Source organism: Paenibacillus sp. FSL R5-0623 (assembly GCF_037974265.1).
Lineage (GTDB): Bacteria > Bacillota > Bacilli > Paenibacillales > Paenibacillaceae > Paenibacillus.
On the sequence record NZ_CP150233.1, the window covers coordinates 6,342,915 to 6,458,257 of the forward strand.

Below are 115,343 nucleotides of genomic sequence, written 5' to 3' on the forward strand. Positions count from 1 at the left end.
ATAACCGGAATAACAGATGTAGATCGTGGGATCGGCGGGCATTTTACGATCACGGAAAATATGGTCGAACTCCGGTTCATACCGTTCCGGGAAAAAGACCGTATGGTGCAGCAGCGCATCATATTGTCTTCGCACACCCGCCAGCGTCACAAATCCCGAAATGGATGGCTCATACTTCCGTATGCGTGCATCGCTCATCTCTTTCCGATGTTCCGGTGCGAGCAGCAATCGATTCACGCTAAGTACATCTCCATTGGCAACCACCTGATCGGCTTCCCGGAAGCCTTGATCCGTATCCACGCCTGCCACTTTGCCATTCCGAACAACAATCTGCCGGACCTCTGTACCGGTAATGATCTGCACACCTTTTTCCCGAGCCAGCCGGGTCATTCCTTCGATCAGTTGATAGGTTCCGCCTTTGACCCCATAGATGCCGACTTCTGCTTCCACATGACCCATCATGGCAAAGATAGAAGGTGATTGATACGGCGATGAGCCCACATAGGTTGCGTACCGTCCGAACATAGCGAGCGTATGCGGATGCTGGAAATACGACCGCAGCAGCTTATCCAGCTTCACCGTTGGCCGTACGCGGAGCAGGCTGCGCAGCATTTGGAGATTGTATTTGTCAGAAGGAGACAGCAGCAACTTACCCAGAAAATGACGATTGGCTTCCGCATACAGTGCAGCAGACTCATCCATAAATGCATCATACCGAGCCGCATCCTCCGGACTGTACGCCGCGATCTGCTCCTTCATCCACCCGCGATTGCCTGATAAATCTACCACTGTGCCATCTGCGAATATATTACGCGTGCGCGGCTCTAACTCATATAGCTGTACGTAATCTTCCATTGCTACTCCCGAATGGTCGAAGACTGAACGAAAGGTCGATGGCATCGTGATTGTGCTCGGTCCACGGTCAAAATGATACCCGTCCCGCTCAATCTGCTGCAGCTTGCCACCTACGTGTTGCTGCCGTTCCAGAATGGTCACCTGCACACCTTGTGAAGCCAGTCGTATCGCACACGACAGACCTCCGAATCCTGCACCGATTATAATGACGTTACCTCTCAACTGTACCGCCTACCTTTCCATACATACCCCTTGCCGGAGCGGCCTGCCTGCCAGGAAGCAAGTCCGATGGCAATGACACAGGCCATGCTGACCGGTTGCAGAAGGGCGAGCCACCAGGGTTGTCCGCCAGCATGATCCGCTACTCTTTTCACAGCCATACCAAGTAATGTTCCTACCAATCCATACAGAATGGACACCGAACTACCCGTCATGAGTCCAATAATCAAGCCCAGTGGAGGCACAATATACATTAGTGTATATATCAACATCGTACCAAGCAGCAGTACGTCTTTGCGGCCCATACCTTCATACATGTTTTTCTTGTACCCATTCCATACTTCTGCCCCGTTCTGATACATGCGTGTATTCGTTACGTCATGCACGTCTGTCAGCATCACCGGATGACCTGCACGCTTAACTGCTTTGGCGAGACTCATGTCATCCACCAGATGTGCCTGAATGGCAGCATGACCGCCGGATGCTTCGTAACTGGAGCGATGAATCAGCAAAAAAGCCCCCGTAGCGGCCACAAACATCGGACTGGATGATCTGCGTATCATGAAAATGGGTAGATGACTGATGATGGTGAAAACCATCATCGGTACAACAAGCTTTTCCATCCACGTCTTTGTTACCTGATAAGGAAAACCGGTTACCAGCCCCCCGCTCTGCTCACACCCCGCCGCAAGCGTCTGCCGAATAGCACTTGGCTCGAGACGTACATCCGCATCCACGAACATATACCATTCTCCCTTGGCCTCCTGAACCAGCCTGTGACACGCATGAGATTTCCCCATCCAGCCTTCGGGAAGATCGACACCATGCAGCAAACGCACACGTGCATCGCGATCCGCAATCGCTTGTACCATGGCCGCTGTCTCATCTTCGGAGCGATCATCCAGCACCAATACTTCCATCCGGAATCCCGACGTATCGCTAGCGAGCACACTTTCCAGACATCCTTCAATATGTAGTCTTTCATTTCTGGCTGGAATCAGTACCGAGACCAGAAGGTCTGGTGGTTGTATCTTGTCTGCCCGGAATGACCGTACTTTGGGCAGACAGGAGACATTCCATATAGCGAACAGCAACTGTATACCCAATACGCCTGTAAGCACAGTCCAGAAGATCTCAGATGCATTCATGCTAACGGTTCACCCGCTTTCGTGCCGCATCGTATTTTTCACTTGTTGAACGTACATGACGAATCAACGGAAGCGCATCTGGCAAACTTCCCTGACCCACCCGTATAAGCTCTGATCTGTGATCGTCTAACTGCCGTTCCAACACATGACCGAGTCTGGAGGCAATCTCTTCACTCTTCCACGCTTTCCAGTCTTCCATCACAGGCGGGCCTGCCTGCATTGATATTTCAGGTAGATCATGCTGGACCATCCCATGGCACAAGGTTACCGGTACAGCGATGGCATTCGGGGAGCGACGAAGCAACAATCCGATGCCTGGACGGAACTGAATTGGTCTAGCCTCCTGATGCAATATTTCTCCTTGCGGAAAAACCCAGACCCTTTTACCCGAATTCAAAAGCTCACTGGTGTACTGTAGAGAGGTCCGAATACCGGACGCACTCTCCTTATTGATCGAATACGCACCCAATTTACGAAAAAAAGCATACTGCTGAAGCTGTTGCTCCTCCATCATCACATAATGATCTCCCCTTGACGTCTGCCTGGACGCATGATAGAGCAGCAGACCATCCCACCAGGAGCTGTGGTTCATGAAGTAGATCACCGGTCGATTTGGCTCAATCGGGGAGTTGTCCCTGATGTCCACCTGCGGGTCCAGTGACCCCGTGAGCGTGAAGGAGCGGAAGCGCCGACGCAGCAGATAATAGTGATTGTATAAGGCGAAAATATGATTAAACGGTTTTGATTTTACGGCGCGAATCATAGAGCCAGCTCCCTTCGGCAAGAAGCATCCCAGCAATGGCGATGATAAAGCTGCCCGTAATTCCTTCCTTTAGAGCAAGTAGGCCGAACAAAAGAATAAACAGCTGATACAACCATTTTGCACGCAGCAATGAGCTACGGTCACCAGGCATGGCTGGAAGGAAGAGGGACAGGAATGCACCCATGATAAACCAGCTTATGTAATTGGTCCACGGAACACCGTAGAATCCACCTGGGGCTTGCCACTCCCAGAATCCTCTTGCATGCGCAACAGGGTCGAGTACCAGATCAAGAACAATCGCCCAGAACCCGGTCTTCACTGCTCGAAGCAATTTGCCAGTCCAGGTTGAACCGCCGCCACTTAACAGTGCCGAGTTACCGACCACTGCGATCCAGGCAAAACCAAGTGTAACTGGCACACTGAACAGATGAATCCCGAAGAAGTCTGAGTAGGTATACTCGCCAAAAGGCCAATGCGTATGAACGCCTACCCACTCTACGCCCATACCTCCAAGCCAGATAATCACAGAGGATATCCAGAGTCCGGGTTTCAGCCAGATGACTGACTGGTCGGACAGGCCTGTCCGATTACGCCCCTGATAGATCAGATCTAGCACATACAATGCGTAGAAGATTAGAAATAAACCATTTGAAAAAGATAATACGTCAGGCACACCGATCGTTAGCATCAAGGTTGCTCCAATGACATACCACGCCCAGTAAAGCCACTGGATCATCAGGATACCGCCGTTCGGGAGGCTTGATAGGCCAGCATCGGGTAACGTTTCACAATTGCACCCAACATCTCCAGTTTCAATTCATCGCTAACATATGCACGTTTGGTATATACGTCATAGTCGTTGCGTTCAACCGCGTGTAGAATGGTGGAGTAAAAGGCTGCTGCCAGCTCGATGGAAAACGCACTTTCTGTTGGGTACGTATCCAGACGATCCATGCCAATACGGAACCAGTTCAATGCTGCAGCTTTTAATTCATGAACAATGGCAATAAAGCGTTCGTCCACGATCCCTTCTTCGAAGTCCTGCTCGGTGTAACCATGCTTCTCCATAATCTCCAGCGGAACATACCGGCGCACTCTGGCCCGATCTTCACCAACATCCCGGATAATATTAACGATCTGCATCCCTTTACCCAAAGCAATCCCGTTCATGGCTACTTCTGCGCCGTTATCATCCCGCAATACAGGCAACAACATCTCACCTACGGTTCCGGCCACCAGATAACAATAACGCTCCAGTTCCTGCATCGTTGTATAATGCGTTACTTTAAGATCTGTGAGCTGCCCTTCCATCTGACGGAAAAATGGCCCCTTATCCAGATGAGGGAAACTGCTGAACAACCATCTCAGTGCTGGCCAGATAAAGTGTCCTTCCGCATCGTCTAGCCGATCAAACAAATCATGGATCTCGTGTATCGTATAGGGCGAATGTTCCGGCTCGTCTACACTGTCATCAATCATGCGGCAGAAGGCATAAATGACATATACCGCTTCCCGACGTGGACTTGGCAACCCTCTAAAGGCCTGATAAAAAGAGGAAGAACCCTTTTGCATCAACTCTTCACACCTGCTCAAAATCGCTTCATTCATGTTCCCATCTCCTTCATGAGTTGATTGACGGCCATCCGTGCACTCTGCATTACAATCGGCACTCCGCCACCTGGATGTACAGATGCTCCTGCGGCATATAATCCCTTTATATTAGGGAATGGTTTGGGTTGCGGTCGGTATACACCGGACTGGAACAATACAGGTGCTATACCAAAGCTTCCGCCCCCATAGAGCCCGTCTCGCTCTGCGTCAGCGGGTGTACGTACCTTTTTCCACTTGATCGCTGCACGAAGTCCCGGGAACCCTCGTTGCTCCGCTTCTTCCAGTACACGTTCTGCCAATGCTTCACTCTCCTGATCCCAGTCGATACCTTCGGCATCTGGTACCGGAATGAGGAAATACAATACACTCTGTCCTTGAGGCGCTGCAGTTTCATCCAATGCGACCGGATTAAATACGTAAAATGAGGACTTTGCCGGAATGCGTCGCTGATTGAACACTTCCTGTAAGCTACCTTCTAGACTCGGTGGCAGGAAGAACTGGTGCGTTGTTGCATCTTCCCAGGTTTTGTCCACGCCGACATAGAGCAATACACATCCGGAAGAGGGACGATACGGTTTTCTTTTCCGCGCTACCTGTGGTGATTGTCCAAGCAAACCTGATAGATGGGGGAAATCACCATTGTAGATAACTGCATCCACATGTTCTGCGCCTGCTGCCGTTTCTATACCTTCACACACACCATTTTTAATCTTGAGCCCGGTAACTTCCGAATTCAGCACGACACGTCCACCACGTGATATCAGTTCCTGTTCCAGCATGGCCGGCAATGCTGCATATCCACCTTTGACCATCCAGATGCCATATTCATGCTCTGCGTAAGGCAAAAGGGAATAGATTCCTGGCGTTCCAAACGGTGATCCACCGATGTATAGACTTTGCAGAGAGTACGCATCAAGCAATTCCTCATGCTGAAAATAATCGCCTACCGCTTTCCGGACACTTTTGTGTGCACGCAATCTGCCCATGAGTGACATGAGCGAAGGGGTGAAGAAATCCCTTTTGCGCGGAAAAGCCCTTTCCAGAAACGCTGCCCGGCCTGCCGGAAACAACGTGTCCATATCTTTCATGAATCGTGTGAATCCCCGGCTCTCTCCCGGGAACAAACGTTCAATCTCCGCCGTCTGCTCTTCACGTGAGGTCATCTTGGTCATGACACGACCACTGTGGTAATGCACTCTGTATAACGGATCACAGCGAAGTAACTCAATCTTCGAACGATCTACGCCTGCTTCCTCCAGTATGCCAAGTAACATCTCCGGCAGCAGTACGATCGTTGGCCCCTGATCGATCCGGTATTCCCCTTCCTGCTCATATCCAATGCGCCCGCCAACGCGAGAACCCCGTTCATAGACGGTGACATCCCAGCCCTGACGGTTCAATAACAGCGCAGAAGTAAGTCCACCAATCCCTGCCCCTACAATAGCGGCCCGCTTCATGAATGCCCTCCGACTTCTGCCGTCTTCACGTACGAGGATGGTTTAGAGCTTGTGCGTGCGTCCTCTTCCTGAATCAGTCTGACACTGATCCGTGCCGATTCAAAGATCGTGGGCAACCCGCTGCCCGGATGTGTTCCGCCGCCTACCAGCCATACACTTTTCAACTCTTCAAACTGGTTATGGGGACGCAGGTACATCATCTGACCCAAATTATGTGCCATATTAAATGTTGCTCCGCGATACACATCCAGTTCAGTCTCCCAATCGAGTGGAGTGAACAGCATACATTCTTCAATACGGCTGCGTATGTCGGCCAGCTCAGGAATGCCTTCCATTCGTTTCATCATGGCCTCCTGCACATTCTCCCGCTCTGCCTCCCAATCAATGTCTGCGGTAAGGTTAGGCGTAGGCATAAGAACATATAAAGCAGATTTCCCTTCCGGTGCCAGCGTCGAATCAAGTCTGGAAGGGTTATGAATATATAGAGATGGATCGGCTGATAACATTTTGTGCTTGGTAATCTCATCAACGTTCAACCGGTAGTCCTCGGGAAAATAGATCGAGTGATGCGGCAAGTCCACATCACCATCTACGCCCAGATACAGCATCGCTGTGGAGCAGGAGTATTTTTTGCGTTTCATTTTCTCAGGGGTATATTTCTTAAGGACGCCCGGTTCGAACAGATGATTCACCGCATGTGCGAAGTCGGCGTTCACCACCACATGGTCCGCTTCGATGCGTTCACCGTTCTCAAGCAACACACCTTCTGCACGACCATTGCGAACGATGACCTGTTTCACCGGGGTGGAAGTATGTATTCGGCCTCCGTATTCTTCCACGACATCAGCCATGGCTTGGAAGATCCGATTCACACCGCCAATGGGGTGGAACAATCCGTAGTGATGCTCAATAAACGATAATATGGTAAAGGTACCCGGACAATCCCAGGCAGACATGCCAAGATATTTGGATTGGAATGTAAATGCCCAGCGTAGACGCTCATCTGTAAAATAGCGGGACAAGATTCCATAGACTGTATTGTGGACATCAAGCTTGGGTAGAGCTGTTACCGCATCCTTGCGCAGATAGTCAGTCAGCTTGCCAAAAGGACGACGGAGCAAAGGCATGACTTTGCCAAATTTCACTTCTTCTTCTTGCATGAACCGAAGGTAATTGTCCTCATTGCCAGGAAACAACTCCTTAATCTGTGCAGCTGTATCTTCCCGATTACGAGAAGGCGTGAACACCTTATCACCAAAGTTCAGTGCGTACAGTGGGGTTAACTCTTTCATATGCACATAATCGGATAACTTGCGTCCCACCACGTCAAACATCTCTTCAATCAGCTGAGGCATCATCAAAAATGTTGCACCCCGGTCGAATCGATATTCACCCAGTTCCAATCTGGCAGAACGCCCCCCGATGACTGGCTGTTTCTCATACACATCTACCTCGTACCCCTGACCGGACAATAACATCGCTGCTGCAAGTCCACCCGGACCTGCGCCAATGACAGTTGCACGTTTGCGTTGTTGATTCGGTATCATGCCACTCACCTTTCTATGTAGGGAATTCCTATAGTTCTCTAGCCCCTAACCTATTATTAAACCACCCAAGAACACTTTAAGCGGTAACTAGCAAAAACATTATACAAATATAATACAAATATTATACGACCTTGTAAACCAAAAAATGACCCGTTGGTCAAAATACTCTACTAATCCATATATAAACACAAAAAACACCCTTTGATCACTTTCGTCAAAGGATGTCCTTTATACACTAACCTATTCATTGAATGATACGATATGTTTAGTTATGTGCCTGTCCAAACCTCGCACCAGGTGGTCGATTTGCGAGATACTCGCGTTCTATCCATGACTGCCAATCCGCTGAATCCTCTGGCATAATCCATTGCGGATAACGAGCATGATCTGCACGCTCATAGCCCTTTCCACCAAGTACGAAGCGAATATGTGGAAACTCATTTTTAATCCGCTCTATAAGCTGATCACACCGTTCAAGAAGCCCTGGGCTTGTGATCGAAAGGCAGACTAACTTGATCTTCTGCTCCCGAATAATCGGGAAGATGCCTTCTTCGGGCGTGTTCGCACCGAGATACAGTACTTCCGCCCCATTTTTACGCATAAAGAGAGAGAACAGCAGCAATCCAACCTGATGGTGCTCCCCTTCCGGACACAACGCCAGAACTTTGGGCAGATGCGGATAGATCGGGAACAGATGGAAAAACTGATAAAACCGCTGTGAAATCAGCTGTGTCATGAAGTGTTCCTGAGCCACCGAAGCCCTGCCTTGCTCCCATGCATCTCCAACCCGAACCAGAATGGGCACCAACACATGATAGAACATCGAGTCATACCCATACATGGTGAAACCAAAATCAATCAAACCATTGGCACGTTCACCCTGAAAGTTGTAGAGCGAGTCATAGATCTGATCTGCCATGCGTGCGTAGGCTTCTTCCATCGTAGGCACCGGAGCCATGATCGGCGTGGGCACAGCCTCGGGCGGATTTAATTTGTTTACTTTCAACATCCGTACCGCTTCCGAAATATTGGTCTGATGCAGCTCAACCTGCTCTTTCAACCAGCGCAGATCCGCAACATTCTCTTCGGTATACATTCGATACCCCGATTCCGTCCGCTCAGGGGTGACCGCACTATACCGATTCTCCCAAGCCCGGAGCGTCACCGTCGGGATACCGAGCATGGCAGCGACTTGTTTGATGGAATACACCTTATTACCCACTTTCTTTCCTAAATGTCCAGATTTCAAAGGTTATATCATTGGTTCCCCGTCCTTGTCAGGCATATGAAAACCCTAACATTCTACAAAAATAATACACTCATTATACACAACGCTCAGACACCTGTCGATTACATCCTGCCAATTTTGCCGTATGCTTTTTACCGCTACATCAGTTATTCTACCGGGTTGTCCTGCGTCAACGTTATCATCCGTGTGGTAATAGAAGTCAGCAAGCACAGAAGGGGGAGTCCACCGTTGGTCTCATTACGCCGCCATACATCAGACCGCAAGTCTTCACGCGGCAAATTTCCATACATACGAACAGGACTCGTCCTATTGGTCCTATGGCTCATCGCCGTCATGCTCTATCAAACCTACAAACCATTACCACCGGGCATTTCCTACGAAAGTCCGGAGTATCGTGTGGATCAAGTCGAGTTCCTGCATGACCTCACCTACCCTTCATCTGATGGACAGATGCAGCACGAACAACAGATTTTCCAGCGCATGATGCAGATTGTGGAGGAAGCAGAGCAGTTTGTCCTGGTGGATATGTTCCTGTTCAATAATTATCAGCACAAGGGACAGAACTTTCCTCCCGTGAGTACTGAATTCACCGAAGCGCTGGTTGCCAAAAAAAATCAGCATCCTGATATGGACATCTGGTTCATTACAGATGAAGTAAATACCAACTATAACTCAGCACCGAATCCGTTGCTGGAACAAATGAAACAAGCAGGCATTCATGTGGTCATCACGGATGTGGACCCTTTGCGTGATTCAACGCCAGTATACTCTGCGGTCTGGCGGACCTTCTTCCAATGGTTTGGTCAATCGGGAGATGGCTGGATCAAAAACCTGATGGCCACGGATGGCCCCGATGTAACGGTCCGTTCCTATCTCAAGCTGCTCAATGTGAAAGCAAATCATCGCAAAGTTGTTGTTAGTGAGAAGACGGCGATTGTCTCTTCTGGCAATATTCATGATGCGAGTGCCTACCACTCGAACATTGCATTTGAAGTAACAGGTCCAATCATTGGCGATATTCTTCAGTCAGAACAAGCTGTTCTCGACTTCTCAGGTGGAGGCCAGGTTCCTGCCTACACAGCTCCTTCCCCGGATTCGAATACGGGAGATTTACGAATTCGCTATTTAACTGAAGGCAAAGTGAATGACGCTGCACTCCATGAGATCAATCAGGCTGGCAAAGGTGACACCTTATGGATGGGCATGTTCTATGTGGCCTCTCCGAAAGTATTGGAAGCCCTGCTGGAAGCCGCAAAACGAGGAACCGAGATCCGGCTTGTACTTGATCCAAATGAAAATGCCTTTGGTCAGGAGAAGATCGGCATTCCGAACCGTCCTGTCGCTGCTGAATTGCATGATAAATCCGACGGTAAAATTCAGATCCGCTGGTATAACACCACCAAGGAGCAATACCATACCAAGATGATCTATCTTGCCAAAGCAACCGGTGATCATATTGTCCTCGGGGGTTCAACCAACTTCACACCTCGAAACCTGAATGACTACAATCTGGAGAATGATCTATGGGTTGCTGCTCCTCCAGATAATAAGTTCACGCTTGATATCGCGAGTTATTTCGAGCGTATTTGGAATAATAATGATGCCGAATTCACGTTAGACCTGGATGAGTTTCAGGAGAAGACTACCTTTTTGAAAGGTATCCTATATAAGCTGCAACTGATTCTGGGTTTTACAACCTTTTGATCAAAAACCACATTCATACCTGTTATGTCCGTCTGTACTCTACTGTGCAGGCGGATATTTTCATCTTGACAGGCGATGTGAAGTGTGAAAATATAATTACCTAACGACCGTTAGGAAGGTGATTGAATGACTGCACAATCCATTCGGGATGCAGCCCTGTTCCATTTTGCCAGAGATGGCTATGAGGGAGCTTCTCTGAGAGCTATTGCTGATGAAGTCGGGATTAAAAAACCGTCCATATATGCGCATTTTAGCTGCAAGGATGACTTGTTTTTACACACACTGGCCTTTGCTTTTCACGAGGTGAAACGGCACACACTGGAATATTTCCGCGATCATGCGGATCTGCCATTGGAGCAGCGGCTGAAAGGCTTGTTGATCTGGTTCGAACAAGAATACAATGCCCATGCTTCGGCTCGATTGATGCTGCGTAATTGTTTCTACCCACCCCTTTCTCTGTATGGCGAAGTGATGGATCAAGTGTATCCATTTATTGATGGCATGGAACGTGCACTGACTCGTCTGCTGCAAAGGGCAATGCGTACTGAAGATATTCCGGCCATTCCCGCGGAACAAGCCGCCATTGCATTCATGACGTTCCTCGACGGGATTACCGTGGAGATTATCTATGGAAGTTCCCGTCGCTACAAGAGACGGTTGGAAGCATCCTGGCCTGTCTTCTGGCATGGCATTCATCATTTGAACGAAGAGGCACAAAGCGTTGTGCCGAAAGGAGATTCGACAACATGAACCGCAACTGGTTATATGTATTTATCGGTGGAATTATTGAGATTGTCTGGGTGAGCGGGCTGAAACATGCCTCGAATGCCTGGGAGTGGTCTTTGACGGGGATTGCCATCGTGATCAGCTTTGGACTGATCATTGCCGCTTCCAAAAGACTGCCTGTGGGTACGGTGTATGCCGTCTTTACGGGAATTGGTACGGCGGGTACCGTCCTTACGGAAATGGTACTGTTCGGTGAGCCGTTCCGCTTGGCCAAAGTATTGCTCATCGGGCTGCTGCTCTGCGGCGTAATCGGGCTAAAACTGGTTACGGATCAGCAAGAAGCCCAAGGAGGTGCAGCGTAATGGCTTGGATGGCAATTGTAGGTGCAGGGATATGTGAAATTTTCGGCGTAATCGGTATTAATGGTGCTTCCACTAAGAAAGGATGGCCATACATCGTACTTATGCTGGTTTCGTTTGTTTTCAGCTTCTCGCTGTTGTCCTACGCCATGACGTCCATTCCGATGGGCACAGCGTATGCCGTGTGGACGGGGATCGGGACGGTCGGCAGTACGTTAACAGGCATGTTCCTGTTTGGTGAACGGAAAGAAGCGAAGCGTATCCTGTTCATCGCGATGATTTTGGTGGCAGCCGTTGGTCTGAAACTGATCACATAATGGAACAACTGAATTAACTTTATATCTCCGATTGCAGTACCGCTTTCCGATCGCTGTTATCCCCAGATTTCTTTAATTCCCTTTGAAGAGGGATAAATGGGGTGATAGCATATGCTTCCGAAGAAGCTTTCTTACAGAAAGCTTTAAGGCGAACACTTCGCTTCTTCAAGTTGGTTCTGCAATCTCCGTTATCGTGTAATTCTTAGCTTCCATTATGATATTTAATATATTTTGTAATATAAATCAGACGACTTCAATCAGGAAGTCGTCTTTTTGAGATATGATATAAATAGGAAACCTCTCTATACTTTTCCACGTAAGAAAGGATGTCGTAATCATGAAAAAATTATTGGCACGCATGGGTTCTTATACAGGGTACACCCTTCTGATCGGCATGGCCATCTTCTATCTCATCGCTCTAGTCGCCATTATTATACTCGCCTTGTACGCCTTCACTGGAGGAAACTAACTCAAACGTTCTTGATACCTTATCCTTATCGTACTTACAAGCTGCACCTTGTTACTTGCCGTCTCTCCTCCTCTTTGATCAGCCTTTTTTTTCCATATACATTTTCCAATTTACTCCCATTTGAATTCCTTCAACCAGATCGTTTATACTTGATTTGACCTTAAAGTCAATTCAAGAACTCACAAGTTCCCTGATGAGGTGAATGTGTCGTTAATGAACCCTATACATGAGATGAATGAGAAGAAAAAGCTCATCATTACTACAGCACTCAAGTTATTCTCATCCAAAGGCAGTGCTGCAACATCCATGCAAGAGATTGCAGAATTATGCGGGATGTCCAAAGGCAGCCTCTACATCATGTTCAAGTCCAAAGAGGAATTAGAAGCCAGTACTCTGGAGTACTGCATGTACACGCTCATGGACGAGATGACACAGATTGAGCATGAAACCAGCCTTACCTCGCGTGAGCGTCTGCACAAACAGATCGAGACACTGTTGATCCATGTTGCCGAACTCAAGGAATTTTTGCGGGTACAGATGCGCAGCATGATGATGGATGATGAGCAACAACGCAAGGAACAATGCCATCCGCTGCAAAGAGATCTGGAAGTCCGTACCTTACATTGGTTTAAGGATAAGCTGGAGGAGCAGTACGGATCGGAGATCGAACCATATACGATTGACCTTATTTTGCTGACACAAGGGCTGTTCCTCTCCTACGTCAAAATCTGGTTCACGGAGATGCCGTCCCTTACCGTTACCAAAATGGCAACAAATTTACTGCAAATGATGGACTATGCAGCGCACGGATTCCTTAAGCAGCGACCTTTGCCTTTGATTCCTTTGGAGGACTGGCCTGCCTGGATTACCGAACCCCATCCGGATTCCACGGTGATGCGGCATCCTATTCATATTATCAAGCAAATGCAGGATATCGCTGCCTCCGAATTGCCTGTTGGACAACCAAAGAATGATGCACTTGAGACCATTGCCATTCTCAGGCAGGAGATGATGGAATTCACGCCGCGACGTGCCATTATTCTGGGCATGATGCACAACCTGGAGAACGTAACTGCCATTCAACCCTTGCACTCCGAGCTTCAGCATATTCTGGATGCCATGTATAGCCGGTTCATCCAGGCTGACTCGTCACACACATAAACAGGAGAAACAGAGAGGAGAAGAAACCATCGTATGAAAGGTATTATTAATTTTTCACTGAACAACAAGTTTGCGATTTGGATTCTGACGATTATCATCTCTTTCGCAGGTTTGTACAGCGGATTGACGATGAAACAAGAGACAATCCCGAACATCAACGTACCGTTTCTGAATGTCACTGCCATTGATCCGGGGGCTGCACCGGAGGGAATTGTTGAAGATGTCACGAAGCCGCTGGAAGTAAAACTACGCAATGTAGATGGCGTGAAGACAGTGACCTCCACTTCCATGGAGAACGCTGCATCGATCACACTCGAATTTGATTATGGAACAGATCTAACCAACGCGACTGCAACCGTTCGTGAGGCACTGAATGAAGTACAACTGCCTGACAGCGTGCAGAAGCCGACCATTTCCAAGTTCAGCATTAACTCTTTCCCGGTTGTATCTCTGAGCCTGTCCGACAAGGACGGTGGTGACCTGGAACAATTGACACGACTGGTTGAATCAGATATTCAGCCTGCACTCGAAGATATTGACGGTGTAGCTCAGGTACAGGTGTCCGGTCAATATGTAAAAGAAGTTCAATTGAAGTTTGACCAAGCCAAAATGGCCGAGCTGGGCCTGACCGAAGATACGGTAAACGGCATCGTTCAAGGTTCATCCATTCGTGTGCCCCTTGGACTGTTTGAACTGGATAAATCCCAGAAAGCCGTTGTTGTAGATGGGAACATCATCGACATCGATGATCTGAAAAACCTTGCCATTCCAGTTGTACCCGGCGGTGCCGGTGCTTCCGCAGGCAACGGTTCAAGCGCAGCCCCACAAGGCTCTGGAGCACCAACTGGTGAAGCTGGTCAAGGTACCGCTCCAGGTGCTTCACAAGGAACGGACCAAGCTGCTGGCGGTAATGCCAGTGTAGGTAGTCCTTCAGGCGCTGCCAACGCGCCTGGCATTCCAACTGTAAAACTAAGTGAAATTGCCAAGATCGAAGTCATCGGTCAAGCGGAATCCATTTCCCGGACAGACGGCAAGGAATCGATCGGTATTTCCGTTGTAAAATCCAACGATGCCAACACGGTTGATGTCGTTAACGCAGTCAAAGATAAAGCGGAAGAGTTGCAATCGCAGTTCAAAAATGCTGATTTGACTGTCCTGCTTGACCAAGGTAAGCCGATTCAGGACTCGGTGAACACGATGCTGGGCAAAGCCGTTTTTGGCGCCTTGTTTGCCATCCTGATCATCCTGCTGTTCCTGCGTAATATTCGTTCAACCATTATTTCCATTATCTCGATCCCGCTCTCCTTGCTGATGGCATTGACTGCGCTCAATATGATGGATATTACCTTGAACATGATGACGCTGGGTGCCATGACGGTTGCCATCGGACGGGTTGTCGATGACTCCATCGTTGTTATCGAGAACATCTACCGCAGATTAACACTCAAAGGCGAGAAACTGAAAGGCCGTGAACTGGTTCGTGAAGCAACGGGCGAGATGTTTGTGCCTATCCTTTCTTCCACCATCGTAACGATTGCGGTATTCCTGCCATTGGCCTTGGTAAGCGGTATGGTGGGCGAGCTGTTCCTGCCATTTGCACTGACCATGGTATTCGCCTTGCTGGCATCCCTGATCGTTGCCATTACTATCGTGCCGATGCTTGCACACACCCTTTTCCGTGGAGGGTTGAAGAACAAACAGAATCACGAAGAAAAACCAGGCAAGATGGCGGAAGGTTACAAACGTCTGCTGAACTGGACTCTGTCACACAAACTCATCACGGTCAGTATTGCAGTAATTCTGCTGGTCGGCAGTTTGTTCCTGTACCCGTTCATCGGTGCAAGCTTCTTGCCAGAACAACAGGATAAATACGTGACTATTACGTACAGCCCGCAAACCGGAGCTTTGCGTGAAGATGTCGAAAAAGAAGCACTCGTTGCCGAGAAGTGGTTGTTGGAACAACCAGGTCTGGAGAAAATGCAATATTCCATCGGCGGCACGAACCCACTGAGCAGTATGGGTGGCGGTGGCGGAAACTCGGCGCTATTCTATATCGAATATAACGAAGATACAAAAGACTTTACTCAAGTGAAAGAACAGCTTGTCGAAGGTCTGAAGAAAGAAGTTACCGTAGGAACCTGGAATGAGCTCGACATGTCCGGCGGTCTGGGTGGCAGTGGCCTGAGCCTATCCATCTATGGCGATAATGTAGAGCAACTCAAACCTGTATCGGACGAAATTCTGAAACTGGTTGAAGCGGATAAGGATAATTTTGAAAAAGCAGACACCACACTCGCTGACACCTACGGGCAGTATACGCTCGTGGCAGATCAGGAGAAACTAAGTTCCCTGGGCCTGACTGCAGGCCAACTGGCCATGGCACTGAGCCCGGCACGGGAACGTCCTGTGCTCACGGAAGTCGATATTGATAACAAAACGTATAAAGTATATGTAGAGACAGACGACAAAACATTCAACAGTATTAAAGAGATTGAGGATGAGACCGTCACTTCACCGCTTGGCATCGAAGTACCGATCAAAGATGTTGCCAAAGTGGAAGAAGGTACGTCCCCGAACTCCATCATGCAAATTGATGGTAAGGTTGTTGTACAAGTTACAGCCAACATCCTGGCTTCGGATGTAACGAAAGCTTCGAGTAACTTACAGGCTGAGATCGACAAACTGGATCTGCCTGATGGCGTTGAAGTGAAGTTCGGCGGTACAACCGAACAGATTAATGATACATTCACTCAACTGGGTCTCGCCATGCTGGCAGCCATCGCCATTGTATACTTCGTGCTCGTTGTTACATTCGGCGGCGGATTGGCACCATTCGCAATTCTGTTCTCCCTGCCATTTACGGTTATCGGTATTATGGTAGGTCTGTTCATCGCTGGTGGTACGCTTGACGTCTCCGCCATGATGGGTGGACTGATGCTCATCGGGATCGTGGTCACCAACGCCATCGTGTTGATCGACCGTGTTATTCACAAGGAAAAAGAGGGTATGCCTACCCGCGAAGCCTTGCTGGAAGCCGGTGCAACTCGTCTGCGTCCAATTCTGATGACCGCTCTCGCGACCATCGGTGCCCTGTTGCCACTGGTAACGGGTCTCGAAGAGAGTGCAGGTATCATCTCCAAAGGACTCGGAATTACCGTAATCGGCGGTCTGATCAGCTCCACGCTGCTCACGCTGGTTATCGTACCGATTGTGTATGAGTTCCTGATGAAATTTAAAAAGAAAAGAATCGAAGATTAAGAAGTCGTTGATCGTGCTCATGTAACGGTTCGAGTACAACTTAAATACAGACTATAATATTAGCTTCTCGCCCCTTAGCGTATATTGGAATGATTGAATTCCGATGTGATGTTAAGGGGCTTTTTTTATGTAAATTCACAGAGACATAGACTGACATATAGATACTTCATTTTAGTCAAAATCACAAAAAGTACAGATCTATTTGTCATTTGAAACAAATGAACGTCAGATTTCAGCCCATCGGCTGTAAATGGAATTATAATATGGATTAATTATGTAAGTTGACGGATTCCAGACTCCAGATAGATCACATGTAATTGGGGAAGGACGGTGGTTGTGTGGGGGAGACAACGCTTCATATTCAAGTCAGAGACATGTTAAAACGTCCCGTGTTTCGCAAGGCGGAAGTTCTGGCCAGTGATCGTGCACTGGAGCGGTATGTTCGCTGGGTTCATATCATGGAAGTCCCTGAGGTAGGGGACTTGCTCAATGGCGGGGAATTGGTGCTGACGACAGGCATTGGCTGGCAGGAAGGTGAGCAGCAAGGCCTGTCTTTTTTGCGTCAGTTAATTGCACGTGGGGCTGCAGGACTCTGCATGGAACTGGGGGATCATACCAAGTCACAGCTCGGTGCCATGAAGGAAATTGCAGTTGCCGCAGATTTCCCGTTAATCTGGTTCCACGAACAAGTCCGTTATATCGATATTACGCAAGACCTGCATTTTACCCTGATTCGCAGTCATCAGCGGATGATCGCCGAACTCGATAGTCTCACCACCTCATTTAACCAACTTCTTCTGAATGGAGATGGCGTACAACCTCTGCTTCGATTATTGTCACGAACAACCGGATGTGCTGTGGCGTTATATCCACTTGAAGGAGAAGCAAGTGCAGTTCCCTATTGCCCTCCAGAGCAGTTGGAGACTCGTCGGCAGGATTGGTTTTTGCAGCGGGAACATTTGGAGGGGGAGCATATCACAGCGTTAAAAGCATACACGGAGAGCGCATTGGATGTGATCAGCATACCTGTTCAGGCGTTGGACTACACCTTTGCCGATCTTGTGCTGTTGTATCAAAAGCTGCCGGATCACGATTCAAGCATATCGATCAAACCCTCAGATGAATTCATCATTCAGGCACTGGAACGTTGCGCGGCCGCGATTGCCCAGGACTGGATGCGAACCAAATACATGGAAGAGAAACGCCGCTACAAAGAAGATATGTGGGTCATTGACTGGCTTAACGGACATCACTCCACGAAGGAAATCCATGAATATGTATCCACCGTTAATCCCCTTCTCGCAACGAGCAAAGCCACCATAATCTTATTCGACAGCAACCCCGCGTACACAGATAGCCTCAGACTTCAGAAGTTATTGATCCAACGCAACATTGTTGCCCGTTCCGTGTTCGCTCGGGAGAATTTCACCCTCTACAGCACCGTTCTGAACCACCAGATCATTCTTATCATTCTCGACCCACTACCCGGATCTCAGCGCAAAAGCAGTCTATGGCGCTGCATCGAACAGCTGCAGCAGCACGAGCAGGAACAGACCCACCGCCTCTTCTCAGGCCTGTTCGGTATCGGTCATAGCTGCGCGGACCTCGCCCGTCTCAAGGATAGCCTGGATTCCGCGAAGGAGACACTTCGGATTCAGAAGGACATCGGCGTGATGCAGCAGCCTTTTTACAGCAACCTTCATTGTTATCGCATCATTGCCAGCATGAAGCAGAGTGGCAATCTGGATGATTTCATTGAAGAATATCTGGGGCCGCTCATCCGTTACGATGTAGAGAAAGGAGGTCAGTTGCTGCGCACGCTCAAACAATATTTGGTCCTGTGCTGCTCTAAGCAAGAGACGGCCACCGCTCTATATATCGTCAGGCAGACGCTGTATCACCGTTTGGACAAAATCGAAGCCCTTCTGGGAGAAGACTATATCCTCCCCGAGAAAAGGGTCGCGATTGAACTTGCCATCTACGCCTATGAGTACGTTCATGGGCCAATCGCATAAAGAACTCCAGCATCGTCTAAGCTCCCCGCTGCTCCTGAAGCTGGCGAATCAGGATGTGACTGAACCACTTTCGTCCAGACGCCGTACCCACGTATTGCTCTTGTTTCTCTTCGGGAAGATCCGGGTGCCCCCATATGACGTGTGCACCCTCCAGATGTTCCCGTACCGCGTAGATTCGATAACCTTGTGCAACCATTCGTTCTATGGCGATTTTCTCCGCCTCAAACACATCATGATCTGACATCAGCTTCTCCCTCCATTCACTGCCGTCACAGGCTGTTTCACCAATATGGGCGCGCCTGCATCATACTTGTTGCGCTTCACATATTGGCCTGCCCCTGCTGTTCCAGTATACTGCCGATCTCGAATGACATACTCCCCGCGGCACAGCACCGTCACCGGACAACCCTGTACCTGCATGCCTTCAAATGCACTGTAATCCACGTTCATATGATGCGTATCTGCCGAGATCACCCTGTTTACAGAGGGGTCAAAAATAACGATATCCGCATCTGTCCCTACAGCCAGAGTCCCTTTCTGCGGAAATAGTCCAAATAACTTGCTCGCTCTTGTCGAACATAGATCGACCCACTGATTGAGCGTAATCCGCCCCTTGACTACACCTTCTGAATACAGAATGCTGAGGCGATCTTCGATGACAGGCCCCCCGTTCGGAATTTTGCTAAAATCATCCTTGCCCAAGTCCTTCTGCCCTTTGAAATTAAACGAACAATGATCAGAGCCGATCGTCTGCAACTGACCGCTTTTCAATGCATTCCACAGTACTTCCTGATGCGCTGCTTCTCGCAGAGGTGGTGACCAGACATACTTTGCACCCTCGAAGTTTGGCTGATCCATAATCGACTGATCCAAAGTCAAATACTGAGGACAAGTCTCCCCCCAGATGCGGTAGCCCATTTCACGCATACGTGCGATCTGCTCCACCGCTTCCGCACAGGTCACATGCACGACATACAGCTGTGAATCCGCAAGTGCAGCCAAACTGGCCGCCCGGCCTGTCGCTTCTCCCTCCAGCATGGATGGACGAGTCAGCGCATGATGAATCGGCTCGGTACGCCCTTCGGCGAGCGCCTGTCGAACCAGCAGGTCAATGACATCCCCGTTCTCGGCATGCACCATGACGAGTGCGCCGTACTCTTTTGCCTTTTGCAACGTCTGGAAGAGAATCCCGTCATCGGCCTGAAACTGGTTCTTATATGCCATGAACACCTTGAAGGATGACACACCCTCTTCTTCAATGATCTGCGGTAGCTCTTCCAGCACCTGATCATTCATCTCGCCGATCATAAGATGGAAACCGTAGTCGATGGCGGCTTTACCCTCGGCTTTGGCATGCCACTCCTGGAGGGATTCGATTAATGGACGGCCTTTTTGTGTCAGACAGAAATCAATGATCGTTGTTGTACCACCAAAGGCTGCCGCTGTCGTTCCCGTCGCAAAATCATCCGCCGTTACCGTTCCACCGAAGGGCATATCCAGATGCGTATGCGGGTCGATCCCGCCCGGAATGACGTAACAGCCCGCTGCATCCACAACCTCCGTTCGTTCGTCAGGCATCAGTCCGATGCCAATCTGCGTGATTTTACCCTTTTCGATCAAAATATCTGCTTCAAAGGTATCCGACGCCGTGACCAACACACCATTACGAATCAATTTGCGGGTACTCATGATATCGCCTCCTTGGTTGATTGATCTCTAACGGATTGCAGCATCGCAATCGCAGACTGACGTTCATTCCAGGTTACAGGTTCCTGCTCAGGTACAAGTTCAACCATATCAATCGCCCCATCCACCGGGCAAACGATCGAACACAGATTACAGCCAACACAGTCCTCTTCCACCACTTCCAGATAGGAGCCGGACGGGTCGGTCAACATATCAATACACTGATGCGAGGTGTCCTCACAAGCAATATGGCATTTATTGCAATTGATGCAGATATCGCGGTTGATGCGGGCGACCACTTTGTAGTTCAGATCAAGATTGCCCCAATCCGAGTAACGTGGAACCGTCTGACCGACCAACTCTGCGATACTGCTTAGACCCTTTTCATCCAGATAATCGTTCAGCCCATCAATCATGTCCTCCACAATACGGAATCCATGATGCATCGCTGCGGTACATACCTGAACCCCTGTAGCGCCCATGAGCAGAAACTCTGCCGTATCCCGCCAGTCCGAGATGCCACCAATACCCGAGATCGGCACACCCACCTCCGGATTACGTGCGCACTCGGCAACCATGTTCAGTGCAATTGGCTTCACGGCTGGGCCACAGTATCCGCCATGTGCTCCTTTGCCGCCGACATGCGGCACGGTATTCCACGAATCCAGGTCCACACCTGCCAGGGAGTTAATCGTATTGATCAAGGAGATCGCATTCGCGCCGCCGCGGACAGCTGCCCGGGCGGTCGCCGTAATATCCGTGATATTCGGCGTGAGCTTCACGATCACCGGTGTGGTCGCCACTTCCTTCACCCACATCGTCTGCAGCTCCACAAGGTCAGGCTGTTGACCGGAGGCAGCTCCCATGCCACGCTCAGCCATACCATGCGGGCAGCCAAAATTCAGCTCCAGACCGTCGACGCCGACGGCTTCCACCATTTTCACAATCTCATGCCACTTCTCCCGCGTAGGTTCCACCATCAGTGACGCCACAACCGCACGATCCGGGAATCGCTTCTTGGTCTCGGCAATCTCCCGCAGATTCACTTCCAGCGGACGATCGGATATCAATTCAATATTGTTAAACCCCGCTACACGCTGTCCGCCAAAATGGACCGCCGCGAAACGGGAGGATGTATTGATAATTGGCTCACCCAGCGTCTTCCACACCGCGCCACCCCAGCCCGCTTCGAACGCACGCTGGACCTGATACCCCGTATTGGTCGGTGGTGCAGAAGCCAGCCAGAATGGATTGGGTGATCGAATACCTGCCAGATTAATGGATAAGTCAGCCATAACGATCCCTCCTTGGTGTTGTTTGAACTTACAGTCTGCCGCTTACGGCAAGGAAGCTACTAAAACACGTGCAGTTTGTTATCCGTACATTGTATAGCGCCTGATCATGCCGTCTCTTCCACCTGTCCAGGCAATGCCTTCATGACTGCGACAGCAGCCAGCTTACCCTGCTGTGCAGCCGAGACAACCATCGCTTCACCCTGGCCCTGACCAAAAATAACATCACCTGCCGCATAGATCTGAGGGTGTGAGGTACGGTACGAATGCGGCTCGATCTCGACAACACCCCAGTGGTGACGCAGCCCAAACGCTTCGATTAATGGTAATAAACGATGCTGCCCAATCGCCCGGATGACCGTATCACATTCAATCATGAACTCCGATCCCTCCACAGGCACAGGCAACGCGCGCCCACCACCAGGCGGGGTAATTAGCTCCATTTTCACACATTCCACAGCTTGAACCCGACCATTCTCGTCTCCAATGATACGCTGCGGCATCGTAAACCACCGGAACTCTACACCCTCCTGCTTGGCAAACGTATATTCAAACGCATACGCCGTCATCTGGCTTTCCCCGCGCCGATATAACATCTGCACCCGCTCGGCACCAAGACGTACCGAACAGGTCGCTGCATCTACCGCCGTATTGCCCGCGCCAATAACGGCAACCTTCAGACCATTCAGCGCGGGCGGAACACCTTGCTTGGTAGACTCCACCAGTTCAATCGCATCATAGACACCTTCCAGTGTCTCACCTTCAATGCCCAGCATAGGTACTGAACCCATGCCACATGCCAGAATGACCGCTTCATGTTGCTCTAGCAACTGCGTAGCAGGAATATCCACACCGATGCGCACCCCATAGCGGATCTGCACACCTAGTGCCTCTACCTGCTCCACTTCCCACAGCGCAATCGATTCGGGCAGACGGAAAGATACGATGCCGTACGTGTTCAGCCCGCCGCCCTTGGGTTTTGCTTCGTAGATCGTCACCTCATAACCTGCGCGCCCCAGCTCACGTGCCGCCGACAGTCCCGCAGGGCCCGCTCCCACAACAGCAACGTTTCTCCCATTGGCAGGTGCTGCCTGGAATAACGGCTCATTCTTCGCTCTTGCCCAATCAGTGGCGTAACGCTGTAAGTCACCTATTCGAATCGGCTTCGACGATTCGTTTAGTACACATGCGCCTTCACATAACTCTTCTGTGGGGCATACACGTGCGCAGCTGGCTCCAACCGGATTCGCATCCATGATGGTGCGGGCCGATCCTTTTAGGTGCCCTGTCGATATTTTGCTAATAAACGAAGGGATATTAATGTCAGTTGGGCAAGCCTTGATACAAGGTGCATCGTAACAGTACAGACAGCGGTTCGACTCCTCCATCGCTTCCTTGCCTGTCATGGCGGGTTTCATCTCGGCAAAACGACTCTCCCACCCATAATCGGATAACGTTGTTCCTGAGCTGTTCATCAATGTCATGCACCTCCTGAAGTTTGATCCGGGCTAGATCCCAGCTATCTTCACAGACGAACCAGATGTTCGTACGTTTCCGGCCTGCGATCGCGGTAGAACTGCCACACATTACGCACCTCACGAATCATCTCCGTGTCCATCTCGCCAATGACGACCTCATCCTGATCCCTGCTGCCTACCGCTACCATGCTGCCTCGCGGGTCGACCAGGTACGACTGTCCATAAAATTCACCCATATTCCATGGCGCCTCCACACCAACCCGGTTAATGGCTGCAACATAATAGCCGTTGGCTACCGCGTGAGCAGGCTGTTCCAGTTTCCACAGATATTCCGATGTACCCGCAACCGTAGCGGACGGATTGAACACTATTTCAGCCCCCGCCAACCCGAGCAATCGTGCCCCTTCCGGAAAATGACGATCATAACAGATGTACACACCCACTCTGGCGTAGGCTGTATCAAAAACCGGAAACCCAAGGTTACCTGGTTTGAAATAATACTTTTCCCAGAACCCATTTGTACCCTCACCCGCCTCCACATGCGGGATATGATGTTTGCGATATTTGCCCAGATATGAACCATCCGCATCAATGACAGCTGCCGTATTGTAATACGAAGCAATGCCCTCCACCTCATACACAGGTGAAATAATCACCACCGCAAGCTCCTTCGCCAGCTCCTGAAAACGTCTGGTCGTTGGTCCTTCCGGTACCGGTTCAGCGGATGCATACCATTTTGGATTCTGCTCTGTGCAAAAGTACGGTCCATAGAATACTTCCTGCAACCCGATGATCTTGGCGCCTCTTGCAGCAGCTTCACGAACCAGCGCAATGTGTTTCTGAACCGCAGCTTCTTTGTGCACCTCAACGGGAGCCGAACCTTCAATCTCATGAGAAGCCTGGATTAGTCCGATGCTGATTTTGCCCATAACGTCACAACGCCTCCTCAGGTAAAATGATTGGTTGGTTCATTCCACTGCACATCCTCCGAATGGTGCGATATAACACTTCCGTGCCAAGTCCAATATCCTCCGGGGAGGAATATTCTCTGGGATGATGACTGATACCGTCTTTGCTGCGGACAAAAATCATGCCATAATCACACACAAGCGAAAGGGCCAACGCATCATGGAATGGACCACTCATCAGTTCTGGCAAAGTAACGCCGATCTCTTCCGCGGATGAACGAATCACCGACTTGATTGGCTCTGCACAATACCGCGGCTCACTATTCGTATCCTCTGTCAGCGAGTAAGTTAGACCATATCGGGAACTCACGTCATCCAAAATGTTCATCAATCGGGCTTCAAGTCTGTTCCTGCGCTCCATCTCCATGTCTCGTAAATCAACCGTGAAGCTGACTTCCTCCGGGATAATATTCCGTGAGTCTGGAAACACCCTCAGACTTCCCACCGTACCTACGGTTGGAGCTTCCGGATCTTCTCTCACCATATCGTCAAAAGCCGCAATGACTTTGGCGCTGCCTACCAAAGCATCATGCCGCATTCCCATCGGAACGGAGCCGGCATGACCCGCCATGCCTTTCATCGTCACCGTAAGCCACAACGGACCCGAGATGCCCGTCACCAGACCTACTGGTGCATTCAACGCTTCCAGCACCGGCCCCTGCTCAATGTGCAGCTCCAGATAACTGCCTATGGAACCTGTCGGGTAGATCGCTTCTTCAAAATCCGAAGGGGAACAGCCGAAGTCTTCCAGCGCCTCCCGGCGGGTCACTCCGTTTTTATCCTGACGCTCCAGTTCGCCTTCTTCCAACTGACCAGTTATACCACGCGAGCCGAAAAGGCCTTTGTTAAAACGGGAACCTTCTTCATCGCAAAAGGCAATCACCTCAATTGGCATACAGGGCTGAATGCCATTTTCGATCAGGCATTGCACCGCTTCGAGCGCACCGAGCACACCAATCGCACCATCATATCGACCGCCGTAAGGCTGAGAGTCGATATGGGAACCAATCATGAGGATCGGCAGCGCCTGATCCGCACCTTCCAGACGACCTATCAGATTACCGAAGGGATCAAGTCGTGTCGTCAGACCGGCATTTTCCATCCAGAGACGAACTTGTATGATGCCATCCATATCTTCCGGGGTCAGGGCAAGTCGGCAGACACCCGTTTCCGCGATTCGGCCAATCTGTGACAACTGCTCAATTCGCTCATTCAGCCGAAACTGATTAATGAGTTTGCCTGTCGTGGTCTGCATCCTCGCTCGCCTCCTTGTGTGTTATCCATCTATGGCAACTAACCTGCGTCCAGACTACGGAGCGCAACGAGCAAACTTCCAGCGATCAGATCCAGCTCTTCCTCGGTGGTGACAAATGGTGGAGAGATCGTCAAAATGTTTGCAAACCCCGGCACGGTATCACCGTTCTTGCCAATCAGAATGCCGTCCCTTTTACAACTGGCGAGTACTTTCATCACTTTGTCCGCCTCCGCAGGAGAACCATCAGCTTCAATCAACTCCACCCCACAGGCGAATCCGAATGAACGGATATCCCCCACAATGGACAGCTCCAGCAAAGATTCCAGCTTCTCACGAAGCAGGTATCCCAGTTCCTCCGCGCGGCTGACGAGATTCTCTCGTTCCAGAATCTCCAGATTCGCCAGTGCAACTCGGCAGGATACCGGATTCCCGCCAAAGGTATTCACATGGCGAAAGTGGGCATCCGGGCCGGGTTCCCGGAACGTATCATACAGATCGGCTCTCACGGCCGTTGCCGATAGCGGTGAATACGCACTAGTCATGCCTTTTGCCATTGTCACAATATCTGGCTTCACGCCATAGTTCTGATGACCAAACTTCTGCCCTGAGCGTCCAAAACCGCAGATTACCTCATCTACAATGAGCAACACGCCATAGCGCTGACAGATTTCTTGTACGGTACGCATATAATCCGGCGGTGGGACAATCATGCCGCCCCCTGTGATCACCGGCTCCATAATTACTGCGGCAACTGTCTCAGGACCTTCCCAACGAATCACCTCTTCATAGATGGTTGCACACTCGAGTCCGCATCCATCCTTGTTTCTTCCAAACGGACAGCGGTAACAATACGGTGGCGGAACATGAGAGAAACCTACGCCGAGCGGCTCGTATTTGATCTTGCGGGCAGCTTGCCCGGTGGCGCCCAGTGCGCCCATGGAATTACCGTGATAGGCACGGTGACGGGAGATGAATTTGTGCCGAGTAGGCTCACCATTCTGATGGTGATACTGACGGGCTATTTTGAAAGCCACCTCATTCGCATCTGAACCCGAGTTGGAGAAGAATATTCGATACTCCCCCTCCAGCCAGTCATTCAGCTTCTCCGCCAGCAAAATTGCCGGTTCGTGACTCTGCGTCATCGGCACATAAGCGAGTGCTTTCATCTGTTCGTAGGCACTTCTCGCAATCTCCTCACGGCCATGCCCCACATTCACACACCACAGTCCGGACATCGCATCCAGATAACGCGTACCATCCTGATCGGTGATCCAGCTGCCCTCCCCGCTTACCGCAATCATTGGATGATCGTTATGAGGCGAGATGTGATGCCACACGTATTTGCGATCCTTCTCCAGCCATTCTTCCTTCGTACCGCCTAGCGGCTGAGGTTGCTGATCCACAGAACTCATTTGTCATCCTCCTCCACACGCTTATTTCACCGCTTCTTCATAGATGCTTTTCTCCAGCGCTTCATCCAGATTGGCGGCTTTTTTGATTAGGCCATAGTTCAGTGCAATATCCGCAGTTCGGGTAAATGACTCATCCACAAAACTCCCAACTTGCTGTTCCGTAAATCCTTCCGGGCGAATCAGCTTTGCAATCTCTTCCAGCATCGTGACCTGATGTTCACGGGTGGTGCTGCCATCCGTCACATTACTCATCACGATATCCACCGTCTCATCCTGTTCATCAATGGCGTAGTTCCAGCCTTTCAGAATGGCACGGGTCACTTTGACCGCAAGCTCACGGTTGCTGTCTACCCAATCCTTCTTCGCAATCAGCGTATCCTCAAGCATGCCAACACCGGCATCTTCAATGTTGAACACATCCAGATCTGATTCTTTCATTCCACTTTCCAGCACCACGTGGTATTCGTTATAGATCGTTGCCGTCGCCACATCCACCTGATCATTGAAGAACTGATCCATCGTGAACCCCTGCTTCACCAGTTCAATATCCTTCTTCGGGTCCAGGCCATTCTTCTCCATGAACGCGAGCACCTGAAACTGCTGACTGCCGAACCAGGTACTGACCTTTTTGCCTTTCATCTGAGCCGGATCAGTAATGCCCAGGGACTTCTTGGCAATCAAGCGATAACTACTCTTCTGTGAGATCTGGGCGAGCGAGACGAGCGGCAGACCGTTATCCCGGCTGACCAGCAAACTGTCCACTCCGGTGATCCCTACATCGGCCGCACCATTAACCACCTGCTGCTCAATCACGATATCCGGGCCACCCGGAATAATCTCGGCATCAATGCCTTCCTCTGCAAAAAAACCTTTTTCCTTCGCTGCATAGATCCCAGCAAATTGCGCCTGCGGCACCCATTTCAGCTGAATTTTCACTTTGGTTAAGGGTTGATCTGCTTCTCCCGCCCCTCCTGAACTCGCAGCAACAGGCTCAGCCGCCGGCTCGGACTTCGTAGAACATGCGCTCAGCATCGTAACAACCAACAGGACCAATACCAGCAAACCCGGCTTTAACGTTTTGTACATGTACAGAACAACCCCCTGTTTATATCCGATTTATCAAGCATCAGTCCGTGTTCAAAAAGTCTGCTTTTCAGTACCGTGGACTTTTTGACCAACCTCAATCACGTATTACGATCTATGGATGGTCGGTACCCTGATGTATGTTAGTGATCTGTGCGTGCACGATTCCACGGAATGAGTCGTTTTTCTGCCAGGACAACCGCTTCATACAACACAATACCAAGCGCGGCAGCGATGACAATGCAGGACCAGGCCAAGGGCATGTTCGCCAGTCGAATCTGATCCGAGAGCAAGTACCCCAGCCCCTGGGAGGCGATGAAAAATTCACCCACAATGGCCCCAATAATACTGGTCGACATGTTGATCTTCAGACCGGCAAAGAGGGAAGGCAGGGCATGAGGCAGTCTTAGCTTCCAAAAAAACTGCATCCTGCTTGCGGCAAGGCCACTCAGCAGATCACTGTACTGCGGCTGAATGGAAGTCAGCCCTTTGAACAGGCTGACAGCCATGGCGGCCATTGTAATCACCGTGACAACAGCAATACGGGACCAGATCCCATCACCAAACCAATTGTTCATAATTGGGGCAAGAGCCACGATCGGAACAGCGTTCAGTGCTGACAGAACCGTAACCGCCGCCCTGCCGCTTGTGGGAAAGAACGATGCACCCGCTGCCGCCATAGCGCCTAGCAGGGAACCGAGCAGAAAGCCACCCAGCATTTCGGTTCCGCTGTACATCGCATAACGAAAGAGCATATTGGCATCTTCCTGAATGGATGCCGCAATCGCGGAAGGCACAGGCAGTTGGTAACTTTCCAGCGAAAATATCCAATGAAACAACCTGAGCTGCCAAAGGGTGAGAAACAACACACCAGCACCCCAAGGAAGCATACTCATTGCAATGGAGCGCCCGCGAACGCTGGTGCCCAATCTGGCCTTTCCGGCTTGTCCCTGTTGTCCATGAATTTCCGATCCTGGGACAGCTGCCGTCTGTGAACCATTGAGGGGCATAGCCGCGCCAGTTACAGCAGCAATCGACACACCTTCATCACATTTCCGGCTCAACACACTACCTTCACTCATGTGGCCTGACCTCCTTTGGCCCTGAATTCAGGCTGCCAGGGGGTTAGCCAACGTTCAGCCAGACTGATGGCCAGATACGAGATCAGGCCAATGCCAATGCTAAGCATGATGGTGGCCCAGAACATGCCAACTTGGGCATGGCCGTAATATAACGAACTGACCATCAGGACGCCGAGTCCATCGGGGGCACCCATCAATTCCACTACGATGGAGGAGGTCACCGCCAGCGGAGCAGCTATTTTCATACCAGAAAATAGTCCCGGCAGTGCAGAGGGCAGCAGACATTTGATATATCGTGCAGTCAGTGAAGCTCCACAGGAACGCATCAGTTCCAGGTGCTCTGGTGCTGTACTTTTCAATCCTTTTAACGTATGGATGATGATTGGGAAGAAGGTGACATATGCGGCCATAACAATTCGGGCCCACTCCGCGTTGTGGATAATGCCGTACACGATTGGTGCGAGACCAATAACCGGAACCATCTGTGAGGAGACAACATATGGCGATAACGTGCGCTCCAGCCAGATAGCCGCGCTCATGAGCAACGCCAAACCCAGACCCAGCAGCGTTCCCCCTGCAAAACCAATGGCGGCATTACCAAACGTGACAGCCCCCTGTTCTGCGAGCGTACCCGAGTACCGAAAAAGGGCCGCAAGGACTTCGTGCAGATAAGGAAGGCGAGACGCGGCCTGCTGAGGTGACAGGAACAATTGGAGCATCCAGGCGATTCCTTCCCACAGCACCAATATGACCATAAACCAGATGACGACCCAGGAGCGATAGCCTGGTTTAAAGAATCGCAGGGACATGAGAGTCATCACGCTCCTCGTAGAAGCAGTTGCGAATGGTTGTAATCATGTGGTAGAAAGCTTCCGTTTCTCTCAGTTCACTATGACGTTCGGAAGGCAGATTGACGGAATGAATGGAATGTACTTGCCCCGGATGTGCCGAGAGCACGATGATCCGGTCGGATAGAAATACGGCTTCGGGGATGCTGTGTGTGACAAAGAGGAAGGTCTTGCCTGTCGAGCGCTTGATCTCAAGCAGCTCCAATTGAAGCTTTTCTTTGGTGAATTCGTCCAGGGCCGAAAAGGGTTCATCCATGAGCAGCAATGGCGGATCAAGCGCAAGGGCACGTGCAATGGATACACGTTGCTGCATCCCGCCACTGAGCTGCCATGGATAATGGTCTGCGAAGCGGGTTAACCCTACCATTTCAAGCAGTTCACCGCTAATGCGGCGGCACTCCTTCCGGCGGGTACCCAGCAGTTCCAAGGGTAATTCCACATTGTGACGAACGGTGCGCCAATCGAACAAGGCGGGTGTCTGAAAGACAATGCCGAACTGTCGCTGTAGTCGAGCCCGCTCAGGCTCCTGACCTGCAATGCGTACGGTACCTGAGGTAGGTTGAAGCAGATCACCTACCAGCCGGAGCAAGGTCGACTTGCCACACCCGGAAGGGCCCAGCAGAGAGGCAAACTCATTGGACTGGATCTGGAATGTAACATCCGACAAGGCAGTGACTTGTTGTGTACCTGTTCCAAAAACAACGGACACATGATCTACATCAATATGGCAGGCTTCGGGGACTGTGGCTGAGGGTGCGGAGGACATGGGCATTCTCCTTTGTGGGAAGTTATTTTCATTGCACACCAAGGCTGAATGGGAGGTTTATATACACAAACGTAACAGGTTTTGCTTGTTAGATAATACTATATCGCTTTGGGCGGGGATTACATTATACAGTGTGTTTTGAGTATGGGCCCGTTCATGTTACACAATGTAAAATGAGACCCATTCTCAGATGTATTCATGTGAGTTTCCTTGGTAGAAAGCTAACATATATTTCACCTAACAATAAGCGTACGATCATTTGTATTTATTGAATGAATATTCGGAAAATATGACATATCCCCTCGTATTCTTGTTCGTTTTCTTGTATAAAGATTGAATATAGAATCCAGAAATCGGGGTGGTCATGATGTTTGATTGGCTGGGATGGAGAAAAGGATTGCCGCTGTGGCGATCGTATCGGTTGAACGCACATATGAAGGAAGATGTGGAACAGATTTTTGAGGGGATTGCCGAAACGAGACGGCAGCTTATGATGGACTGGGCAGATGAACAATGGAATCACCTGGACCGCTTGCTCCAACAGATACAGTCAGTTCAATTACCGGATGTATTACAAGATTCACAGCAACTAAGCAAACTAGATGCATGGTTTCAATCCAGTTATATTCGAGCCGTAGACAGTACGGAGCTATTCATGCTGAACGAACAGAATCAGGTGGTATTCTCTACATATAAGAAACATATTGGACAGATCTATGAAAATTACGAAGCTTTAATTGGACCAGGATTGAAATACTCCAGAGCAGATCGTCATGGCAAAAAATGCTTGTATGGCCCTTATTCCGATCCACTGACGTTGGATATTGGACCACGCTCGTCCGCTTTTCACGATGATGTCACCTTGCTGTTTATCAACCCAATTCTACAGGAAGGTCGATATGTTGGTTCATTATGCAGTCGTGTTCCCGGGGATGTACTCGGTGACCTGATTCAACGAGAATCAGGCCATATCTATCCTGATTCCGGTGACAATTACCTCTTTATGGCTGAGTCGATATTACGGCCCCATCTGCAACCCGGTACCGCCTTGTCCCGAAGCCGCTTCGAGGATCGTACTTTTACACATGGGGAAAATCTCAAAGATGGTGTCACCACCGAATGGGGTATCGTTTCCGTTAAGGAGCATACCGAGCTGGAACTCATGTTCACTGATCCGTCGACCGGAGAACTGCACCCCGGAGTAGCAAACACCATTCAGAATGGTTCCAATCTGTTTGTAGCTTTTCCCGGCTACTCGGATTACCGCCATATTTCTGTGATAGGCAAAGGCATCACCTTCCAGCTGCCACACTGTCCTGATCGCTGGGGTATGATGTGTGAAGGGGATCTGGAGGAAGTGTATCGGATACGAAGCATCGGCTGGCGCCAGTTCAAGCAGCACAGTCTCTTCACGCTTTTGTCAGGCGTTGCAGGAGCCGCCCTTGTTTATGCCTTCACTGGTAGTGGTTGGAGCGCGGCAGCAATGGCAGTTTTTAATGTGTTATTCGGATTCTACACTGCATTACAGCTGCATCGCACCCAATATCGACGAGTTCATGAAGACTTGCGTCGCATCAGCCGATTTATTCGAATTAACGCCGAAGGCAGGGGTGATCTGACCCAGCGCCTGAACACGTCTGCTTTTGCCCAAGACGAATCGGGTGAACTGGCGAAGTGGATCAACAACATGATTGACTCTCTGGAAGGCATTATGCTGAAGGTACAACTTGCCACGGTAGACGTTATGGATAACCAGTATCAGATGCGAACTTCAACAGAGACAACCCAGGGTACGACTGAGCGTGTGAACCACAAGCTTGGTTCGATGATTCAGGCCATTCGCACCCAACTGGAAGATCTCGATCAGGCCAAGATCGCTGCCGATCACATGCGCATAACGCTGCAACAACTGGAGACCTCTGCAACCGAACAGATCGGCGTGGCCCAGCAGGAAGTGGAACGAATCGGTGACAAAATGACCCAAATCTCAGGAGCGGTATCGGATACCAACCGTACCATCCTGTCCTTCATAGATACGATGAAAGAAATTTACCGTGCACTGGCTGTCATTGATGAAATTTCAGCTCAGACCAACCTGCTGGCTCTGAATGCCACCATTGAAGCTGCACGCGTGGGAGAACATGGCCAAGGCTTCTCAGTCGTGGCAGGGGAAATCCGTAAGCTGGCCGAGTTGTCCCGCTCTTCAACTGAAAATATTCATCAGATTCTGGACCGAATCTCAACGGCAGCAGGAGCCGCATCTCAATTAATCACAGAGGGAGATCAGGTACTTGCTGAAGGAACAACACTGGTTCAGGCCGCTTCGCAACTTCTGCAAAATGCTACCGCTGAAGAACCTGAGCGCACGCAAGTCGTGGATCAAGTGGTCATGCTGATGGAGAATATTGCTGCAATCAGCCATCAAAATCGGGCGACTTCTGCTGAGGTAGAAGCAGAGATGATGGAGCTGATCCGTGATATGTTGCAGGTTCAGCATTCTTCTCATAATGTGGAAGTCATTACTGTCTTTCTGCAACAACTCGTGGGTCAATTCCATCTGAATCACCCCGCCAAAAATGCTGTCATCTGACGTCATCGTTGACGCGGATTGGAGAAATAGCTAAAATTTGATGCAACTGTTCCTTTTGAAATTGTCGTATCATTTATAATAGAAGATTTCCAATCTGAACCGATGAAAGGGTGGTCTGCATGGAACTGCTTCAGGATTCATTTGGCCGGATACATGACTACATCCGTATTTCTGTTACGGACCGCTGTAATTTACGCTGTGTGTACTGCATGCCTGCAGAGGGTATGGAGTTTGCTCCACATGATGAGATTATGAGCTACGAAGAAATAGCACAGGTGCTGAAGGTACTTGCCCCGATGGGCATGCGCAAAGTCCGACTCACCGGGGGCGAACCGTTGGTACGCAAGGATCTGCACAAGCTCATCAGCATGATCTCGGCGATTGACGGGATTGACGATATTGCCCTGACTACCAACGCTCTTCTGCTGGACAAACAAGCTCAGGCGTTAAAAGATGCTGGGTTGAACCGGATTAACATCAGTCTGGATTCCCTGCGCGCTGATCGCTTCTCTATGATTACCCGTGGCGGGGATGTGAACAAGGTACTCAAGGGCATTGAGGCTGCAACAGCCGCTGGTCTCGCTCCGATCAAGTTGAATGTCGTGCTGATGAAGGGTATCAACGATGATGAGATCAAGGATTTTATTGCCATGACGATTGATCAACCTCTTCATGTGCGTTTTATTGAATATATGCCGATTGGACAGGCTTCGGATTCATGGCGCAAATCTTATTTGCCGCTGGAAGCCGTGACAGATGTATGTGCTGAAGCAGGCTGGACGGTAGAAAATACAACAGGCCCTGCGGGCAATGGCCCATCACGTAATATGAAAATTGCGGGATCCGAAGGCACATTTGGATTGATTCATCCCGTGAGCGATCATTTCTGTGATAACTGCAACCGACTTCGACTAACCGCTGACGGACATATCAAAGCCTGCCTCTACTGGTCAGATGAGTATAATGTTCGCCGCTTCGTGGATGATCCGAATGCCATGGCCGCGCTTTTCCTCAAAGCGCTGGGTACGAAACCAAAGAATCATGAGATGGCTCTGGCTTTGGAACAAAAAATGCAATCTCACACGCCGACGGTACGGCGCATGTCCCAGATTGGCGGATAGCACTTGTTTCATGGATGATGCATGCTGGCGGTATATACCTTTACGTGAATCAGCATTCATTGCTGGAAAATAGAACGTTGTACTAGGACTACATGGATGACCAAGTTCAGCATCCATTTCTAACTCCCCGTGCGTTACTGCTACGGGGAGTTTTATTTGTCAAATGTTTTACCCCTTTACAGCACCCTCTGCAATACCCTCCATGATGAACTTCTGGAAGAACGCATAGATCAGAATAACCGGAATCGCAGTCAGTACCAAGGAGGACAGAATCAACGGCCATTCCTTGTTATATTCACCAAACAGCATGTTCGTGGACAGAATCAGCGTATAACGATTCACATCGGTCAGCATGAGTAGTGGCAACAAAAAGTCATTCCAGATCCACAGGAAGTCCAGAATCGCGATGGTGACTGTGATCGGCAGCAAGAGTGGGAAGATAATCTGGAAGAATGTCTGGAACTCATTACATCCGTCCATCTGAGCCGATTCCTCCAATTCACGCGGAATAGACTTCACAAACCCGTGATAGAGGAAGATTGCCATGTTCACACCAAGTCCGATATAGATCAGGGCCAATCCGTACGTGCTTCCCTGTACACCCATGCCTTTGGCTACCCGTGTCAGTGGAATCATGATTGAGTGGAACGGTACCAGCATGGATGCAACAAACAGGAAGAAGATCAGGTTGCTCAAACGTCCGGAGGTACGTGACAGCTTGTATCCCGCAAGTGAGGCACAGAAGACAATTCCCCCGATCCCCAGAAAGGATACAATCGCCGAGTTCATCGAACTGCCCAGCAGATTGATTTTGTTAAACGCGTCCGAATAATTCTCCCAGTGCAACGTTGTTGGCAGCGCGATAAAGGACTGGAACATCTCACCCTGTGTTTTGAAAGAGTTCACAACCGCCATATAGATCGGCAGCATGGCGACGAGAGAGCCCAGGATCAGAAGCAGTCGAATCAGATAACTGTTCAGTCGTTGCATCCTCATGCTTCCACCTCTTTCTTCTTCATGACGGTGATCTGGATGAGTGTAAAGATGAGTACGATGATGAACAGCACAACCGATTTGGCACTCGCATAGCCGTATCTGAAGTTATTGGAGAACGCTTCTTCATAGATGTTCATCGTGATAACCTGCGTGCCCCGGCCCGGTCCGCCACCAGTCAGTCCATACACCACTTCGAACACTTTGAATGCTCCGTTCAACGTCAGGAAGAAACAGATGGTCACGGCATGAGTAATCATCGGCAACACCACATTGCGAAGTACCTGGAATGCATTGGCCCCATCAATAACAGCCGCTTCTTTGAGACTTTTTGGCACTCCCTGGAGAGCAGCCAGATAGATGATCATCATATACCCTACACCGTTCCAGAGCGATACGATCAGAATGGAGTAAAATGAAAACTTCGGATCACCCAGCCATTGCTGGTCGAGGAACGAAAAGGCCAGTTTCTCTGCGAGCTGTGGCAGCACCTGAGAGAAGATGAAGGTCCACATGAAAGCACTGATGATTGTACTGATCATGTTAGGCATGAAGAACAGCGTCCGAAAGAGCCCTTTGCTGCGCGTTCGTGACTCAATCAACACGGCGAGCAGCAAGGCAATTCCGTTTTGCAGAATCAGCATAAATATTACATATTTCATCGTGAACCACAGAGAGTTCAGAAAGTCGGGATCTTCTTTGAACAATTCCACAAAGTTGCCCAGACCGATAAAGCTGTAATCCCGATTAAGTCCGTTCCAATCTGTCAGACTATAGAACATGCCACTAAACGTGGGATACAACAGGAAAATCGCATAGATGACAAAGGCAGGCGCAGTGAACGCGAGCAGTGACAGATACTTCTTGAACACATTCGTAGCCATAGGTTCTCCCCCTTTTCACTCGAAGCGGATGATTGTAAACGTGGGAACGAAGAACGTTCTGCCTGCCGTATCATCTGCTTGGAGACTGTAACGAAATAAAGTACCGCTAATTTGTTGATTACCCTCCCAAAACCATTGAGATTTTGTCAACAAAACAGAAGCAGGTACTCTATTCCTCACAGCTCCTTACTTGTTGACTTTGTTGTAGGATTTCCACGCCTTGTCGAGCGCATCGATAACCTGCTGTTGATTTAATTGCCCAGAGTAGTAGCCTTGCAACGCTTTGCCTGACTCGTCTTTCACCGCTTGAGGGAGGGATGGGTCCTCATATGCTTTACCTTCACTCACATATTTCTGAGCATCGTCTACCCACGGGAAGCTCTTGAAGTCATGGATCTTGGCAATCGGATTGAACTTGAGTGCTTCGAAGAATGCACTTGAATCCTTGTCATCGAGAATGTAGTTCACGAAATCGAGTGCCACTTCTTTGTTTTTGCTAGATGATGATACTGCCAGTGAAGTGGAGGTGCTCAGATTGATTTTGGTATCATCCGGATTGTCATTGATCGGCATGGGTGCTACACCAAAATTCAGGTCCGGGTTGGATTTCAGAATGGTCTCGGCAAACCATGGTCCCTGAATCCACATCGCGGCGCTTCCTGATGCGAAGGCTGCTGAACCATCATCTCCGCCCACTTCCAGCGCTTTGTCCGTGCCATTGGCATTGACGAGATCGAAGATGTCAAACAATGCTTTCATATCGGAGAATGAACCCTGATCCTGATTCATCTTCTCCACGAAGTCTTTGTGCTCAGACTGAGTTAATGCACCCACGGTAAGTGGCAGGAATAATTGCGGAATCCAGGCTTCTTTGTAGGACAGTTCAAACGGTGTAATGTTGGCTGCTTTGAGTTTCTCCACGACCGCTTTCATTTCCGTTAACGTCGTTGGCACTTCCAGCCCTTGCTCTTTGAAAATATCTTTATTGTACAGATAGCCCCATGATACTGTTTCCAATGGAACAGCTACGATTCTGCCCTCCGCATCCGTTATGGAAGGTTTAACCGAATCCAGCAGCTTATCGACAAAAGGTTGGCCCGACAGGTCTTCCAGATAACCAGCTTTGCTGAATGGTGGAATCTCATTGACTGCATGCAGAGCGAACACATCCGGTGCATCATTGGAGGCGAGGCGAGTCTTCAGAATCTGAGGGGCATTGTCCGCTGGCGGCATCTCCAGTTGCACGTTCACCTCAATGTTTTTCTCTGCTTTCTCCTTGGCTTTGAACTGTTCTATATATTTATCGTAGTGTTCTTTCAGCCGAGGTTGTGCAACGAATACTTTGAGTGATACCGTGCTGCCTGACGCCGATTCCTCCTGCTCATTGTCCGTTCCTGCATTGGAACCGCAACCTGCGAGCAGAACACTGACAAGTACCGCACTTGCTACACTTTTCCATACTTTCATCTCTTATGACCTCCCGGTGTGTAACTGGTTTGTCTTTCATAGGCTCATTATATATCAGAAAATGAAAGCGCTTCATTGGACAAAATTAGACTGGTGTATTGGATTATTTTAAACCTTAATCCTGCCGCAAATGCTCTCTCGAACGTCTCATTCCGTACTACTGCCTGATTCACCTGATATACGAGCCTGTCCCTTCCGCATCTCCCCTGGAGATATTCCGAAATGCTTCTTAAACACTCGATAGAAGTAGGACACATCCTCATAACCCGCCATCTCGGCAACATGCTTGAACGGAATCTGTTCGTCCATCACCCACTCTTTCGCTCTCGTCATACGTAATTGGACAACATAGTCGGTCACGTTCACCTCATACTCTTTCTTGAATACCTTGCTGAGATATTCCTTGCTGACAAAAAAGATCTGGGCGAGCTGCTCCAGGGTAATCATCTCCATACAGTGCTGCTCCATGTATTGCTTCACCTCGTCCAGGTTCAGCTTGTTCTTGAACTTACGCTGCGCAATGAGCTGCTCCAAAGCCTGATAGTACGGAGTCGAAATCCATGCGATCGTGGATTCGATGGAAGCCAGTGCAGCCGCAGGAGGCAGCGCTGTTGCCACTGGCCGCTCGTACAAGCCGTTGGAGACGCACAACTCATCCAGCAAAGCCTGTAATTCATAAGCCACCCGCCCAAGCTGCCGGGGTCTGTTAATCTCGCATCGTTCCAGCTTCTGCTGTAATTGTTGGAACCACTCACGCAGACTCTGAACGTTCAGGTCATTAAACCGCAGACGGGCCTGCTGTTGAAACAGGGAGAACTCACCTGCGAACGAAGATGGGTACGACTCCCATGATTCAGGCGCAGATTCCACCTTCTCCAATTCTTTTGCACATTTGGCAAGTACACCATTCAGTTCATCCGGATTCACCGGTTTGAGCAGATAATCTGCAGCCCGATGGCGAATCGCATGTTTGGCATAATTGAAGTCATCATACCCGCTTACTACGATTACCTTGATCCGAGGGTATTGTCCGCTCAACGTCTGTAGCAGCTCCACACCGTCTGTGCCGGGCATGCGCATGTCCGTAATGATAATGTGAGGCTGATGCTGCTTGACCAGTTGTATGGCCTGCTCACCATCCTCTGCCTCACCTGCAACGGTCATGCCAAGTTCATTCCAATCTCCCAGGTTGCGCAGAATATCCCGGTTCCACGGTTCATCATCTACCAGTAGCACTCTGTACAGTTCCTTGTTCACAAGGCTTCGCCTCCTGTATTGCAGGGAATTCGTACCGTAACGCTTGTCCCCTGTCCATATTCACTTTCCATGCTCATCCCGTAATCAGATCCAAAATGCATTATAATTCGCGAGGCCGCATTGACCAGTCCAATACTTGTACCTGAACTCCACACCCGATCTGCCTGCCGGGTAAGCCGCTCCAGTCTGGACTGCATCTCCATTAGTTTCTCAGCATCCATACCCATACCGTTATCACGAATTCGAATGGTTACATCTGTAGGTTCACAGACGACCTCAATACCCAGCTTCCATTCGCCCTGTTTCTTCTCCAGACCATGCAAAAATGCATTCTCCACAATGGGTTGCAAAGACAACTTGGGGATGTAACACGCCCGAAGTTCTCCGTTAATTTCCAGTGTGTATTCAAGCCTTCCGGCAAAGCGCTGCTTCTGAATCAGCATATAATGCTCTAACTGATCGAGTTCAGACTGCAGAGGGACAAGTCCATCCGGCGCTCGCACAATATAACGAAACATCTCGCTCAAGGCTCGAATGACCTTGTAACTGTCTGCCGGTTTTTGCGAGTAGACCATGCCGCCAATCATCTGCAGCGTATTTTGCAGGAAATGAGGATGGATCTGGGATTGCAGTGCTTTGAGCTCGGCCGTCTGCTTCTCCAGATTCATTAGGTAATTGTCGCGAATATGTTCCCGAATACGACTAGCCATGCCGTGCAGATTTTTCTCCAGCAGACCAATCTCATCTACCCGACCGCTTCGCACCACTTCCCTGTCCTTGATCAGTTGAATACCCTTCATGGAATTCGCCAATCTGACAATGGGCTTTGATGTGCGCCAGGCAACCAGCGCAGCTAGTCCCACAGATATGACGGTAGCCAGGCCACCCACGACCAATCCATATTTCATCGTGTCCAAAGCACTTTCGTTAACAACATGGGCAGGTACAATCTTGATCACACGTAGTCCTGACGGCTCGATGGAGTGAAAGAATACATATTCTTTGGCTGTCCGGATGAAGCCCGAACTTTCTTTTGTGCCTGCCAATTTCTCCAGTGCTTCCACAGACGGCTGTATCTCTTGATTTGGCTGATAGACCGGACTGCCCGTGTTGTCCGCAATGTATACCGCATAGTCTCCCCGGCTATCCAGCAGCTCCAGAGTCTGGTTGAACTCAGCCCACTTGACCTCCAGACTGATGGCGCCGATCTGTGCCTGATCCTCGAAGCGGTTCATGCTGCGAGTCATGTGAAACTTCTGCGGATCGTCTGGATCATTGATAATCGTAAAATCCTTATGTTGTGCAAAAAGCTCATGATATCCTTCCGGTATTTCCGATACCGCCTTGATGCGAGAATCCATGGAGTTGAAGGTGAACAGGGTGTCCAATTCCTTCAGATACAGTTCAACGCCAAATACATAATTGCCGGCAGAATAGTATACACTGTTCAACATATTAAACATGGCCTTCTGTTCATCGAATCGGCTGGCTGCCGGCGCTTCTTCGTTCAACGCCAGATATTGATGCAATTCGTCACTGATCTGAATGGAATAGATAATATTGTTCATGCGGGCGAACTGTTCACCCAGATAGATCGAGGCCCAGTTCATATTGGCTCGGTTGGTCTCCATAATCTCCTCTTCCATGGAAGAGCGGGTATTCTCGGCTGCCATAGCGGTCATGGCAATGACGGGCACAACGGCCAGCAGCGTCATGGTAAGAATCAATTTATTGCGAATGCTGCGTTTGAAAGGATCTATCAGCTTCCGATAACATTCGGTAAACACAGCGCATCCACTCCTGAGCTAAAATAAGACAAACGCCCCAGCATGGAAGCCGAGGGCGCTTTGGTCTTTATATTCTTTTGGAAATGTTGAAATATCACGTTATACAATAGAATGAATGGTTACACGAGATCACTACGTGGTCAGAACAACCCTCTGATCGCTGTTATCACCGGATTTTTTTGATTCCCTTTTCTAAGGGGAAAATCCGTTGATAAAGGCGAGGTATATGCTTCCGATGCAGCTTTCTTTCAGAAAGCTTTTAGCTCCGCTTCCTCAGGTTATTTCTGCCCTCTCCGTTAACGTGCACATGTTAAATTCAACTTATATACCTATATTTATTATTTCCTATTATTGTTCGACAATCCGTATGCCCCATGGTTCCAGTTCGATCTTCTCTCCTTCAGTAATCGGGGTTCCTGCCAGAAGTTCAGTTCCTTCCCCATAAGCATTCACGAAGGATGTTGCCTCATCTGCATAATTGAAATAATAGCGAATTGTGCTCCCTTGATCGTTCACACCTGTCTTCACAATGATAGGAAAAGCCAGTTCCTGATCAGATCCCCATACACCCGCTTCCTTCATGACACGTTCCAACACCTTACGGATCACCGCAGAACTGGTGTAACAGCCGACATAGGTTGCTTTGCCTTTTCCATAGGCATTCTGGGTAATTGCCGCATATTCACCCCAATGTGGATGATCATACCAAGCGAGTACTTCAGCAGTTGTTGGTGTAATTAGTTCCATCCAGGTATGAACCTGGTTCTGCTCTTCACCAACCTCGAATGGATCATCCCGCAGCGAGACATGTTTTGGTTCTACAAATAGGTTATAGCTGATCCCGCATGCCTCACTGATCAGGCCGGGCTGGCGGGTAGAGCGTACCTTGATATGCTCATTTGTGAATCCGCTTTTGAACGAGTAGACGATATGTCCGCCATCCTGTACGAATTGATTCAATTTTTCCAGCAGTGCATCCGAAGCAGCATACAGAGCAGGTACAACGAGCACATCATATTCCGCATAACTCTCAACAGACGGGTCGATGAGGTCACAGCCAATGTTCATTTTATACAATTCATCGTACATCCATCGCACCACGTCATTGTAGTTCTTGTCACTGGTGAAATTAAAACCAAACCACTTGATCGATGTCAGCGCCTCATTGCTGAACAGCACAGCCACCCGATTTTTTTTCTTCAGATTAACGAGCTTTGGACTAAGACGGGCAAAATCCCTGCCAATGGTCTTCGCTTCGTTGTACACTGGATTCGGTTCAAAGTCATGACTGAGCAATCCTTTCCAGTACGTCTCAAAGGAATTGTGCAACGAATGCCAGTGCCAGTATGCGACCATGTTTGCTCCTGATGCCAGATGACTGAATGCCTGCAAACGTAGTTGTCCCGGATAAGGAACCCAATGCCAGAACGCCTGCGCTTCAGTCTCCAGTACCAGATAGTTCGATTGTTTGGTGGAACGTGCCACATCCCCGCCGAATGAAATTTCAATGCCCGTCAGATCATCCTGGGAAGGATGGTAGATGTCCACACTGGTAATGTCAAAAGGTTTCGATGCGGCAAAATGATCCACATCCCCTTGAATGCCGTACGAATATCCACGCCAGTCAAAGTCGAAATTCTGGGTAACAAACTGTCCTTCCTGTTTGTATTCATTCACGATCCCCACTTGCCAAGCCAAAAAGTTGGTTACCAGCTGTCGCTGGAACTTGGCAAATTCAGCGCCCAGACTGCCGTTAATCGTTCCTACCACAGACGGGAAGTCCTCCCAGCTATTGATTCGATTGCTCCAGTAGTCGAGGCCAAATTCCTTGTTAAGCTCATCCAGAGAACTGAACTTGTTCCGCATATATTTGACGAATTGCAGTTGTACATTATCTCCGGCCGTATTGTAATGCTTTGTCTCGTTATCTGTCTGATAACCGATGACCGCTGGATGTGTGCTTACCCGAGAGATTAGCTTGCGAATGATCCGTTCGGCATAGAATAGATAGGTTGGGTGTGTAATATCCATAATCTGTCTTGCGCCGTATTTACCAGGTCCCTGAGAGGTGGTAGCCAGCACGTCCGGATGTTCCTTGACCATCCATGTTGGAACAGCATACGTTGGTGTCCCGACGATAACCTGAATTCCCGCTTCATGCATGGCATCCAGCACACGGTCTACGGAAGAAAAGTCAAATACGCCATTCTGCGGTTCATGGGTACTCCAGGTTGATTCTGCAATACGGACTACGTTGATGCCTGCATCCTTCATCATCTGAATATCCTTGTCCAATCTTTCGTAAGGCATATATTCATCATAGTAGGCTACACCATATAATAATTTGTCCATGACTTAATCTCCTTTTTAGGTGGAAAATATAATGTTCTTGACGTGTGCAAGAGTTGACATATTCCAATCCATAATGGTAGCGTTTACATTATTATGGGTCGAAGAACTTGGATTGTTCAGCAACCACTTCAAACGCTGATGCGTTCCATGGATCATCCATCCTTGCGTTAAACTGATTATAATGAAGTATACTACGGGTGCCGATTGTATAAGGCAAGTTGTTTTTACCCTTTTCCGAGGTGAATATGATGGATATCCGATCACAGCTCCGAGAAATGCCTCACCATACGTTGGCCCACTGGCTGCCTATTATCGACTGTAACATCAAATTTTATGGTGCGCACAGCCAACAAGTACCCTATGGATGGGCGATGCCGGAGGAATCACATCCGGGCTTTGAGATTATGTTGATCCTCGAAGGTACGCAGGAGAGTGTGATTCATGGTTATACCTATACCGTGGAGGAAGGTTCCATTCTTCTCATTCCTCCCGGGTTCAAACATACGAATCAATGTGTATCCACAGAAGGCATGACTTATTTTAGCGCTCACTTTAATGTGGATGATCCGGTCTTCACCCTGAAGCTGATGTCACAGCACAGCCGAATCTACGCAGCAGGTACGGCAGATAATAGGAAGATGCGTGTAGTGCTGGAGAGCTGGATGGGCATGATTAACATATCTGAGGCCTACACGTCCACCGATAAAATGATCATGCAGGCCCGCATGTTTGAACTGTTCGCCCTGTTGTCCCAAGCCGCTGACAATGAACCGGAGGCCACCACTTCCGTTGCTGCTTCACATGCACCAGCTCCAACAGCCATGCATTATGCAGGAGCTATTGCGGAGGCGATCAAACAGGCATTCCATGCCCAGCTTCGAACCAAGGAAGGCAGTGTATCCACGGTCAAAGTAGAGCAGATTATATCCTCGTTTGGCATCAGTCCGGGATATGGTCTACAGGTCTTTCGCAAGGTGTACGGGCGATCGCCCAGGGCTTACCTGTCCAGCTTGAAGTTGCAGGAGGCCAAAGTACTGATCGAACAGCCAGAGCTGTCGCTCGGGGAAATTGCGTGGAAGCTCGGTTACACCCATCTGTCCCATTTCAGCAGACAATTCAAACGTTGGACAGGCCAGAGCCCGCTTCAATATCGCAATCATCATGCAGATTCATCAGGTGATCCTGTATCCTACAGATCGGAATCGAGTCCAGAATCTTGATTACGGATACGCTCGTACTCTTCCGGCGTGTTCATATTACTCATTTGTATTGCTACTTGATGAACGCCCACTCTCTCAAGCTCTTCCGCTTCGACATAAAAGCAACCGATCTCTTCAAGCCATCGCATAACTCGAAGATGATCCTGGTTCAGACGCTGCTCCAGATCAGGGAGCACTCGTTTGTGGTAAGCCCCTGCAAGCGGGTGGATATGTCCATCTACGCGTGAAACGATAACAGCATAAGAGTTATGTGATTCGACCAGTTTTTTTATTCCATCAAAGAAAGACGTTTGCAGGAGCGGCATATCGCAGGCACATACCAGATTCCAGTCTGTATCGGAAGCTTCCAGCGCCGCTTGAAGACCGGCGAGTGGCCCCTTCCCGGGATAATGGTCCTGAACGCAGTCGTAGCCCATTGCACTATAGGTTGTCACATTGGGCCCGGCAGCCACGATGATACGGGATACGGCGGGTCTCATGGCCTTCGTGACATGTTGTAGTATAAGGGAACCATTCAGTTCCAGCATGGCTTTGTTGGTCCCCATGCGGCTGGATAGACCTCCTGCCAATATGATGCCTGTCCATTCCTTCGTGTTCATGTTGTTATCCTCCCTCCGATCACGATATGTGTATGACTGCATCAATTTCAAAACGTTCGCTATGCATTGAATCCCCTTTCAACAAATGATACATTGAACAATATGCATTTGAAAGGAATGGCTTAATTGGACAGACCTGCACCTTCAAGAGGCAATCCCTCATTGGTTTCTCTGAAACTATATAACTTTTTCATATATGGAGCCATCTCGGTCTTCGCCGGATTCCTGCAGCTTTACCTGCAAGAGATTGGCATGACCAAACTGGAGATTGGCAGTCTCATGGCGATTGGACCCTTTGTATCCTTGTTTGCCAACCCGTTCTGGGGTTTCTGGAGCGATAAATCTCGCAACATTCGCATCATTCTGATGATTATGATGGGAGGCACATTTGTGCTCGCCCAGGGTGTGTTCTATGCGCCCACTTATACATGGATCTATGTAGCCATGATTTTCTTTTATTTTTTTCAAAGTCCATTATTTGCTCAAACCAATAGCCTGATTCTCGGATATATCGATGGTACAACCCAAAAGTTTGGGTCATTCCGGCTCTGGGGTTCACTCGGTTGGGCGCTGACTGCTGTCGCTGCCGGACCGCTCATTGACCGTTTTGGCATCGGCAGTGTATCCATTATATTTGCATGTATGATTGCCACCGCCTTTGTATTATCCGTATTTCTACCCAGACAACCAATCGCTTCAGATACACCCGTGGTTACTTTTCGGCGGTTTGGCAAAGTCATGTTTAATCCGTATTTTATGGCATTTATCGGCCTGGGTGTACTCGTATCGGTGCCTAATGCCATGAACAGTACGTTTATGTCACTATATATTGTAGAAATGGGTGGTGACAAACAGATGGTCGGCTGGGCCATCTTCACCTCATCCATTCTCGAAGTCGGCGTATTCCTGCTGCTCGACCGCTTGCTCAAACGCAAAATGAGCATGCTCTTGGCATCTCTCATCCTGATCAGTGTGCTGTTTGCACTTCGCTGGCAGCTCATGGCACTGGCTAACAACCCGCTGGAGATTGTATTCATTCAGTTGATGCACTCCATTACGTTTGGTGGATACTTCTATGTGGGTACACAGCTGACCATGCTGTTCATTCCAAGACCTTACCGTTCCTCCGGTCAAGCGGTATATACAATGGCCTGGGGCGGTCTCTCCGGCGTCATTGCCGGTCTGTTCGGCGGCTGGTTGTTCCAGAGCTTCGGTGCGGAAATCATGTATAGCATTGGCGTATTCTTCTCGCTCATCGGCGCTGTCGGATTTAGCATCATGTGGTTATCGAATCGACGTAACGGCTATCAGCCGGTTGTATTGACGGAGATGGGTAATATGGATGAGGACAGATAATCATTTGTTTGAAAAAGTTGAAAGTTTCCACTGGAGCACTACGATGACAGAACAATCTTTCGATCGCTGTTATCACCAGATTTTTTTGATTCCCTTTCCCAAGGGTAAAATCCGGTGATAAAGGCGAACGCTCCGCTTCTCTAGCTTTGTTCTGTCCTCTCCGTTGGGTGTAAATAAAACGTTCAAACATTCAAACAAAAGATTAAGCATAGGTGGAGTAAAGAGAAAGGCGTCTCCAGGGGTTGTTGCCCTGGAGACGCCTTTTACATTTATAAATTTAAGTCTACAAGTTAGGCTTATATCTCTAACTTGTAGCATTGATCCTACGCCTTGACTTTACCTTACGCCTTCGGCAGTTGGAATGAGCTTTTCAGGGATACGACCCGGTTAAATACCGGACGTCCTGGCTCGGAATGTTTTGGATCTACACTGAAGTAACCGTGACGGAAGAATTGGAATTTATCCTGAGCATTCGCTTCCTTCATCTCTTGTTCCACATACCCATTAACAATCTCAAGGGAGTTCGGGTTCAATTGATCCAGGAACGTTTTCTCCGGTTGCTCTTCCACAACCTCAGTTTCTGCCCCGGCTACTGCCACTTCCACCTCTGCTTCCGGTGCTTCATCCAGAATCAATGGCTCGTACAGACGGAATTCGGCGGGTACCGCTTGAGTCGCTTCTACCCAGTGGATTGTTCCTTTGACTTTACGGCCAGTGAAGCCACTGCCGCTCTTTGTCTCCACATCATAGGTACAGTGAATCTCAGTTACATTGCCTTCTGCATCCTTGATCACATCATTACATTTGATGAAGTATGCATGTTTCAGACGAACTTCGTTGCCAGGGAACAAACGGAAGTATTTGTTCGGCGGATTCTCCATGAAATCGTCTTGTTCAATATAAATCTCACGAGAGAACGGAATTTGGCGATTGCCCATCTCTGGGTTCTCCACATTGTTCTCTGCTTCGAGCCATTCCACTTGCCCTTCAGGGTAGTTGGTAATAACCACTTTGAGCGGGTGCAGGACAGCCATCGTGCGCGGAGCTTTCAGTTTCAAGTCTTCACGTACAAAGTGCTCCAGCGTTTGCAGGTCGATAACCCCTTGACTCTTCGAAATGCCTGTCTCAAATACAAAGTCACGAATGGCTTCCGGTGTATATCCCCGGCGGCGCAGACCCGAAATCGTTGGCATGCGTGGATCATCCCATCCATCCACATGACCTTCGTCCACGAGCAGTTTCAGCTTCCGCTTGCTTGTCACCATCTGAGACAGGTTCAGGCGGCCAAATTCGTACTGACGTGGTTGGCTCTCCATCTCACATTCAGCGATAACCCAATCATAGAACGGGCGTTGATCCTCGAACTCCAGAGAGCAGAGGGAATGCGTTACACCTTCAATTGCATCTTCGAGCGGGTGAGCAAAGGCGTACATCGGATAGATACACCATTTGTCGCCCGTGTTATGATGGTGTGCATGTGAAATCCGGTAGATCACTGGATCGCGCAGGTTGATATTCGGTGCAGACATATCGATCTTGGCACGCAGCACTTTCTCTCCGTTCTTGAATTCGCCTGCACGCATACGTGTGAACAGGTCGAGATTCTCTTCAACCGAACGATCACGGTACGGGCTGTTCTTGCCCGGCTCCGTCAGCGTTCCGCGCATTGCACGGATTTCGTCGGCGCTTTGGTCGTCGATGTAGGCTTTTCCTTTTTTAATCAACAAGACAGCACGGTTGTACATCTCGTCAAAATAATCCGAGGCAAAACGTTTCTCGTTCCACTCGTATCCGAGCCATTTCACGTCTTCCTGAATCGATTGAACGTACTCGACATCTTCCTTGACCGGGTTCGTGTCATCAAAGCGCAGATTCGTTTTGCCGCCAAATTCGCCGCCCAGCGTAAAGTTAATCCAGATCGCCTTGGCATGGCCGATATGCAGATAACCGTTCGGTTCCGGAGGAAAACGGGTAATAACTTCCTGGACTTTCCCAGACCGGAGATCTTCGGTAATAATATTTTTGATAAAGTTAGGTGGGGTTGTACGATTGTCCACAGGTATCAAACCTTTCATGAATGGATTGGAGCCTTCGGGAATTGCAGCAATTCCGGCTATAATTCCTTAATAACGAAGTCATTTCCTGAAAAAAACTATTTTCTTGGAAAGTTTCGTACGCGTTTCATTTAAATATACCTTTAACGGGGGAGGAGTTCAATAAAGAACGGCACCAAAGTCAGGATCAGCCATGCATAAATAGGCCCAAAACCATTTTGACGGGTTCGCTCGAATCATGTAGCATGATAGTAAAAACAAATTAAAGGGAGGGTTTCCCATTCCATCGAACTCGCTTAAACTGACCAAAGAACAGCAGGATGAAGCCATTCGCACCATCCAGTCGTATTTCGAAGAGGAACGTGGCGAAGAACTGGGTGATCTGGCCGCTTGGGGTGTCCTCGACCTGTTCATGACACAGCTCGCTCCCTACATATATAATCAGGCACTCCGTGACGCACGCACAACAGTTAATCAACGCATGGCCTCGATGGAAGAAGACCTGTTTGCATTGGAGCAAAAGTTACCCAAGACTACCCGCTAATCCACTAATTTATAAAGAAAGAAGGTTGCATTCATGTTTACCTATTCATTGGATGAATATACCGAACTCCGGCCACTGGCCATGGAACATACCAAACCGCTGTTCGAACTGACAGATCGCTCGCGGGATCAACTGAGACATTGGTTGCCGTGGGTGGATCATGTGACAGAAGTAGAACACACCTCGCACTTTATTACCAACGCGTTAAAACAAGGTGCCGAGAATGGCGGATTCACCGCCGGAGTATGGTCAAAAGGGGATCTAGCCGGCGTCATCGGATTTCACGAGATTAACTGGACCAACCGCTCGGTGAGCATCGGATACTGGCTTGGCAAAGGTTTTGAAGGTCAAGGCTTGATGACAAGCGCTTGTCGCGTTCTGGTTGATTATGCACTGGTTACCTTGGATCTGAATCGCGTCGAGATTCGCTCGGCAACCAACAACAAACGAAGTCGCGCTATCCCAGAAAGACTCGGATTTGTTCTCGAAGGTGTCATTCGTCAGGCAGAGAAGCTGCCTAAAGGTTACGTGAACCATGCAGTATACGGCATGCTTCAGCATGAATGGGAACTTTTGCGCTAATTCGCCTACATAATAAATCAGGAGAGATCTCTCCCAACATACCGGCATAACAGGAATACCCTCTATCTCCACAGAATGTGGTGACAGAGGGTATTTTATTGTATCCATGACTTTTATAGTGCTCGGACCATGCCACCATCCACGATCAATGAGGTTCCGGTAATGTACGTATTGGCCCCGGATAACAGGAACACCACCGCTTTGGCAAACTCCTCTGGTTGACCATAACGTCCTAGTGGAATCTCTTTAAGGAATTGGTCAGATACCTCTTCCTCACTGATTCCGTTCTGCTCAGCCCGCGCTGCATCCAATTCACGAATACGATCTGTTGCAATACGTCCTGGTGCAACCGTGTTGATCAAAATTCCGTATGGAGCCAGCTCCTGGGATAACGTCTTCGCCAATCCAAACACGCCGGTACGGAACGTGTTGGACAGCACCAGACCCGGAATGGGCTGCTTCACCGAAGTTGAAGCGATATTCACAATGTGGCCTCCGCTTTCTTTCATATAAGGAAGAGCACCGCGAATCAGCCTTACATAACTGAGTACATTTAATTCAAATGCACGCTCCCAATCTTCATCCGTTAGTGACTCAAATGAACCCGATGGTGGGCCACCCGAATTGTTCACCAGAATATCAATCTGCCCAAACAGCTCCGCTGTCTTGTGAATCAACGCCTCAATGTCTTCCTTACGTGTCACATCGGTTGCACAATATTCCACACGTCCGCCACCACCAAGCGCCAGAAGCTCCTGCTTCACGGCTGCGAGCTTTTCTTCGCTTCGGCTGGCAAGCATGACGTCAGCACCTTCTGCTGCCAATTGAGCGGCTACCGCTTTGCCCAGCCCTCGACTGGAAGCCAGCACCAATGCTTTTTTACCTTGAAGTCCCATGTCCATCGTTGTTCCTCCTTCTCAGCTAGTCTCTATTTGGTCTGGATAAAATAACCCATAAGAATATCGTCCACATACTTGCCTCCGATATAAAACTCGGACACCAGCCTGCCTTCCGTCACAAATCCACACTGTGTATAAAACGTGATGGCTCCCGGATTGCTGGATAGTACACGCAGCCTGAGCTTGCGAACGCCATGTTGGGCCGCATGCTGCTTAATGGCATCCATCAAAGCTGTAGCTATGCCACAACGCCGATCATGAGGATGAACTGCAATATGAATCTCGTAGACATGACGGTTGACGGGCATACCTGTGGCTGGCTGAAAGCCCACATAACCACATACCCGCTCTCCCTGCACCGCAATCAATTGACTGCCTGGCGGGCAATGCTGCAGATATTGTTGTCTGGAACGCCATTGCATCGGTGCAGGAGAGGTGTATTTGTCCCATACCAGGGCATCCAACTCCATTAGCTGGGCTGCATCTTTAATCTCGGATGGACGAATCGTAAATGTATGGCTGGTAAGCATAATGATTCAACCTTTCGTGCTATAGTCGACAACGCTGTGCGTTACAACGTCGGGAAAGTTAAGAGAGTTAAGAACGTTGAGAAACTTAGGAATAGGAAGACATTGTTCGTTTACTTCACTATTTAAGTTTTTTGTTCTATATATTGTAGCATAGCCTCAGCTTTGACTAAAATTCCACTCGGTATTGAACCTTTTCGCAAAATGAAATAAACACTTAACCTTGCCGTAACGTCATGGTTTATACTGATTCGATAAGGAGGGGGATGCATGATGAACATCAAAGAGGCAGCAAGCAGGCTTGGTATATCGGCGAGAGCCATTCGTTTTTATGAGGAAAAAGGATTAATTCTCCCCGCCAAACAGTCCAGTAACGGGTATCGTACCTATACGGAGAATGATATCTGGCGGCTTCAGACCATTGCTGCGCTGCGTGAGATTGGCATGTCGCTACAGGATATTACACAAGCACTCGGAGAGATTGATCAAGGAAACCAGCAGCGGCTGGAAGAATATCTGGAACTGCAACAGGCCGTCATATATGCCCAGTGGATCGAGTTGAAACGTATGATGGATACAACCCAGCGCATGATTGACCTGAATCGTCAGGATAGTCCGTTGGATGTCAGCCATCTACACGATCTCGCGGACAGTGCCCGTCGCCTGCGCGAAGCCCGGCAGAACTGGCATGATCGGTGGAATTATGACACGCAGGCAGCCATCCACGATCAGCGAGTGCAGGCGGAAGGCAGAGTCAGTACTGAACACCCCAATTCAGAGGACAGGCATCATTCGGCCCAAGCCTCACCTATAAGCGATGAGAATGAAGTTGCACATCCACACCAGGATGCAGATCATTCCACGCAGAGCGACTCCAATGATACGGTACAGTCTTCCTTTTATCTGTATCACAACTATGACGAAGCGCTTGAACAGACAGCTCATTGGATCTCTCCCGCCCTTGGTGAGAAAGGACTCGATATTGGTACAGGCACAGGTAATCTGGCTGGGAAACTGCTACAGCGCGGCGCAGACATGACTGCAATCGACCAATCCCGGGAGATGCTACGCAGATGTCGTACCAAATATCCTGAGATGTATGTGAAACTTGGTAATTTTCTGGCGCTGCCTTTTACCGATCATTCCTTCGACTTTGTTGTATCCAGCTTTGCTTTCCATCATCTGAGTGCAGACCAGCAACTATTGGCTTTACAGGAGATGCAGCGGGTATTAACCTCGCGTGGACGTATCGGTCTAACCGATCTGATGTTTGTGGATGCTGCTCACCGTGAATCCTACATTCGGCAGGCCGAAACCACAGGACATGAGGAACAGCTGCGTGCCTTGCGCGAGCGTCACTTCCCTCTGCTGGGTGAGCTATGCGGCTGGTTAGAGCAGCAGGGCTACGTAACCAAGCATGTGCGGCATAATGAGCTGTTACATACGTTACTGGCGTTTCCACTGCGGTAAGCAATCATGAGCATATGCCAAAAAGGCCATCCCGCCTTGAATAAAGGAGGATGACCTTGGTGTACATCATGTTATGAAATTACATATAGATATCAACAACCGTACGCTCAGTTGCATTGCGTGCTTGTCTGAACTCATCAAGCGAGATGCTTACACCGCCCTGACGGTAACGGTTCGCTGTACGCTCGGTACGAATGTCCTTGCCGTTCACCGCTACACGGCTCACAGCACCTTCATTCAAGTGATAGATAAACGTCACTGGCTCACCTGCATACTCGAATTCGAATTGCATGCCGTTCAGCTCAGCTGGCAATACCGGGTCAATGACCAGATCCCCGCCCTCTTCACGAATGCCCAGTGCGTTGGAGATCAGCTGGTTCATGTAGATTCCAGGGCCGCTGGAGTAGATTCTCCATCCGCCTTTCACTTGTACAGTCCCTTTACGAAGCTGGTCAAAATGCTCCTGCGCCTCGTAACGCGTATTAAACTTGCCGTCCGAACTGCTGAAGTATGAGTTCGCTTGGCGAATCTCCGCGTTAGGTACAACCTCGCTGATACCAACCGGGTTGATCATCGCGAGACCATTCCACACCTGATCTGTCTTGCCGAGCTTCGCCATCGCTTCCACGTAACGGATATGGGCGTGCACATATTGCAAACCAATCTCACGTCCGAAGTTGGACGCTTGCTCTGCACGTTTAAAGTGTGTGCTTACACCACCAGCATATTGAGCTGGACGATTCATCAGACGCACGCCATCCGGGCACAGGAACTGCTCACGGATCAATGCGTAATGCGATTCTGCTTGCTCCGCGTTCAGCAATTCACCGATCATGCTGCGCGTCATTGGCAACAGACGATATTGAATGCCTGTCTCTGTGTCTGTTGGATGAAGCATCAGCTTCGCTTGGTCGGCTTCTTCCATGTATACAAAGCCTGGAATCACATCTGTGCCCAGCATGTAACGGTTAAAGTCCTCACGAATGCCTTGAGCTAGCACGTCAAGCTCCTGTGCAAAGTCCGCATCTTTGAATTTCAGCGCTTGCGAGAGCACGTTCACGGACTGATACGTCAATGCCACAGTCCAACTGCTCACCATGTATTGCTTCAACTGTGCATTGGCTGGTTGGAGCGTATCATCCCAGTCACCATCGCCGTAGGAAGACAGGAACGTTTCGTGCAGGAAGTGCGAACGGATATATTCGATCTCTTTTTTCGCGTGATCCAGTACAGTTGCCGTCTCTTCCGTGAACCCGAAGCTATGCTTGACGGTATAAGGTACTTTCTCATCCAGGATTGCATAGTCGCGAGTCGCTGTCAGGTAGTCCGCCAATACTTTCAACGGCCATACGATGATATCGCCATGGCTCTCTTCCTGTTGAATCGCAAAGTATTTATCAAACATGAACCATTGCGGCCAGTTGCCATCATCTTCATATTGGTGGGTATAAACCATTTTGATGATATCGCGAACTTGCTCATATTTTTGCGTTGCCATAAAGTACTCCACCGGACCTTGGCACACATCTCGTGTACCCCAAGCCGCGCCACCGTACTGCTCCAAACCGTGAGGCACAGAATAGTGAACCAGCATATTGTGGGTGTACCACCAAGCCAGCGCATTTACTTTGAACAGATCCTCTGCACTCTGACCTTCTCCACGGGACAAACGGAACCCGTTCATCACACCTGCGAAGAACTCGCGGTATGCCTGCACTTCCTCTTCAAACGTCAGGCTTGAACCTGCTACCACTCCGCTGTCCGCTTGACCTTCCAATACCCCTTGTACCTTCAGCGTCCATTCAGCACTCGCTTCCAGACTAAGCGTTACCAGAGATGCGGAACCACTGCGGATACCACTTGCCAGCAACGTTTCGTCTCCTACATTCACAGCTGCGCCGTCCACCGACATGCGGTATTGCAGATCTGGATACGTTCCTGCACTAATCGCTTGTGGATCAGCCTTGAAGATCAATGTATCGCCATCTTGCGTCATATGCAGCGGATACTCGTATTCATTCACATTCATCGTAATCTGGTTTGTTACCAGGTAACGGTATGCTGTGCCACTTGTGGAGCGTACGTTCATGCTCACTTCGGTGGTGTGTGCCCCTGTATAGTTCGTTACGATGATCGTATCGGATGCCGTTTTGTAGATCCAACGTACATAGTTGAAGCCAATTTCGAACAGGGAAGGCATCGTCAGCAGACGATATTGTCCGTCCATTTCCACATAGATGCGTTGTCCCGCCGTTTTCGGCACATTTAATGCATTGCGAGCATTACTGATCATTTTATTAAAATTGGTGTTACCAATAACGAGCTGTGAGTTGAAAATACCGTACATATACGACGTTGTCGTAATAACCTGTGCTCCAAGTTGCACATTGCCACCACTCATCAGAATGTGACCGTGCGGACGCTCTACGAGCAATTCTTTTGCTTTCAGAACGATATGTTCATAGCTGCCTGTGAAGAAGGATAACAGTTCCTCACCGCTGTGCTCTTCCTGATGACGATCAGGGAACAGATCATGAATCTCATCTTGCGTCAGATCGAGTGTTACCAGTGGTTCACCCAGGAAGGAGGACAGTTTCACCTGTTCCAACATGTTACCTTTCTCCACAGTCAGAGCCTGTACTTCATTCCATGCTGCAGTAACTTCATCCCCGAATTCCAGTGCAGAGATTCCTTCGGCATGATTAGGCTTCGCTAGTCCATAAAACACTACCTGTGCTTCTCCGTTCAGATTCAGCAGTTCAGATTGCAATGCCGTATAGGCAAATTCATACTGATATGTCTCATTTGCCAGCGTTGGGCGATTCAAGCTCTCTGGTTGATTCGTTTCCTTGTACGACAGACCGAAGAATTGGAATCCATCTGTGGAGTAACCGACTGCTTTCGTCAGGGAACCTTGTTGCATATAAGGAAATGCACCGCCCTGAGGCTGGTTTTGACGGGAGCACACCACATAACCTTTCGCTTCATCTTCAAACACTGTGTGGTCAATGTATTGTGACAGATAAGCCTCATTGCTGCGTACCGCACCCGGATCAGCAAGCCCTACATCCTGTCCGTATACCACGTCTACATTATGTTGTTGTCCTGTGAGCTTCACATCCCAGAACCAGACACCTTGCGGTGTAGCCGTAAATACAACCTGGTAGCCAATGCCTTTTTCGCTACCTTCCAGCTGGACTGTGCCCTCCCAGATCAACTGGTTGCTGGATTGTGCCTTGCTTGTAATTACCTTGCTATTCGAACGTACACCAAGCAGCGGGAACGAGCTAATTTTCTCTCCCTCATGCACACGTAGGTACAGGTTGTTCAAAGATCCATCAATCTGGTTGCTAAGCAACTGATTCAACATCGTTGTGCCGGATGTAGCCTGGTATAGGTCGCCACTGTTCAAAAAGGTAAAAGATAACTCTCCGGCACTTAACCGGATCGGTTCATTAATCATCGTTGTCATAAGGTTCACTCCTTGAATTAGTTAAAATCGAAACGTTTCGATAAATCTGAAAAAGAATAGGGGCCTCTTCAAACCGGCTTTTTACAGCCCGTCCGGACGATAACCCCATCATTAAACTTTTACTTCAGCATGCAGGCAGTTCTTTGTTGTTCAGACTCGGTCTAAACCGAACGTACAGAGCTGCGCTCGATCAAGTTAATCGTTAACGTATATGAAGGATCAACCGCTTCGCCATTGAGCATCTGGAATAACAGATGTCCAGCGAGCGACCCGGCTTCATGCTTCGGCTGGCGTATCGTTGTCAGCGGTGGATGCACATATTCGGACAACTGAATATCGTCAAAACCGATCACGGAAATATCATCCGGCACCGATACACCACGCTCTTCCAATGCCTTCAGGCCACCAATCGCCATCTCATCGTTACCGTAAAATACCGCTGAGGGAAGATCGCCTTGCATGATCATCATCTTGGTTGCGCTGTATCCGCCCTCACGTACAAAATTACCGTTCAGGCGCCATTTAGACTTTTCTTCAAATCCCGCTTCCCGCATCGCTCGCAGATACCCTTGGTAACGGAGCGCGTTGTCATACGAGTTGGATGGACCGCTGATATATGCAATCTTCTGATGTCCTGCCTGAATCAGGTGGCGGGTAGCAAGGTAACCGCCCTGCTCTCCATCCACCAGCACGTTGACCAGATGGTCACTCGACAGCTGACGATCCATCACAATGATCGGAAAACGAGGACCGGCAGACTCCACCAGAATATCATCATGAATGTTATGCGCCAGGATGATGGCTCCATCTACTCTTTTTTCACGCAAAAATCGCACTGCCGTTGAGTCCCGTCCACCCATGGAGCTGCACGCAATCAGGTCATACCCGTTCGCAAGTGCTACATCCTGTACACTACGGATCAACTCCGAGTAATACGGGCCCGACAGATCGGTCAGGATCAAAGCGATCGTGTTTGTCCGGCTCCGTTTCAGGTCCATGGCAAAGCCGTTCTTGCGGTAATTCAGTTCTCGTGCTGCCTCAAGCACTTTAGCCTTGGTCTTGGCACTAACCTTGCTATCCCCGCTCAGCGCATAGGAAGCAGTCGAGAGTGCTACACCTGCCAGCTTTGCCACATCCTTAATCGTTGCCATTCCACGTTCGCTCCTTCTAAACTATATATAAATTGAACTACAGGATATTTACACTGACCACTCCGATGACAGAACAACCTTCCGATCGCTGTTATCCCCAGATTTTTTGTTTCCCTTTTATAAAGGTGAAAATCCGGGGATAAAGGCGAACGCCTTGCTTCTTCAGGTTCTTTCTGCCCTCTCCGTTTTGTGTAAATGTTAGTTCAATTTATATAGAACAAATTCTAAGGTTATCTACATTCTATACGATACATGGTTAGAACAACCACTAAATCCTTCATTATCGTTTATTAATCTTTATACATATCATAGCGATGGATGTCAATCGAAACGTTTCGAGGTGTTCTCAAAAAAATCCTCGTTTCCATCCTTATGGGACCACGGTTGAATGCATCCGTTCCAGTCCGTACCATTAGTGATGGTCATGACACGTCTTTCAATCTGGCGCTCTATAAACAGTTCGTGCCTAATACAATGAAACTGGCAGTAAACGCCAGATTGAAACGTTTCGACATTTTCATTATAGTCGGTGTTGATAGCGATTTCAACCACTTTATCTATTTTTCACAGAAAAAGTCGAATTGTCCAATCTGTCCATCCACGTCACTCCGTTTATAGTATATACTGCATATTAGTCGAGATTCGAGAATTACGCCAGTATACAAAGGGCATGAGACGAATAATACCACTGCTGACTTATGTAAGGAGACAGTTATCTAATGAATATTTCCAAGCCTATTTACCATAAAAAATCGCTGTCCCGCCCCATTTCCTTGCAGAAGATTCAGTCCGTACCTGTTGCCCTCTTCAAACTGTGCCATCTGGTGCAGCTTCACGACCGCGAGGCATTCTCCCGCATAGATGAGATGTGGAACACACTTCACGTACTATACGTCATTACTGCTGGCCAGGCCAGGCTGATCAGTACAGAGGGTAAACTGACATTAAATGCAGGCTGTGCAGTCGTCCGACAAGCTGGAGGCCTGCTTCAGCACGAGAACAAGCGCGGCTCCCTGTCGCCAGTACAGGGCATTGCTATTGCTTTTGATTCCATTGAAAATGAACAGCTGTTCTGGCCGTTCGGGTTACCAGCTCCCATTGCGAGTCGTACGCTCACCGATCGGGCAGTAGAGCTGATTCAAGCAAGTTCAAAGGGCCATGATTCCAGTCCATTCAGGCCACATATGCTTTTCTATGAGTTACTGGATATTTTGCGGGATCATGCGGCTCATTCTGCTCATGAAGATCACTCCTGGCTCGATAACGTGCTCAGACATATCCATCAGATGTATACCCATCCGCTGACCCGCGAACAATTGGCACGGGATGCAAATGTGAGTCCTGAGCATTTTTCACGGGAGTTCAAGAAACATACAGGTCTTACGTTTGTTGAATATGTAACTCGTCTCAGAATCAGAATGGCTCAAGAACATCTGTTGTTCGCGAACCCTACGCTACAGGAGATTGCACAACTGACAGGCTACAGGGACACCTTCTATCTAAGCCGCAAATTCAAACAGATGGTTGGATCAGCACCAACACACTACCGGAAAATGCCCAAGAAAATTGTATCTTTGACTTATAATTATACGGCCTCACTTCTGGCACTGGGCCACACTCCCCACATGGGCGCCGTTGCCAGCTGGATGGAAGAAAAAATGGGGGAACATGGTCATGATGGTCATGAACCATTTGAGCAACATTCCGAATCTGAGCTGGTTAGACATACGGATCTGATTGCAAACGCTCAGCCCGATGTCATTATCGGATATGCACCGCATCCCGCTTCCGATGAACTACGTCTGATTGCACCGACCATTCTGATGCCCTTTGAGGAAATTGATTGGCAGGAGCAGCTTCTTCTTTTGGGCCGAATTACCGGGCTTGAGTCCAATGCCCAAACGTTGTTAGATCAATATCATCAACTTGAGCAAGAAGCCAATCATACGTTGGACCAACAGATGGCAGGAACACGAGGGTCCGCCGTTTGCATGTTTATGATTGGAGAAGACGGGGCTTATATCTACGGTCATGGCTGGGGCAGAGCTTCTCATGTGCTGTATCAATCGCTGGGCTTCACTCCACCCTCACGTATGGAGCAGGATGGGCAGTTACTCACGGGGTACGTCCATGTTCAGTTGTCGGAGATTCACTTGTATGCAGCAGATCACATGTTTGTCGCCTTCCCTGAGGAACTTGCCGAACGAGAAATGCTGGATAACCTGCTGAATCAGGAATCCTGGGGCACCCTCTCTGCCGTTCGTGAAGGACGTGTATACGAGATTGATGCCGACATGTTCTATGGATTCGATCCCTTGTCCGTTATGGAGCAGTTGCAGCATATCATGCGTCAATTCACATCATAATTGTCCATGCTGTAGTGATCATAGTTGTCCATGTACAAATATCATATCTTCCTCTATGTTATTAATGAGAATAATAATCATTATTGATTACACACAGGGGGAACAAAAATATGTTTGCTGCAAAAAAACGCTTTTCCGGCTTGCTTCTTATGCTCGCCATTATTATGATTCTGGCTGCATGTAGCAGCGGAACAGGCTCGACTGCCACTGAACAGACATCGGCAGCGGGAACCGAAACAACAACAGCCTCTTCCGAGATGAACACAGACACGTCGTCCGGTTCAGACAATTCAAACGCTACACGGATCTACAAGTCATTAAGCGGGGATGTTGAGATTCCGGCTGAACCGAAACGAATCGTTACCGATATGTACGTAAGTGATCTGCTCGCACTGGGTGTGAAACCCGTTGGGGCTGTTCAATATTATTTGGAAAACCCGTTCTATGCCGATCAGGTGGAGGGCATAGAGAGTATTGGTGATCGGGCGGCGGTATCCATGGAGAAGGTTATTGCCTTGAACCCGGATCTGATCATTACCTACTCTGATCAAGCCGAAGAGATTGAAAGTTATCAAAAAATCGCACCTACCGTGGTCATTCCGTATGGTACATTCACCAATGTACATGACGAAATTCGGGGATTCGGAGAGCTGATGAACAAATCCGAAGCAGCCGAAGCTTGGCTGAAAACGTACGATGAACGGATTGAAGCTGCTCGTGCTAAGGTGAAAACCGTCATCAAACCGGAGGAAACCTTCTCCATCCTTGAAGTATCCGACAAGAGTTATTATGGATATGGAGACAATTTTGGTCGAGGAGGACAAGCGGTCTACAGTGCTTTGCAACTTGCCCCACTCGAAATCACCAAAAAAGAACTGATGGGTGATACCCAATGGAAAGAGATTTCACGTGAAGTTGTTGGTGATTATGCAGGGGATCATATCTTCTTAACCGTTGGAGAGAACAATAAAAATTACCAAGGTGACTCCATCTGGCAATCCCTTCCGGCTGTGAAAAACAATCAGGTGTATGAGTTGCTGGAAGACCGTTACTGGTACTTCGACCCGATTGCAATTCAAGGACAGGCTGAGGAATTTGCCGATATGATCGTAGAACGTGCAGAGCAAAACCGTAAATAACATAAGCATGAATACAGGTGTCCGGATAGGCTAGGGCGCGTCTGAAAACTCCGAAGGAAGCAGATTTTGCCGAATTTTCGTTCCAAGCAAGAAAGTTTTCCGCAGGCGTGCCGGGGCACGTCAAGGGAAAGTGACGCAGCAGGGGGCGAAAAGGCGGTAAAAGATGCACTTCAGCGAGTTATGAGACACGCCCTAATAAGCCTGCTCGGGCATTTGTGTCATATCGAGGAGGACTTACATATGCTTCGCCGTTTTATGTCTTATTATCATCCTTACAAAAGACTCTTTATCTTGGACTTCTCCTGTGCCATCGCTGCCGCTCTGCTGGAGCTGGCCTTTCCACTGGCCGTTAACCGGGTGGTCGATCAACTGCTTCCGGCTGGCAATTGGTCCATGATCTTAGCGGCGTGTGTTGGATTGCTCGGCATCTACCTGCTCAGTTCCTTTTTCCATTATGCAGTGACCTATTGGGGCCACAAGCTTGGCATTAACATCGAATCCGATATGCGGCGTGAACTATTCCAGCGTGTACAGAAACAGTCCTTCCGCTTCTTCGATAACAATAAGACCGGGCATCTGGTCTCTCGTATGACCAACGATCTAATGGATATTGGTGAGATCGCGCATCACGGACCCGAGGACCTGTTCATTGCCCTCATGACACTCACCGGAGCTTTCGGGATTATGCTGGGGATCAACTGGCAGCTCGCTGTGATGACATTCATCATCGTGCCGCTGATGATCTACCTGTCGCTGTATTTCAGTCGCAAAATGTCCAAGGCGTTCAAGCGTATGTTTGCGGATATCGCCGATTATAATGCACGGGTCGAGAACAATGTGAGCGGCATCCGTGTGGTACAAGCTTTTGCCAATGAAAAACATGAAGTAGGACGTTTCGTTGAGAATAACGAACGTTTCCGGCTTACAAAACTGATCACCTACCGCATTATGGCCTGGAACTCTTCACTCAGTTTTATCCTGATGAAATTTGTATCGCTGTTTGTACTGGTATGTGGAACCTGGTTTGTCATTCAAGGCAGTATGACCTACGGGGAATTCATCGCTTTTGTGATGCTGTCCAATGTATTCCTCGGACCAATCGAGAAGATTAACTCTGTCATCGAGACGTATCCCAAAGGCATCGCCGGATTCAGACGTTACCTGGAGCTGCTTGAAGCTGTACCGGATGTAGAAGATACACCTCAGGCAAAACCAATTCCGGATGTCAAAGGGGATATCGCTTTCCATAACGTTACCTTTTCTTATGGAGAACACAAACCTACACTGTCTCAGGTTAATCTGGATATTCAAGCAGGCCAGACGGTTGCTCTGGTTGGACCTTCGGGCGGGGGAAAAACAACGCTATGCAGTCTGATCCCACGTTTCTACGATGTGGATGCAGGACATATTTCCATCGATGGAATTCCGGTGAAGGACATGACGCTGGAATCACTGCGCTCCCATATCGGGATTGTGCAGCAGGATATCTTCCTGTTTGATGGAACAATTCGTGAAAATATTGCATACGGCAAACTGAATGCTTCCGATGAGGAAATCTGGCAAGCCATTCGCAGGGCCCAACTGGAAGAGCTGGTACAATCCCAGCCAGATGGACTGGACACCATGATCGGTGAACGTGGCGTGAAATTGTCCGGCGGACAGAAGCAACGGTTGTCCATCGCAAGAATGATCCTGAAAAACCCACCTATTCTCATTTTGGATGAAGCTACATCCGCACTCGATACCGAGACGGAAGCCGCCATTCAGCTGGCGTTGTCCGAGCTGGCTCAAGGACGTACAACATTGGTGATTGCCCATCGACTGGCGACGATCAGACACGCCGATCGCATCGTGGTGGTGGAGAACGGCAGCGTAGCTGAACAAGGTAGCCATGAAGAACTGCTCGCGCGTAAAGGCTCATACAGCCGACTGCATCAAGCCCAGTTTGGTTAAAGGTAAGCTTAAAATCTATAAGTTAGTTCAATATATCAGTTGTACAAATAATCACTACAACAGCAAAACAACCTTCCCTCTGTCCTAGAGTGAAGGTTGTTTTATATTTACTATTCGTTATATAAATTGAACTACATATTTACACGAGAACGCAGAGGACAGAAATAACCTGAAGAAGCGGGAGCGTTCGCCTTTATCCCCGGATTTTCTCCTTTGAAAAAGGGAATCCAAAAAAACTGGGGATAACAGCGATCAGAAGGTTGTTCTGTCATCGGAGTGGCAAGTGTAACTAACGTTTAGTTCAATTTATATAACTGCCCTCCCAGTATTCCGTTCGCCCGTTCACGAAATTCCACCGCCGCCTGCTCAGGCGTAATTTTGCCAAACAGCAGAAGATCATACAACTCACGCAACACCGCAGTGACCTCGGGTGCACCTATGGGATCAGGCGGGTCCATCTGGCTGCTGTTATCGGCAACCCAATCAATATAATCAAACACCTGCGCCAGCTCCGGTTCAACCACCAGCTTCATCCGCTCTTTGACACTGGATGAGACAGGCACACCCCGCTCCCCTTTGAGCAGCAGATTGGCATCCAAATCATTCACAAAAAAGCTGATGAACTTGGCAGCTTCCTCCTTATGTCTGGAATTACCCGCCATGGAGAAAAACATGCCTGGCTTCAAGAACAATCCCTCCTGGCTGTTTGGCCCAGGCATTGGGGAGATGGTTAAGGGTTTGCCATAACGCTGAGCGGTGCTGATAAATTGGTTGGAATACCCCCAGCTAAACAAAGCCTCTCCCAGATAAAACGGGTCGTTATCAGGCTGGCCAATATCTGATGTCCAGATATCCGGTGCAAAAATAAGCTTGTTCTCCGCGAGCTGCTGCATCCTGCCAAAGTATTCAATAAACAACCCATCATCCTCATACCCCAAACTCTTGCCATCCTCAGCGTATAGCTTGGAACCATACTGTCTCAAGTAATACGCGAAAAACTGTTCCGGCGTGAAATAGGTTCCCAGATAGATGCCTTTCCCGAGTAATTGCTCGCCCATCCGGTCAAAGTCCGCCCATGTCCACGTCTCCGTTGGCAATTCAATATCATTGGCCTTCAACACTTCCGGATCATAGATGCTGAGCATGGCGTTAACCCCCAAACTGAGACCATAGGTTTTTCCATTCAGGCTACCACTCTCCAGCTGTTCCTTCTCAATATCTGTCGTGTCAATCAGCCCGCTCTGCATATAAGGCGTCATGTCTTCCAACAGTTGCAGCGAACTGTACTGGGACAGATAGGAGATGTCCATCTGGATAATGTCGGGCAACGCATTGCCTGCTGCATGTGGGGCAAGTTTTCTCCAGTATTCATTGAAACTGCTATATTCGTATTCGATGTTCACATGTGGATTCAACTTCTCATACAGGTCGATAACAGCTATCGTTGCATTGTTGCGAAACTCCCCACCCCACCAAGCGATTCGCAGCGTTATCGGCTCTTCTTCCACAATCATGCCTGGCCTTTGATCCAACTGGTTCACGCAGCCAGGAAGAGTCAGCATAAGGCAGAGCATGCCTATCATTCGCATCCATCTTCCCATAGCTTCTCCTCCTTACCTGGTGATGGGGGTGGCAGCAGCACCGTTACTCTCGTTCCATGCCCCGGCTTGCTCTCCAGCATAACATCATATTCTTCGCCAAAAGCCAGACGTACCCGCTCCCTGATATTCAGCAGACCAATACCTGTGCCTCTGGTTTTCACTTCACCGCGCAGCACCTGTTCCACATATTCGGGTTCCATGCCAGGACCGTGATCCTCCACGATAAGGGCCAGCTTGCCACCTGATATCTCGGCATACACTCGAATCAGACATGATCCAACCTGTGGTTCCAAACCGTATTGAATGGCATTCTCCAGTAGTGGCTGCAGGGTCAACTTGGGAATGGCACAACCCAGATAGGAAGCAGGCACATCCATACGGAAGTCCAATCGTTGCCGGAAACGGTAGGTCTGAATGGTGATGTAATGATTGACGATCTCCAGTTCTTCGGCAATGGTAATGATATTTTGCTTGAAGCTGATGGAGGAACGCAGCAAATATCCGAGTGACAGCACCATACTGGAGATTTGCTCCTGTCTGTTCTTTTTGGCGAGCCAATGGATCGAATCCAGCGCATTATACAGAAAGTGGGGATTGATCTGCGCCTGCAGCGCCTTAAACTCCGTTTCCTTAATGACCAGCTGGCTTGCATAATTTTCTTTGATCAATGTATTAATATGTGTAATCATCATTCGATACGTTCGCTGTAGTAACCCCAATTCATCCATGTGCTGGTGTGTTGGAATGGACAGATTGGCGTCCATATTCTCCAGATCGCCATACTGCACTTCCTTCATCTGACTGATGAGCTGCCTGATTGGCCTTGTCAGACTGCGTGCGAACACCATACCAAGTGCGAGAACAACCAGAATGGCGATAAGATAAACGACAATCAAACTATTTTTCAACCATATAATACGTTCAAAAATTTCATCATAAGAGGCCATATTATAGTAAACCCAGCCGGTGTAGGCGGATTTCTTCTGGGAAAGAAATATCTCCCTCCCATCCAGATTTTTGATCTCATATCCCCCACTGCCTGGAAGTGGATTCAGTCCGGCGGACACCGCTTCCGTTAGCTGGCGATATGGATAGACAACTTCACTGCCTGCTTTTAAAATAATGTCACTGTCCTGGCTATCGATGCCCGCATACTCCTCAACGAGTCGCTCGATATTAATACGCAGAAACAGTATGCCTACCGGTTCCAGGGTCATCGGTTCGTAAGCTCGCACCTGACGGACCATAACCAGCATCGGGTCATCGTCATCCGGGTATAACCAGCGTACTGCACCATTGGCCTGCTCCGCAGCCGCAATCATCCGATCATATTTTTCCTGGGATACGGTGAGTGTCTCGCCATATTTATTCACTCTTCCCCTGGAATCAATCAGATGAACGGACTGTACATAACGTGCAGCCCCACTGATATGCTCCCATAACCGATCCGTGATTTTCTTTCGTTCAATAAAGCTTGAATATGCGCTATCGTCATCCAACAACGACTTCAAAGCTCTTTGAATCTGTGTATCGGAGATCATATTTAATGATAACGCTTCCAACTTCTGAAGTTCAACATCCACTGTAGACGAAGAAAGGTTCAGAAGTCGGGACGACTTATCAAACAGCTGTTTGTCATAAACGGAGTACGTATAATACAAGGACCCAAACGCCAGGATGATGATAAACGCCATCATGAACATAATCATCAGAAACATTTTCATTTTGATGCTGAGTTTGCGGTAGGCTGTCATGACCAAAGCGCTCCTTTGAACCACGTGATACTACTAGGTATATCACATGCAGGAAGGTTTTCCCAAAGTTTTAGCGCTCGATTTCTCACGTGTTATTTGGACTGATATCGATCATAGGCAGCCTGATGAACCTCAATCGCCCGGTCAATGTCCATGCTCTTGATCGTTTCGGCCATCTTGTCAAATTCTGTGATTGGCTTCTGTCCGCTAATAATGGCAGTCATCGTTTCATTCAAATACGTATTCACCTGGCTCATGATGGACGTACTTGTAGTTACCTCATCTGTTGACAAACGAATTGGGGGAAGCGTTAATGCTGAGCTTGCTTTCATCCATTCCGCATTCGCCGCACGTTGTCCGTCGTCAAAAAGTAAGGCATCCAGGTAACGGCTATCCTGATTAATTGGACCGTCCATAATGGATAAGGCATAGGAAGCCAGTGCCTGGTCATACGTCAGACCGTTCGGATTATTAATGATGGTATCTGTGAATTTGACACCTTCCCCGTCACGAACATAGCTGTCATTTTCGATACCAAAGTTGAACAGATCACTACCCTCTTCGCTATAGTTGTAGTCCATCCACTGAACAATATATTTCAATTTGTCTTCGTCTGCGGATGCCGTAATGGCCTCACCATAACTTAGTACCTTATTCTCCAGATTGAAGGTAGCATAAGAAGTTCCATCCGGAGATACAGGCCACGGTACACCGGTCACGTTAAAGTTCGGATCCGTATCTCTCATCAGATTGAAGTATTTCCCCATGCCACTGAATACACCACCCTGATATGCACCTGCCAGATTGCTGGTAACCTTATAGTCGAATGCTTTGCCGTCATTGGTCATGATCTCGGGATCAATCAGCCCTTCCTTGTACCACTTGGCCATGGTCTCCAAGAAATCACGGTAGCCCGGCTGAATCGGTCCAAACTCCACCTTGTCTCCATTCATCTGGAAGCCGCCAATTACGCCAAAGGCCGCGGCAAAATCATGAAGCTTGGTCAGGTTACCCGGTCCCCAGTTTCCGGTGAATGGTAGCTCATCAGGCTTGCCGTTGCCGTTGGGGTCCTGTTCCTTGAATGCCTTAAGCACCGTATACCACTCATCGATGTTGGTAGGTACCTTAAGGTTCAATGCATCAAGCCAGTCCTGGCGCATAATTAAACCTGAAGTGGCATTCAGCTTCAATGCATCCAGCTTGAGCAGCGGGAACATATAGATCGTTCCATCGTCGAGTGCAATCTGTTTCTTCACATCCGGATCGGATTCAATAATCCGCTTTAAGTTCGGTGCATAACTGTCGATCAATTCATTCAGCCGGATGATGCGACCGTCTTTGATCATTTTTTCCGGTCCGCCAACGGCATCCGCCCAGTTATAATAAATGACGTCTGGAAGCTCCTTCGTGGAGATCAACAGATTGAACTGGTCACGCTGTTGTCCAAGCGGAGGATGTGTGAACTTCACTTTGATACCCGTCAGCTTCTCCTTTTCCTTATAAGCCGCCATATCGCCAAAATTGTTCAAGGAAGCCGTCAATTTGGCATCATTGGCGCGCCAGTAGTCAATGGTAAAAGGCTCACTTGTAATCGGTAGCGGAATCTCGGTCAACGCCTGAACCGCAGGTTCTGTTCCTTCTGCTGGCTCTGCGTTACCTGGTTCATTATCCCCCGTACAGCCCGCCAGTAAAGACATGGTAAGTAGCGATGACAAAAGGATGGACCCCATTCTTTTTTTCACGTAATTCGCCTCCATAGGATACATTTTTTATTGTTTCACAGCACCGATTAGAGCGCCCTGAACAAAATAACGTTGGATGAACGGATATACCAGCATAATCGGCAGGGTAGAGATAATAATGGTTGCATATTTGATGTTCTCCCCAATGGCAAAGCCGGTATCAGCGCCCGCACCCATGGCCTCCGTACTGCTGCTGATCAGAATATCACGCATAATAATCTGGATCGGATACAACTCCTGACTGCGCAGGTAGAGCATCGGTCCAACATAATCATTCCAATGGTCAACCGCATAATACAGCATCATGACGGCCAGAATCGGTTTCGACAAGGGCAGCACAATCCGGAACAAAATCAGAAAGTCATTGGCACCATCAAGCTTCGCCGATTCAATCAGACTGATCGGAATGCCCTCAAAGTTTGTTTTCATAATGAGGAAATAGAATGTGCTGATGGCACCCGGAATAATAAGCGCAAAACGGGTATCCACCATCCCCAGATTTTGAATCAGCAGAAAAGTTGGGATCATGCCCCCGCCGAAAAACATCGTGAACGTAATCAACTTCATCAACGTTTTTCTGCCCATCAGATCACCGCGTGACAGCCCATATGCAGCCAGTGAAGTCATGAGCAGATTGATGGCGGTACCCACCACAACATAGAACAAGGTGTTCATGTAGCCCGTATAGATGCGAGTATCCTGAAATACCGACTTGTATGCTCCCAACTGAAAACCTTCAGGAATGAGCATCAGTGAACGGGAACGCAGCATCTGGTCCGGGTCGCTGATTGAAGAATTGAACACGTACAGCATCGGGTACAAGCATAAAACCATGATCACCAAGAGCAGCAGTGTATTAAATACATCAAAAAGTCGTTCCCCTATAGACTGTTTCATCGCTTCACCTTCCGATTACCATAGACTGGTTGAGTTAAGCTTTCTGCTGATCGCATTTGCGATAATGAGCAGCGCGAAATTAATGACGCCGTTAAATAGTCCGATGGCGGTTGAATACGTATAGTTCCCCTCCAAAATACCGGATCGATACACAAAGGTGGATATGACATCCGATGTCTCATAGGTTGGTGCCGTTTGCATCAGCAATATTTTCTGAAAATCCGCGTTCATGACCGCCCCCATACGCAGAATTAACATGATCACAATCGTTGGCATAATGCCCGGCAGTGTAATATGTAACAGCTGTCTCCAGCGGCCTGCGCCGTCAATTTTGGAAGCTTCATACAACTGAGGATCAATACCACTTAGTGCTGCCAAAAAGATAATCGAGGCCCAGCCTGCTCCCTGCCATATGTTGGACAGGATGTACATCGGACGGAACATATCTTTTTCCGCCAGAAACATAATTGGCTGCAGATCAAAAAAGTCACGAATGACGTTAAATAACCCACCGTCCAGAGATGAGAACGTTTTCAACATTCCAACCACGACGACAACCGAAATAAAATGCGGCATATAACTGATGGTCTGTACTGCGCCTCTGAACCACTTTTTCCGGACTTCGTTCAGCAACAGTGCTAGTAGAATCGGAGCCGGGAAACCAAACACAATACTGTAAAAACTCAAAATCAGTGTGTTCTTAATCAGCCGCCAGAAATAATAACTTTCAAAAAACATGGTGAAGTTGTCAAATCCAACCCATTCGCCTGCCAAGATTCCTTTGATCGGGTTGTAGGATTCCTGAAATGCCATCAGTAGCCCGTACATTGGCCCATAGCTGAAAATCAGATAGTAGGCTACCACAGGAACGAGCATCAGATAAACGTATCTGTTGCGGACAAGTTCCTTTTTCACCAAACTCCATTTGCCAGCTGGCTTCAAACGCCCAGGTTCAATCCCCCGGCTTCGATTCAGCTCCATCCACTCAACCTCCACTCTCGATGTTCATTCACTAACATGACACTTCTAATGATAGAATCGAGCGACTTTTCTTCCCATGCTCATTTCCGATAAATGGATGTTCAAAACCGAGTTCCGTCCGACAAAAAAAGACCCTGCTGCCGATGAATGGCGTACAGGGCCCGATCACAGATTAGATGTAGAGGTTGCTATCTATATAAATCGAGCTAAAGAATATTTACACTTGCCACTCCGATGACAGAACAACCCTCTGACCGCTGTTATCCCCAGATTTTTATGATTCCCTTTTTCTAAAGGGAAAATCCGGGGATAGCATATGCTTCCGATGTAGCTTTCTTTTAGAAAGCTTTTAGGCGAACGCTCCGCTTCTTCGTGTTATTTCTGTCCTCTCCGTTTTCGTGTAAATGTTTAGTTCAATGCTGTCTTAAGGTACTTTTTTATACTCGGATGGGGAGAAGCCCGTGTATTTCTTGAACATTTTGCTGAAATACGGCCAGTTGGCACCAAAGCCTGTCTGCTCGGCAAGCGAGGATACGGTGTAGTTCCCGTCCTGCTCGAGAAGCTCCAATGCTTTACGGATGCGGTAGCTCAACACATAGTTCGTAAATTTCTCACCGGTTTCTTTTTTGAACATTTTGCCGATGTAGTCTGGATTCATGTATATTTCCCCAGCGATGGACTGGAGTGTCAGTGTCTCGTCCCTGTAGCGCTTCTCTACCAGCTGTTTCACACTACCTACCATCTGCGATTGTCTGGAGCGATGTTGTTCATAGCGGCGCAGGGTGATTTCCTTGCCGACAGCAAGCAGAAACTGTTGAAAAGAATGCAGGGTGCTGGATTCAATCATGCCTGGCAACTGGTCCATATACCTTTTCATCTCGGCAGAGCCGCTGAGTCGAATCATCTCCATAAACATCTGAATAAGATAGGACTTTGTTTGGGATATATCGTATCGCAAGCTGGCAAGCATCTGAAACATCCGGTTCAGCTCTGTTCCAACTTCCTGCCAGTGTCCCGCCTTGATTGCAGTAACCATCCGCTCCGGATCGTATTCGAATTCAGGAAGACTGTGCTCCCCGGGAGAGTAAATATCCCGCTCCATAATAAGACTGCCCTCACCGAGGTAAAAGCGGTAATTGAGATAGACCAGCGTCTGCATGTACAAATGGCGTGCCTGCGATAGATCTCCTGGCTCGCTCAGCGCAATCGTGAGATCATCATGATAATATCGGGTAAATGTGGCGCGAATCTCATCGATATTATGGAACAACTGCGTTTCAGACAACTTGTCCTCCATAATTAGTAGCACATGCCCCCCAACCGTGGCACTTAAGATTGGGTTGTGGAAAATATCTTCGGCAATGTTCTTGACCGCGAACAAGTGCAAATACTCATGATCCCCCTCAATCTCTACCAGCAGCAACCGCACACGCTGATCCTGAAACTGTACATCGAATAATTCCTCGAAATACTTCCATTCCTTGACCCCGTATGTTCTGTTCGTGACCAGCTCTTTCAGAAAATATTCCTTGGCATGTGGCAGTACACGCTCTAGATTATATTGGATCGACTGCACAAAACGCTCCTGATCGGTTAACTCTCGCTTCTCACTCACCAATTCACTAATAGCCTGTACAAGATGCTCTTCACTGCAGGGCTTGAGCAAGTAGTGCTTCACCCCATACTGCATGGCGGTCTTCGCATATTCAAACTCCGTAAAACCCGTGAGCATGATAAACGAGATATGCTGATACTTCTCTGCCACAGCTTCAACCAGCTGCAACCCATCCATTCCCGGCATACGGATGTCCGAGATGATGATATCTGGGCGTTGCCGCTCAATTGAAGCAAGCGCTTCCAATCCATCTTGAGCAATGCCGATCAGTTCTGTTCCTAATCGGGACCAGTTCACCACACTGGAGATCCCGTCCGAGATCATAAATTCATCATCAACCAGCAAAACCTTATACATCGTATGCATCCTCCTGTCTTTAACCAGTTCCAATCTATTATATGGGCATTATGCACAAATAGAGAGGAGGACGTTGATTGACATGGAATTGCACCCTAACAAGTCTGATTTCTGAACATTTGTATCACGTGTGAAGTTATTGGCTACCGGATCATGGTTTATGCTGGCCCTTTGTTCAAACCAAACAACCTTCACCCTGCCACAGGGTGAAGGTTTGCCGCTGCTATGCAAATGCGGGCTATATAGGTGACCATACATGCCCGGATCGATTTATTTTTTTACTGCGTGAATGAAATGTATCGTTTCAAATGCCCTTAGATGATCGATTCGATCCTGGAAAAACTGTTCCTGAATCGCCTCGGGAGTCAGATGCTCATAAATAAGCAGCCCTGCTTCATCAAGCAAGGCCTCCATCTCCACATATGCGTAGCCGGATTGCATCGGCTCACCACCCATTGCAGCCAATTTAACCATATTTTCAACCCGATTAAACATTCCTTTTTCCTCAAAAAGGTGCTCATCTGCATAATCCAGAACTATAGAGCTTCCGATAGGCAGGTTTGCAAACACATGACGAATCACGTTAAACAGATCATTTTTGGGCAAATAATACGAAACACCCAAGAGGCTAGCCAACGTCTTCCGTTTCTTCAACCCTTCAAGAGTCAAGCTGTCATCCGAAAGCTCACGCGTAAAATCCATGGGTACAAAGTGAAGATTGTCCGGAATAGTCAGCTTGGCCTGATTCAGCCGCTCCTTCTTGAAGTGCTGTGTAGCCGGATAATCCACTTCAATGATATCCAGCGTGTCCTCCAATTCCGGATGCCTCAAAGCAAACGTATCCATCCCGGCGCCAAGAATGACTACCTGCTTCAATCCCAACGCAACTTCATGCAAAAGTACATGCTCACAGTAAGCGGCCCGAGCCAAAGTTATTGGAGATAACTGTACCTGGGTAATCCATTTTAGAACCTTTTCCGGGTCGTCCTTGAGCTCGTGAGCCATATCCGGGTTGAAAAAATGAATGCCTCTAACCATGTTATTACTGATATCTGAAAACTCTTGAGGAGAGATTAGCAATCTCGCCATAAAATCATCGAAAATGAGGGGTGTGTCATGTTGGCTGTGATAGGCTCGGCCAAAGGTCGAAATCAATGATGTGATACTGGATTCATTTTGCTTCATACTTATTCCTCCCGTACAAACAAAAATAAGATTCCCCTGGCCAGGAGAATCTTATTATATACGGAATATTTTTATATGTAAATTATAGCATAAATATATTTTTTTGTCAACCATAATTTACGGATGAGCAGACAGATTACAGTGGATTTACCGTCCACTTCAACTCGTTCTTCCTTCCGCATCCTATCCAACACGATGAGATCTGTTAGGCGTCCACCCCATACTCCTTCACTTCACGATTACGGTTCAACACCGCGTGCAGTACAAAACCAAGTACCGCAATCGCTGCTGTGCCTGTTGCCAACCAAGCTACAGGGATAAGTCCTTGCTTGTCATACATGACCCCCATCGCATAAGGCCCGATAACCCGTCCAACTGCACCGATCCCACCCGATATCCCGATGTAAAAAGGTGCTGCCCTGCCTGCATGCTCCGATATGAAGGCAGGCGTCGCAGGGGAGATCAGCATCTCTCCAAACGTGGCAAGTACCATTGCAAGCACCATGCCCGGATAGCTGTACATGGTAATCATGACAATGTAGGCCATGCCATAGAATACCGCACTCGCCGTCATCTGGGCAGTGGAGGTACGGGCCATGGTCCGTTTCACCCAGCTGGTAAAAGGTTGGCCCACAAAGATCAGCACCCCGTTCAGGGTCCAGAGCAGACCGTACATTCTTTTTTCCATCCCCTCAGAAATGATATACGGGGACACGCCTGTATTCCAGATGGAATTGCCGAATAACAGGAACAGCACGCCCAAGCTCATAAACAGATATAATCGGGTATTGCCCAGCAGTGCCCAGACGCCCGGCCCATCGGGAACGGTTTTGCGTTTCGTCAGATGTACTTCCCCCTGATCCGGTTCGACACGCGACAGATAATACCAGAAAAAAATCGCAAATCCGGCTGAGGTTACCCCGTTCAACACAAAGCTGAGGTGATAGGAAAAGTCAGCCAGAAAACCACTCAGCGCCGTTCCAATCGCCACCCCGATATTGTTCGCTACATAGATGATATTGAATAATTCACCGCGTCGCTCCGCAAACCGGAAGCCAATAAAGGCTTGAATCGCTGGCAGCGACAATGAACTGAACAGGCCAATCCAGCCCATCGCACATATAAATATAACCCAATACGAGCTAATCCAGGGCAGTGCAAACAAACCTAACGCATTCAGCGCCAGTGATCCAATGATCAGTTTCTTTACGCCTACCCGGTGATATAATGAACCGCCGAGCAATTGTCCAAAGATGCCACCCAGGGACTGAATGAGGATTACAAAACCCGCGTTAGCCATCGTCCGTCCTAGCTCATCAAACACATACATGGTGGTCAGCGGCCACATCAGTGCACTACCGGTTGCGTTAACCAGACTTGCCAGCAAAAATATTCTCACTTCTTTTGGATAGTTATCCAGCCATCTCATCATCGTTAATTCATTCTCCTTAGTACCTCTGCACAAACAAATAGCCATAAAAAATAAACCTTTGCCCTGACGGCATAACCATAACCAGCCAGAGCGAAGGCCTTTGGAAGTGTTACATCTATTGCACTTTAATCCTGCTCAAATTCTAGCCTTTGTTCATCTTACCTCAAAAAAATCATGCTGCAAGCACACTCATTGACGCTTCACTTCAACAGTGGCCGAGAAGAAGGTGGCCCCGTTCCCCATGTCCGACAAGCGATTGGAAGTGAGTGAATTCGCTCGCTGCTTCTTGCCTTCACCATCCCACCATAAGCCTTGACTGATGACGGTTCCTGGCAACATGGCCTCACTCACCTTGGCGGTAAGTTCGATGCGCCCACGATCATTCCATACGACCACTGCATCTCCATCCTCCACGTTTCTACGGATGGCGTCCTCAGGGTGTATCTGCAATAGAGGCATCTTTTCCAAACGCTGATGTTTGGCTGAATTGCCAAAGGTGGAGTTCAGGAAATTATGGTTTGGCGGCGACAGGAACATCAATGGATACGTATCGGCAGGTCCAGCCGGATTCTCCCCATCATATCCTTCAACCAGAGCGCTATAGGTAGGGAGCGGCGGAAGCCCTCTCTGTTCCATCGTCTCCGAATACAATTCGATTTTGCCTGAAGGTGTGGGCAGTTGATCCAGAAATGCAGCATGTGGCGTCATATCCAGCTTCACGAATCGATGTTCCTTCAATCCCTCCAACGTGACTCCATTCATATAGGGGTTGTCCGTCCCCTGAAGTGCGTCCTCAATCATCTGTTCTGGCGTTTCTCCGAAGATTGCAGGATCGTACCCCATAGCCAGCCCAAGCAGTGAGAACAGTTCCACATTGCTCTTGCTCTCCCCAATCGGTGCAATTACCTGCTCTTGCAGATGAACGTACTGATGCCAATAAGAGGTGTACAGGTCCGTCGCTTCAAATGAAGATGTGGCTGGCAATACGATATCTGCATATTTTGCCGTATCCGTGATGAACAGATCATGCACAACCGTGAATAAATCTTCCCGTGCAAAACCTCGCTCCACCCGCTCGGTATCCGGTGCCACCACCAGTGGATTGCTGCAGTAAACCATCATTGCCCGGATTGGCTGCTCTGCTTCCAGCAACGCTTCACCAATCCGGTTCATGTTCACCACTCGCGGCTCCGGATTCTGCCGCAGCTCCGGACGTTCGAGCGCGTCGCTATTCGTGCTCGCGTAGCTGTTGGTGCGAATGGCACCGCCGCCTTGCTTCAGCCATTGCCCTGTAATAGCAGGCAGACATGCAACGCTACGCACGTTCATCCCCCCATTATCATGGTGCTGAAGGCCGTTGCCGATGTGAATATGGGCTGCCTGTGCGTTGCCGTATAGTTCGGCCAACTCCACAATCGTCTCCTCCGGCACGCCAGTAATGCGTGCAACACGTTCAGGGGTGTAACTGCGGACATGATCACGTAGTGCCTCATGACCTATCGTATACTTTTGCATAAACGCTTCATCTGTCAGTCCCCGTTCGAACAGCACATGCATCAATCCCAGTGCCAGTGCGCTGTCCGTGCCCGGATACAGAGGAATAAACCAGTCGCCCCATTGGGCCGTGCGATTGCGATGAACGTCGATTACGACGATCTTGGCGCCTTTCTTACGGGCTTTCTCCGCCAAAACGACCTGGTGCATATTCGTACTGACGATATTGCCGCCCCATACCAGGATGAGATCCGCGTGCTCCGTATCTTCCGGCACCGTTCCCCGATTGGCGCCCATCGTATATTTCCAGCCGGTATTTCCAGCGGAGTTACAGATCGTCTGCTCCAGTACACTCGCACCAAGCGCATTGAAGAAACGGCGATCCATACCGTCTACGCCGAGAATGCCCATGTTACCGTAAAAGCTGTAGGGCAGGATGCTCTCCGGGCCGTAGGTTTCGGACAAAGCAGTGAATTTGGTCGTAATCTCGCGAATCGCTTCATCCCAACTGATTCGTTCGAACTTGCCTTCACCTTTGGCTCCTACACGTTTCATCGGATATTGTAGACGTTCGGGATGGTACACCCGCTCGGTCATATTTCTAACTTTATTACAGATGGCACCCTTGGTGATTGGATGATCCGGATTGCCTGCCACCTTCACAATTTTGCCGTTCTCTTTATGTAATAACAGACCACAAGTGTCCGGACAGTCGAGCGGGCACACAGCCGCAAATACACCATTCTCCTGATCGATCATCGTAAGGCTCCCCTCTATAAAAGCTATCCCTATATCATATCTTCTTCGAGGTTATCGCGTAAAGAGAACAGTATGTTTTTGCTTCATATTCGCCGCTATAGCGGCTTTGAATTATTTTCAAAAAAATGTTTTTGAGTTTGATTCAACTTCAGAATTCAGGGGTAAATTAAAAATAAGGCATTAGGCTAGTGTTTCCCCACTTCCTCCTCATGCCATATCATGGACCACTCCCGAAATTCGCCATGAACAGGTTTCGTTCCCCCGAACCTTGTCATGGCGAATTTATTTTGCGTTAAACTCCAACAAAGACCTCATACAAAAAAACGATCCGGCCCTGCTCCATCACAGCATATTCGCCATGAACCGAGCAAAGTCAGAATCGTCTTCACTTCTATGTGTATATGATGTGCGTGTATCGAGTCATGCACTGTAGTGCTATATTCCGCTACGCCTGCTTGCTCCACATCACTCTAGCCTCCGTCTCCACAGGTTCGATCGACGTTGCTACCTCTGGTCTCACTTTCAGCTCAGCTTGGCGCAGGTACACCACCCAGTAGGCTGCAGCTACAAACAGAGCACCACCAGTCAGATTGCCGAGCCACACTGGAATGAAATTCATCACATACTGGCCCCACGAATAATGCCCTTCGAAGATTGCCGCCGGGATGAGGAACATATTGGCCACAACGTGCTGGAATCCAATAGCTACAAATGCCATCGTTGGAAACCAAATGCCCAGTACCTTGCCACTCATCGTATCGGATGCATAAGATAGCCATACGGCCAACGCGACCAGCCAGTTACAGCCGATGCCAGAGATGAAAGCTTGCAGGAAGCCGTCATGCAGCTTATGCCCAGCCATATCCACCACTTTCGCCAGATATACACCCTCTCCGGTCAGACCCAGCACATGTCCAAACGCGTACGCGACAAACAAAGCTCCAACAAAATTACCAATCGTCACTAAGGATAGATTTTTCAACATGCTACCCACGGATAATTTTCGTGCAATCGTCGCGAGTGGAACAGCCATCATATTTCCCGTCAGCAACTCGCCACCACCAATGAGCACCATAATCAATCCAACCGGGAACACCGCTGCTCCAATCAGATTGACCAAACTTCCCCACTCTGCTGGCGCAGAAGCAATTACCCGAATATCCAGTAGAAAACCCAGTGCGATAAAAGCCCCTGCCAGAAAACTGAGCACCAGTACAGAAGAGACCGGATATTGAGCCTTCTTCATTCCTGTTTGCGCCGTATATTGTGCAACCTCAAGAGGTGTTTTTGCTGCCATATCAATCATCCTCTCCTTCATTGTCATCGTGGAATAAAACCATCTGAAATTCATTAGTTATGCGTTGAATACCATATCTCAATTGTATCTTGGTACTGCGTGAAACTTTGTGCAAATTATCACAATGTTGTTTAAAAAGATACTTTAAGACCGTCTTGGAATAGTTAAGTCAGCAAGCGTATAGTAAGGCCTTTTGTAGCTAAAAAATCACAAAAAGACTGACGATATACTCGCCAGTCTTCTTTTTCCTATATAACATGATCTCCGTTCAACCATCTATTCTGCTTCCTTACACCATTGCTGGTGCTTTTACTTCTATTGGAGGCAGTGCTTGCAGACCCGCCGTGTTCAGGAAGTTCCACGGTTTGTTGTAATGTGGCTGGAAGAAGAAGTCGATGAAGGCCAGCTCATCTACGGTCATGTTGTTTTGGATGCAGACCGAGATCGTATTAATCGATTGAGTCAGATCAACCTGTGACATCACCTGTGCTCCGACAATTCGACGAGTAGCCTGCTCATATACCACTTTGAGTAACAGTTTCTCAGCCGTAGGCATGAACTCCGGACGGTAGCTGTCTTCCAGTATCACAGATTCCACGATCAGACCTTCGTCAGCAGCAGACGTTTCCGTCATCCCGGTACCTGCGATATTTTGCTCGTAAATTTTGATACCCGATGTTCCTTGTGTACCCATATACGGTGTCGTTGGGCGAACCAGGTTGCGGGCTACCAGTGTACCCATCCGCACAGCGTTAGTCGCCAGTGGAATGTAAGATGCTTTACCTGTTGGGTTGTAATGAATAGCACAGCTGTCACCCGCAGCGAAGACGTCTTTTTGACTCGTTTGCATATATTTATCCACGATGATCGCTCCGTTCGGCAGCATATCCACTTGGCCTTTGAGCAGCTCTGTATTTGGACGGAAGCCGATGCACAGAATAACCAGATCGGTTTCAAACTCCCCTTTGGACGTGATCACCTTGGTCACTTTGCCATTTTCTCCAGTAAACTTCTGTACCGTTTGACCAAGAGCTAGCTTGATGCCGCGTCCAGTCAACGTATCTTCGATCGCATCCGTGAATTCAGGGTCCAGGTATTTGTTCAAAATACGGTCCACACTGTCGATTAGGGTAACTTCCTTGCCATTCATTTGGAAAGCTTCCACCAGCTCTACGCCGATATATCCTGCACCTACAACAGTAACACGTTTAGCATCTTTGGCTTTTTCAATAATCGTGTTGGAGTGATTATAGTTTTTGCAAAGTAAAATGTTATCCATCTCGATGCCTTCAAGCTTCGGAACGACAGGCCATGAACCCGTTGTCACGATCAGTTTGTCAAACGTATCTTCAAATTCTTCCCCGGTTTGCAGGTTTTTAGCCTGAAGGGTATGACCCTCGGCATCTACTGCTGTTACTTCATGAAGCATCTTGGTCTCAACACCAAGCTCTGCCAGTTGATTAGGCGAAGAATAGAACAAGCCATCAGGGTCTTTCACAACCCCACCTACGTAGAGCGCAATGCCACAAGATAGGAAGGAGATATTGTCATTGCGCTCATACACGGTGATGGTAGCATCCGGGTACAATTTGGCGGTATTTACGATGGCTGCGGTCCCTGCGTGTGTACATCCGATAACTGCGATTTTCATTAAAAGTTCCTCCTCGAAATATATAAATGAGTTTGAATATAACGTTATTGTGATTGTGAAATATTTCACTTCTTAATCGATACTGTGTATGTGATTTATTTCACTTTATACACTCATTATAATGTGATCTTTTTCACATTGCAATAGGTTGAGGAAAAAAAGTTTGTCACACTCCAATTTCTCACATCAATTAACTATTTCTTTAATCTCATTGTCCCCGGTTTAGCCTTAATTTATGCTCAACTTCTATTACATGCAAACTGCTTATTGAAAAATCAACCGTCGAACGAAACCCTTTAGAATTTGCAAAGAACCCAAATCTCATCAGAGATTGGGCTCTTCATTATTAAGTAGCCATAAGGATTACATTTATTTAACAATATTAAACCAGTCAGGCGCGGCTTGAATTACATTCGAAAGTTTCTCTGGGATACGAAGCTGATCAAGTTTTGAAATATGCAATTCTGAATTCACCTCGGCTTCTCGTCCATCTAAGACCTTTTCGACCCAAAGAGGATCCATAATTAATGCATGTCCAATAGCGACTAGCGGTAAACCTGATTCTATAGCTTTAGCAGCATCATCGGGTGTCATTATAGAACCTGCAGCCATCACAGGCACCTTACCGTTTGATCTTTCAAGTATTAATTCAAGCCGTGTTCTTCCATTTGGATTATCTACTGGCTTAGAAGACACATTATCTAATGAAGCATGTATATAATCTAAATTCTGTTTAACAAGGACATCAATGAGTTCATAGGTATCTTTCATACGCAATCCGTCCAATTTGGAGGACTCTTCAGGAGAAATCCGGTATCCTAGCATGAATGGTTTTACAGCATGTTTTTGAATGACATCTTGTACTTCTTCAATAATGGCCAATGGAAAACGTAAGCGATTCTCAAGCGATCCACCCCATTGATCCGTACGGTGATTTGTCGACGGCGACCAAAAATTCTGAATTAAAAATCCATGAGCCCCATGAATCTCAACACCATCAAATCCGGCCTCAATCGCTCGTCTTGTTGTGTCTCCAAAAGCACGTATAATTGATAAAATCTCCTCGTGAGATAACTCCCTTGTTTCTGGCGTTGAACCTAAAACAGTAATTTCAGGCTCCAATGCACTCGCACTAACTGCATCTAATTCTGGTAGGGCTTTATTTCCAGCGTGGAAAATTTGCAGGATGGCAGGAGAGCCACCACTTTTTGCTGCATCGGCCAACTTTCGTAAACTTGGAGAAAATTCATCATTGTACCCCGCAAATTCGTTCGTAAAACCTTGCCCATTAGGTGTTACATGAGTACATCCTGTAATGACAAGTCCTACCCCGTTCACTCTTTGTTTGTAATACTCCACTTCTTCATCCGAAATGGTTAGGTCGTCATTGCTTGACCAAGTTGTCATAGGTGCCATAACGATTCTATTCTTAATTGTTATTCCACTTTTAAATGTGAAGGATTCAACTAATCCACTGTATCTTTGATTCATCCAATTACCCTCGCTCTCATATTATCTTTTCTACTACAGTATAATTAGTTACCTTAACGTCAAGTAAAGAAATTATTATCATGTGATCATATATGATATTTTTTGTTGTTTAATTTTATTTATGATATATTTTAGTTACAGTAACTGTAACTAAAAGGGGTTAATTAAAATGGTATATTCAATGACATATGTAGTTGAGAATTTAAATGTATCTGCAAAAACACTTCGATTTTATGAAGAACAAGGGATTTTACCAAATATCTCTCGTGATGAAAAAGGTCGAAGAGTGTATAACAAACAACAATTAGAATGGATCTCTTTTATTCGTTGTCTCAAAGAGACAGGCATGCCCCTGTCGCAAATAAAGGCATATAAAGAACTTTATGAATTAGGAAACACAACATTTTTAACAAGAGAAGAAATGTTGATTCAGCATAAATTGGAGGTACAGAAGAAAATTGACGAAAGCTTCAAACACTTAGAAGAAATAAACTATAAATTAGCAATGTATGAACTTCAAAAAGATGAGGTAATGAAAAATCCCAACCATAACTTTAAATGTCATGGTCTAGAGACAACAATAAAGAATTAAACGCAATCATGGAGCCAACTCCTACCTGTGATGAGAATAAAGCCACGTATACAAATTCATCAAAGAAGCCTATCCTCGCTAATGCAAGGATAGGCTTCTCAACATTCATGTATTAACCGAGTAATTTTTCGATGTCTGCAATCATTGTCTCCGGTGATTCCTTTGGTTCAACACGACCTACCACTTCACCTTCACGGTTAACAAGGAACTTGGTGAAGTTCCATTGGATGTCGCTTGTTTCACCTACGCCAGGTTGTTGCTCCTTCAGGTATTGGAACAGGGGATGGGTTTCCTCACCATTCACATCTACCTTGGCAAACACCGGGAAATTCACGCCATAGTTAATCTGGCAAAATGATTCCGCTTCCTCACTTGTACCTGGCTCCTGCCCTCCAAACTGGTTACAAGGGAAACCCAGTACAACCAAGCCTTGATCGCGATAACGATCATAGAGCTTTTGCAATTCACCGTATTGCGGGGTCAGCCCACACTTGCTGGCTGTATTGGCAATGACCAATACCTTACCTTGATACAGATCCAGTGAGACTTCTTGGTTAGCGGTGGTTACCGCCTGATATGAATATACGGACATGACTGATTCCTCCCATGACATATGTTGGTTTGGGCTGTTGCGAGCACGTTGGCATAACCAATGAACCCACAGCCTGTCCTATTATTATAGACCTGATCCGATGCGATTACCAAATCTCGGATCTCCCCATATTCCATTGCTCCCATGAATGCAAAAGAGCCGCGTGCAATAGCGCACAGCGGCTTCATTCTATAATGTATGGACCACATATGGCCCATTTCGTTAACTTCCTGTCGCTTGAACACGTGGTTCTGTCCGTCCTCCAGCATGAACCATCGCACTGTTCATGACCATCTGCTCTGGCGTCTTCGATTGCTGACGTTCGCCTGCAAGAGCGTAAGGCAAGCAGAGCGGTACACCGGAGCGTGGATCAATCACGATATCTGCTTCAATGTTAAATACTTCACGAAGTACATCCGAATTCATAACTTCCACAGGTGAACCATGAGCGATGGCTTTACCTTTTTTGATACCAATCATGTGATGTGCGTAGCGGGAAGCATGATTCAAGTCATGCACAACCATAACAATGGTACGGTTGGCTGTGGCATTCAGTTGCTCCAGTAATTGCAATACTTCGAGCTGGTGAGCCATATCCAGGAACGTAGTCGGCTCGTCCAGGAAAAGGATATCTGTTTCTTGTGCAAGTGCCATAGCAATCCAGGCACGTTGACGCTGTCCACCGGACAGTTGATCAATCGGACGATCATGGAATTCAGTCATGGCTGTCACTTCGATAGCCCACTCAATCATACGTTTATCTTCCGCACGCATGGAACCAAATCCTTTTTGATAAGGAAAGCGACCATACGATACCAGTTCAGTAACGGTAAGACCTTCAGGGGCTGTTGGATTCTGTGGCAAAATCGCAAGTTGCTTGGCAACTTCACGCGTGGACTGTTTATGGATGGACTTCCCGTCGAGCAATACATTACCTGCTTTTGGAGCCATAATACGTGCCATCGTTTTCAGGATGGTTGACTTCCCTGAACCATTGGCTCCAACAAGTGCTGTAATTTTTCCTTGGGGAATCTGAATGTTCAGATCCTCTACAATTAGTCTTTCCTCATAAGCGATATCCAGCTTGGTCGTCTCCAGACGAAACATGCGATCATCCCTCTCTCATTTATCCCGGTTATGTAATCCGGCTATGGCAACAAAAACGAAATTGAAATTCTGTGTATTTCCGACGCAAATATCTTCTACACTAAAGATACTGATAATCATTATCATTTGTCAACATAAAAAACCAAATTTTCTTCTCTTTTTGTGCTTTATTTGGTCTTTCTATAGCAGGAATCCCCCTCTTTTCTCAAGTACACATGAGATCTTTTCTCATTCATTCCGCGCACTTTATCACTTCTGACTGTCTTTCAAACTCTTGAATCGCAAATTTTGTGTCCGAATTGTGAATGTGGCCCCTCCGATGACAGAACAACCTTCTGATCGCTGTTATCCCCAGATTTTTTGATCCTTTTGTAAAGGGTAAATCCGGGGATAGCATATGCTTCCGATGTAGCTTTCCTTTAGAAAGCTTTTAGGCGAACGCTTCACTTCTTCAGGTTATTTCTGTCCTCTCCGTTTTTGTGTAAATGTTAGTTCAATCTATCCAGCCGCCATATCAAACAAAAAAAGATGACCTTGAAATTCAAGTTCAAGGTCATCTCACATACGCCTATTTAATAAGTATGAAGTCAGCATTTTTCATTAATGGATCAAAACACACTTAATGAATCTATGCAATACGCTCAATTAATATGCTTTACAGCTTAGGCTGTGGCATCAATTGGATCACCGTCATACTGCCCTGCGTACTCTTCACACTGACAATGCTCTCGGCATCCATATTCGCTGGAAGATCAATCTGCAATCCATACGGATAGAGACGATCTACCTCTCCAATAGACATCTGTGCAGGAGTGTTCGCATCCGCATCCTGTTCATTAGATACAGATGTGTCAGGCGATGTGGAACCAGTAACTTGATCTGCATCCGTACCTTGATCCGTGTCTCCACTCGCAGCATTAGACGATGCATTCGTCCCTGTATCCGTTGTTGTATCGGTAGCAGGATCTGAAGTGGAATCACCAGATGTTGAAGGATCGGCCTGTTGATCGCCATCCTCCGTCTGCTCTGAGTTCCCCGCGTTTCCCGCTGACGACCCATCCGTACTCCCTTCGGAAGTACTTCCTGAACTACTATCGGAAGGAACTTGCTTATCTGGCTCCACATTCCGATTAAAACTCTCCCACTTACCTGTAGTATCCAACTCCTGAGTGCTATCATCCTTCATCGTCAATTGAAGTTTGCCTTGCTCAAACTCAGTGCTTCCCGTATCATTCCTGAAACGGATCACCAGTTGAGCAGGTAATTCCGTACCCTCCTGGTCACTCGCAGGAATCATATAAGCAATCTGCTCCGCGAGCTGCACCTCAGGTTCAGCCGGTATGACAGGCTCCTGGGGAGATGGAGGGGATGCCGCTGGCGGCTCTACAGAATCTTTCATCCATGCATATGTACCGCCAGCAATACCAAGAACCAGGATCAAGAGGATTAATCCGAACAGATTTTTCCTTTTACCCGTTAGCATCCGCACCAGTGGAGAGGACAATTCCGTCTTCGCACGATCATAGACCGGCTTCATTGTCTTGCTGGCTCTTACGTAATACGGTTTGAAAGCTGACTTCGACTTGAAAGCTTCACGGTCATGGGCTTTGAAATACGCCACGATGGCATCCGCATATCCTTTATGCGCATTGGAACCCCGGACAAACATTCGATGATCTCCTGACCATTCGAAGAATGGATACAGCCCTTCAGCACGACTCGCATTGGTGCGGATGAATTCAATCAGGCCAGGATAATCCAACCGATTGCTGCCGCTTCCTCCCCGGTAAAAAGCCATCGGCAAAGCTTCATATGCCGCGATCCCCGGATGAGTCTGCAGCTCTCCGGCAAGCCAGCGACGCGTCCAGCGTTGAAGTTCATTGCGCTCTGCCAGGGAAAGTGCCTCCAATGCCTCTTCTTCATTCCCCTCGCCACTAAGCCACGCTCTCGCAGCCAGCATCATGTTCGTTCGAGCAGATACATCAGAGCCCTGACGTGCCGCCCAATCCCGAACCTCATTACCATGCTGCAAAATATCAATGCTTAACAGCTGTTCACGGTTAACCCGTTCCAGATCCAGATCCTGAATCATAAACAGGTTAATGACATAAGCCAGCTTGTCTGCAAGGCGGGTTAACTCCTCCTGATATGCCGGATCTTGACTGGCAGACGGAGATCCCCCTTTTCGATTAGGGCGGACTGTAGCTTCAGATTGACCAATTCGTGCCGTAATGCCTGTATCATAGGTGACATCAGCGGATACCCGATCCAGTATGCTAACACGCTGGAGGGCTTCATTCGCAGATTGTACCGGATTAGGCGCAGAACATAACCGTTCACGCAGCTCATTGGCTGTCCGCTCCTGCAAGAAGCTGTAGTGGATCGCAGATGGATGGGACGTAACCCATCTTCGGATCACTTCCACAACGTTCGCTGCCGATTCCGTGCGTTTCAGCTGATTGTCCAGATAAGGCTCGAACAACAGCTTGGTAAGCGATTCATTAGCCAGCACTTTATCAAAGAAAGCTCGATTCAGCTGCGGATCCCGATCCAGCACAGCATACAATTCCTGCACAGCACGCATACGCTTCTGGGCGCGGGCATTATTCACACCGTAGATGAAATAGTCCACAATCCGGGATTGCACCACAGGCGCGGCAACACTGAAATATTCTCCAATGCGAGCTGCGACGTCTTCTTCGGGTACGTTCTCACGCTTCACGCTGTCCAGTTCCCTGCTGAGCAAGGTCAGGAACAGCTCGTTCAGACGGGAACGTTGCTGCGATCCACCTTCCGGCTTCAAATAGGTCAGTAAGCCACTCAGGACATGACTTTTGTTATCCAGATACAGGTCTTCCATGCCTTGTTCAAGACCATAGAACACCGCAAGTTCTCCATATGCTTCAAAGGAAAGTTCCCGCCCAGGTTCCATGCCGGACAACATTTCATCCGCAAACGTATAGAACGCATCCGCGGCACCAGGTTCCTGCAATAAGGCCCAGGCGAATTCCGCATAAGGTAACTTCGCCACAGATGCATCCGCATGTGTCACTCTGCCGGATACCAGATCAAAGGTGAAATCCTTCTCCGTATTCCGGTCTTTCGGACGCAACGTTCCTCGCTCTACAAACTGGACGTGAATGCCCTTCTTGGCCTGTGGCTCCTTGGCAAACGTCATGAATCCCAGCTGCCGCCGGAATGCGTAGGGTAAAGCCGTGTACAGCAAACGTAACAATTTTTTGGCCCCTGCGGTCACTTCCTCTGCGGGAAGGTCCAGCGCAATGTATACTTTTCTGCGTGTCGCTACAGACTGCATTACCGCATAGAGCAGGCGCTTGAACAGCACTTCGTTCATTTTCAAAGCGCTCAGCACTTGGGTTGGTGATCCTACGACAGCATCGGTCGCCCCACCCTGTCCGCTCCTAGGTGATATAGGCAATTCAGCAAGCGCCGGCAGAACTGTACCTTGTTCGATGTCATAGGACGTGGCGAACACGGCATCCAGCCAGCCGCCTTGTTTCATCTGCTCTTCCGAGCGTTCGGGAGACAAGACGTAATTATGTGCAAAAAAGGCACTGCGCAGCCCGGTGAAATCCGCAGACTGGTACACATTTTGCCCAAGGATCGTCTCTCCACTCTCCAGATGAAGCAGGTGAATGGAAGCTGGAAACTTCGTCTCGTCCTTCTCGCTACGGCCTGTTAGCTCCGCTGGAGCGTCATAGACACAGTAGGGGTGAAGCACTTTTTTGATAAAAGAAGGGTCCAGTCCCGGCGATGCCGCAACCGTATCAAACCCCTCTGTTGTGCGAAACACCCCGCGCCGCTCTCGGGTATACAACTGTTGTTCAATGGGCGGGGTTATGGAAGAACGCATCATCCCACTCTCCCCTCAATGTACTTCAGCTTGTACAGCAGCCACAGGAAGGGTTCATCCACGCGGATCGGGCTAACCACACCCTGCAATTTCATATCCACCGGATTACTGCCCAACGCAGATACTGCGAAATAGGCTGTATCCTTGAAGTACACATCCATCGTTCCCTTGAACGGACGATCCACCTTCTCGATAAAACGCCGGATCTCCCCGTCGATATTCTCGAACTCGGTTAAGTCAAACCAATCGCGGTGCACCATGTTGCGGAAGACATTACTGTTGGATTTGATATAATCGCCCTCTTCATCCTTGAGGGAATGCAGCATGTCGCTTTTCGTAAGCACAACGGCTGTTGGAATATTGGTCTTGGCTTTATCCTGATACGCGATAAAATCTCCGAACATCGTCAGTACCACGTCACGTGGCTCATCGTATCGTGGTGTCCACTCTCCCGGCTCATTGCCGAGGTTAATGCGGATTTTGTCCCGAATTGAACGAATCTGAAGCGGGTCCACCATAAACAGAATACCTGCCGAGTTCTTGATGTGCTGCCCGTGAAGTCCGAGATAATCCTGCTCCACCATACCTTCACCTGCAACGTCAAAGAAAACCAGTGTCAGCGGTGCTTTATCTTCATCCTTGAACACAAACTGAAAGATAAACGGCTCCTGCAACTTTTCCTTCTGTGTGGAATCCAGCAGATCCCCCCGTTCGAACAACGGTTCTTCATAATCCGCACGGAACCGGCGGCTGATCTCCGCATTCAATGGCATGCAAGCCGCGTCAAAATGATCGGCCGTATAATGCTGCAACGTATGAATTAATGAAGTCATGTAGACGGATTTACCTACCTGGGATGCACCAATGATGGATATGATGTTGCTCGGTGCTTTACCTGCCGTAACAGGTAGCTCGTTATGACACTGCGGACACAATCGGCGGCGCGTAACGACACCATACCGATCGTTCAGACCCATCACGATGTTATCTGAATAAATGCGATGTTCCTCCGGTACATCATGCGGAGCCAATACAGCCTCCATATCAAATACCGTGTCGAGTCCGAACCTTTCGCGATACCGATTCAACTTCGCATCTTCCCCGAGTGCGTAGTCCTCATCATCATCGCGGTGATGGGCGGCACGGAACACCACCTCTTCTGGTGAAAACTTGCTGAAACAATAAGGGCATACAATATCGTAAAACAGCGGACGTTCCTCCGGCTGTTGTCTCTTCAAAAACCGACTAAAAAAGCTCATAGCCACTCCCCTCCCCTGATCAGTCAGACTAAGGTGATTTACACTTGCACTACGATGACAGAGTAACCTTCCCATCGCTAGTCCAACTATCTAGTCTGATATAAGCCGATAGGCGGCTCCATATTTCGGTCCGTCCGTGAAGAATAATCGCACATAATCATCCTTGGCGACTTCAACGGGCGGCATCTCATTTCTTCCGGGAGCAAAATCACTCACAAAAGGATACACCGTACCATCTTCCTTATTCAGCGGAACCCCGCCCTGCTTGCGAACATAACAGAGGGCTTCCTTTGGAACAGGTACTTCCGCTGTGACGGTGATCAGTACACTTTTTCGCTTCTGAAAAAAACCGCTCTTGTAGCGAATGGAAAAGCGGATATCTGCCTTCCCTGCGCTTGCAATCACCATGTTGTCCTCGTCTCGTTGACGGATCAGCACAGGTCCCTCTTCCTCCATCTGACACACATACACGGTGTACTTGATGGCACCAAAACCTGTGATCCGATCCGTGTAACCATTGCTCGCCTTATATTCCTCTCTCGTGTACAGCTTCAGCTTGCCCTGTGCAGGCTCTTCCCCGGTACGATCATCGCTCATCATATCCAGCTCCAGCCGTTCCACATACACAGCTTCTACCCGTTCCGGCCAGAGCCAGCGAAGTGTACAACGTCCTTCGTCCACCGCAAGTGTCAGTTTTCGAATCAAGGGTGTCGAAGGGTCTGCATCCGTAAACCGCATTTCCATTGACCTCCCGACGTTAGAATCCTTTGCTGTGTGTATCTCTTGGTCTCTGACCAAACCCTTCGGCAGAAGAAGTTCCGCCGCCAGCTTCACGACGACCTCGGCTCTTCCGCGGCGTGTTCTCCTTAATCGGTACAATCCAGGAGAAGAGGGTCAATACGCCAGACAAAATGAGCATCGCACCAAGTCGTACGAATGTATCACCCACGTTCGAACCGTCGAGGCCCCATTCGAGCAGAAGCCCTGCCAGCAGACCCGACACCGCACCACCAATACCAAAGCTGAGCGCGAGATGACGGTTATCAAATACAAGTCCGAGTGACACACCCAGCGCCACGCCAATCAGTAACACTGCTGCTACACGGAATATCGCCAGATAAACGCTATGCTCCATCATGCCTGTACGCTCCGTTACCAGCGTCCGTTCATCAATCGTATCGTAGATCTGCTGGAATGCCAGGTTTAGACCACCGGAATCTGGTACATCATAGTACATGCCACCCGTTTGCTGAGCAATATTACGCAGCAAATCCGTACCCGAAGGGTCTACCAGACTAAGGCCGACTGTATTAATGGCAATCTGTTCGTTGTTATATTGGGACAAAATATCGGTCGTATCCGCTTCACTGAAGCCATCGGATAACAAGATGATCACGGTACCGCGTTTTGGGTCCTGTTTGGCCTGAATCTGTTCCATGCCTTCCCGCAGCACGGCATCAAAATTGGTGCCGCCCGAAGTTGTGACAATGCCATCGATTTTGCTATAAACCTCATTCTTGGCCGCTTCACTATCCAGCGCAATAAACGGCTGCAACAACTGCGGTTGATCATCAAACGTAATGACAGCTACCTGTTTGTCACTCTCCATTTGGCTGATTAGTGTCTTGGCGGCTTCAAAGCGTCCGTTATCCGGATCTGTATCATTCATGCTGCCCGAGTTGTCGATCATTAGTACGATGTCCTTCACTTGCTTCACACCGCCCGGATTGATCTGATACAACAATTGCAGGGCGAGTCCAGCAACAAACAACAGAGCCAGTGTCGCCGGAACAAGCAATTTCCACGACAGTCCCAGATACCGGAGCTTCCATGAAGCACCATTCAGCTTGGGTGAGATCATCTCTGCGATTAAACAGAACAATCCAACGCTTAGCGCCAGTACGCCAAAGTATAATCCCATCAGCAACAGACGCGGCATCTCCCCAAGCCATTGACGCAGCATGATTTCTCCTGCCGCAAAGCCCACTGCCCCGCCAATCAGGCTGAACAGGACCAGGAGAAGATTGATTTTTCGCTGCATGTCTACATGCATCCTTTCCATACCAGCCGTAACAGGCTGAGTTAATACAAGATTGTAGCAGGGTGTCATGACACCGTCGGCGTCTTAACGCATGGGCGACAACTTCTCCACCAGACCTGCGGGGTGAAGTTCATAGCCATTCTCCGTATAGGAGTCATAATATACCTTACCGTTCCGATACACCATGAGATCCTCCAGATGGAAACCGCCCATCAGATTCAGCTTCTCCACGCCACTGCTGCGTTCTTCGTACACCACACCTAGCTTGTAGATGCGTGACGTCTCTTCGGCATGTGCCGCGTAGTCCATGAAAGCACTATGATGGTCACCAAAGAAATACTTCTCTTCATACCGATGTTCCTGTGTATAATCGAATACCCGGACCCTAACGACGGCCTGATCCTCCAGCGTGTGGTACAACCTGCGGAACAGATCATCCCGGGTCAATACGTCTTTGTCTCCGTAGGCAATCGTCACATTGGCCCGCTGCAACAGCTCTTCTTCAAATGGCAATTGCAGCGGCTCGGCCGTAAGCAGCAACGAGTGACATACCTCCATCAACCGTTTCAGCAGACGATCATCGCCTTCTGTGGCAAGCCGGTTCATGTCTCCCATGTAACGGTCCTCAAACCATACGTCCCGTCCGCGTTTGGCTTCCAGGTCGATGATTAGCTCTTCCGTCACTTTGCCGTAGTACTCCATCACGTTCTGGCCGATGTATTCATCGGCAGCGGCGATACTTTGGGCAGCTGTCTCTCGCAGTGTGCGTTCCAGCGCTTCAAGTGCTGCTGTGATGTGGCGACTAAAACGGTGAAGTTCTTCCATCTCCGTATCGTAGATACGCAGCAGATGTAATTCATTTTCCAGTCGCAGTAATTCTACCTTCGGTACATACACTCGCTCCAGCATGCAGTCAATCAGATTGCGTACATTCTGTTTATCACGGAACAACGCTCGTTTGAACGACTGATCTTCCACGCGCTCTTGCTGACGTTGCTCCAGCAGAGCACGTGCGGATTCAAGCTGCATCGATTTATCCCGAATCAGTCCGAGCAGCGCTTCACGTACACTGCCAGGCTCACTGTCACTCCAGGCCGCCCACTGGAAGTAACCAACCTCTGGATGCTCCGCGCGAGATTGTTCGGCCTGACGGCCCAGAGAGCCGCCAGAGCTGCGTTCGCGCACACGCTCTTCAACAAGACGAACAACGTTATCGCGGAAGTACGCTTCGGCTCCTTGTCCAAACAACGCTCTCTCCGCTTCACGTAGGGAGAGCGGCTTCAGCTCAGAGAAACCAACGTTATGCGTCATGATGCCGCTCATGCCACTAACCAGATCTTCATCGGGCAGCAGACCTTCGACTTTGCGTTCCACCGAGGCCGCATCCAGTCCGAAGAAAGCGAGTTTGTCCTTGATGCTCCAATCCGGCTCCTGCCACATACGTGCGAGCAGATACCGATACAGGTGATATAACACCGTCAGCGCAATCGGTTTGTTGGGCCGCCTGATCTCGGCAAAACCCGCGCTTGCATAACCGTGCTGATCAGAGGTGGTACGAATATTGTTTTTAAAGGATGTATTGTTGTACGTGTTCGCTCCGGTGCTTGAAACAGTACCCGAGTGATCCGTATCCTGCTTCCGGTTCTTCAGCAGGCAGATTCGGCAGATGATCTCGGCATTCTCGATCCAACCACCGGGGACGCCAGTTCCACGCTCATTTTTGTCCGACAATATATAGACGAGATCGAATAAAGGAGACGCGGGATGTGTAACCGGAATGGAGATCCCATCCTCCGTCACCAGCAGATTACCGCTGAACGTGTAGTCCAAGGACTGCATATAATCCAGTTCCCTCAGAAAAGCGAGGCCTGCTGCGCTGGCATACCCGAAGGAATCCACCTGTTCCATCTCACTGACCAATACATGCAGATCCGTCTGCACGGACTTGAAGGCTTGGGACAAAATGGTCTCCGTCAGCTTGGTGAGCTCTGGCAACAATACATTCAGCGGATCATCCGCTCTGGTTACCACCGTAACGTAAATCCGATCAAATGACGAGTATAACCGTCCATATTCGGCAATCCGGTTACTTACCCAACGAAGCGTACGATTCAGATCGTAGAGCGCCTGATCCGATTCGTGGAAACTGCGATGTACATCCTTACGCCGTGTTTTGGACGATCGCTCCGTCTGCCCAGCGGACAGAGGCAAGCGGTGACGAGTCACCTGACCATCATCGGACGAGCCAACATTCCTCGTTTCAACCGGGTGCTCTTTCTGATCTTCTGTCCCAATCTGAACGTAGACTACACCGTCTCCGTTATCCCATTTCAGCCGATTGATCTCCTGCACAGCAGACACAGCAGGTGCAACCAGATCACCCACAAACAGGAACAGCGCCGGGTAATGGATACTGCTGCGTCCATCACCCAGGCTGCCTTGACGCTCCTGCTCTATTGCATACTGCTCTGCATATTTCTCCAGATCACGCTTCAGGGTATTGTTCGAATTGAACTCCATCCCGGCCACCATCTTACTTCAGCCTTCTGCGAATGTCGTTCAGCTTGGACGACATCGTTCTGTAGAACTGATAGATGTCTTCTCCGTTAGCCAGTTCTACCCGCTCGTATTCGAGACGATCGCGCGATTCCATGAACAGTGCAGCCAGATCATCCAGCTTTGTCAGCAGTGGGGTGATATCCTCTGAAGCGGTTAGATCGTTATCGCGGCGGGAGGCTTTACGCAGCAATGTACTGCGATCCTTCTCAGCCAGACCGCGGAAGTTGCCAAACACTTCATACTCGGCAAAGTTACGGCTCTTCATCAGGTTAGCGAATGGCTCCCATGCATCTTCTTCCGGGTCACGGTCATAGACGTAGAGGGCACCTTTTTTGACGATGGTGTCGGTATATAACGCTTCGATGAAGCGGTCATACCATTGCTCTTCGTCCTGGTACTGGGCAAGAATGCCTTCGAGTTCGGCGACTTTAGCCGAGATGGCATTCATCTTTGCCAGTTCCTCACGTACACGTGCGATCAACTGCGGAGAGCGTACCAGGTTTTCTTTGGCCATATCTTCATTAATACTGCCGAAAATATCCTTAACCCCTACACGTGGCAACCCTTCGGATTGCAGACGTTTCAGCTCGATCACCGCCCGCTTCACTTCGCCGAGGTTCGGCGTGGTGGACGTGAGACGCATGTCGTAGGCTCCCAGTTTGGCAGACAAGTCAAACGCTTCTGTTGTCACAATCGCATACCGGTTGCTTGTATTCTCATCAATGGATTTGGCTGTCACGATGTTGTATCCGAGCGCCTGCTCGAATTCGCTACGCACACGGGCGTTATACTGCTTCACGCGGGTGTTCTCGTACACATCTCCCCATGATTTCTCTGGAATCGGAGACGGCAGATAGGTCCAGTTGTTTTTCTCCGTTTGTACCAAGTGACGACCAATGCCTTCTTTGTCCAAAATGGTACGTTCATAACTTTCCTCATATACCTTGAGCGGTGTATACACAAAGAGCGGTACTCCGTTGCGGGTATTCAGCCAGAAAATCCGGTTACGCACTTCACTTTCCTTAACGGTAAAATGAGATTTGCCCACGGCATTGTTCTGATAATTGCGAATCCCTTTCAGAATGCCCGGCGCCTGTGCAGGTACCGATACAAATCCCCATGAAGGGAAATGCAGACTGCCTGTACTGTTGCTCAGATTGAACACCGGAACGGCTTCATCATCCAATTTGCCAGCAATGAAACGTTCCACGAATTTCTCAACCGACTCATCCTGACCGTACTTGATCACCAGGAAATCTTCCATGGAACGTGTAATCAGATCACCGAATTTCTCACTCAGGAAGTCAGAGATGGAGCTGACGATATCAATCTCGTTTTCTTTCACCCACTGGCTGGAGTTTTCCAGCAATTCACGGGAGAAGTCACGGATCAGATCATCTGTATCACGTTTATCCAACAGCCCGTCCACCACATTGACGATATCCGGTACACTTACAACGTTCCAGTAATATGTTTTGTTGCCTTTGTGATCGGCTTGTTCTTCGCCACGTGTCAGCAGGTCGCCGTTCTTGGCAAATATCGAGCTAAGGGCGTTCAGCGTCTCAGTAAATACGTTATAAATGCGGCTGTTTTCCTGATTCAGCAACTCATACAGATCTTCATAGAACTCGATCATCTGATCGTTGCGTTCCACGTCGGCGTGCAGCCAGTACTCATGAATTTTTGCTTCAATATAAGCATTCTTTTTCTTCTCTTTGGAGACAAATGCACTCTTTGCATCTCCCAGTTTCTCTTCGGACTGCTCCTGAGCTGCTTCAATATCACGCGGAATGCGGAAGGCATTCTCACGCAGCGTTTCGATGTACGACTGAATCATTTTCAGTACACAGAACCCTTTTTCCGTATAAATTAGACGAGAGACATAGAACGGACCTTGTTCGGGGTGCAAAAACATACGCCGGATCTGTTCGGTGAACTGACCGGCAATCTCGCCCGGCAGCTGTTTCTTCGCCTTGATATATTCCTCGCGGGCACGCGCCAGGAAGTTCTGCTCCAGTTCGGTGTCCATATTCACAACCTGTGATTTCACCACGTTGCCATAGGATAAGCGTTCACTGTTCTGATAACCAGGTAGCGGCTCTGGCACGCGGGCTTCAAAGGACTTGACCACACTTTCGAGATCAATGCCCAGCTTGCGGGCAAACTTCTCGGTATCCTCCTGGTTTGGTGCTTTGGAGAACATGGTGTTCATTTTGTCGAACATGCGATACGCCAGATATGTGGTCATCTCTTCGATTGGCAGTACAGCCGAAGATGCACCGATGATGTTGTAATCATAGTTCGCTGGGTACACCTTGTTCATCTGTGCAATGTTGGTCCGGATGTTGCTGATATAGTCATGGATCGCGAACTCCTCACCCGACTGCTTCTCCTCACTTGCCATGAAGTTGGTAATGTTCTCGGCCGTGACGTTCATGCAGTAGTCGTAGGCGTTCTCCAACAATTTGCCTTCGGTATTCGTCGCTGAGATCAGGTGACACAGGTTAAATGGCGGCAGTGGTGAGTTAACTGTTAAAATATTGCCGTACTTCTGTGTAAACCGCTCACCGCGGCTATCCACGTTCATCCAATAATCCAGCTCTTTGAGCGCAGCATATCCGTTCTTGCGAATGTATTCGCGAGTGTGTTCGCTCAAGCTTTTGTTGGACAGGTTCACGTCTGGCGTGAACAGATATCCCAGCGTATTCACGCGGTCAATCCCGGCTGAGCCGTGATCACGTTCGATAATACCGCGCACGATATAGGAAATATCGAGGAAGCAACCGCTGCCTGTACCGCCGGACAGACCTGTCAGCAGGAACACCATCAGTTTTTTGTTGGTGCCTACGGATAAGGTTTTGATCTTTTTGTCGATGGCCTGCACGACCTGATTAATCTTGGTGAACAGGAGCAGACGTCCAGCCTGACGCACCCCTGCGGCGCCGTTCATGCCGTCCGTGATGCTCAGTTCCGGAGACAGCCAGTCTGTAATATATGGCTCCAGCACACTGCGGTTCTGCAGCAGTCCGCCAATCTCGGCATTGGACAGCAGCACGAATTCATTGATCGGATCAAGTCCGATCCCTTTATACTTTTTGGCACGGTCCTGTTCGTTCGTCTCAAAAGCCAGAAACTCCACATTGTCCGGCTTGTCCATTTTTTTCTTGGATACCGGGTCCTGTGGCAGCTTGAAACGACGGTTAATCTGATATTTGAGACGCAGCAACGCATCAATTCCCGTTCCTCCCAAACCAATAATCAGAATGGGATTATCAATTGTATCAACTCTGATCTTCTCACTGACAATACCTCCGCCAAGTGATACATCCAGTTGCTGAATATGTTCTCTAACAATCGGTTTCATTCGTTGTCCTCCCTTTAGTTAGACCAGTTGGGCACAAACTCATTACACTTGCCACTCCGATGACAGAGTAACCTTCCGATCGCTGTTATCCTCAGATTTTTTTGGTTCCCTTTTCTAAAGGGAAAAATCTGAGGATAGCGTATGCTTCCGATGTAGCTTTCTTTCAGAAAGCTTTTAGGCGAACGCTTCGCTTCTCCAGCTTTTTTCTGTCCTCTGCGTTCTCGTGTAAACGGTTAGTACCAACTTAAATTTGCATTCCTTTTAAACCAAACAATCAACTTACACCAAATACTCAATTAAAATGGTCTTGTCCGCCTGTTGCAGCGGGATGCTCAGTCGGTCACCGTTCTTCAGTTCAACGCCTGAGCTTGCATCGACTGCACGACCGGATTTCTCCAGCGTACCGCCTGCAGTGTTACGGATGATAATTCGATCCCCATTGCTGGGCGTAAATACATATTTTTCGGTTTCCTTCAGCTCAGGGTCCAGTTGCAACAACTGATGCAGATGGAATCTGCCCCGGAAGGATACCAGCTTTTTATATTGCGGATAGGACTTGTCGCCCGTGTTCTCATCACGAATCTCCACAACCATCTGACCTACAAATCCCCGGTTTTTGCGTTTCAGCCAACCCATCAGGAACCAGGCACCAACACCGACCACAATCAGAGCTATAACACCCAGGATGACAGGCAACCAAGGAAACGGCTTGTCCTGTTCACCGCCAGACGTTGTTGGTTGAGATGCACTTCCGGCTGCTCCGCTCGCGTTGATCGTGATTGGCTCACTTTCACGGTAGAAGCTGTCTTCTTCCGCACGGATGACTAATTCATAGTTATGATTGTCCGGTACTTCAAACGTTCCGTCAAAACCAGAACCTGTGTTTTTCAGCGGTTGTTCTTCACTTTTGCCTGTATCCACATCTTTCACAATCAGCGTGGCCTTCATATCTGTATACAGATCATTATCCTGAAGCGGCTGACCGCCATTCTCCAGTTTGGCTGCAAGATCAACCTTGTCTCCTTTGGTATGGGACTTGGTCTTAATTGGGTCCACAACGAGCTGAAGATCATAGTTGAACAACAGGTTGATATCGATACTGTCTTTTGGAGCCCCTTTTACCCGAAGTTTCCAGTCTCCTTCTTGGGGTTTCAACAGCTTCACCAATGAGTAACTTTTCGACGTCGAGAGCTTGGCTGCATCCGAGTTCAGGTCCACGGCTTGTCCGGAAGGGTCCGTCAATTGCACTTCCACCGGCTTCGAGGATATGATCGAAATATTTGCTTCCAATACACTGTCGTTCGGTACATTCACGGTAACTTCCTGATAACTGCCGTTTCCCGTTACAGAGGGCAGCTTGACCACATTCAGTTTGGCATGATCAGCAAAGATTTCACTCAGAATCTGTGGCAGATCATCCGGCGTATCGGTAATGAATGACTTACCTCCGGTCTGCTGGGCCAGATCTGCGAGTGCATCCTTGTTCAGCTTGCCATCCGCGTTCAGTCCAATCGTATATACCGGAATGCCTTGATCTTGTGCTCCCTTCACGGCTTTTGCCAGGTCAGCATCAGATTGTGCCTGTGTACGGCCTTTGGTTTTGTTAAAGTCATTGTTGCCATCCGCCAGCAGCACGATCATCGGCGAGTGGGATGGGTCTGCACCATGATTCAGTATGTTGACGGCTTCGGCGACACCAACAGAGACATCTGTATATGGCCCCCGGCCGAGTTGATCAATAAAATCCTTCAGGCTGCTCTTGTCCGCATCGGACTGAATCTCCAGCATAGCCTTTTCCCGCTCCACCTGATCGGTATAAGCGACAATCCCTACCTTGTCCCCCTGGACGGGCAGCATATCAATAAACATTTTCATGGCTTCATTACTAATCTTGTCACGGTCACTTGTATTCATCGAGTTACTTACATCGGCTACAAGTACCGCATCGATTCCGCTTGTCTGTGCCTGAGCCGCTGCAGCTTGTGGCAGCAACGCCTGAGGTAGCAGTAGCGTTAGAATTGCCAGCAGAACCATCGTTCCACTGAGCCAGCGTATTTTGCGTGTCCGCAGCATTGGGTGTACTCCTTCACGTTTGAGATTAAAATGGGAATAGTTTATTATAGGCGTCAAGCCTTAAGGAAATCTTAACAGTCTGCTAATAAATTCTGAAAAGCACCCCTATCTTGAGTTACAGTTTTGTAATGACTGACAAAAATCGACGATTTCACACCTGTAACTGGCACAAAAGTACCAACTATGGAAATATGATATAGTTATTGCCAGCAAACTGCAATATAACAGCGCTTGATTACCAAGCCATAGAAGGGAACGGATTATGGTTACATACGGATGCCTCGCCATATTGTTTCTTTTTGTCATCATAAAGGGTTTTGCACTCCAGCTTCATCGGCGGAAACCGGTCTCCCGCGAAGACACGGATCGTACCCTCTACACTATTCTGAATGGTGAGCGTGATTGAGCATGAGTACTAAACTAGTTGTATCCATACGACCATTTCAACGAACGACCTATGCCTATGAAAAGTTGCAAGTCTGCACCCGTTGTGGACAGTATACCTGCCTGTGGGAAGAGGAGTGCACGGCCTGTGGCCGGGGTACCCTGAATTCCGTTCAAGCGAAGGCAACTTCCCGTGTGAAACGCCGCATTGCACGCGACCTGTTCATTACGATATTGTTCGGTGCAGCTGCCACCTATTTTGGTGAAACCATAGATCAGACCATGGCGGCAGCCAGTGTTTCCCTGCTGCTTCTGGCCTTACTGATCTTCATGCAGAAACGTTCGTTCGAGGTAGAGCAGCAGCGCGAGTTGAAGCGCACGTTGCAACAGGATGAGGAACTCATCCGCCAGGGCATTAACCGCAACTGGGCTCTGGTCGCCGAAGCTCGAAAGCAGGATGAAGCACTTGCCTATGAGATGCTCCGCGAGATCGGCTCACTCGTCTACAATGACCGGATTCGACTGCAGCAGGTTGCTCTGTTACAATCCTTTGTCCTGCGCAGTGATATGGATCTGCAGCTCAAGCCCTTGCTGTTACGCAGCTTCGAGCGGCTGCTGGCTGAATATATCGGTGAGATTGCTCGGCTTAAGCCGGATTTGATCCGTGAAGATGCGATCCGTTATATCGCAACCTATGAAGTGAACATTTTACAGCTCCACAATGGAATTCAGATACTTACAGCCGTAGCTGCTGCTGCCGTGCGCAAGAGCAAATATATTGAGTTATTCCCTAGTCTTATTACCCGCTACGCTCGCTTTATGCCCAAGGATCGATTCATGAGACTTTATCACACGATTGAACGCTATCCAAGCAAGGCACGAGGGGGATTGGCAGAGTCGGTAGGTCGGGTGTATAACGAGAAATATCGGGATCAATACGCAGATGTTCAGCTGTAGAGATGATATATTGAGAAAGAAAAACGTAGTTTAGTGCAAACTCACTCCCTGTATATAGACGAATGCAATTTCATCCATCCCTGCATGCGCGTCAGCACCACAGATCGAAGGTTATGCTTCTAATGATATAAGAATTAATCCAAAAACACCCCATCCTTAGGTCTAGGATGAGGTGTTTTGAATTTTATGGCAGTCTGCCACGTGCTATACGCAATACACGGACAAAAAGAAAAACTAGATGGGGAATACCTAAATGGCATCTTCCATGGATCAAGCAGGCACGCAAACAGGCACTCAACAGATGACAAACAGAATAAGCGGAAATGAGCATCTGTCCTGTTGAAAAAGGGCCGCGACGTGGTTCCTTCGCGACCCTTGATCTGAGGGTTCGGTACATCTGTACCCGAACCCTCTCATATGCTCCATGCCAAACGATGTGGCATGGCATGGTGCCTGCGCAATTGCGGCTATATTGCTGCTTGCGCCAAGGCTTTACCGTCCGCGACGAGAATCGCGACGGTCGCCCTTCGCCGGCCCGCGTCCTGCGGATTCCGGACGGCGAGAGCCTTCGCTGCTGCGCCCGGAGCTGCGCTTGTCGGCGCTACGGCCAGCCCAGCCGCTGCTAGCTGCACCGCGTCCGCCTTGGCCCGCTGCTCCGCGACTGCTGTCGCTGCTGCGCGCGGAACCACGACCTGCGCTGCGCTCGTCGCCACTGCGACCCGCACCGCGTCCACCTTGACCTGCAGCTCCGCGACTACTGTCGCTGCTACGGCCACCGCTACGACCACCACTGCGTCCGCCTTCACTGCGTCCACCTTCGCCGCCGCGGGAACCACGCCCCCCACGTCCGCCAGAGCTGCGATCATTACGACCTGCACCACGACGGGCACTGCCTGTTCCGGAAGAGCGTCCGCCTGAACGTTCGTCATCCCCTTGACTGTTGATAGATCGTCTAGCTGCTCCAGTAGAAGCAATTGGACCTTCGCTCGTCCACTGGATACGGGACAGCTTCTGGTCGATCCCTTGTTCAATACGTGCAAGTTCCGGTCTGTCGTGTTCTGTTGCAAACGTTACAGCAAGACCTGTACCACCTGCACGGCCCGTACGACCAATCCGGTGGATATAACTTTCCGCATCATGCGGCATATCGTAGTTAAATACATGCGTTACGCCTTCAACATCAAGTCCACGTGCAGCTACATCTGTAGCAACCAGCACTTGCAGTTTGGCATCACGGAACGCTTTCATTACGTTCTCACGCTTGGATTGAGACAGATCTCCATGAAGTTCATCACTTGCATAACCTGCTTCACGCAGATCCTGGTTCAGCTTGGATGCACGACGCTTGGTCCGGCAGAAAATAATCGCCAAGTATGGGCGATACGTATCAATCATGCCGCGAAGCGCTTCAAGCTTACCGCGATCCGTACACTCCAGCACTTGCTGACGAATCTGTTTGATCGGGATAACAGATTGGGAAGATACCTTAACATCTTCCGGATCTTTCATGTAGGTCTTCGCCAGGTTGCGAATCCCCTTTGGCATCGTTGCTGAGAACAGCATTGTCTGACGTTTGTGTGGAAGCTCACTAAGAATAGTCTCCACATCGTCCAGGAAGCCCATGTGCAACATTTGGTCGGCTTCATCCAGCACCAGTTTTTTCACATTATCAAGCTTCAACGTGCCACGGCGCAGGTGATCCAGAAGACGCCCTGGTGTACCAATAACGATCTGGGTACCGTTCTGCAATTTACGCAGTTGCTTGTCCACATCCTGCCCGCCGTATACGGCAAGCACATGCAGTTTATCGTCGTTTGCCGTGAGTTTCTTCGCTTCTTCCGTAATTTGCAGCGCAAGCTCACGCGTAGGCGCAATAATCAACGCTTGCGGCGAACGGTCGGATACGTTAATTTTCTGAATAATCGGCAGCAAAAATGCCAGCGTTTTCCCTGTTCCTGTCTGTGCCTCAGCGATAATATCGCGTCCACCCAGCAGTACCGGAATCGAACGCTCCTGTACCGGAGTCGGCACGGCGATGCCCTGATGTTTCAGGATCTCGCACCATTCCGGGCGAATGCCCAGTTGTTCAAAGTTTGCCAATCGTTACACCTCTGTATATTCATTTAGATAAGTCCATTTCATAATGACCTTAGTATCAGTATCTGCCATCAAGACTAGTTTTCCTTATATCAATCATGTTTATGAAATGAATTTTTTAAAAAGCAATCCACTCGTTGCTCTTCTTCTCCATACCCTGTAGTTTACACGTTAGTCAAGCAAAACAAAAGGGGATACAGCGTTACACCCTAACTTGTAGCATAAAATCTCGAGATCAGCGTGACTTGTATCAACCAAGTGACTCTAGATCTGCCTTCAGGTTGCTGATGATGTGGAAATAATGACCTAGCATGCCTCAGGCTCTAATAAAAAACAGCGACGCCCTCTCCCCGATTGCCGGAAAAAGTGCGACGCTGATTAAAATGCATCTTTTTATGTTATCTATTCGTTGTTTACTTCGTTGCAACCAAGTTACGAACCGTGCCCGCCCGCTGTAGCAAATCCACTCCGTTCAAGAATGCGAGTGCTCTCCTCGTTCAACCCGCGCAGGTGCACGGTTTTGCCAAGCTTCGCGTACTTGAACTTCACTTTGCCAATAGCTACAACCGCGGTATTATCCCAGATATGTGACCCTCCGAAATCAATCGTGATCTCATTCGGATCGGCCTCTGCATCGAACTCATCGACAAAGTGGGAGGATGAACCGAAGAAGAACGGTCCGTGAACCCGGTACACCTTCTGCCCTTGTTCCTGGCTTGCCTGTACACGGATCTTGGTCTGTTTCCAGCCAAAATGCAGCACACTGAGCACAACGCCGACCATAACCCCGATCGATAGATCGTGGGTATAGACCACAATCGCCACCGTGACAATCATGACAAAGGCTTCCGCCCGCGGCACACGAGCAATATTTTTGAGGGAACTCCAGTCAAATGTTCCAATACACACCATAAACATCACGCCAACGAGCGCACCCATTGGAACCTGTTTTACCACTCCGCTAAGCAGCAATAACAGGATGGCTAGAAACGCACCTGCGGTAAACGTCGACAATCTTCCACGCCCGCCAGACTTCACATTAATAACCGACTGCCCGATCATCGCGCAACCCGCCATACCACCAAACAACCCGTTGATAAAGTTTGCAATCCCCTGACCACGCACCTCGCGATTCTTGCTACTCTTGGTCTCGGTCATCTCATCAACAATGGTAGCGGTCAGCAGTGATTCCAGTAAACCAACCATTGCCAGAGTAAATGAATAGGGCAGTAAGATCATCAGCGTTTCCCAAGTCCACGCGATATTAGGCAAGTGGAACATCGGCAGGGTACTAGTCAGATTGCCCATTTGACCGACTGTTTTCACGTCCAGATGAAATACCACCGTAATAATCGTCATCACGATGATTGCAATCAGAGGAGATGGGGCAGCTTTGAAAAACCGTGGCAAAATATAAATGATCGCCAGCGTACCCGCCACCATTGCATACATGATCCAGTTCGCTCCCGTGAAATGGGTTAACTGTGCCATAAAGATCAGTATAGCCAGTGCATTCACGAATCCGGTCAGTACCGAATGAGGCACAAACGTAATAAACCGTCCAACCTTAAATATGCCCAGTAGAAACTGGATAATTCCCGTCAAAATCGTAGCCGCAAAAAGATATTCCACGCCATAATCCTTGACGAGTCCAACCATCAGTACCGCCATGGCACCTGTTGCCGCCGAGATCATGCCGGGTCTTCCACCTGCAATCGAGATCACAATTGCAATTGTAATCGAAGCATACAACCCGACCATCGGATCAACACCCGCAATGATGGAGAACGCAATGGCTTCCGGAATTAACGCCAGCGCTACCGTAATGCCTGCCAGCACATCTCCGCGAATGTTGCCAAACCATTGTTGTTTTAAAGTATTCATATGTTCTTACCGTTCCTCCTACGTGTATCCTAATAATGGACAATCTTACTGAAGAGTAACGGAATCCGTACACCACTAACCAACCACCCAGGACAGCACAAAACAACGGATCCCTCTCCGCATCTTTTGCTTATGCTCTTGCCTAAGTTGCATCATTCTCTACCATCCGTATAACCTTGACGGGTTCATGAGCACTCACGTCTTTTCCGTTCCAGTGTGTACCGCTGGTCTTCCATTACTGCCTTCAGTTATCTTACTCGTGCGACATCAGGAGCTGATCCTGATGCCCATAGGTTTTCCCCTCTCAGAAAAACCGGGTCCGTTAATGTACTGACCTATTATTATAGTCACAGGACTGGATATGTACTAATACAGTTAAGGCGAAAAAACAGAACCTTTTCTTCTATTATCTTAATATTTCTATAATTTACTCACCAATTCTCTATTCACAAAAAAATAACCCGCAAAGATCCTTTGGAGAAAGTCTCTTTGCGGATACTCTTGTAATGTCATGCTATTGCTAGAACCTTCCCGACTTGAATATCGAATAGAGCAGGAAAGCCACCATCAGAATCGCAACCAGGAACCCAATCTCAATGACCGGAATATCCCACAGCATCGTGGACTGATGACTAATCGACGAACCAATAATCAGTCCCACCATGATGATACAAAAAGCGAGTAACACAATACTGAAAGACAGCCGATTGCTGATCTGGTCCATTCTGCGCATGAGTGCATCCAGTTCAGGGACACTGATCTCCAGCCTCAGCTTGCCTTTGCTAATAATGGATGATAACTGCCTTAACTGCCCTGGCAGACCAATGACACTCTCGGCCATATCAGCCGCACTGCGGAACAACCGATTCTTGATTCTTCCAGCGCTAAAACGTTCCTTGATCAGCTTCCGCCCAAAAGGCTCGGCCATATCTACAATGCTCAGGGAAGGATCGAGATGTTCGATTACACCTTCCATCGTTAGCAACGATTTACCGAGCAGAAGAATATCCGCAGGCATGACAACCCGGTGCCTCTGGGCTACGCCGAACAAGTCATTTAACGCCTGACCCACACTAATCTTCGAAAAGGGAATATCGTAATATTTGCTACGCAACTTGTCCAAATCCACATGAAGACCACGCAGGTCCATGTCATCTGGCATCATGCCGAGCTTCTCAATCGCCCGGATCATACTGTCCGTATCTTTGCGCATTAACCCAATAATAAGCGAAGCAAGCTGTTGTTTCATCTCATCACTCAGACTGCCCACCATACCGAAGTCTATAAAGGCAAGACGTCCATCCTTCAATACCATCAGATTACCCGGATGTGGGTCAGCGTGAAAGAAACCCTGAATAAAAATCTGATTTAATAATGAATCCACCAGCCGCTCGGCAATGTTATTCAGATCATGACCGCGTCTGACCAGTTCTTCACGATCATTGAGTTTGATACCTTCGATATACTCCATCGTGAGTACACGGGATGAAGTCTGATCCCAGTAGATTGACGGGATTTTCACCTTGTTGTCCTGTTGGTATTGCTGTGCAATCTTTTCCGTATTGCGGCCTTCGACCGTATAATCCAGCTCAGCCATCAGTGCCTGAGCATATTCTTCGACCATTTGTGGAAGCTGATATTGCTTCACCCAATCCCAGCGCTTCTCGGCCATGGCTGTCAGCTCACGCAAAATATCCAGGTCACGCTGTACAATACGCGATATACCCGGCCGCTGAATCTTGATGGCTACAGACTCACCGCTTCGAAGTTTGCCCAGATGCACCTGTCCAATGCTGGCCGCAGCTACAGGGGTATCCTCGAACCGGGAAAAGATCTCCTCCAGCGGTATATCCAATTCCTGTTCCAAAATACCCCGTGCCGTCTCGGAAGAGAACGGCGGGACCTGATCCTGCAACTTCACCAGCTCACGAATGACAGACTCAGGCAACAGATCTGCCCTTGTACTTGCGAGTTGCCCCAGCTTAACGAAAGCTGGCCCCAGCTCCTGCAGCACAAGCCTGATGCGTTCACTCAGCGTTTTGGTGGTGTGTGCTTCACGCGACATCCACCGTCTGGGCAGAGCCAGCAGCTGGAACAAACCCAGCTCCTCGACCATATAACCGAAGCCATGACGCACTAGCGCCATGGCAATTTCACGGTATCTGCCGACATGTTTAATTCGCACTGCCATCTACTCGATCTCGTTTCCTTTGAGAGGAGGAGGAACTTCAAGTGGAGCTGGGGATTCATCAGGTTGGAGCTGTGGTGATTGGCCCAGTTCGGCAAGTTTTTTCTCCAGGACAGCAACGCGCTGTTCCAGACTGGTTACATCACTTTCGGATGCCACACCAGCTTCCTGAAGCACTCGCTTGACCTGCTCCTGAATCATTCTCTTGAACTGACCCTGCTCTTCATCGCCCCGTTCCAGCAGACGTTCAACCAAAGCTTTGGATTCACCGGGCGCAAGTTCCCCACGCTTGACCAAATCATCCACGGTTTTCTCAATTTTTTCTTTGCTTACAACAGTAAGACCAAGCCCTAACGAGATCGCCTTTTTGAACAAATCGCTCATTTTTGTCATCCTCCTCTTCGTTGATCTCTATATTATACCCCTTATACTCTGCATGCAAAGTTGCGTGTCCGATCAGACGTAACGTGCAGCCCATTTGCCTGCTTGCAGAAGTAATTTACGGTACGTTTCGTGTGCAAAAGACGGTACATGGTGACCCGGCATCAGATAAACAATACGCCCAACACCATATCGATGAGCCCAAACCGCAGGTTTTGGTCCATCTTCGGATTGATATTCCAGCAATATTTTCGTTTCAGCAAAAGAACCAAATTCGAACTGATACGGCTCTTCTTCCATTGTGAAATTCGAAATGCCCTCCGTCACGGGATGGCTTTCCGCCGTTACAGTAAATTCAAGCGGTGCATATGCCGGATGATGCAGGAACTTGGCACCGATCATCTGTTTGAGCTCATAACGATTTTGGAGCGAAATGCCGTTATGTATAATGACCAGTCCACCTCCATTACTTACATAGGACAACAAACCTGCTGTCTGCTGTGGAGAAACTTTCCCCTTCCAATCGTCCATGTATGAGATACATACATCAAACCCGGTTATATTTTCTTGCAGCAGCATATTCCGGTTCTCACTGCACTGCACAGTCATAGTATCATGGAAAATTCGGCTAATCTCCGCATCCACACCTTGAAGCGGGTGCCAATCCGGATGTGTATAATCGCCAAGTAGTAATGCTTTTTTACGATGATCCATTCAATCAATCTCCTTTCTTGTTCACCTCACTGTATCAATCAACTACCAGGGGAGCTTCTCGCCCTTGTAGTCCACATATGCGGGTTGATCTCCTTTAAACTGTTCATGGCGGTCGATAAGTACTGCGATATGCTGTGCAGATTGCTCGGGCGTGAGATCCGCAGCAACATCCAATTCGCCCCGCATATAACTCTGTACCCAACCGGGATGCACAAGCATCACTTGTCCGCCTTCATCCTTCAGACCATTGTGTACAAGACGGGCCTGCATGTTCAAAGCAGCTTTGGACATACAATAGGCATACCACCCATCCCGACTGCATTGTTCTATACTTCCAGCCTCGGAAGAGATATCAACAATCAGCTTGACCTGTCCTTGAAGAAGGAGGGGTAACAGGGAATGAGTCACACGCAGTGTACCTAAGGTGTTCACATTAAATACTTCGGTCATCTCCGCCATATTCAACGGCCCGCGGATATGATCCGTAATACTCCCTAGTATAGCCGCATTATTGATCAGCATATCCAAATGATTCGTATCCAGCTTCAACGTCTCCGTGAACAGAGTACCGACAGGTCGTCCGCGATATCCAGTTCGATGGCGCGCAGATGGTCCGGATATCCTTCTGCAAGCATACGAATCCCCTCGGAATCCTCCACGTCCAGACCGGCCGCATACACGAGATACCCTCTCTTCAGCATCTGTGCTGTCAAAGCCAATCCCAATCCCCGAGCAGCTCCCGTTACACATACGGTTCTCATCATGATGTCCCTCCTTCGCATAATGATTCTGTCTTTTATTCATTCCACATATTCATCTGAAAACCTTTAATTCAGAATGGGATCGCCAACTTCACGACCAAAGACTCAGGGGGCAAAAGCGATATTAGAGCCATTTTGCTTATTGAATTCAGCTATCTATTTGAGCTATAAATAGCTGCTATTATCCCTGCATATATCGCTCCTGCCGATAGGCTAAACAATGTTCCACCCATCTTTGAGCGGCTGCCGGGTAAGAACCCAGATGAAGCTTCTGATCGAAGCACTATCAAGGATGTACATTCGTGTTTTAGTTGTAACGTATAAATTCTATAATCTAAACAAAACCGCATCATATAGCGATGCGGTTGAGCTTAATGCACACCCTTTATTCATGAAGCGACGCCAAAAGCTTTTTGTCGAACTGATCTAAAAGCAGGCCACTAATCTCTAATCTTAGCCGCACGCCCTGCTGCAAAGTAACGTCCAAGCTCAACGATGAGTGCTCCCATCTTCTCTTCCTCCGGAATGACCAGTGCCTCAATGCCTTCTTCACGCATGGAGTTTGCTGTTACTTTACCTACAGACGCAGGGATTACGCCTTGTCTGAAGGCTGCAAGCAACGGCTCAAGCTTGTCCTGGGAGGCTGCATATTGGGTCAGAAATCTGACCTGCGGTCCACTTGTGAACGCAACAGCATCTACTTCGAACTTTAGAATTTCATTCAGTAACTGTTCCAGCTCTGTCTCTTCTGGCGGTACATGGCGGTAAGGAAGCACTTGTCTGACGATTGCACCTTGTTCTTTCAACCATGCAACGAGCTTGGGAGCTGTCTCCCCATGAAGCTGCAACATCACCTTTTTCCCTGCGAGATCATGTGGGGCGAATTCTCGAATGAGCCCGTCCGTGCTACCGTCATCATCTCGTACCAGTGGTGTTAACTTGCGCTTTTTGAGCGCATTCACCGTCTTGTATCCCCTTGCCGCGATTGAGGATTCCGATAATGCATCCAGTAATTTTCCTGCCACTTCCATATCCTCAGCCATTTCAAACAATGCATCCAATCCCATACCCGTAGTTAACACCGCCCAGTCTGGCGGGTCTGAAATCCAGGATACCAGCCCATCTCTGATACTCCGGTCATCCAGGAATACGGTCCCCTGTGCCGGTCGCACAAGCGGGATTCCACCCATTTTTTCAACCAGTACGGACATTTCTTTCGATTTTCGTGGTCCTGTCAATGCTACACGCACACCTGCCAAATGTTGAGCCATTCATGTTCCCCCCGTTAGTTCAGCCGAATGTTCATCAGTCTGACTACAGTATACAGGGTACTTCTGTGAAGGGGAACTGTGCTTTCCCTCTTTTTGCCCGTTCATCTATAAGGATTTTTGATGGAATGCATCAGGAAGGCTGGAGTTCTCCGCCATGAGAATCCTGCCTTCTTTTCTCTCCATCCTTCTCCGAATCAGAGGATTCATGTCCCTGTTCATGCTTCTCTTTCTTTGACTGGTCTCCCGATCTCTGTTGGGTAGATTCTTTATTATCCTTTTTACGTGGACGAAGAAACAGAAACAGCACAATGGGGAAAAGCGCTTCAAAAACAATGGCAATCCATGTCCATTCCCGAGTAAAACGATTGAGCTGAATCGCATTTCGGAAGAACCAGAAAGCACATACGAATCCGACCAAGGCGACCGGGCCCGTCATCATCTTTCCCGACACTTTGGGAATCATTCGCTTCAGTCCCCAACAGACAAAGTATAGATCAAATGCAATCTTCGTGATCATGGTCGGCATGGTTGCTGCTGCCAGCGCAAGGTCAAACCGGTCTAGAAAATCACTGATTTGCAGCTGCCTTGCCAGCTCATAGGATGGGTATACCAGTCTGGAAGCAATAGGGACTCCAATCGCAGTTATCGTCTCCACAAGGATAAGCATCATTAGAAGTGCAGAGATGATCATTCCCCCTAGAACAGACTTGAAACGAAAATCACTACCCTTGATGACAAACGGCAATGCAATCATCTCTCCATAAAAAGAAAATATGTACCAACTTCCCTTGCCTACTCCTGCAACATCAACATGAAAATAAGGCATGAGATTATCCATATTTACCTGCTGAATAAGCATGAAAGGTATAATCATAGAGATCAGCAGGAACAGGGTAACATACAACTCCGCCATTCCGATTAAGGAACCCAGTCCGCCTCGAACGATAAAGATCCCCATGACCACCAGAGATACTGCAATGATGGAAATGGGTGTGTTCTCCAGTAGCGTTATACTCACATAGTCACCCGATAATCGGATATCTCTTGCAAACACAAAGAAAAAAAATAGAATGTACAGAAATCCCATTACTCTCCCCAAAAACGGGAATCGCTGAACAAGGGATTCGAACAGATCCTGATTGGGAAAACGCTGCTGGACCCTACTTATCAACCATAGAGACGCCATCATCACAAGAACAACGGGCACATACGAGAGATAAGCATGCTGCTCCGCGTAGAAAATGGCCTGCGCGTGGGGCTGAATCAGCGTACCTGTAATACTGAGCAGTAGCACGAGCAGCACGATCTGCCGATGAGTCACACTCTGATTCATACAATACCTCCTTTCCGTCATTCAATCTGCAATTTGCATACTCCCTTATCTGCAATCTATGGTAAGGGTAACAATCGCTGAATAACATGGCTCATCCATATCGTGACATAAAGCGTTTTACTCAAGTGAGTGACATAGAACCAAATGCCCGTCCCCAATGCAATCAGACCATAGGATATCCAGCGATTAATGGCTGATGCCTGCTTCATATGTCTGAAATCCATCAAGATGACCACAATTGCCATGCCCAGATAGGTAAACAAAAGCGGTTTAATCATGAATGACGTCCTCCTCCATTACACCGATTGGTTTATTGATCACTCCTACATTTTCAATAATGACATGGGGAATAACGGTTACCTCAACGTCAGGATAAATGACATCCCATCGATCCTTCATCTTGTCCCATTCCGCCGGCAGGTGTTGATGGATAGATCGACCGATTCCAAGAATATCGGCATGATACTTCTGCTGAACCAATCGGATGCCTTCCTCAATGTCTGACTTTATTTTCTTGTGGATGGCGTCATTTAACTTCAATATCTCTTCCTCCCGCCGGTCACCGTAATTCGATTCGTTATCCACGATAACTCCCTTGGCGTACAATTGAATGTTCACCTTAACCTTGTCATTCTTGACACTGGGGTGCAGCGAAGAATTGTTCTCGTTCAGTTTGATGAATATATCTCCTTCTCCCCGTGGAGCCTCGACCATAACCTCTGGCGCATTGGCCTCACCCATGGCCAGAATCAGTGCATCTGCCGGTGCCTTGTCGATCATGCCTACCAGCTTGTCTTTCTTGAAAATGGCCAATCCATCCATCTTGATGTTCGTTTTGGTGTCCTTCCAGTTCTTCGGCACAGTGTCGGCAACCGAAGCAATGGGCAGAAAAGGATCTACGCCTTCACTAAGAATGGAATCTATAAACGTCTTGAGTGAGCGGGGATTTCGCATATTTAAAAAACACAATTCCCGCACCATCTCAGATGGAAATTTTTCTATGGGTGCATCAGTATCCATGACCTTATATGCTTCTCCTCTTGTCACAACCGGCAACGCTGAGAAACGATTGAGCGGGTAACGTGTCATCAAATCCAGCATAGGGGCAACGCCCTCCCTAGCCAAATCCTCACCGATTAGCAGAGTACGACGATGAGCGTAATATAATCTGCGTGAGAGCGCCTTTTGCCCTTCAAGAGATGTTCCGTGAAAGGTTTTGGCTGTATTGGACAATATGAACCAAGATTTATCACCACTTGTGCCCCCTCCTCCTCCTTCACTACCCGTAGCACCAGATTGTCCTGGAAGCGCAATCTGCAGACTGGATCTGTAATTTTGTTCCTCCTTATCCACGGCGACACCAATTACAAAGGCAACATCATTTATTTCCTCTCGGTCCCAGCAACCTGAAATGAGAGAGGTACATAACAACAGAGCTATAACTGCCCGGTATTTATACATGAAATGCATGGGTTTACCACCCCTCTTCTGCTTCAGGCGAACCATTGATCTTCTCTGCCATCCGCTTCTGATCCCGTTGAACCGTAGATGGACGATTGATCATTTTCCACCATGGTACACGAATGAGAATATCCTTAGTATCTGTTTTGCTGTATGGGCTAAGACCTGACAGATACGGCATACCAAATGAAGTCATCTGGGTCAGATGCACCGAAATCAGGACCAGACCGATCACGATACCATACAGTCCGAACATACCAGCCAGTAACATGATTGGAAAACGCAATAAACGAACGGTAATTGCAAAGTTAAACCGTGGAATCGTAAAGGAAGCAATACCTGTCATGGATACGATAATAACCATCGGTGCAGATACAATCCCTGCCTGAACGGCTGCCTGCCCAATTACAAGTGCACCCAGGATACTGACGGCCTGCCCTACCGTTTTCGGTAACCTGACTCCTGCTTCACGGAGAGCCTCGAAAGACAGCTCCATGATGAGTGCTTCAACCAGTGCGGGAAAGGGGATAGCTTCCCGTGCTCCTGCGATACTTAAAATCAATGTGGTGGGTAACATGTCCTGATGAAATGTCGTAATAGCGATGTATAGCGCTGGCAGGAATAACGCAATGGCTACGAACAAAAAACGAATCCACCGCAACAGATTAGTGATAAAGAATCGTTCATAATAATCCTCGCTGGCTTGAAGCATCTGCCACATGGTCACTGGAGCAATTAACGCAAAGGGAGTTCCGTCTACCAAAATGGCAAATCGTCCTTCCAATAAGTTACCTGCTACTGTATCCGGGCGCTCGGAATAGTGCATCTGTGGGAATGGAGAATACGGGTGGTCCTCAATCAGTTCCTCGATATAACCCGTCTCCAGAATGCCGTCAATTTTGATCTTTTCCAGGCGTTCCTTCACGTCCTGAACCACCTTTGGATCAACAATATCGTCCAGATAGGTCAGAACAATATCGGTTTTGGTTTCTGTGCCTAGTGTCATACTTACCATCTTGAGGGAGGGAGTTTTCAGCTTGAACCGCAGTAAAGCCGTATTCACGCGCAGTGTTTCGGTAAATCCCTCCCGTGGTCCCCGAATGACGGATTCCGTCTGAGGTTCCTCCACACCGCGTCTGACGCCACCTTTGACGTTAAACATCCAGGCTTCGTTACTTCCATCGATCACCAGAAGGGCGGAGGATGCCAGCACCCCTTCAGCCGCGGCAGCCCAGGTGTTAACGCGCTTCACCTGTGTTAGCTCAACGGTTGTATCATCCAGTGGAACATCAGGTTCATCTGTACGCTGCTGCACCAGCCCACGAATAATCGGACGCAACATGTGTTCCTGGATATCAGCCGAATTAACAATGCCTTCGATATAGACCAGAAGTCCTTTCACTTCAGGCGTAATCATGACGTTGCGAAAAACCACATCCGAGCAATCGGAGAAGATCTCCTTTACCGCCTGAATCTGAGTTTCATGTACTGCACTAATCGGCTGCCGTAGAAAAGGCGGGGACGGCAGTCCCAGAGGGATATGCTTTTTTTCTTCTGACGCTCGTCCCGGTTGTCGGGACTTGTCTTTCCCAGATGTTTTGTCTGCCATATGCCGCCCCTCCGTTCTTGTTTTTTTTATACAAGGTAGCTTGTGCCAGACAGTTGGGAATTATGTGGTCTTTTTTGCAAAATTACGATTATGTTCTCTGAGTTTTCAGACAGCAAAAAAGGCCTCTGTATTTAACAGAGACCTCTGGGATGTTCCAAGTTCTATCGTTACTTACAAGTTAATCTGCAAAATAATTTTCAGGCACATAACGAATCTCCGACTTCGCATAGATGCTTAGCGTGTGACTCTCCCTGTCGTACACAACCCGCTCACCTTCTACGTAGTACCAGTGTTTCAAAAGGGGCTGGTCCTTGCGTTGGACGAAACGAAATACGTTCAGTTCTTGTCTAAGCTCCATAATCTGTTCCACAATCTGCTCGTCCAGACCCGTAACGGTAAATATGAAGCCTGTACCTTCCTGTTGGAACCGATAGGACAGCGAATCTGTTTTGCTATTAGCTAATCCTCGCCCGGTCACCGCATGTTTAACCATAAACCATTCCTGTTGCGCCATACGTGTATATCCTCCTTCATCTTGGAGTTCATTTCATCAGCCATCTACGGCAAATCAATAATCATATAGAACGTATCTTCATTTCCTTGCAGTTCGATTGAATCCCGCTGTTCCACACGAGCCGTATCGCCTTCGTTCAACAGGTACTCTCCATCCAATCCCAGCTTGCCTTCGATGGAGAAAATGTACATCCGGCGGCCCGAATCCTGATTAAAGGTTAACGTTTCGTCTTTGGCTAATCGGCCAAGGTAGATCGTCATATCCTGATGAATGGTCGCAACTCTTGGTCCCCCATCTGGGGATACAATCGGCACGAGTGCTCCTGCCAATGCCGCTGGATCAAATGATGTGGTCTCATACGAGGGCTCCAACCCTTTGGTCTGTGGCATGAACCAGAGCTGAAGCAAACGTACTTCTTCGGTATCGGATGCATTATGTTCGGTATGAATCATGCCACTGCCTGCTGACATCCGTTGGATACCACCAAAACCTGTAACGGCTACATTGCCCAGATTATCTTCATGTCGCAACTTGCCGTTCAGTACGATGGATACAATCTCCATGTCACTATGTGGGTGAGCCCCAAAACCGCGGCCAGGCGCGATCACATCGTCGTTCGCTACCCTCATCGGTCCAAACGCCGTATTTTCGGGGTCTTGGTATTCTCCAAAGGAAAAGCTGTGACTGCCACGGAGCCAGCCTCGATCGAAGCTAGAGCGGGCATCGGATGGAATGACGTTAATCATAAAATGCATCCTCCTTATTTTTTCTTAGTAGCATACTTATTCTCATTGTATCAAACCAAAGGCATGTCGTCCAAACGAAAAAGTTCTCTACTGATCAGCCCGGTTCGCAAATCAATTCCCAAACCGGCCTGGCCAATAAAGAACCTCATTACAGGACTAATCCTGCACTTCATTATTTGTAGTAATCGTTAGTCCATTCAAGCACTCACATTCTGGCGAGCGTTCCCCTGTCTGGAGAACAGATAATCCACGGCCAGGAGGCGGCTTCCTGTGAAGAGCAGTGTCAGGGAACCCGCCAGCAGCAGGTAATCTAACTCGGTACCACTCAGGAACGGCTCACCCACTTTGGCTGTAAACAGAACGCCAACCATCACGATGGCAAACAGGGCAGCAAACACACGTGTTCCCAGACCCAGAATCATCGCTGCACCACCTACCAACTCAATGATGGCTACAACGGATGCAAGAAATCCGGGAATACCAATACTTTCGAAAAAACCTACCGTACCGCTGATTCCACCTTCGAATTTACTCCAGCCATGCAATACAAAGATCAAACCGATCATAATCCTTGAGAAAAGTAATCCAATCTCTACACTTTTATTATTCATGTTCATCTTCCTTTCACATTATATTCGACTTCAATTTAGCCCAATTAATCTATCCGATGGACCAAACAAACAAGATAGAGAGCAATAGAAAAACAGTAGCCGACATCAAAACAGCATAACGTGGCAATCTCAGCGTCACGTCCTGTTCGGGGTCCAGCAGACGTGAAATGCGGACATTCACCGACGTATCCGCAAATGAGGATT

90 protein-coding genes (2 of these 90 cut by a window edge) are annotated in these 115,343 nt (G+C 48.6%); 22 read left to right on the top strand and 68 right to left on the bottom strand.

The window, feature by feature from the left end; genetic code table 11:
• The 8 genes from crtI (MKY92_RS27795) to MKY92_RS27830 all read right to left on the bottom strand — a co-directional run.
• A protein-coding gene (gene crtI, locus MKY92_RS27795) for a phytoene desaturase family protein (protein ID WP_339298333.1) crosses the window boundary here: on the bottom strand, nucleotides 1–1,077 show its 5' portion. Its footprint begins 405 nt before the window's first position; the window shows 1,077 of its 1,482 coding nt (coding positions 1–1,077); the start codon lies at nucleotides 1,075–1,077; the stop codon falls past the left edge of the window.
• Nucleotides 1,074–2,222 (bottom strand): glycosyltransferase family 2 protein, encoded by a 1,149-nt coding sequence (locus tag MKY92_RS27800; protein WP_339298334.1) that lies wholly within the window; start codon nucleotides 2,220–2,222, stop codon nucleotides 1,074–1,076. The genes crtI (MKY92_RS27795) and MKY92_RS27800 overlap by 4 nt, the downstream gene beginning before the upstream one ends.
• Nucleotide 2,223: 1 nt before the next feature.
• Nucleotides 2,224–2,985: a lysophospholipid acyltransferase family protein gene (locus MKY92_RS27805; RefSeq protein ID WP_339298335.1), complete on the bottom strand. Its 762-nt coding sequence runs from the start codon at nucleotides 2,983–2,985 to the stop codon at nucleotides 2,224–2,226.
• Nucleotides 2,954–3,721, bottom strand: coding sequence for a carotenoid biosynthesis protein (locus MKY92_RS27810; RefSeq protein ID WP_339298336.1), 768 nt, complete (start codon nucleotides 3,719–3,721; stop codon nucleotides 2,954–2,956). The genes MKY92_RS27805 and MKY92_RS27810 overlap by 32 nt, the downstream gene beginning before the upstream one ends.
• Complete coding sequence (locus MKY92_RS27815; RefSeq protein ID WP_339298337.1) at nucleotides 3,721–4,593, bottom strand: phytoene/squalene synthase family protein; 873 nt, start codon at nucleotides 4,591–4,593, stop codon at nucleotides 3,721–3,723. The genes MKY92_RS27810 and MKY92_RS27815 overlap by 1 nt, the downstream gene beginning before the upstream one ends.
• On the bottom strand, nucleotides 4,590–6,053 hold the full coding sequence (gene crtI / locus MKY92_RS27820) for a phytoene desaturase family protein (protein ID WP_339298338.1): 1,464 nt from the start codon (nucleotides 6,051–6,053) through the stop codon (nucleotides 4,590–4,592). The genes MKY92_RS27815 and crtI (MKY92_RS27820) overlap by 4 nt, the downstream gene beginning before the upstream one ends.
• On the bottom strand, nucleotides 6,050–7,600 hold the full coding sequence (crtI, locus tag MKY92_RS27825; RefSeq protein WP_339298339.1) for a phytoene desaturase family protein: 1,551 nt from the start codon (nucleotides 7,598–7,600) through the stop codon (nucleotides 6,050–6,052). Before crtI (MKY92_RS27825) ends, crtI (MKY92_RS27820) begins: the two co-directional genes overlap by 4 nt.
• A gap of 265 nt (nucleotides 7,601–7,865) precedes the next feature.
• On the bottom strand, nucleotides 7,866–8,810 hold the full coding sequence (locus tag MKY92_RS27830; protein ID WP_339298340.1) for a MerR family transcriptional regulator: 945 nt from the start codon (nucleotides 8,808–8,810) through the stop codon (nucleotides 7,866–7,868).
• A gap of 372 nt (nucleotides 8,811–9,182) precedes the next feature.
• Between MKY92_RS27830 and MKY92_RS27835 the strand changes: the two genes are divergently transcribed.
• From MKY92_RS27835 to MKY92_RS27870, 8 genes are all read left to right on the top strand, one after another.
• On the top strand, nucleotides 9,183–10,553 hold the full coding sequence (locus tag MKY92_RS27835) for a phospholipase D family protein (RefSeq protein WP_339301928.1): 1,371 nt from the start codon (nucleotides 9,183–9,185) through the stop codon (nucleotides 10,551–10,553).
• Between the two features lie 126 nt (nucleotides 10,554–10,679).
• Nucleotides 10,680–11,303: a TetR/AcrR family transcriptional regulator gene (locus MKY92_RS27840; RefSeq protein ID WP_339298341.1), complete on the top strand. Its 624-nt coding sequence runs from the start codon at nucleotides 10,680–10,682 to the stop codon at nucleotides 11,301–11,303.
• Nucleotides 11,300–11,641 (top strand): multidrug efflux SMR transporter, encoded by a 342-nt coding sequence (locus tag MKY92_RS27845; RefSeq protein ID WP_339298342.1) that lies wholly within the window; start codon nucleotides 11,300–11,302, stop codon nucleotides 11,639–11,641. The genes MKY92_RS27840 and MKY92_RS27845 overlap by 4 nt, the downstream gene beginning before the upstream one ends.
• On the top strand, nucleotides 11,641–11,955 hold the full coding sequence (locus MKY92_RS27850) for a multidrug efflux SMR transporter (protein WP_017691901.1): 315 nt from the start codon (nucleotides 11,641–11,643) through the stop codon (nucleotides 11,953–11,955). Before MKY92_RS27845 ends, MKY92_RS27850 begins: the two co-directional genes overlap by 1 nt.
• Before the next feature lie 337 nt (nucleotides 11,956–12,292).
• Nucleotides 12,293–12,424, top strand: a complete 132-nt coding sequence (locus MKY92_RS27855; RefSeq protein ID WP_280523080.1) for a hypothetical protein — start codon at nucleotides 12,293–12,295, stop codon at nucleotides 12,422–12,424.
• 213 nt (nucleotides 12,425–12,637) lie between these two features.
• Nucleotides 12,638–13,585 (top strand): TetR/AcrR family transcriptional regulator, encoded by a 948-nt coding sequence (locus tag MKY92_RS27860; RefSeq protein ID WP_339298343.1) that lies wholly within the window; start codon nucleotides 12,638–12,640, stop codon nucleotides 13,583–13,585.
• Nucleotides 13,586–13,618: 33 nt separating this feature from the next.
• A complete protein-coding gene (locus tag MKY92_RS27865) occupies nucleotides 13,619–16,843 on the top strand; it encodes an efflux RND transporter permease subunit (protein WP_339298344.1) in 3,225 nt (1,074 codons plus the stop codon).
• Nucleotides 16,844–17,181: 338 nt separating this feature from the next.
• Nucleotides 17,182–18,858: a PucR family transcriptional regulator gene (locus MKY92_RS27870; protein ID WP_339298345.1), complete on the top strand. Its 1,677-nt coding sequence runs from the start codon at nucleotides 17,182–17,184 to the stop codon at nucleotides 18,856–18,858.
• Between the two features lie 16 nt (nucleotides 18,859–18,874).
• Here MKY92_RS27870 and MKY92_RS27875 read toward each other — a convergent pair whose 3' ends face one another.
• From MKY92_RS27875 to MKY92_RS27925, 11 genes are all read right to left on the bottom strand, one after another.
• Nucleotides 18,875–19,102 carry a hypothetical protein gene (locus tag MKY92_RS27875; RefSeq protein WP_339298346.1) on the bottom strand — a complete coding sequence of 76 codons (228 nt, stop codon included), beginning with the start codon at nucleotides 19,100–19,102 and terminating at the stop codon, nucleotides 18,875–18,877.
• On the bottom strand, nucleotides 19,102–20,547 hold the full coding sequence (gene hydA / locus MKY92_RS27880; protein WP_339298347.1) for a dihydropyrimidinase: 1,446 nt from the start codon (nucleotides 20,545–20,547) through the stop codon (nucleotides 19,102–19,104). The genes MKY92_RS27875 and hydA overlap by 1 nt, the downstream gene beginning before the upstream one ends.
• Nucleotides 20,544–21,839, bottom strand: a complete 1,296-nt coding sequence (gene preA, locus MKY92_RS27885) for an NAD-dependent dihydropyrimidine dehydrogenase subunit PreA (RefSeq protein ID WP_339298348.1) — start codon at nucleotides 21,837–21,839, stop codon at nucleotides 20,544–20,546. Before preA ends, hydA begins: the two co-directional genes overlap by 4 nt.
• A 104-nt stretch (nucleotides 21,840–21,943) precedes the next feature.
• Complete coding sequence (locus MKY92_RS27890) at nucleotides 21,944–23,311, bottom strand: NAD(P)-dependent oxidoreductase (RefSeq protein WP_339301929.1); 1,368 nt, start codon at nucleotides 23,309–23,311, stop codon at nucleotides 21,944–21,946.
• Between the two features lie 50 nt (nucleotides 23,312–23,361).
• Nucleotides 23,362–24,243, bottom strand: coding sequence for a nitrilase-related carbon-nitrogen hydrolase (locus tag MKY92_RS27895; RefSeq protein ID WP_339298349.1), 882 nt, complete (start codon nucleotides 24,241–24,243; stop codon nucleotides 23,362–23,364).
• A 4-nt stretch (nucleotides 24,244–24,247) separates the two neighbouring features.
• On the bottom strand, nucleotides 24,248–25,537 hold the full coding sequence (locus MKY92_RS27900) for a M20 family metallo-hydrolase (protein WP_339298350.1): 1,290 nt from the start codon (nucleotides 25,535–25,537) through the stop codon (nucleotides 24,248–24,250).
• Between the two features lie 38 nt (nucleotides 25,538–25,575).
• Complete coding sequence (locus MKY92_RS27905; protein WP_339298351.1) at nucleotides 25,576–26,949, bottom strand: aspartate aminotransferase family protein; 1,374 nt, start codon at nucleotides 26,947–26,949, stop codon at nucleotides 25,576–25,578.
• Nucleotides 26,950–26,970: 21 nt separating this feature from the next.
• Nucleotides 26,971–28,035 carry an ABC transporter substrate-binding protein gene (locus tag MKY92_RS27910; RefSeq protein WP_339298352.1) on the bottom strand — a complete coding sequence of 355 codons (1,065 nt, stop codon included), beginning with the start codon at nucleotides 28,033–28,035 and terminating at the stop codon, nucleotides 26,971–26,973.
• A gap of 140 nt (nucleotides 28,036–28,175) precedes the next feature.
• Nucleotides 28,176–29,114, bottom strand: coding sequence for an ABC transporter permease (locus MKY92_RS27915; protein WP_339298353.1), 939 nt, complete (start codon nucleotides 29,112–29,114; stop codon nucleotides 28,176–28,178).
• Nucleotides 29,111–29,923: an ABC transporter permease subunit gene (locus MKY92_RS27920; RefSeq protein WP_339298354.1), complete on the bottom strand. Its 813-nt coding sequence runs from the start codon at nucleotides 29,921–29,923 to the stop codon at nucleotides 29,111–29,113. The genes MKY92_RS27915 and MKY92_RS27920 overlap by 4 nt, the downstream gene beginning before the upstream one ends.
• Nucleotides 29,904–30,728, bottom strand: a complete 825-nt coding sequence (locus MKY92_RS27925) for an ABC transporter ATP-binding protein (RefSeq protein WP_339298355.1) — start codon at nucleotides 30,726–30,728, stop codon at nucleotides 29,904–29,906. The genes MKY92_RS27920 and MKY92_RS27925 overlap by 20 nt, the downstream gene beginning before the upstream one ends.
• 364 nt (nucleotides 30,729–31,092) lie before the next feature.
• Between MKY92_RS27925 and MKY92_RS27930 the strand changes: the two genes are divergently transcribed.
• Both MKY92_RS27930 and moaA read left to right on the top strand, forming a co-directional pair.
• A complete protein-coding gene (locus MKY92_RS27930) occupies nucleotides 31,093–33,318 on the top strand; it encodes a methyl-accepting chemotaxis protein (RefSeq protein WP_339298356.1) in 2,226 nt (741 codons plus the stop codon).
• Nucleotides 33,319–33,437: 119 nt separating this feature from the next.
• Nucleotides 33,438–34,439, top strand: coding sequence for a GTP 3',8-cyclase MoaA (gene moaA / locus MKY92_RS27935; protein ID WP_339298357.1), 1,002 nt, complete (start codon nucleotides 33,438–33,440; stop codon nucleotides 34,437–34,439).
• Nucleotides 34,440–34,607: 168 nt separating this feature from the next.
• Here moaA and MKY92_RS27940 read toward each other — a convergent pair whose 3' ends face one another.
• The 6 genes from MKY92_RS27940 to MKY92_RS27965 form a co-directional block, all read right to left on the bottom strand.
• A complete protein-coding gene (locus MKY92_RS27940; protein WP_017691892.1) occupies nucleotides 34,608–35,435 on the bottom strand; it encodes a carbohydrate ABC transporter permease in 828 nt (275 codons plus the stop codon).
• Nucleotides 35,432–36,316, bottom strand: coding sequence for a sugar ABC transporter permease (locus MKY92_RS27945; protein WP_339298358.1), 885 nt, complete (start codon nucleotides 36,314–36,316; stop codon nucleotides 35,432–35,434). The genes MKY92_RS27940 and MKY92_RS27945 overlap by 4 nt, the downstream gene beginning before the upstream one ends.
• A 186-nt stretch (nucleotides 36,317–36,502) precedes the next feature.
• Entirely contained in the window at nucleotides 36,503–37,783 is a 1,281-nt protein-coding gene (locus MKY92_RS27950; RefSeq protein WP_339298359.1) for an extracellular solute-binding protein, read from the bottom strand.
• 147 nt (nucleotides 37,784–37,930) lie between these two features.
• Nucleotides 37,931–39,040, bottom strand: a complete 1,110-nt coding sequence (locus MKY92_RS27955; protein ID WP_339298360.1) for a response regulator — start codon at nucleotides 39,038–39,040, stop codon at nucleotides 37,931–37,933.
• Nucleotides 39,037–40,827, bottom strand: coding sequence for a sensor histidine kinase (locus MKY92_RS27960; RefSeq protein WP_339298361.1), 1,791 nt, complete (start codon nucleotides 40,825–40,827; stop codon nucleotides 39,037–39,039). Before MKY92_RS27960 ends, MKY92_RS27955 begins: the two co-directional genes overlap by 4 nt.
• Nucleotides 40,828–41,175: 348 nt before the next feature.
• Entirely contained in the window at nucleotides 41,176–43,179 is a 2,004-nt protein-coding gene (locus MKY92_RS27965) for a beta-galactosidase (protein ID WP_339298362.1), read from the bottom strand.
• A gap of 248 nt (nucleotides 43,180–43,427) precedes the next feature.
• Between MKY92_RS27965 and MKY92_RS27970 the strand changes: the two genes are divergently transcribed.
• Nucleotides 43,428–44,399, top strand: a complete 972-nt coding sequence (locus MKY92_RS27970) for an AraC family transcriptional regulator (RefSeq protein WP_339301931.1) — start codon at nucleotides 43,428–43,430, stop codon at nucleotides 44,397–44,399.
• On the opposite strand, the gene MKY92_RS27975 is transcribed toward MKY92_RS27970, so the two are convergent.
• Nucleotides 44,369–44,998: a molybdenum cofactor guanylyltransferase gene (locus MKY92_RS27975; RefSeq protein WP_339298363.1), complete on the bottom strand. Its 630-nt coding sequence runs from the start codon at nucleotides 44,996–44,998 to the stop codon at nucleotides 44,369–44,371. The two genes, MKY92_RS27970 and MKY92_RS27975, sit on opposite strands and share 31 nt — an antisense overlap.
• A 162-nt stretch (nucleotides 44,999–45,160) precedes the next feature.
• Between MKY92_RS27975 and MKY92_RS27980 the strand changes: the two genes are divergently transcribed.
• Complete coding sequence (locus tag MKY92_RS27980; RefSeq protein ID WP_339298364.1) at nucleotides 45,161–46,354, top strand: MFS transporter; 1,194 nt, start codon at nucleotides 45,161–45,163, stop codon at nucleotides 46,352–46,354.
• A gap of 341 nt (nucleotides 46,355–46,695) precedes the next feature.
• Here the strand turns inward: MKY92_RS27980 and MKY92_RS27985 are convergent, their stop codons facing one another.
• On the bottom strand, nucleotides 46,696–48,429 hold the full coding sequence (locus MKY92_RS27985) for a glutamine--tRNA ligase/YqeY domain fusion protein (protein ID WP_339298365.1): 1,734 nt from the start codon (nucleotides 48,427–48,429) through the stop codon (nucleotides 46,696–46,698).
• A gap of 280 nt (nucleotides 48,430–48,709) precedes the next feature.
• Between MKY92_RS27985 and MKY92_RS27990 the strand changes: the two genes are divergently transcribed.
• Nucleotides 48,710–48,952 carry a DUF2164 domain-containing protein gene (locus MKY92_RS27990; protein ID WP_339301932.1) on the top strand — a complete coding sequence of 81 codons (243 nt, stop codon included), beginning with the start codon at nucleotides 48,710–48,712 and terminating at the stop codon, nucleotides 48,950–48,952.
• Nucleotides 48,953–48,985: 33 nt separating this feature from the next.
• Nucleotides 48,986–49,534, top strand: a complete 549-nt coding sequence (locus MKY92_RS27995) for a GNAT family protein (protein ID WP_339298366.1) — start codon at nucleotides 48,986–48,988, stop codon at nucleotides 49,532–49,534.
• Between the two features lie 113 nt (nucleotides 49,535–49,647).
• On the opposite strand, the gene MKY92_RS28000 is transcribed toward MKY92_RS27995, so the two are convergent.
• Together MKY92_RS28000 and MKY92_RS28005 are read right to left on the bottom strand one after the other, a co-directional pair.
• A complete protein-coding gene (locus MKY92_RS28000; protein WP_339298367.1) occupies nucleotides 49,648–50,436 on the bottom strand; it encodes an SDR family oxidoreductase in 789 nt (262 codons plus the stop codon).
• 26 nt (nucleotides 50,437–50,462) lie between these two features.
• Nucleotides 50,463–50,963, bottom strand: coding sequence for a GNAT family N-acetyltransferase (locus MKY92_RS28005; RefSeq protein WP_339298368.1), 501 nt, complete (start codon nucleotides 50,961–50,963; stop codon nucleotides 50,463–50,465).
• Between the two features lie 267 nt (nucleotides 50,964–51,230).
• Here MKY92_RS28005 and MKY92_RS28010 point away from each other — a divergent pair, with 267 nt between their 5' ends.
• Nucleotides 51,231–52,430 carry a methyltransferase domain-containing protein gene (locus MKY92_RS28010; RefSeq protein WP_339298369.1) on the top strand — a complete coding sequence of 400 codons (1,200 nt, stop codon included), beginning with the start codon at nucleotides 51,231–51,233 and terminating at the stop codon, nucleotides 52,428–52,430.
• 79 nt (nucleotides 52,431–52,509) lie between these two features.
• Here the strand turns inward: MKY92_RS28010 and MKY92_RS28015 are convergent, their stop codons facing one another.
• Nucleotides 52,510–55,902 (bottom strand): cellobiose phosphorylase, encoded by a 3,393-nt coding sequence (locus MKY92_RS28015; RefSeq protein ID WP_339298370.1) that lies wholly within the window; start codon nucleotides 55,900–55,902, stop codon nucleotides 52,510–52,512.
• A gap of 161 nt (nucleotides 55,903–56,063) precedes the next feature.
• On the bottom strand, nucleotides 56,064–57,053 hold the full coding sequence (locus tag MKY92_RS28020) for a LacI family DNA-binding transcriptional regulator (RefSeq protein WP_339298371.1): 990 nt from the start codon (nucleotides 57,051–57,053) through the stop codon (nucleotides 56,064–56,066).
• 372 nt (nucleotides 57,054–57,425) lie between these two features.
• Between MKY92_RS28020 and MKY92_RS28025 the strand changes: the two genes are divergently transcribed.
• The 4 genes from MKY92_RS28025 to MKY92_RS28040 all read left to right on the top strand — a co-directional run bounded on the left by MKY92_RS28025 (nucleotide 57,426) and on the right by MKY92_RS28040 (nucleotide 62,511).
• The gene (locus tag MKY92_RS28025) at nucleotides 57,426–57,671 is read left to right on the top strand and encodes a hypothetical protein (protein WP_339298372.1); all 246 of its coding nucleotides are present in this window, start codon (nucleotides 57,426–57,428) and stop codon (nucleotides 57,669–57,671) included.
• A 101-nt stretch (nucleotides 57,672–57,772) separates the two neighbouring features.
• Complete coding sequence (locus MKY92_RS28030; protein WP_339298373.1) at nucleotides 57,773–59,419, top strand: AraC family transcriptional regulator; 1,647 nt, start codon at nucleotides 57,773–57,775, stop codon at nucleotides 59,417–59,419.
• A gap of 110 nt (nucleotides 59,420–59,529) precedes the next feature.
• The gene (locus MKY92_RS28035; protein ID WP_339298374.1) at nucleotides 59,530–60,558 is read left to right on the top strand and encodes an iron-hydroxamate ABC transporter substrate-binding protein; all 1,029 of its coding nucleotides are present in this window, start codon (nucleotides 59,530–59,532) and stop codon (nucleotides 60,556–60,558) included.
• 240 nt (nucleotides 60,559–60,798) lie between these two features.
• Nucleotides 60,799–62,511, top strand: coding sequence for an ABC transporter ATP-binding protein (locus tag MKY92_RS28040; RefSeq protein ID WP_339298375.1), 1,713 nt, complete (start codon nucleotides 60,799–60,801; stop codon nucleotides 62,509–62,511).
• 296 nt (nucleotides 62,512–62,807) lie between these two features.
• Here MKY92_RS28040 and MKY92_RS28045 read toward each other — a convergent pair whose 3' ends face one another.
• The 12 genes from MKY92_RS28045 to MKY92_RS28100 all read right to left on the bottom strand — a co-directional run bounded on the left by MKY92_RS28045 (nucleotide 62,808) and on the right by MKY92_RS28100 (nucleotide 80,767).
• On the bottom strand, nucleotides 62,808–64,112 hold the full coding sequence (locus tag MKY92_RS28045; protein ID WP_339298376.1) for an ABC transporter substrate-binding protein: 1,305 nt from the start codon (nucleotides 64,110–64,112) through the stop codon (nucleotides 62,808–62,810).
• Nucleotides 64,091–65,866: a sensor histidine kinase gene (locus tag MKY92_RS28050; RefSeq protein ID WP_339298377.1), complete on the bottom strand. Its 1,776-nt coding sequence runs from the start codon at nucleotides 65,864–65,866 to the stop codon at nucleotides 64,091–64,093. Before MKY92_RS28050 ends, MKY92_RS28045 begins: the two co-directional genes overlap by 22 nt.
• A 92-nt stretch (nucleotides 65,867–65,958) precedes the next feature.
• Nucleotides 65,959–67,608 (bottom strand): ABC transporter substrate-binding protein, encoded by a 1,650-nt coding sequence (locus tag MKY92_RS28055; protein WP_339298378.1) that lies wholly within the window; start codon nucleotides 67,606–67,608, stop codon nucleotides 65,959–65,961.
• A 27-nt stretch (nucleotides 67,609–67,635) separates the two neighbouring features.
• The gene (locus MKY92_RS28060) at nucleotides 67,636–68,505 is read right to left on the bottom strand and encodes a carbohydrate ABC transporter permease (protein ID WP_036667808.1); all 870 of its coding nucleotides are present in this window, start codon (nucleotides 68,503–68,505) and stop codon (nucleotides 67,636–67,638) included.
• A 15-nt stretch (nucleotides 68,506–68,520) separates the two neighbouring features.
• The gene (locus MKY92_RS28065) at nucleotides 68,521–69,486 is read right to left on the bottom strand and encodes an ABC transporter permease subunit (protein ID WP_124116591.1); all 966 of its coding nucleotides are present in this window, start codon (nucleotides 69,484–69,486) and stop codon (nucleotides 68,521–68,523) included.
• Between the two features lie 424 nt (nucleotides 69,487–69,910).
• The gene (locus MKY92_RS28070; protein ID WP_339298379.1) at nucleotides 69,911–71,458 is read right to left on the bottom strand and encodes a response regulator; all 1,548 of its coding nucleotides are present in this window, start codon (nucleotides 71,456–71,458) and stop codon (nucleotides 69,911–69,913) included.
• Nucleotides 71,459–71,728: 270 nt separating this feature from the next.
• Nucleotides 71,729–72,643, bottom strand: a complete 915-nt coding sequence (locus MKY92_RS28075) for a class I SAM-dependent methyltransferase (RefSeq protein WP_339298380.1) — start codon at nucleotides 72,641–72,643, stop codon at nucleotides 71,729–71,731.
• A 205-nt stretch (nucleotides 72,644–72,848) separates the two neighbouring features.
• Entirely contained in the window at nucleotides 72,849–74,072 is a 1,224-nt protein-coding gene (locus MKY92_RS28080) for an MFS transporter (protein WP_339301933.1), read from the bottom strand.
• 192 nt (nucleotides 74,073–74,264) lie between these two features.
• Entirely contained in the window at nucleotides 74,265–76,328 is a 2,064-nt protein-coding gene (locus MKY92_RS28085) for a molybdopterin oxidoreductase family protein (protein WP_339298381.1), read from the bottom strand.
• Between the two features lie 445 nt (nucleotides 76,329–76,773).
• Nucleotides 76,774–77,625, bottom strand: a complete 852-nt coding sequence (locus MKY92_RS28090) for a formate/nitrite transporter family protein (RefSeq protein ID WP_339298382.1) — start codon at nucleotides 77,623–77,625, stop codon at nucleotides 76,774–76,776.
• A gap of 289 nt (nucleotides 77,626–77,914) precedes the next feature.
• Nucleotides 77,915–79,276 (bottom strand): FAD-dependent oxidoreductase, encoded by a 1,362-nt coding sequence (locus MKY92_RS28095; RefSeq protein ID WP_339298383.1) that lies wholly within the window; start codon nucleotides 79,274–79,276, stop codon nucleotides 77,915–77,917.
• Nucleotides 79,277–79,645: 369 nt separating this feature from the next.
• Entirely contained in the window at nucleotides 79,646–80,767 is a 1,122-nt protein-coding gene (locus tag MKY92_RS28100) for an NADH-dependent flavin oxidoreductase (protein ID WP_339298384.1), read from the bottom strand.
• A gap of 169 nt (nucleotides 80,768–80,936) precedes the next feature.
• On the opposite strand from MKY92_RS28100, the gene MKY92_RS28105 reads away from it, so the two are divergent.
• Complete coding sequence (locus MKY92_RS28105; RefSeq protein WP_339298385.1) at nucleotides 80,937–81,359, top strand: MerR family transcriptional regulator; 423 nt, start codon at nucleotides 80,937–80,939, stop codon at nucleotides 81,357–81,359.
• Nucleotides 81,360–81,471: 112 nt separating this feature from the next.
• Here the strand turns inward: MKY92_RS28105 and MKY92_RS28110 are convergent, their stop codons facing one another.
• From MKY92_RS28110 to MKY92_RS28150, 9 genes are all read right to left on the bottom strand, one after another.
• On the bottom strand, nucleotides 81,472–81,951 hold the full coding sequence (locus tag MKY92_RS28110) for a glutathione peroxidase (protein ID WP_062836886.1): 480 nt from the start codon (nucleotides 81,949–81,951) through the stop codon (nucleotides 81,472–81,474).
• Nucleotides 81,952–82,173: 222 nt separating this feature from the next.
• Nucleotides 82,174–83,058 (bottom strand): ABC transporter ATP-binding protein, encoded by an 885-nt coding sequence (locus MKY92_RS28115; RefSeq protein WP_091012819.1) that lies wholly within the window; start codon nucleotides 83,056–83,058, stop codon nucleotides 82,174–82,176.
• A 655-nt stretch (nucleotides 83,059–83,713) separates the two neighbouring features.
• Entirely contained in the window at nucleotides 83,714–86,935 is a 3,222-nt protein-coding gene (locus tag MKY92_RS28120; protein WP_339298386.1) for a hypothetical protein, read from the bottom strand.
• Nucleotides 86,932–88,191 carry a hypothetical protein gene (locus tag MKY92_RS28125; protein ID WP_024632789.1) on the bottom strand — a complete coding sequence of 420 codons (1,260 nt, stop codon included), beginning with the start codon at nucleotides 88,189–88,191 and terminating at the stop codon, nucleotides 86,932–86,934. The genes MKY92_RS28120 and MKY92_RS28125 overlap by 4 nt, the downstream gene beginning before the upstream one ends.
• Before the next feature lie 90 nt (nucleotides 88,192–88,281).
• On the bottom strand, nucleotides 88,282–88,929 hold the full coding sequence (locus tag MKY92_RS28130; RefSeq protein WP_076209731.1) for a beta-mannanase: 648 nt from the start codon (nucleotides 88,927–88,929) through the stop codon (nucleotides 88,282–88,284).
• A gap of 19 nt (nucleotides 88,930–88,948) precedes the next feature.
• Nucleotides 88,949–90,232 carry a vWA domain-containing protein gene (locus tag MKY92_RS28135; RefSeq protein WP_339298387.1) on the bottom strand — a complete coding sequence of 428 codons (1,284 nt, stop codon included), beginning with the start codon at nucleotides 90,230–90,232 and terminating at the stop codon, nucleotides 88,949–88,951.
• An 84-nt stretch (nucleotides 90,233–90,316) separates the two neighbouring features.
• Nucleotides 90,317–92,752: a transcription initiation factor TFIID gene (locus tag MKY92_RS28140; protein ID WP_339298388.1), complete on the bottom strand. Its 2,436-nt coding sequence runs from the start codon at nucleotides 92,750–92,752 to the stop codon at nucleotides 90,317–90,319.
• A gap of 13 nt (nucleotides 92,753–92,765) precedes the next feature.
• The gene (locus MKY92_RS28145) at nucleotides 92,766–96,155 is read right to left on the bottom strand and encodes a tubulin-like doman-containing protein (protein WP_339298389.1); all 3,390 of its coding nucleotides are present in this window, start codon (nucleotides 96,153–96,155) and stop codon (nucleotides 92,766–92,768) included.
• A 279-nt stretch (nucleotides 96,156–96,434) separates the two neighbouring features.
• Entirely contained in the window at nucleotides 96,435–98,228 is a 1,794-nt protein-coding gene (locus tag MKY92_RS28150) for a VWA domain-containing protein (RefSeq protein ID WP_339298390.1), read from the bottom strand.
• A gap of 262 nt (nucleotides 98,229–98,490) precedes the next feature.
• On the opposite strand from MKY92_RS28150, the gene MKY92_RS28155 reads away from it, so the two are divergent.
• Together MKY92_RS28155 and MKY92_RS28160 are read left to right on the top strand one after the other, a co-directional pair.
• Nucleotides 98,491–98,634, top strand: coding sequence for a hypothetical protein (locus MKY92_RS28155; RefSeq protein WP_164783298.1), 144 nt, complete (start codon nucleotides 98,491–98,493; stop codon nucleotides 98,632–98,634).
• A gap of 2 nt (nucleotides 98,635–98,636) precedes the next feature.
• Nucleotides 98,637–99,569, top strand: coding sequence for a hypothetical protein (locus MKY92_RS28160; protein WP_047840770.1), 933 nt, complete (start codon nucleotides 98,637–98,639; stop codon nucleotides 99,567–99,569).
• A gap of 492 nt (nucleotides 99,570–100,061) precedes the next feature.
• Here the strand turns inward: MKY92_RS28160 and MKY92_RS28165 are convergent, their stop codons facing one another.
• From MKY92_RS28165 to MKY92_RS28240, 16 genes are all read right to left on the bottom strand, one after another.
• Nucleotides 100,062–101,669, bottom strand: coding sequence for a DEAD/DEAH box helicase (locus MKY92_RS28165; protein ID WP_339298391.1), 1,608 nt, complete (start codon nucleotides 101,667–101,669; stop codon nucleotides 100,062–100,064).
• A 429-nt stretch (nucleotides 101,670–102,098) separates the two neighbouring features.
• A complete protein-coding gene (locus tag MKY92_RS28170; RefSeq protein ID WP_339298392.1) occupies nucleotides 102,099–103,550 on the bottom strand; it encodes a SulP family inorganic anion transporter in 1,452 nt (483 codons plus the stop codon).
• Nucleotides 103,551–104,070: 520 nt separating this feature from the next.
• Nucleotides 104,071–105,741, bottom strand: a complete 1,671-nt coding sequence (locus MKY92_RS28175) for an AarF/UbiB family protein (RefSeq protein WP_339298393.1) — start codon at nucleotides 105,739–105,741, stop codon at nucleotides 104,071–104,073.
• Nucleotides 105,742–106,122, bottom strand: coding sequence for a phasin family protein (locus MKY92_RS28180; protein WP_091036091.1), 381 nt, complete (start codon nucleotides 106,120–106,122; stop codon nucleotides 105,742–105,744).
• A 72-nt stretch (nucleotides 106,123–106,194) separates the two neighbouring features.
• The gene (locus MKY92_RS28185) at nucleotides 106,195–106,833 is read right to left on the bottom strand and encodes a ThuA domain-containing protein (protein ID WP_074092596.1); all 639 of its coding nucleotides are present in this window, start codon (nucleotides 106,831–106,833) and stop codon (nucleotides 106,195–106,197) included.
• Between the two features lie 42 nt (nucleotides 106,834–106,875).
• The gene (locus MKY92_RS28190) at nucleotides 106,876–107,355 is read right to left on the bottom strand and encodes an SDR family NAD(P)-dependent oxidoreductase (RefSeq protein WP_339298394.1); all 480 of its coding nucleotides are present in this window, start codon (nucleotides 107,353–107,355) and stop codon (nucleotides 106,876–106,878) included.
• Nucleotides 107,356–107,378: 23 nt separating this feature from the next.
• Nucleotides 107,379–107,597 (bottom strand): SDR family NAD(P)-dependent oxidoreductase, encoded by a 219-nt coding sequence (locus MKY92_RS28195; protein ID WP_339298395.1) that lies wholly within the window; start codon nucleotides 107,595–107,597, stop codon nucleotides 107,379–107,381.
• A gap of 437 nt (nucleotides 107,598–108,034) precedes the next feature.
• Entirely contained in the window at nucleotides 108,035–108,865 is an 831-nt protein-coding gene (locus MKY92_RS28200; RefSeq protein WP_339298396.1) for a uroporphyrinogen-III synthase, read from the bottom strand.
• A 130-nt stretch (nucleotides 108,866–108,995) separates the two neighbouring features.
• Complete coding sequence (locus tag MKY92_RS28205) at nucleotides 108,996–110,198, bottom strand: endospore germination permease (protein ID WP_339298397.1); 1,203 nt, start codon at nucleotides 110,196–110,198, stop codon at nucleotides 108,996–108,998.
• 56 nt (nucleotides 110,199–110,254) lie between these two features.
• The gene (locus tag MKY92_RS28210; protein WP_339298398.1) at nucleotides 110,255–110,476 is read right to left on the bottom strand and encodes a hypothetical protein; all 222 of its coding nucleotides are present in this window, start codon (nucleotides 110,474–110,476) and stop codon (nucleotides 110,255–110,257) included.
• The gene (locus MKY92_RS28215) at nucleotides 110,469–111,659 is read right to left on the bottom strand and encodes a Ger(x)C family spore germination protein (protein WP_339298399.1); all 1,191 of its coding nucleotides are present in this window, start codon (nucleotides 111,657–111,659) and stop codon (nucleotides 110,469–110,471) included. Before MKY92_RS28215 ends, MKY92_RS28210 begins: the two co-directional genes overlap by 8 nt.
• Nucleotides 111,660–111,672: 13 nt before the next feature.
• Nucleotides 111,673–113,268, bottom strand: coding sequence for a spore germination protein (locus tag MKY92_RS28220; RefSeq protein WP_339298400.1), 1,596 nt, complete (start codon nucleotides 113,266–113,268; stop codon nucleotides 111,673–111,675).
• A 178-nt stretch (nucleotides 113,269–113,446) separates the two neighbouring features.
• Complete coding sequence (locus MKY92_RS28225; protein ID WP_339298401.1) at nucleotides 113,447–113,782, bottom strand: hypothetical protein; 336 nt, start codon at nucleotides 113,780–113,782, stop codon at nucleotides 113,447–113,449.
• Nucleotides 113,783–113,826: 44 nt separating this feature from the next.
• Nucleotides 113,827–114,528 carry a pirin family protein gene (locus MKY92_RS28230; protein ID WP_047840778.1) on the bottom strand — a complete coding sequence of 234 codons (702 nt, stop codon included), beginning with the start codon at nucleotides 114,526–114,528 and terminating at the stop codon, nucleotides 113,827–113,829.
• 197 nt (nucleotides 114,529–114,725) lie between these two features.
• Nucleotides 114,726–115,139, bottom strand: a complete 414-nt coding sequence (locus MKY92_RS28235) for a DoxX family protein (protein WP_100528505.1) — start codon at nucleotides 115,137–115,139, stop codon at nucleotides 114,726–114,728.
• A gap of 49 nt (nucleotides 115,140–115,188) precedes the next feature.
• Nucleotides 115,189–115,343, bottom strand: the end of a protein-coding gene (locus MKY92_RS28240; RefSeq protein WP_221825552.1) for a M56 family metallopeptidase. 706 nt of this gene lie beyond the right edge of the window; the window shows 155 of its 861 coding nt (coding positions 707–861); the start codon falls outside the window, past its right edge — the gene reads right to left on this strand; the stop codon is at nucleotides 115,189–115,191.

Excerpts from the sequence above, each read along its gene's own strand:
- MKY92_RS27800 (WP_339298334.1), bottom strand. The coding sequence starts at position 2,222 with ATGAATGCATCTGAGATCTTCTGGACTGTGCTTACAGGCGTATTGGGT.
- MKY92_RS27805 (WP_339298335.1), bottom strand. The coding sequence starts at position 2,985 with ATGATTCGCGCCGTAAAATCAAAACCGTTTAATCATATTTTCGCCTTA.
- MKY92_RS27810 (WP_339298336.1), bottom strand. The coding sequence starts at position 3,721 with ATGATCCAGTGGCTTTACTGGGCGTGGTATGTCATTGGAGCAACCTTG.
- MKY92_RS27815 (WP_339298337.1), bottom strand. The coding sequence starts at position 4,593 with ATGAATGAAGCGATTTTGAGCAGGTGTGAAGAGTTGATGCAAAAGGGT.
- crtI (WP_339298338.1), bottom strand. The coding sequence starts at position 6,053 with ATGAAGCGGGCCGCTATTGTAGGGGCAGGGATTGGTGGACTTACTTCT.
- crtI (WP_339298339.1), bottom strand. The coding sequence starts at position 7,600 with ATGATACCGAATCAACAACGCAAACGTGCAACTGTCATTGGCGCAGGT.
- MKY92_RS27835 (WP_339301928.1), top strand. The coding sequence starts at position 9,183 with ATGCTCTATCAAACCTACAAACCATTACCACCGGGCATTTCCTACGAA.
- MKY92_RS27840 (WP_339298341.1), top strand. The coding sequence starts at position 10,680 with ATGACTGCACAATCCATTCGGGATGCAGCCCTGTTCCATTTTGCCAGA.
- MKY92_RS27845 (WP_339298342.1), top strand. The coding sequence starts at position 11,300 with ATGAACCGCAACTGGTTATATGTATTTATCGGTGGAATTATTGAGATT.
- MKY92_RS27850 (WP_017691901.1), top strand. The coding sequence starts at position 11,641 with ATGGCTTGGATGGCAATTGTAGGTGCAGGGATATGTGAAATTTTCGGC.
- MKY92_RS27855 (WP_280523080.1), top strand. The coding sequence starts at position 12,293 with ATGAAAAAATTATTGGCACGCATGGGTTCTTATACAGGGTACACCCTT.
- MKY92_RS27860 (WP_339298343.1), top strand. The coding sequence starts at position 12,638 with ATGAACCCTATACATGAGATGAATGAGAAGAAAAAGCTCATCATTACT.
- MKY92_RS27865 (WP_339298344.1), top strand. The coding sequence starts at position 13,619 with ATGAAAGGTATTATTAATTTTTCACTGAACAACAAGTTTGCGATTTGG.
- MKY92_RS27875 (WP_339298346.1), bottom strand. The coding sequence starts at position 19,102 with ATGTCAGATCATGATGTGTTTGAGGCGGAGAAAATCGCCATAGAACGA.
- hydA (WP_339298347.1), bottom strand. The coding sequence starts at position 20,547 with ATGAGTACCCGCAAATTGATTCGTAATGGTGTGTTGGTCACGGCGTCG.
- preA (WP_339298348.1), bottom strand. The coding sequence starts at position 21,839 with ATGGCTGACTTATCCATTAATCTGGCAGGTATTCGATCACCCAATCCA.
- MKY92_RS27890 (WP_339301929.1), bottom strand. The coding sequence starts at position 23,311 with ATGAACAGCTCAGGAACAACGTTATCCGATTATGGGTGGGAGAGTCGT.
- MKY92_RS27895 (WP_339298349.1), bottom strand. The coding sequence starts at position 24,243 with ATGGGCAAAATCAGCATCGGACTAATCCAGGCTTCTCATGAGATTGAA.
- MKY92_RS27900 (WP_339298350.1), bottom strand. The coding sequence starts at position 25,537 with ATGCAGACCACGACAGGCAAACTCATTAATCAGTTTCGGCTGAATGAG.
- MKY92_RS27905 (WP_339298351.1), bottom strand. The coding sequence starts at position 26,949 with ATGAGTTCTGTGGATCAGCAACCTCAGCCGCTAGGCGGTACGAAGGAA.
- MKY92_RS27910 (WP_339298352.1), bottom strand. The coding sequence starts at position 28,035 with ATGTACAAAACGTTAAAGCCGGGTTTGCTGGTATTGGTCCTGTTGGTT.
- MKY92_RS27915 (WP_339298353.1), bottom strand. The coding sequence starts at position 29,114 with ATGAGTGAAGGTAGTGTGTTGAGCCGGAAATGTGATGAAGGTGTGTCG.
- MKY92_RS27920 (WP_339298354.1), bottom strand. The coding sequence starts at position 29,923 with ATGTCCCTGCGATTCTTTAAACCAGGCTATCGCTCCTGGGTCGTCATC.
- MKY92_RS27925 (WP_339298355.1), bottom strand. The coding sequence starts at position 30,728 with ATGTCCTCCGCACCCTCAGCCACAGTCCCCGAAGCCTGCCATATTGAT.
- MKY92_RS27930 (WP_339298356.1), top strand. The coding sequence starts at position 31,093 with ATGATGTTTGATTGGCTGGGATGGAGAAAAGGATTGCCGCTGTGGCGA.
- moaA (WP_339298357.1), top strand. The coding sequence starts at position 33,438 with ATGGAACTGCTTCAGGATTCATTTGGCCGGATACATGACTACATCCGT.
- MKY92_RS27940 (WP_017691892.1), bottom strand. The coding sequence starts at position 35,435 with ATGAGGATGCAACGACTGAACAGTTATCTGATTCGACTGCTTCTGATC.
- MKY92_RS27945 (WP_339298358.1), bottom strand. The coding sequence starts at position 36,316 with ATGGCTACGAATGTGTTCAAGAAGTATCTGTCACTGCTCGCGTTCACT.
- MKY92_RS27950 (WP_339298359.1), bottom strand. The coding sequence starts at position 37,783 with ATGAAAGTATGGAAAAGTGTAGCAAGTGCGGTACTTGTCAGTGTTCTG.
- MKY92_RS27965 (WP_339298362.1), bottom strand. The coding sequence starts at position 43,179 with ATGGACAAATTATTATATGGTGTAGCCTACTATGATGAATATATGCCT.
- MKY92_RS27970 (WP_339301931.1), top strand. The coding sequence starts at position 43,428 with ATGGATATCCGATCACAGCTCCGAGAAATGCCTCACCATACGTTGGCC.
- MKY92_RS27975 (WP_339298363.1), bottom strand. The coding sequence starts at position 44,998 with ATGAACACGAAGGAATGGACAGGCATCATATTGGCAGGAGGTCTATCC.
- MKY92_RS27985 (WP_339298365.1), bottom strand. The coding sequence starts at position 48,429 with ATGAAAGGTTTGATACCTGTGGACAATCGTACAACCCCACCTAACTTT.
- MKY92_RS27995 (WP_339298366.1), top strand. The coding sequence starts at position 48,986 with ATGTTTACCTATTCATTGGATGAATATACCGAACTCCGGCCACTGGCC.
- MKY92_RS28000 (WP_339298367.1), bottom strand. The coding sequence starts at position 50,436 with ATGGACATGGGACTTCAAGGTAAAAAAGCATTGGTGCTGGCTTCCAGT.
- MKY92_RS28005 (WP_339298368.1), bottom strand. The coding sequence starts at position 50,963 with ATGCTTACCAGCCATACATTTACGATTCGTCCATCCGAGATTAAAGAT.
- MKY92_RS28010 (WP_339298369.1), top strand. The coding sequence starts at position 51,231 with ATGATGAACATCAAAGAGGCAGCAAGCAGGCTTGGTATATCGGCGAGA.
- MKY92_RS28015 (WP_339298370.1), bottom strand. The coding sequence starts at position 55,902 with ATGACAACGATGATTAATGAACCGATCCGGTTAAGTGCCGGAGAGTTA.
- MKY92_RS28020 (WP_339298371.1), bottom strand. The coding sequence starts at position 57,053 with ATGGCAACGATTAAGGATGTGGCAAAGCTGGCAGGTGTAGCACTCTCG.
- MKY92_RS28025 (WP_339298372.1), top strand. The coding sequence starts at position 57,426 with ATGGGACCACGGTTGAATGCATCCGTTCCAGTCCGTACCATTAGTGAT.
- MKY92_RS28030 (WP_339298373.1), top strand. The coding sequence starts at position 57,773 with ATGAATATTTCCAAGCCTATTTACCATAAAAAATCGCTGTCCCGCCCC.
- MKY92_RS28035 (WP_339298374.1), top strand. The coding sequence starts at position 59,530 with ATGTTTGCTGCAAAAAAACGCTTTTCCGGCTTGCTTCTTATGCTCGCC.
- MKY92_RS28040 (WP_339298375.1), top strand. The coding sequence starts at position 60,799 with ATGCTTCGCCGTTTTATGTCTTATTATCATCCTTACAAAAGACTCTTT.
- MKY92_RS28045 (WP_339298376.1), bottom strand. The coding sequence starts at position 64,112 with ATGGGAAGATGGATGCGAATGATAGGCATGCTCTGCCTTATGCTGACT.
- MKY92_RS28050 (WP_339298377.1), bottom strand. The coding sequence starts at position 65,866 with ATGACAGCCTACCGCAAACTCAGCATCAAAATGAAAATGTTTCTGATG.
- MKY92_RS28060 (WP_036667808.1), bottom strand. The coding sequence starts at position 68,505 with ATGAAACAGTCTATAGGGGAACGACTTTTTGATGTATTTAATACACTG.
- MKY92_RS28065 (WP_124116591.1), bottom strand. The coding sequence starts at position 69,486 with ATGGAGCTGAATCGAAGCCGGGGGATTGAACCTGGGCGTTTGAAGCCA.
- MKY92_RS28070 (WP_339298379.1), bottom strand. The coding sequence starts at position 71,458 with ATGTATAAGGTTTTGCTGGTTGATGATGAATTTATGATCTCGGACGGG.
- MKY92_RS28075 (WP_339298380.1), bottom strand. The coding sequence starts at position 72,643 with ATGAAGCAAAATGAATCCAGTATCACATCATTGATTTCGACCTTTGGC.
- MKY92_RS28080 (WP_339301933.1), bottom strand. The coding sequence starts at position 74,072 with ATGAGATGGCTGGATAACTATCCAAAAGAAGTGAGAATATTTTTGCTG.
- MKY92_RS28085 (WP_339298381.1), bottom strand. The coding sequence starts at position 76,328 with ATGATCGATCAGGAGAATGGTGTATTTGCGGCTGTGTGCCCGCTCGAC.
- MKY92_RS28090 (WP_339298382.1), bottom strand. The coding sequence starts at position 77,625 with ATGGCAGCAAAAACACCTCTTGAGGTTGCACAATATACGGCGCAAACA.
- MKY92_RS28095 (WP_339298383.1), bottom strand. The coding sequence starts at position 79,276 with ATGAAAATCGCAGTTATCGGATGTACACACGCAGGGACCGCAGCCATC.
- MKY92_RS28100 (WP_339298384.1), bottom strand. The coding sequence starts at position 80,767 with ATGAATCAAAGATACAGTGGATTAGTTGAATCCTTCACATTTAAAAGT.
- MKY92_RS28105 (WP_339298385.1), top strand. The coding sequence starts at position 80,937 with ATGGTATATTCAATGACATATGTAGTTGAGAATTTAAATGTATCTGCA.
- MKY92_RS28110 (WP_062836886.1), bottom strand. The coding sequence starts at position 81,951 with ATGTCCGTATATTCATATCAGGCGGTAACCACCGCTAACCAAGAAGTC.
- MKY92_RS28115 (WP_091012819.1), bottom strand. The coding sequence starts at position 83,058 with ATGTTTCGTCTGGAGACGACCAAGCTGGATATCGCTTATGAGGAAAGA.
- MKY92_RS28120 (WP_339298386.1), bottom strand. The coding sequence starts at position 86,935 with ATGATGCGTTCTTCCATAACCCCGCCCATTGAACAACAGTTGTATACC.
- MKY92_RS28125 (WP_024632789.1), bottom strand. The coding sequence starts at position 88,191 with ATGAGCTTTTTTAGTCGGTTTTTGAAGAGACAACAGCCGGAGGAACGT.
- MKY92_RS28130 (WP_076209731.1), bottom strand. The coding sequence starts at position 88,929 with ATGCGGTTTACGGATGCAGACCCTTCGACACCCTTGATTCGAAAACTG.
- MKY92_RS28135 (WP_339298387.1), bottom strand. The coding sequence starts at position 90,232 with ATGCAGCGAAAAATCAATCTTCTCCTGGTCCTGTTCAGCCTGATTGGC.
- MKY92_RS28140 (WP_339298388.1), bottom strand. The coding sequence starts at position 92,752 with ATGGAGTTCAATTCGAACAATACCCTGAAGCGTGATCTGGAGAAATAT.
- MKY92_RS28145 (WP_339298389.1), bottom strand. The coding sequence starts at position 96,155 with ATGAAACCGATTGTTAGAGAACATATTCAGCAACTGGATGTATCACTT.
- MKY92_RS28150 (WP_339298390.1), bottom strand. The coding sequence starts at position 98,228 with ATGCTGCGGACACGCAAAATACGCTGGCTCAGTGGAACGATGGTTCTG.
- MKY92_RS28155 (WP_164783298.1), top strand. The coding sequence starts at position 98,491 with ATGGTTACATACGGATGCCTCGCCATATTGTTTCTTTTTGTCATCATA.
- MKY92_RS28160 (WP_047840770.1), top strand. The coding sequence starts at position 98,637 with ATGAGTACTAAACTAGTTGTATCCATACGACCATTTCAACGAACGACC.
- MKY92_RS28170 (WP_339298392.1), bottom strand. The coding sequence starts at position 103,550 with ATGAATACTTTAAAACAACAATGGTTTGGCAACATTCGCGGAGATGTG.
- MKY92_RS28175 (WP_339298393.1), bottom strand. The coding sequence starts at position 105,741 with ATGGCAGTGCGAATTAAACATGTCGGCAGATACCGTGAAATTGCCATG.
- MKY92_RS28180 (WP_091036091.1), bottom strand. The coding sequence starts at position 106,122 with ATGAGCGATTTGTTCAAAAAGGCGATCTCGTTAGGGCTTGGTCTTACT.
- MKY92_RS28185 (WP_074092596.1), bottom strand. The coding sequence starts at position 106,833 with ATGGATCATCGTAAAAAAGCATTACTACTTGGCGATTATACACATCCG.
- MKY92_RS28190 (WP_339298394.1), bottom strand. The coding sequence starts at position 107,355 with ATGCTGATCAATAATGCGGCTATACTAGGGAGTATTACGGATCATATC.
- MKY92_RS28195 (WP_339298395.1), bottom strand. The coding sequence starts at position 107,597 with ATGATGAGAACCGTATGTGTAACGGGAGCTGCTCGGGGATTGGGATTG.
- MKY92_RS28200 (WP_339298396.1), bottom strand. The coding sequence starts at position 108,865 with ATGGCTCAACATTTGGCAGGTGTGCGTGTAGCATTGACAGGACCACGA.
- MKY92_RS28205 (WP_339298397.1), bottom strand. The coding sequence starts at position 110,198 with ATGAATCAGAGTGTGACTCATCGGCAGATCGTGCTGCTCGTGCTACTG.
- MKY92_RS28210 (WP_339298398.1), bottom strand. The coding sequence starts at position 110,476 with ATGATTAAACCGCTTTTGTTTACCTATCTGGGCATGGCAATTGTGGTC.
- MKY92_RS28215 (WP_339298399.1), bottom strand. The coding sequence starts at position 111,659 with ATGTATAAATACCGGGCAGTTATAGCTCTGTTGTTATGTACCTCTCTC.
- MKY92_RS28220 (WP_339298400.1), bottom strand. The coding sequence starts at position 113,268 with ATGGCAGACAAAACATCTGGGAAAGACAAGTCCCGACAACCGGGACGA.
- MKY92_RS28225 (WP_339298401.1), bottom strand. The coding sequence starts at position 113,782 with ATGGCGCAACAGGAATGGTTTATGGTTAAACATGCGGTGACCGGGCGA.
- MKY92_RS28230 (WP_047840778.1), bottom strand. The coding sequence starts at position 114,528 with ATGATTAACGTCATTCCATCCGATGCCCGCTCTAGCTTCGATCGAGGC.
- MKY92_RS28235 (WP_100528505.1), bottom strand. The coding sequence starts at position 115,139 with ATGAATAATAAAAGTGTAGAGATTGGATTACTTTTCTCAAGGATTATG.